The following is an 86,154-nucleotide window of genomic DNA, read 5'->3' as shown; positions in this document are numbered from 1 at the left end:
ACTTCATAAAAAAGTTCGCACCTTCTTTTCGTAGTTCTCACCATTTAAAACCGTTCCTGCCTGCCGGCAGGCAGATTGACAAAGTGAGAATAGGCGAACTCAGGTTAATAACTTAAATCAATAAGGTTTTGATAACCTTGCACCTTTCTTACAATATGCCCTAAATTTGTGGCGAGTCAACAAATTAAGAATATGAACAAAGATTTAAGAATCATTTATATGGGAACACCTGAATTTGCTGTTCCTGCACTGGAAATATTGATTGAAAACAAATGGAATGTCGTAGCTGTGGTCACTGCTCCTGACAAACCAAAAGGGAGAGGTCAGAAAATGATCCCATCTCCTGTAAAGCAAGCCGCATTGGATTTCAATATCCCAGTCCTCCAACCTACAAACCTCAAATCAGAAGCGTTTTTGGAAGAGTTGAAAAGCTACCAAGCGGATATACAGGTGGTGGTTGCCTTTAGAATGCTTCCGGAAGTAGTTTGGAACATGCCTCCAAAAGGCACATTCAATCTCCACGCATCCCTCCTGCCTAATTACAGAGGGGCGGCACCTATCAATTGGGCCATTATCAATGGTGAAAAAGAAACCGGAATCACTACTTTCTTTTTGAAACACGAGATTGATACCGGAAGTGTTATATTCCAAGAAAAGGAAGCCATTCTCCCTGAAGACAATATCGGAACCCTTTACGAAAGACTGATGCTAAAAGGCTCCAAATTGGTTTTGAAAACAATAGAAGCCATTTCTTTGGGTGAAGTTACCCCAAAACCACAAGATGAAAACTTGGCCAAACACCATGCACCAAAAATCTTCAAGGAGACATGTGATATTGATTGGGGCAAGTCAGCTGAAGAAATCCACAACCTGGTCAGGGGATTGTCCCCCTACCCTGCAGCATATACTTCTATTGTTGGAAAAAACTGTAAAATATTCAAAACAGAGGTAATACAATCAGACAACAAAAACCTTGATTCGGGGGATTTTGAATCTGATGGAAAAACCCATCTTACCTTCCAGACAGGAGCAGGAAGCCTCAAAATCCTAGAGCTCCAGTTGGAGGGTAAAAAACGAATGAAAATCGATGACTTTCTGAGAGGTAATAAGTTATAGACAGAAAAGCATATCACCATGAAAGTACCTTCAGCAATTGTTCCGGATGAATTCAACTTCATCATTAACCCTGAGCTTCCTCATTCTGGCAATATTGGGATTGTATCCATCAGTCCGATCAATTTCCCCCTAGACTGTCCTCTGATTACTAATTGTTTGTATTGTATTTTTTGAATTTCATATCAGTAATTCATACCTTTAAAACCTAATTGAAACCCATCCATCATGAGAAAAATTTACCCCATACTATTGATCTCTTTCCTAGTCTGTATTTCTTTTGAATCTCAAGCACAGCTTGGAAACCGGCTAAAACAAGCCGCTTCGAGAGGCTTGGGCAATGCCTTGGAAAAGAGGGTCGAAAAAGAAGCCGAGAAAATTGCGCAACGTCAACTTGAAAAGACATTTGAAAACATCTATGGCCCTGATATGCCAAGTGGTGGCGGATTCAACATAGGAAAGATTTTAGAAGGAATTGATGCCAATATCGAAACAGCCGATTCATATGATTTCACCAGCTATTCGGTAATGGAGATTACCAGTCTGGACGAAAAAGGGAAGCCATCTGACCCATTCCAGATGAAAACATACCTGAGCAAAGATGGCCTGATCGCTGCAATTGAGATTGAAAACCAAGACAAGAAAAACAATTCGGGAAAAACTGTGATCATTAGCGACTTTGAGCGCAACGCTTCGATTTTTTTGATAGAATCTGATGGCAAAAAAAGCAGCCTCGCTTATGGATATGATTTTGAGACACTTGAAGACAGCTCAACCCTTTCAAATTGGGAAGAGGAAATGGAAAACAATGATTTCAGCTTAAAAAAGACAGGGAACACCAAAAGTATCCATGGGTACAAGTGCGATGAGTATGTGAGTGATTCAGATGATGGCACTGCCACTTTTTGGATAACAGACCGACCGATAGATGGCAAAAGTTCTATTTGGTCAGACAACAACCCACTTTTGGGTACACAAGCATACCAGAGAAGCAAAACGGCATGGAAAGATGTCCCAAAAGGCAACATGATGGAAATGTTGTTTGAAAGCAAAAAAGACAAAAGCAAATCAGAGTTAAAAATCATCGAACTGGACAGCAACACTTCCACTTCATTCGTAATGGCAGACTATCCGAATATGCTCAAATCGGAAAACTAGCTGTTATTTCATCTTCGAAATTCCAAATACAGATTTGATACTACAGAGAGCTTCCCTACACGGAAGCTCTCTTTTTTTACCAAAATTTTGAACTTTATATCTTCTGATATCTTCAATTCGATTTTTTGGCTTAAAAATCCTTGGTATCTTGTAAGCCAAACATCCCAAATATCAAATTGACTATCTCGATAATTGTAGCCAAAGCAAAGAACAATGTTATTGGCAAAGACAACCAGCTCGTATGGAGACTTTCTTCAGACCTCAGGCTATTCAAGAAAATCACCACAGGCCACCACATCATCATGGGCAGGAAAACCTATGAGTCAATGGGAAAACCACTGCCAAACAGAACTTCCATCGTCATCACACGAAACAAAGATTTCAAGATCCCCGAGGGCCATCACGTAGTGAATTCTCTGGAAGAGGCCGTGCGTTTGTGTATTGGCAAGAACTTGGGACAGGTATTTATAATTGGCGGAGCCCAAATCTATTCAGAAGCCATCGCTATCTGTGATGAAATGCTGATAACCGAAGTAGATGCCAATCCGGAAGGTGATGTCTATTTCCCCAAATTCAACAGCTCAGAATGGAAAAAAGATGCTGTTGAACATTTCTACAAAGATGAAAAGAATGAATACAACTTTGATTTTGTCACCTATAAAAGAGTGAAGTCATGAGTACTTCAGTAGTTTGGATTACAGGAGCATCCTCAGGGATTGGGGAGGCTTTGGTTTATGAATTTGCAAAATCGGGCTACCAGGCAATCATCTCATCAAGAAAAAAAGAGTCGCTTGAAAGGGTCAAGTCAAAAACGGTTGACCCAAACAATATCTTCGTCCTGCCATTGGACTTGTCAGACAGTGGAAACTTTGATGAAATTGCCGCCCAGGCTATCGCTGCATTTGGCCATGTAGATATTCTCATAAACAATGGTGGAATCAGTCAAAGGTCACTTGCCGTAGACACCAAGCTTGAAGTGGACAGGAAAATCATGGAAGTGAATTATTTTGGGTCGATTGCATTGAGCAAGGCTATTTTACCACATTTTATTGCCAGAAAGAATGGCCATTTCGGTGTAATCAGCAGCTTGGTAGGAAAGTTCGGTTCCCCTTATAGATCTTCCTATGCCGGGGCAAAACATGCATTGCATGGCTTTTTTGATTCCTTGAGGGCTGAAAACTTTAGGGAGAATATCAAAGTTACCATGATATGCCCTGGATTTATCAAGACAAATGTGTCCATCAATGCCTTGACAGGAGATGGCAGTCCATTGAATGAAATGGATGATGCACAAAACAAAGGGATGTCTCCCGAAGCTTGTGCAAAGGCTATCAGAAAAGGAATGGAATCCCATAAATTGGAAATCCTAGTTGGCGGAAAGGAAACCATGGCAGTATATCTGAAAAGGTGGTTTCCAGGTGTTTTCGCAAAATTGATCCAAAAAGCCAAGGTGCGTTAGTCAAGACTGGAATGAACTAAAAAGTCACCATTCATAAAAGCCCACCTCAAATAAAAGAGTTACAAATGACCAACTATATAGAAGTAAAGGCAGAAATACTAGCCATAGGAGATGAATTGCTTTACGGGCAAATCAATGATACAAATAGCCACTGGATAAGCCAAGAGCTTGATAAAATCGGAGTCCGGGTAATCCACAGATCCACTGTTGGGGACAATAGCGAATCCATGCTGGCAGCTTTTGAGGCAGCCGAAAAAAGGGCTGACATCGTGTTGATGACAGGCGGCTTAGGCCCTACCAACGATGATTTGACCAAGCCCCTTCTAGCAAAATATTTTGATTGCGAAATTGAACTTGTACCAGAAGCCCTCGAAGCGGTGAAGACATTTTTTGAAAAAAGAGGTAGGGAACTGACGGAACTCAACCGGCTACAAGCACATCTACCAACCAAATGCACTTATGTTCCAAACGTGGTTGGGACGGCTCCGGGTATGTGGTTTGAGGAAAACAACACGCTTTGGATGTCTATGCCGGGAGTTCCCCACGAAATGAAAAAACTGATGAAGGATTTTGTCATTCCCAAAATCAAAGAAAAATTTGAGTTGCCAGTCATTTACCACAAAGTAATAAAAACTGTAGGAATCGGGGAAAGCTGGCTCGCAGACTTGATCAAAGATTGGGAAAAGAACCTTCCGCAAAACATTAAACTGGCTTACTTACCTTCATTGGGACAAGTAAAACTGAGACTCACTGCATTTGGGAACGATTATGATGAATTGCAAGCAAATGTGGAGACCCAAATCGACTTGGTGAAGCCTTTGATAGAAAAATACATCTATGGATACAACCTTGAATCCCTGGAAGAATCCATAGGCAGGCTTTTGAAACAGAAAAATAAAAAAGTAGCTTTGGCAGAGAGCTGTACCGGAGGATATATTTCCCATTTGATTACCAGTATCCCCGGCAGCAGCAAATACTTCCAGGGAGCATTGGTTCCCTATCATAATGAGTTTAAAAACAGCCTGCTGAATGTAGACAAAACTGTACTCAAAAACCATGGGGCTGTAAGTGAGCAAACCATCACATTGATGGCGGAAAATATCAGGGAACAATTCAATGCAGACTATGGATTGGCAAGCAGTGGAATCGCAGGACCTGAAGGCGGCTGGGCAGAAAAGCCTGTCGGTACCGTTTGGATTGCGTGTGCAATGGACGGAAGAACCATTTCCAAAAAACTTCAATTGACACAAGACAGAATGCTGAACATCCAGCTTACAGCAGTGGCTACCTTGAATTTGCTCAGATTGAGCATTCTTGAAGAAACAGAATAAAAATTATGTTAAATGATTTTGTTAAAGACAAAATAAAATTTAATTTTAAAAGTTAGAAATAAACCCAATAAAATATAAAACAAACATGGCAACTGTAGAAATGATAATGCCCAAGATGGGTGAGAGCATTATAGAGGGAACCATTCTTACATGGCTCAAAAAAGAAGGTGATACAATAGAACAGGATGAGTCTGTTCTAGAAGTTGCCACAGATAAAGTTGATACGGAAGTACCTGCGATATATGGCGGTGTACTGAAGAAAATACTTGCCAAAGAAGGTGAAGTAGTGGCTGTAGGTGCAGCCATAGCACTGATCGAAACGCAAGAAGAGCAAACCGTATCCGATGAAAAAGGAAAAGCAGAACCAACTACCCCCAAGGAGGAATTGGTAGCGGCCGCACCTGAACATACTGCCACACTTATAAGCCAATCTTCCCCTGAGAAAACAGGTGAAGGTGACGACAGGTTCTATTCACCTCTGGTCCAAAGCATCGCCAAAGCAGAAAATATCTCGAAAGCAGAGTTGGCAAACATCCCTGGATCTGGTAATGAAGGAAGGGTAACCAAACAGGATATACTTCAATATCTCAAGGATAGGGATTCCCAAAAAGCAAGTCTAAAACCTTCCATCAGCTCCCCAATGCCAAAAGCAGAAGTCAGCATATCTGCCAATGACGAGATCCTGGAGATGGATAGAATGCGTAAGATGATTGCGCAGAGAATGCTGGATTCCAAAAGGATTTCGCCTCATGTCACCTCATTTGTGGAGGCAGACGTCACGAATATAGTCTTATGGAGAAACAAAGTAAAAGAGGCTTATAAGAAAAAAGAGGGAGAGGCATTGACCTTCACCCCATTCTTTGTACAGGCTGTAGCTAAAGCCATCAGGGATTTCCCAATGATCAATATCTCTGTAGATGGCGACAATATCATCAAAAAGAAAAACATCAACATTGGCATAGCTGTGGCATTGCCTAGCGGAAACCTCATAGTACCAAATATCAAAAATGCGGACCAGTTCAACCTTACTGGGTTATCCAAGAAAGTGAATGACTTGGCAGCTCGGGCGAGAAACAACAGGTTATCTCCAGATGAACTAGGAGGTGGTACTTACACAATTTCTAATGTAGGATCATTCGGTAATGTGATGGGGACACCTATCATCATGCAGCCTCAGGTAGCGATACTTGCTGTAGGAGCCATCACCAAAAAACCTGCTGTAGTAGAGACACCCACAGGTGATGTCATTGCTATCAGGCACAAAATGTTCCTTTCCCATTCGTATGACCACAGGGTAGTGGATGGTTCACTAGGGGGGATGTTTGTACGGAGGGTTGCTGATTATTTGGAAGAGTTTGACCTGGAAACAGAGCTTTGATAAAACTGGCGAAAACTAAACTACTATCGGCTAAAGACCGATAGGTTTGGTTTCGCCCAAAGGCGACTAAAATGCATCCGAAACTTAGTGTTTGTGGTTATAATTTTTACCACAATGATCAGAAAGTAAAAACACCAAGTTCACAAAGAAAAAAACACTAAAGTCTTCGCCTGAAGACGAGGAATTTTCCTCCATAGTGAGGCATTAAAGATCCACTAAAACAAACCTTTGTCGATAAAACACCAATCGTAGAACCTTAGGTTGTATCACAAATAAAATCCAATCAGAAAAAAAGAGACCATTATTTGGCCTCTTTTTTCATTTTCATCTCATATACCTTTTTGATTGTCATCGCAATTTCCTTGATTTGAATCGGCTTGGCAAGATAACCATCCATTCCTATGGAAATCGCTTCATTGACATCTTCCTGAAATGCATTGGCTGACAGGCCTATGATCGGAATGTAAGGCTTGCCCTGTAGGCCTCTGATAATCTTAGTCGCTTCCAAGCCGTTTAGTTTTGGCATCTGGACATCCATAAAAACCAAATCAAAATGGTGCTCTTCTACCTTTTCCACAGCTTCCAAGCCATTCCTGGCGATAGAAATCGAGTAGCCAAGTTCCTTCATCAGCATATTCATAAACTTGAGGTTAGTCTCGTTGTCCTCTACCAAAAGAATGTCCATAGGATAATCTTTTTGCATTTTCTCCCAATCAAAAGAGACTTCAGTTGGAGGCTCGAAGTCGAGGGTTTTCTCTTCTTGCACCCATATTTTACCAAATATGTTAAAAGAAAAAACAGAACCCTTACCTTCTTCACTTTCGATCCTCAACTCTCCCCCCATCAATTCTATCAGTTTATTTGATATGGCCAACCCCAACCCTGTACCTGCATATTCACGTGTATAGCTTCCATCCACCTGAACAAACGGCTCAGTAAGTGTTTTGATTTTGGATTTGGGAATACCTATTCCAGTATCTTTTACAGAAATGTGCAAGATGATATTGTCTTCCAAAAATGGCTCCCCATATACATATACAAAAATGCTCCCGTTTTGGGGTGTGAACTTTATCGCATTGCCAATTAGGTTGAATAGAATTTGCCACAACTTTTCCTTGTCCAACTCAACATACTCTGGCAATAGTGACCCAAACTGATAGGAAAGCTTGATATCTTTCTCCTGGATCATTCCGGTAAAAACCTTCAGGATTTTTTCAATCTCTTCTTTGAAACTAAACACCGAAACATTCAGATTCATCATTCCCGATTCTATCTTGGAATAGTCCATGATGTCGTTGATGATGTTTGAAAGCGATAAACCTGAATCCTTGATTACCTGAAGATACTCGGTCTGTTTATGATCAAGTTTGGTTTTTTCAAGCAATCCTATAATCCCCAGCAAGCCATTCATTGGAGTCCTGATCTCATGGCTCATATTTGCCAGAAATTCGGATTTTGCCTTATTCGCCAACTCAGAGGCCTCCATTGCCTCTTTGAGGCCCTTTTCCCATAGCTTTTGTCCGGTGATGTCCCTGGATACCGAAATAAGCCTCTCTTCATCCAATCTGAAAAATCTCGCTTCAAAAATCTTTCTCCCGGCCTGTGTATCTATCTCAAATTCCAATGTTACCAGTTTTCCTGTGGCTTTAACTTGATCAAAACTAGCCTTGACCTGTTGGTTGAGGGGACTGGGCAATTCCTCCATGATGTTTTTGCCAATGGATGTTGCCGCAGGTTTAAGGAGCAACGAATCATCCTGAACATAGTATTCCAAAAAGACCCCATCAGTACTGTAAATGAATATTATATCGGGAAGGCTTCTCAGTACTGACCCAAGCCTATTATTGCTTTTTATCAACTCTTGCTCGGCAATATATTTTTCATCTATATCTGTACAAATACCTACATTTCCTGCAAATGCGCCATTCTCGTCATAAAAAAGCTTTTCAAAAATCCTGGCTCTCATCCGCTCACCATTGCGCTTCTTCAGGTCAAATTCAAAAGAGAAGTTCTCCAACCTTCTTTCTATTGCCTTGCTATTTTTCCCATGAAGCTCGTCAAAATACTCACCAGTAATATATTCCCGAAAGTTCTTTTTGAATTCGGGAACTTCGTAACCCAAGATCTCTTTCACTTCTGAGCTGACGCTGGTGATTTTCCGGTCGGCATCCTGAAAATAGATGAAACCTTTGGATTCTTGGAGCAAAAGACTTTGCTGACGGAACAACTCATTGATCTTCTCCGATTTTTCCTTTAGCAGATCATTCGACTCTTGGGCACTTTTGATAAACCTATAAAGAATCAAAATAACTATCAACAACAGGAACATCATCCCTATCAACAAATAGATATAGGTCCCATAAATTCTTGAGGTAATTTCTTTCTTATCCTGAACAAATATTACAGCCAAGCTGACTTCCAAAGGGTATAGGTTAAATGGATATTGGTAGATGATAGATTCATATGTGATGTCATCAACCCTGTTCGTAAATCCACCTTCATATCCCCCCTTCAATCCCTTCTTAATGTCATTTTTGATAGGATCATATATTTGAGGATTAATGTCATAGCCCTTCACAGGAAAGTAATCCGACAAACCAAACAATTCCCCTTCCCTATAAAGTAGTTTTTCACTTGAAAGCCCCAAATAATAGTTCCCGAGCTCATCCCCCAAAAACCTATCAAGATTGACTACTGCTTGTATCTGTACATTTTTGGTAGAGTTTTCAATGGCAATATGTCTATCTTTTGCGGGTACCAAGCTGGCATTTGAAATACCTGTAGTCTTTATAAAATTATTTCTACCATCGAAATGGAAAGCCACCGTCATTTCGGGAAACATTACTACCAAAGTATCCAATACACTTCTATGGTTGTTGAATATCCTCCGTGTCACCATCTCGAACTCCAAGTGTTTCTGATTTTCTTTTTGGTAAGTCTCTGGATCGAGATTATTGACATAAAAAACCAGGTCCTCATATGTAGCTGCAAACCTATTCTGTATTTCTTTGGCAGCAAGCTCTGTCTGCTTGTTTAGAAACTGCCTCCTAGACTCCAACTGACTATCTGTCAAAGCATTGAAAAAGTTAAAAGCCAAAAAAACGATCAAGACAACGACCAAAACACCAGTGACCACAAACCAACGGTAGGCATTTTTATGGCTATTTGATAATCTCAATTGATAATCTTTCATTTGACTACAACATCTAAAACCATCCAATCCAACCTTTCCATATTATAAACATTTACAAAAAAACTATCCAAACCTTCTGTCAAAAGATACGAATTTCCTCCCGAAAGAATAAAGTTTGAAATCATTTTCCTTACTTCCCTGCTCTTACTTTTAAAAAGGTTGTACTCTTCTGGCCTGAAGCTATCGGAAGTGACAGTTTGAAGGTAAGTATGGTTTTTCAATGGAGGCAAAGATAAGGCCTCAATGGCTTTGGGCTTACCTGCCACTACCGTACCTGTCTGATCAATGATGACCAATTGCCGGTTCGATTTGTTGAGGTAATTTTCCAAAATGGAATTGACGGAAATATCGAAGGCCAAAACCATTTTCAGTTCATTTTCAAAATATATAGGGTTTAGCAGAGAAATAACCCATCCCCTACCTACCGGATCGATATAGATCTCTTCTACCCAAACCAAGCCTTTTCCCGGGTTGTTTTTTTCATCAGCCTCATAGTAAAAATTGAAGGATGTCAAATCCAAATCCGAATCCAACATATTCCTGACATCATAGGGAGGGTACAATCTATTCAGTTGTACCGGACTGTTGAAATACACCTGGGTAATCACTTCGTGCTTCTCAACCACATCCCTAAAAACCTCATCGAGTGGATTGGTCAAAAGGATTAGTTCTTCTATTGCTTTTTTGTCCGTACCGCTTGTAGGAAGATAAAGCGTACTTAGATTGGGATCTTCATCAGGGGCTGTATTGGCAAATATTCCGTTGATGTCATACTTGTTTTTATCACCATTTGAAAGGACTTCCTCTTTATTTTGAAACAATTCCAAAGTCAACTGCTCAATTTTTTTTATTTCTTCTTCCAAAATCTCAAAATCTCGATCTATCAAAGAAATAAAAGCCGACAACTCATATGGTGCATCTTCTATTATATTGACCTTCTCTTTGTTACAAGAAGACATGAACAACAAGGAAAAACTTATAAAAAAACAAAAATATTTCATGCAGCTTCAGGCTTTTTTCTAAAGCTAAAGATTTTCGAGCTGTTTTTGAAAATTTTCTCCCATTTCTTTGAATCTGTTTTGAACTGATTCGAAAAATATTCCCTGATAGAAGGTCTCTAAATCATTTTCATCCAATACATCCATTTCAGGAACTTTAAATGTTTGTTCCAATGGTCCATACTCAAACTTAATCAAGTATTTATTGTTCCATGAAAAGACCGATATCCTGACATCTTCTTTTACAAATTCTTTAACTACTCTCATTCTGGTCTTTTTACTTCGGAACTATAGGTGATTTCCGACTTTAGGGAAGATGCTACCGAACAGTATTTATCTACCGACAATGCGACAACTTTCTTAAACTCCTCTTCTGTAGCATCAGGAGAAACCAAGACAAATTTCAGGTGGATGGTTTTATAATATGCCGGCACCCCATCATTCCTTTCCCCTTCAGCCTCTACATAAAAATCTACAATTGTCTTTCTTTTTTTCTTCATCATCAAGACTGCATCTACCGAACCACAACCTGCCAAAGCTGACAGCAACAGATCCATTGGTGACTGTGCTTTCTTGTCGGCAGGATCATACATATCGATCAGAACTTTGTTCCCTTGTGGATTTACAGCTTCATACTCTAAATCCGCTTTCATTCGGACTGTTACATTTCTCTTGCTCATGTTTTCTTTATTGAAATTTTAAATCAGTTAAAAGGTGGGATGGTTGAAATGTTCAAAGGTCGGACAATTAGATAGATTATCTTCATATTTTTTGCATTTTCAAACTTTCCTCTTTGTCACGTCCTGGAAATAGTTGACACTTTTTGTATCGATTTCTCTATATTTCCGATAGCCATTCAATTGCCCTTTCAGGGCAAACACTCAACTAAACTATCTTTAAACATCGGGTCATGACCCGATGCTTGGATCATAAGCCCTTTCAGGGCATGTTCTCGTTTCTCGTCTCTCGCTTCTCGTCTCCGTTCTGTCTTGGCTCTTGCTTCTCGACCTTTTTTGTTTCTCTGTCACGTCCTGATTTTACTTGACACTTTTTTTATACTTAACTCCTCGTTTTATAGGCAAGTCATTTCGAACCTGTCTCACTTTAGGGAGGCAAAGGGAGAAATCTCGAACTGAATTTCACACCCCAACTTCAATTTTAACTTTCCAGTTTCAAATAGGGAAGAGACCTCTCCTGCCGTCGAGGTGACGTAGTCGTAGAAAGACATGTCACTTATCTTGTTTCTCGCTTCTCGTCTCTTGTTTCTTTTCTCACTTCCTACATATTCCTTCGATACTGCCCTCCCACTTCATACAGTGCCCTTGTGATTTGTCCCAAGGAACAGTATTTGGAGGCATCCATTAATTTCTCGAATATATTTTCATTGCGAACAGCAGCTTCTTGCAATTTGTTCAACCAATCCTCCGAAATCATTTCATTTCTTTTATGAAGATTTTGAAGAGTCACTATTTGAGCTTCTTTTTCCTCTACATTGGCCCTGATGACTTCTCCCGGCGTGACTGTGGGAGACCCTTCGGAAGAAAGGAACGTATTGACTCCAATGATCGGATATTCGCCTGTATGCTTCAGCATTTCATAGTGTAGGCTTTCTTCCTGGATTTTTCCACGCTGATACATGGTCTCCATGGCACCCAAGACCCCTCCTCGTTCTGTAATCCTATCAAACTCCACATAGACTGCCTCTTCTACCAAATCAGTCAATTCCTCAATGATAAATGCCCCCTGTAAGGGATTTTCATTTTTTGCCAGTCCCAGTTCCTTATTGATGATCAGCTGGATCGCCATAGCCCTTCTGACGGAAGCTTCTGTCGGAGTGGTAATGGCTTCATCATAGGCATTGGTATGCAATGAATTGCAATTATCATAAATCGCATATAGTGCCTGAAGTGTCGTCCTGATATCATTGAAGTCTATCTCTTGGGCATGGAGAGATCTTCCAGAAGTCTGGATATGATACTTCAGCATTTGGGAGCGTTCATTTGCGGCATATTTGAGTTTCATCGCCTTCGCCCAAATCCTTCTTGCAACCCTGCCGATGACTGCATATTCGGGGTCGATCCCATTAGAAAAGAAAAAGGAAAGGTTTGGGGCAAATTTATTGATATCCATTCCCCTGGAAACATAATACTCCACATAGGTAAATCCATTGGAAAGTGTCAGTGCCAACTGTGTAATCGGATTGGCTCCGGCTTCTGCTATGTGGTATCCAGAGATAGATACAGAATAAAAGTTTCTGATGTTTTGGTCAATGAAATACTGCTGTACATCCCCCATCAACCTCAGAGAAAACTCTGTGGAAAAAATACAGGTGTTTTGGGCTTGGTCCTCCTTGAGAATATCTGCCTGTACCGTCCCTCTTACTTTTGCGACTGTCTCTGTTTTTATTTTTTCATAGACTTCTGCGGGAAGTACTTCGTCACCTGTCACTCCCAACAGCATCAAACCAAGCCCATCATTCCCTTCTGGGATTTGGCCTTGATATTGGGGCCTATCGATTCCTTTTGATTCGTAAATCGAATTGATTTTTTCATTCACTTCATCTTCCAGTCCATTGGACTTGATGTATATCTCACACTGTTGGTCTATAGCTGCATTCATAAAGAAGGCGGTCATGGTTGCTGCAGGCCCATTGATGGTCATGGATACCGATGTCATCGCATCTGCCAGATTGAATCCTGAATAGAGCTTTTTAGCATCATCCAAGCAGCAGATATTTACCCCGGAATTTCCGATTTTCCCATAAATATCCGGTCTATAATCAGGATCCTCCCCGTACAATGTCACGGAGTCAAATGCCGTAGAAAGCCGTTTGGCAGGCAAGCCTTTTGATACATAGTGGAACCGCTTGTTGGTTCGCTCCGGTCCACCTTCACCGGCAAACATCCGCGTGGGGTCTTCACCTTCCCTTTTGAATGGAAACACACCAGAGGTGTAAGGAAATTCCCCCGGTACATTTTCAGTCAATCCCCATTTCAACAAATCGCCCCATGCCTCATACCTTGGCAAAGAAACCTTGGGGATATTATTTCCAGAAAGTGATATAGTATGGGTTTTTACCTTAATTTCCTTATCCCGTACTTTGAATACATAATACTCATCCCTATACTTCTGCGCTTTCTCAGGCCATTCTTCCAACCATTTTTTGTTCTTGGGATCCAGCTCAAGCTCCACCTGAGTATATACCTCTTCAAGCTCTTTGATCAACCTGTCCTTATCTTCAATGGAAGTGGAAGCAATTGCCTCTATGGATTTTTTGATACTGAAAAGTTTTTGGGCAACATCTTTTTGATCCTCTGCCCATTTGCTATAGTTTCTGTTGTTTTCGGATATTTCAGAAAGATACCTTGTTCTTGCTGGGGGGATAATGAATATTTTCTCTGACATTTCCCCTGTCACTTCGAAAGTGGTCTGAAGGTCAACCCCGGTTTTTTCCACCAAAGTCTGAATGACACCTTTGTAAAGACTATTCATTCCCGGGTCATTAAACTGGGAAGCAATCGTACCATAGACGGGGATATCTTGATCTGCTATATCCCAAAGATTGTGGTTGCGTTTGTATTGCTTTTTGACATCGCGAAGAGCATCTTGGGCTCCTCTTTTGTCAAACTTATTCAATGCAATGATATCTGCAAAATCAAGCATATCGATTTTTTCCAATTGGGTAGCAGCACCATATTCCGGGGTCATCACATAGAGCGACATATCAGAATGCTCGATAATCTCTGTGTCCGATTGACCAATCCCGGAGGTTTCCAATATGATCAAGTCAAAATTTGCAGCTTTCACAATGTCCACCGCATCCTGTACATACTTTGACAAAGCCAAATTGGACTGCCTGGTTGCCAAAGAGCGCATATAGACATTGGGATGGTGGATGGCATTCATCCTGATCCTGTCTCCAAGCAGCGCTCCACCTGTTTTTCTTTTCGATGGATCCACCGAAATGATCGCTATATTTTTATCCTTGAAATCTATCAAAAAGCGTCTGACCAATTCATCCACCAAGGATGACTTTCCAGCTCCCCCAGTCCCGGTGATTCCAAGGACTGGTGTTTTACTCTTTGCAGAAAGCTTTCGGATATCTTCCAATACTGCCTTACTCTCTTCGGGAAAATTTTCAGCTGCCGAGATCAGTTTGGCAAGTTCCTGCTTCTGTTCTTTATCCAAGGCCTGTTTTCCTTGATGGTTTTGCCCCAATGGGAAATCAGCCTGTTCGATAAGGTCATTGATCATTCCCTGCAAACCCAATGAACGGCCATCATCTGGAGAATAAATTCTGGAAATGCCATATTCATGCAATTCTTTTATTTCCTCTGGAAGTATCGTACCTCCTCCACCTCCAAAAATCCTGATATGCCCTGCCCCTTTTTCCTTCAACAAATCATACATGTATTTGAAAAATTCAACGTGGCCTCCTTGATAAGACGTGATCGCTATCGCTTGAACATCTTCTTGGATCGCACAATCAACAATCTCCAATACGGACCTGTTGTGGCCCAAATGGATCACCTCACAACCAGTTGATTGGATAATTCTCCGCATGATATTGATGGCGGCATCATGACCATCAAAAAGGGAAGCTGCAGTGACGATTCTGATATGGTTTTTTGGCTTGTATATGACGTTGGCACTTGACATGTATGTATTGGGTTTATATATTGAAGCATCAAGCTTATCTTTTGAAATCTTGATGAATGCTTATTTTATTAGATCTTGTGCGAAGATAAGAAAAAAGGAATATTCATAAAGTAGGATTCAGGATCGTTTTCAAAACATTATTCTGATTTCACCCACTTAGCTTGGAATCCAATTGTTTATGCTTTCTACACATATCTTTGGCTCGGTACTTTCCAAGTTTCAATGGACAATTAGGTTTATGGAGAAAGTGCTGTTATACATTTTGGATTTGAGTGGAAATGTGAAACCAGCAGATGAGTTTCATCAAAGCACTTTGTGGCTCTATGCACTTTTCAGAAAAAAGACAAGTCATAAAATTAACTGATTTTCATCATGATTTTTCAAAAGGAATACGTCGTTCTTTGTAGAAAGAAAAAGCATTTACTTACCTTAGAAAAAAGGAAATCATAAAACTTAGCTTATGAAACTCTCCCTATATCTTGGCACATACAAACGTGTCAAAGTATTCATCCATTGGACTTTCTCCATACTGCTACTTTGGATTGTGATTTCCAATCTAAGAGCAAACACCCCAATAGAGGATATACTTTGGACAATTCTTTTTGTTTTTGCTCTTTTCTTTTGCGTAATCCTGCACGAATTTGGCCACGTTTTGGCAGCCCAAAAATATGGAATCAATACCAAAGACATCACCTTGTTGCCAATCGGTGGTTTGGCAAGATTAGAAAAACTCCCCGAAGATCCCAAACAGGAACTGTGGGTTGCCATAGCAGGCCCATTGGTGAATATTGGAATATTTTTCGTTCTCTCTGTCATTTTGACTATTACGGGATATAACTTAGAAAATCTGGACACCCTCCAAATCAATGGAAATACCATGTTGCTATACTTGGCTTCTGCTAACCTGATCTTGGCACTTTTCAATATGCTTCCTGCATTCCCTATGGATGGAGGAAGGGTTCTCAGGGCACTTTTGGCGATCAAGCTTCCGAGAACAAAAGCAACCCAAATTGCAGGCAGTATTGGTCAGCTCATGGCCGTAGCATTTGTATTCTATGGATTGTTCTACAATCCTATTCTAATTCTCATTGGCATATTTATTTTCCTTGGAGCTGCAGCTGAAGTCAGCCATACTCAGCAAGCAAGTTTCTTAAAGAATTACAAAGTCAAAGATGCCATGATGCTCAAATTTCAGATTCTTGCTTTTGATGCCCCTCTTTCCAAAGCGACTGAAAAACTTTTGGACAGCCAAGCTACGCATTTCGTGGTAGTAAAAGATGATGTAGCAGTTGGAACTCTCAGTAAAGACCAAATTATCAAAGGCTTGAAAGAAGGCGGTGAGCAAATTAAAATCGAAGCTGTGGCAGATTTCAATCCCTATAAAATCGAAACTGAAGAAGAACTCGAACAAGCTTGGAAAAATATGATGGCAAAACAGCGAAAAGTAGCTTTTGTCATCGAAAATGGTCACTTCTTGGGAATAGTAGACCAAGAAAACATCTCTGAATTCATCTTAATAAAATCCGCCTTATCAAAATGATTCAGTCAGTTAAAGATGCTTATTTAATAAGTTCCGACCAAGTCCAAGAACGATTAGAGACTGGAAAAAATGGATTATCAACTGATCAAACGATAAAAAGACAGGTTCAGTTTGGCAAAAACTCCTTACCTGACACTGAACGCAAATCAATTTTCAAACTGATCATCAAGCAATTCCATAACTTGATGGTCTACATCCTCCTGATAGCAGCGGCGATATCATTCATTACCCAACACTATGTTGATGCTTATGTCATTTTGGGAATTATTCTACTCAATACAATAATAGGTTTTGTCCAAGAATATAAGGCTGAAGGTGCTTTGACTGCGCTAAAAAGCCTGCTTGTTTCACAATGCAAAGTCATCAGAAACAATCAGTTTGTAATGATTAAAGCCGAAGACTTAGTTCCTGGTGATCTTTTGGTTTTGGAAGAGGGAGACATCATTCCTGCTGATGCCCGCGTCATTTATCAAAAAAATGGAAGAACCTCTGAAGCCTCTCTTACCGGGGAGTCTGTCCCTGTCCAAAAATCCGAAGCTCCCCATACTGAGCCTTGCGGATTTTCAGACCAAAAAAACATGGTTTGGAAAAGCACTTATGTTGCAAGCGGCAGCATTAGGGCTATCGTCACTGCCACAGGCCTCCAAACGCAGATTGGCCAAATTGCCACTAGCCTAAAAAACATTGCTCCGAAAAAAACCAACTTTCAAAACAAAACCGACAAGCTGGCTGTTCAGATGGCCTACATAGCAATAAGTAGTGCTATTATACTATTTATAGTAGGCTATTTGGTGCTGGACACTTCCAAAAGCGAATTGCTTTTGATATCTATAGCTGCATTGGTATCTGCCATCCCAGAAGGTCTCCCTGCCGTGCTTTCCATTGTCTTGGCTGTAGGTTCTTACAGGATGTCCAAACAAAATGCCATAATCCGGGAAATTTCAGCAACTGAAAGTTTGGGTTCTGTGAGTACCATCATCACAGACAAGACCGGTACACTCACCCAAAACACCATGACCATCAAAAAAATCTGGGGTATAGGCAAAGCAGATGTGGAAGTTACCGGTGAGGGATGGGAGAATAAGGGGGAATTCATCGGAAAATCATTCAATATCGAACATTTTGATGACTTTTTTGAAATAGCAGCCCATTGTCACCAAGCTTCTTTGGAAGAAAGAAAAAAACACCAAACCAAAATAATTGGAGACCCTACAGAAGTTGCATTTCTCGTATTGGCCAACAAAGCCAACAAGCAAAAAACACTCAGCATCATTGAGGATATAGCTTTCAATTCTGAATTGAAATACAGATCAACCAAAGTGTCCAAAAGAAATACCGAATTCAAATTTTTTATTGGTGCCCCTGAGACCATTTTGGAGCGTTGTGAATTTTACAAGGATGAAAATGGCGATACCCAAACTTTCACAGCTCCCCTTAGATCTGAAGTGATCAGTAAAATTCAATCTTGGTCTGAAAACAGCTTTAGGGTTCTTGCTTTGGCTAGAAAAGAAGGAATCAATATGGAAAAAGATGAACTTCTGGAGTTTGTGGGGCTTGCAGGCATGATGGATCCCCCAAGACCTGAAGTAATCCCAGCGGTTAAATCTTGCCATAATGCAGGAATCCGGGTAATCATGGCTACAGGAGACCATGCTGCCACAGCTTTGTCCATTGCTCAAAAAGTGGGGATCGCTAGGCAAGGGCGCAATTTGGTATATACAGACTCCCAACTTCAAGAAATGTCAGAAGAAGAGTTTACTGCTGCCGTCAAAAATGCAGATGTATTCTCAAGGCTAACACCACTCATGAAACTGAGAATCGCAAAAGCACTTCAGGAAGAAGGTGAGCTAGTGGCAATGACTGGAGATGGGGTAAATGATGCCCCTGCATTGAAGCAAGCTGATATAGGCATTGCAATGGGCATCATGGGGACCGACGTTGCAAAAGATGCGTCAATGATGGTATTGGTTGATGATAAATTTTCTACGATTGTCCATGCCATCGAACAAGGGAGAATAGTATTCAACAATGCAAGAAGGACAAGTTTCTTTCTTATCACAACCAATTTTGCGGAAATCCTTACCCTTATCACCGCTATTTCTTTTGGCCTCCCACTTCCACTTACTGCGACCCAGATCCTTTGGATCAATATCGTAACTGATGGACTTTGTGACAAAGCATTGGCCACCGAAAAAGGCACAGGCAAGGAACTGTCTACTCCACCTATCAATCCCAAGGAAAATATCATCAACAAAAACATCATTCCCTTACTAATAATAAACTCATTGATCATGACCGGACTTGCTCTTCTTTCCTTCAAGTACTATCTGCCGGAAGGTATAGAAAAGGCAAGAACCATGGTGTTTATTATCATTGCATTCTCCCAGCTCTTCAATGTTTTTAACATGAGAAACTTGGATGAATCGATTTTCAAAATTGGATTGTTTAGCAACAAATGGGTCAATTATGCTTTATTCCTTTCAGTTTTAATCCAAATTCTGATTTTAGAGACCCCATTTTTTGCCAGTCTATTCAATTTTGAATCTATAGAAATCTTTGAATACCTATTTTGGATCGCATCTTCTTCCCTCATCCTATGGGCAGGAGAGGCCTATAAATATTTTAAAAAATTTAAATATCAAATAAAATGAATAACTACACAAGTGCCTCCGAAGCTGTAAAACTTGTCAAAAGCCATCAAAGAGTGTTTATTCACGGGAGTGCTGCTACCCCTACCCATCTTCTCCATGCTTTGGCAGCGAGAAAACAGGAGCTTAGGAATGTGGAAATCGTGTCCATATCCACTTTGGGAGCTATGCCCCTTGCATCTGCAGATTGTATCGGGAGCTTTTACATGAATTCACTTTTTGTATCTGAGAATGTCCGGCAAGCCGTCAACAGTGAGCAAGGCGGCTATGTCCCCATTTTTCTCAGCGAGATAGGAAGGCTTTTCAGAAATGACATTTTACCCATAGATGTGGCAATTTTGAATGTGTCCGAACCTGACGAACATGGATATTGCTCCCTTGGAGTCTCTGTAGATGTAGCCAAGCCAGCCATCGATACCGCCAAAACCATCATTGCACAGATAAACAAACAGATGCCCAGAACCCATGGGGATGGCCATATCCATATCAGCAGATTTGCTGCCGCAGTGGCAGTTGACGAAGATCTTCCCGAAGTAAACTATGCCAATAAGATCTCCTCAAATGAAATCAAGATTGGCTCTTATATCGCCGAGTTGATTGAAGACAGGGCTACTTTACAAATGGGAATCGGTGCAATTCCGGACGCTGTTTTGGGACAGCTCAAAGGGCACAAAGATTTGGGCATCCATACTGAAATGTTCTCAAATGGGGTGATTGAACTGCTGGACTCTGGGGCAATTACAAATTCATACAAAAAGAAACACCCAGGAAAAATAGTATCGTCATTTGCCATTGGCAATAAAGAGATGTACCAAAGAATCCATGACAATCCTGTTTTTTCCTTCCATGAAGCTGCTTATGTCAATGACACAGCTGTCATCAGAAAAAACCCGAAGGTCGTTTCCATCAATAGCTGCCTGGAATTGGATCTGACAGGTCAGGTATGTGCCGATTCCATAGGCAGCTACCATTATTCTGGTGTTGGTGGCCAAATGGATTTCATGCGTGGAGCTGCACTATCCGAGGGGGGAAAACCGATCATGGCACTTTCAGCGTCCACAAGGCGGGGTGATAGTAAAATAGTCCCATTCCTGAAGCAGGGAGCGGGTGTGGTGACAACGAGGGCTCACATGCATTATGTGGTGACTGAGTTTGGGGTAGCCTATCTCTATGGGAAAAACCTGAGACAAAGAGCCTATGAACTCATGAATATCGCCCATCCAGATCATAGGGAATCATTGGAAAGAGCTATCGTAGAACGATTCGGCAGCTTCGTCTACCCTACTAGATAAGCTCGTGTGCGTAAGACAATAATTGAAAATTGTTCTGTGGGGACACAGAACAAGGTTAAAAAAGTCACTATTCAACATGTAATCACCTGACATCTTCAAAATCAAAAAACCACCCAGATTGGGTGGTTTTTTGGTATTACAAAACACTATATTTCCAGAAACTTATCTCGGAAGATCATTTCCCATAAATTCATTTGGATTGACCAATGGGATATTTGATCCCCACTTGCCATTGATTGCGTTGATAAAATGGTTTGCTACAAAAGCATGTGCCCTGGCATTGGGATGGACTCCATCCAGAGAGAACCCTCCATTGGGAGGGACAATGCTGGCTGTCAACCCTACGCCACCGGAAGCCACTTGCCCAGCCAAAACCTTATTCAATAGATCATTTACATCCACCAAAACCAACCTTTCAGCATTTGCCTGAACAGCTGCTGAAATGAACCCATTGAATGTGGCTATTTTTTGCTGGATTTCTTCTTGTTCTGTTGGAATCAAGACAAACTGATCTTCAACAGGAAAACTAACCCCTCGAATCAATGCCGGATTCCCCCCTACAGTCTGCCCTAAAGCTTGGGACAGTGGCAAGGTAGCCTTATCGGTTGGTTTACTTTGTCTGATCGATGGCAATCCCAAAGCACCTAGATTAGTCAATGACTCATCTTCCATCACAAACCCATTTTGGCCAGCTTGGAATTGAATTTTTCTGTATGCTTCTTCTTCCTCCGTGATCAAGCCAGCTGTTCTTGCAAGCGTCAATCCCCCATTATACTGGGCATATCCTTGGTTAGCTTGATCGGCCTGTGCTTGTGACATTGGTAGAGCATTCCAAGGAACAAGGTTAAAATAAGGCAATACTGCCAAACCGGGAATATTGGCAACAGCACCTTTTGCATCTGCATTCGCTTGCAACATTGCTCCCAACGCAGCGCCCAATCGCTGTTGGAAATCAGTATCTGATGTAAGTATGGCTGGATTTGAAGCGCCTCCTACAGCGTATCCCAAGACATCGTTATTGCCCAACCAAAATGTAAAGAATGTGCCACCATTTGCCAAGGCCGTCGCTGCATCACCTATTATGGTAGAAGAACCTGGGTCAGAAGCAAATCGCTCGTACATTCGATTATAGGCAGGGTTTTGTGGGACATTCGGACCTCCTGTCTGTGGGATCAAAGCTGTCGCCAAAGTTATCCCAGGAACACCAAAATTATTCAGTTCTGCTTTATTTCCAGTAAAATCCCCAGGCAATTCTCCCGCACCTATCGGAGCCGGGCCAGCGGCACCAGTTTGGGGATTTACCGTAAGTATCAACCTTCCCAAAGGTCCTTGAGGTCCCATTTGGAAGAAACCATTTACAGAATTGATATCGGGAACATTGAAATCACCTCCCTCTATTGTTTGGGCTTGCTCAGCCAATTTGATGGCAAAGGAGCTTTGCTGGCCTCTGTTATAGAGGGCACCATCCATAAATCCAGCTGTAATCGCATCCCCTACTGCTATAATCTTAGTAAAATCCGCCGATCCCGAGGTTGGTTGGTCTATCTGCGGCTCTGGAAATTCATAGGTACAGGCTACAAATGATCCCAATACCATTAGAAATATTAATTTATTGAAGATTTTCATTTTTGCCGATTTTTTAGTTTAACAACTCATCAAACGTGATGGACACATAGTACACAGCACCAATAGTAGGCCCTCCAAAGTTTTGGAAATACCTATTGTTGAAGATGTTGGAACCACCCAATTTCACGATGGATTTCAACTCTTTCAGCCTGTAGCTGACCTGTGCATCGAAAGTATGGATTTCCGGTACATCTCCCTGGGCAAAAGTAGACTCCCACCTAAATGCTGTTTGGTACCTGTAAGTAAGTCCAAACCCAATTTTGTCTGTCAGTTTTCTGTTGCCAAATGTAATGTTTGTTTTATGCTCCGGCGTATTGAAATCGTTCAGGAAATCTTCTCCGATATTGGTTATGAGTCGGTTGAAATTATAGTTCCCTCCCAATGTAAAATTCCCAGGCAAACTGTAGGTAAGCCCTATCGCCGCACCATGGGCCCTTACTTCTTTATCCACTATATTCGTATATGTCTGGAAAGTATTTTCTTGGCCTGGAATTGTAATTGGAGTCAAGAGCGTTGGGGCATTGATCGCATTGATGGCAGCTTCATCGGTATCTGGCATTGCACCGGGGAAGATTGGCCCTGGAGCCTTCCTGACGGATGTCTGCGTGATGAAATCATTGTAAATATTGTAATAATATGCTACATCAATCATCAATCTATTGTCAGCCAATAGGCTTTTGTATCCAACCTCAAAAGATTGAACCCTCTCTGGGCGCAATTCAGGTAGAGATTCTACCTTTTCCAACAAACCAGTGGCCCTTGGATCTATCGGTGACATGCCTGACCCAACTGCAGCTACATAGTTATTGACAGAAGAAATGGAATATGCATTGTTGAAAATATCATACTTATCTCTGTAGAATGGCAAGCCTCCAATCAATCTTGCGGATACCACATTCAAATCAATATGCTGTCCTTGGGTAGTTGGGTTTCTGAAACCTGTCTGGTATGATACCCTGAAATTACTGTTTCCCTGACTGTAAACACCAGAAATCCTTGGGTTCAATTGACCTTTGAAGTTTTCGTTTTTATCATATCTCAATGAGCCAGTCAATTTCAGCTTGTCGTCAAAAACAGTTTTTGAACCTTGGGCAAATGCCCCAACTTCCTGAATCGTGATGTCATTGCCTTCAACATCTGCGAATATGGTTCCATTCGATCTCAAATCATACAACCTGTAAGAAGCTCCAACCTGAAGATCCATGAAATCAATTTCATTCTTGAAGTCATATTGCCCTTCGACCATATTCATCCTCGAACGATCATCAAACAATGAACCTCTTGGAATGACATCCGATCTCACATCTGCTTTTGCGGCTTCAAACTCTGCTGAACCTGGCAAATACCTTCCTGTATCTGCTTGACCTCTTGCAAAATTATGGGCTCCTGCCATCATTGCGGCTGATGGGGATTCGCCAGCCCCTGGATTGAATCCTGCGGCAGCAAGTGCTCCTAAATAATTCAATCCATACTCACCAAACCATAGTCTATTTTCTTTCCATTTATCATTGATGGCAACACCAGTCAAATCTGCGATATATGAATCACCTGAGTTTTCTATTGTGGTATACCCTCTGATGAAATAATTGTCGCCCTTTAGCTCCAATTTGTGCTGGATAATCGAAAAATTGGCCAATGAATATCTCTGCGCACCAGTGTAGACAGAGGTCCCAGCACCATAATTCACAGTATAAGACAACTCTGACCTATCTGTAATTCTATAATGCAGTGCCCCATTCAGCTTTAGGTTATTGGCATTATAATCTACCAAATGTCTTTCATCATATCCAGTCCTAGAAACTACTTGGTCAGGCAAAAACGGGACAAACTCTGCCAACCCAAGGCTTTGTGCATTTTGCTGAAAACCAGCCACATTCCTAAACAAGCCAATATTGTTTGCTACCTCATCTCCAAATACATGGACTCTATTTTCTCCGGGGTTGAACGGTAAGCTCCCTTGGTTTTCCCTACTCAAATCAGTCTGATCTGTTCCATGCCAATCCATTGCCTGCATATAGGAAGCATTGATCTTGAACGCAAACTTATTGTTGAATGCTTTTGCATAGCGAATAGAGCCTTCATACATCGGCTGTGGACTGTTTGGCTCACCCGGGCGTCCATTGATATGGTTCACCCCTTGCTTATAGAATGCACTTAAACCTTGATACTCAAATGGGCTTTTGCTGTTTACCAACAAAATGCCATTGAATGCATTTGGACCATAAAGTGCGGATGCTGCTCCAGGGATAAACTCCACAGATTCCACGTCCAATTCTGATGGACCGTTCAAGTTCCCAATCGGGAAGTTCAGTGCCGGGGCCTGCGTATCCATCCCATCGGTAAGCTGCACAAACCTGGTATTTCCTGTCGAGTTGAACCCTCTTGCGTTGATGATCTGAAAGTTGATCGAGGAAGTGGTAACATCCACCCCTTTCAAATTCGCAATACCTTTATAATAATTATCCGCTGGGGTATCCCTTATTGCAAGGATATCCATTTTCTCAATGGAAACAGGAGATTTCAATATGCTCTCCTCAACCCTTGATGCAGAAACCACTACTTCCTGGCCAAGCATAAACTGCTCTGCCAAAGACACTTTCAAATTCGAAACATTTTCCTGAGTAATCTCAACTTCCTGACTTGCAAAACCTACCATCGAAAAAATCAAGGTCAATGGTGGTGCCTGATTGACACGTAAATTAAAGTTTCCCTGCATATCGGTTACTGTACCGATCACTTTCCCTTTAACAACGATATTCACCCCTATGAGGGTTTCTCCAGATCCTTGCTCAGTCACAGTCCCTGAAATGGTTGTGTTCTGAGCAAAAACCACAGATGTGCTTAATGAGATGATGACAAAGAGCGAAAATGCCAGCTGCCATACTCTATTTGTAAAATTTAGCATACGTTAATCTTGGGTTTATTTGTTTAATTGATCATTTTAAAACAATCACTTGTTAATAATTGTGAAAATTAGACGAATTTCCCAATAATCCTTCATGTTTATTTAAAAAAATAATTACAAACGTTTTACAAACATGAAGAATCCAAAACAAACTAGTTGATTATCAACTAAAAAAGATTAAAAACCCAACGTTGTTTAGTCCTCAAGCTCAATACTAAAAATTCAAAAAATACTTGACCCTAAAAAAGCCTGTCCCACAATTTAGTTTCAAGATTATACCTTCATATATTATTTTGAGAAACAGTCTAGATACGGGAAAAAGAAAAAGGTGAAAAGAGTATCTTCTTTCACCTTTTTCCATTACCTGCCAAAAAAATCTTTGCGGGTTTAAATCTAATCACCTTGAACTATCCCACCACAGATCAACCCACCTAAATGGGGCAATATTAGAAGGGTTTCACGCTTTGGAACCGTTAAAAGCGATTTTCCAGATGGGACTGCCTCATCAATTTATTTGGCTGCATTTTTATTTTCCTCATTGACATGCTTGACCAACCTATCACACAACTCCTTCATCTCCTCCGACATAAACTCATCTCCTGTGGCATTCAAAATAGTCTGGGCCATCCCACCAAGAATGTCTATGTAGAACCTTTTCATCTCCACTACAGACATATCATCTGTCCAAAGATCAATTCTTAAAGTGCTATGGTTCAAATTATCCCAAACATTCAAACTGATGCTTTTGGTTGCCTCATCCCCATCACCTTCTTTGTCTGACGCATCCCACTGTATGGATTTGGGAAGGTTTTTATCGTCAAGATTGATCTTAAATTTTATTTCTGAACTTTTCATTACCTAATATGATGATTTATGCCACAAAACTACAAAAGCCTACCCTAAGTTCCGAAGATGAGTGTGATTTTGTCCTACATTAAAGACTGACTGCATATAATCAAGTCTTTACAAGGTTCTGATAATTTTTTGGTTTTAGTTCAAACACCCCAAATTTGATTATTTATAAGCCAACTTCATTTAAAATGTTAGCTATTGAATTTTTCTCTAGCTTTGAGAAAGCAAACCCTGCCTGTCCGGCAGGCAGGCATTTTTTACCCAAATCTTTCAGAGAAGCACCTAAATGATATACTTCCATGTTGTCAATAATCAGAAAACGGTCATGGCTTTTGGTAAAGGATTTGAGTTCAAAAATACCGTATTGCTCATTGGCTTTTTTTACATCTAAGGTCAATTGCCTAGAAATGGTTTTGGTCAATAAAAGAACCTTTACCTCGTTTGCTTTTTTGGATAGATGCGTTATGGTGCTTTCGTCGATATAATTATCAACCAATCTAATATTTTTCTTTGCAGAGCGGATGATTTTAGAAACTCAAAAACTCATTTCAGGGATTTCTCCTTCTACTACTAGCTTCCCTTCTGTTTTGTCTTTGATCTCTTGGACTGATACACCCGGTGCACGCTCCAATAACTTGAACCCTCCTTCAGGAAGCACCTCCAGTACAGCCAGATCAGTAACTACTTTTTTGACACACCTGATCCCGGTAATTGGCAAACTGCATTCTTTCAACAATTTGGACTGGCCTTCCCTGCTGCAATGCTGCATCGCTACAATGATATTCTCGGCCGATGCCACCAAATCCATGGCGCCCCCCATTCCTTTCACCATCTTTCCCGGAATCTTCCAGTTTGCGATGTCTCCATTTTCCGAAACTTCCATCGCACCAAGTATGGTCAGATGGACATGACCTCCACGGATCATTCCAAAAGACTCTGCCGAATTGAATAATGCAGAACCTTTTGCCATGGTGATGGTTTGTTTTCCGGCATTGATAAGATCCGGATCAACCTTGTCTTCTGTTGGAAATGGGCCAATACCCAAAAGGCCATTTTCAGATTGCAATACCACTTCCAAATCATCCGGTATATAATTCGCCACCAAAGTAGGGATACCAATACCCAGATTGATGTATTGGCCATTTTGAACCTCTTTGGCAATCCTTTGTGCTATTTGATCTTTGTTGAGCATGTTTGAGTTGTTTTTGGGTTTTCTTGTTTTTGAATTTAGAATTCAGACCTTAAATTTCAGAAGTTAGGATTTAGATTAATTGAAATAAGGTGGAAATAATTTGAAATAGAATAGAAATAAATGGAAATATTTCAACCTTATTTCGCAAAGCTTATTTCAACCTTATTTCACCAATGGCATATTTCATCAAAGCTTATATCAACTATATTTCGTCAAAGACATATATCTACAGTATTTCACGAACCTGTCTGCCTTGGTAGAGTATATTTCAATAAAACCTATTCTTTAGTTACAGTCCTCTGTTCAATCCTTTTTTCGTAATCTTTGCCCTGGAAAATTCTCTGTACATAAATTCCCGGGGTATGGATTTCATTTGGGTTCAATTCACCCGCAGGAACCAGTTCCTCCACTTCAGCAATGGTAACCTTTCCTGCTGCTGCCATCATTGGGTTGAAGTTCCTAGCCGTTCCCTTAAAAATCAAATTCCCAGCCGTATCCCCTTTCCAGGCTTTTATAAATGAAAAATCTGCCTTCAACCACCTCTCCAACAAATATAATTTCCCGTCAAACTCCCTCAACTCCTTGCCTTCCGCCACTTCCGTACCCACGCCTGCCGGTGTGAAAAATGCCGGAATACCTGCTCCACCTGCCCTTACCCTCTCTGCCAAAGTGCCTTGCGGAATCAATTCAACTTCCAGCTCCCCGCTAAGCAATTGTCTTTCAAATTCGGCATTTTCACCTACATAGCTGGAGATCATTTTCTTGACCATCCGTTTTTGAAGCATCAAACCAATGCCAAAATCATCTACGCCGGCATTGTTTGAGATACAGGTAAGGCCATGTAGTTCTTTCTCCAACAAAGCCTTGATGCTGTTTTCCGGAATTCCAGACAATCCAAATCCTCCAAACATCAATACTGCATCCGAAAAAACATCTGCTACAGCTACTTCTGCATTTTCTACTGTTTTATTGATCATAGGTTCAAAATTATTTTTGGGTTAATATGCTAATTGCTTTCTCTCTATCTGATTTCAGTTGACTTTTCAATTCATCCAAACCTGCAAACTTCACTTCTGCTCTCAGGTACTCCTTGATCAAGACACTGACACGCCGATCGTAAAGGTCTCCTTCAAAATCAAAAAGGTTTACTTCAATACTACGGCTATTTCCGTCAACAGTTGGTCGGTTGCCTATATTTAGCATTCCATTGTAATGCTGTCCTTCCACATTTACTTCCACCGCATAAGCCCCATCGCAGGGTATCAGCTTGTAATCGTTGGGTACATGGATATTGGCTGTAGGAAACCCAATAGATCTGCCCAACTGCTGTCCTTTAATGATGATCCCATTGAGTTCATAAGGTCTTCCCAAGTACTCATTGGCTATATGGACTTTTCCTTCTTCCAGTGCATGGCGGATTTTTGTACTTGACACGCCTACATTATCTACATCTTCACGGGAAATCTCCTCCAGTTCGAAGGAATAGTTTTTTACATTTTCCTTTAAATACTCAAATCCCCCTTCCCTGTTTTTACCGAAACGATGGTCATATCCTATGACCAATTTACGGGTTTGGATTTTATCAATGATGATTTTTTGGATAAATTCTTCCGAACTGAGCTCAGAGAATTCTTTGGTGAAAGGAATGGTAATCAAATGGTCAATGCCCGACTGCCTCAGCAGTTTGGTTTTTTCCTCAAAAGTAGAAAGCAGCTTCAAATTGTGCTCTTTTGGATACAGCACCAATCTAGGATGTGGCCAAAAAGTAATCAAAACCGTCTCACCCCCGATATCATCTGCTATCTTCCTGATTCTGTGAAGGATCTTTTGGTGCCCAAGGTGGACACCATCAAATGTCCCGCTGGTAACTACCGGGTTGTTGACAGGTCCAAAATCTTCAATTCCTTCATAAATCCTCATGCAGTCTTGCTTTTATTCTTTCTACCAAGGCTCCCAATTCCTCTGCATTCTCTAACTTAAATTCTCCTATTCTTGTTCGGGTCAAAGCTGACATATAGGCTCCCACCTCCAGTTTCTCTCCCAAATCCCTCGCCAGACTTCTGATGTATGTACCTTTGGAACATACAATCCTAAAATCCAATTCCGGCAATTCGAACCTTGTTATTTCAAATTCTGAAACTGTAACGGGCCGTGGTTCCATTTTGACTTCAATCCCTTTCCTTGCCGACTCATAGACGCGCTTTCCATCCACCTTGATGGCAGAATGCATGGGTGGAATCTGCAATATATCACCAGTCAATTCCGCAACAGCAGCTTGCAGCATCTCCATTGTAATATGTGACGGGTCTGCCACTTCTATGATTTCCTTTTCCCGATCGAAACTTTCAGTGGTTTTGCCCAAGACAAATGTCCCTGTGTACTCTTTCTCTTGCCCCATGAAAGTGTCTATGCTTTTGGTCTTCTTACCGGCACAGACTATCAATAACCCAGTTGCCAATGGATCCAAAGTACCCGCATGGCCCACTTTTTTTATCTTGAGCGCATTTCTTACCTTCTTGACAACATCAAAAGATGTCCATTCGAGTGGCTTGTCTATTAAAAATACTTCTCCGTAAGGTTCTTGTTCCTGCATTTTACAAATATAAGCCCACCCCTATGGCAATCAAACCTACTACAGCGCAATAAATAGAGAAATAAGTCAATTTGCTTTTCCTGACCAACGCAATCATCCAAGTACAGGCAAAATATCCGGCAATAAATGCAGCAACAAACCCTGCTGACAAGTATCCGAAACTCTCGGAATTGTAGGCAAGTCCGCCATCCAAGATATCTTTGGCAATTTTTCCCAAAATCAAAGGCACCACCATCAAAAATGAGAAACGCGCTGCCTTGGACTTATCGATCCCCAGCAACACCGACGTGGAAATCGTGGCTCCAGACCTGGATATACCAGGCAAAATGGCAATAGCTTGTGAGATCCCCACCAAAAAAGCATTGCCAAAACTGACTGGCTTGTCTGTGTTTTTTGCTTTATCCGCCAAGTACAACAATATTGCTGTCAACAATAGCATACAGCCTACAAAGACTATTTTTCCTCCAAAAAACTGTTCCAATTGATCATTGAAGAAAACCCCTACAATCGCCGCCGGTATCATCGAGAGGATGATTTTTACCGAAAACTTTGTCTCTTCATTCCACTTGAATTGGAACAAGCCCCTGAAAATCTCCGCCAAGTCTTTCCTAAACACCAAAATAGTGGACAGTGCCGTCGCAAAATGAAGTACAACTGTAAACATCATACTTTCCTCAGGCAACTTGGTATCTCCCAAAATAGCAGCCCCCAACTCTAAATGCCCACTTGAAGAAACAGGCAAAAACTCCGTCAACCCTTGGACAATTCCAAGGATAATAGCATCTATTATGTCCATTCTTTATTTATTCTTCGGATTGTGAAAAATTGCGTAAAACTCGAAAACAAAGCCAGAAAGTGTGACTATTGGCCCCAGGGTCAAGCCCATGAATCCAAACCCATGTTGTTGGGGATCTAAACCTATGATTGCGAAGCCTATGATAATGATCGCCATTCCGATCAACATCAGAATGTAATTTTTCTTGGTAAATGGAAATGATTGATTACTCATGTTTTTTAGTAAAGTTCGTCCAATGACATATTCAAATATTTATTTACTGCCCTCAATGTACTGAATACAGAAAGCATGGCTCCAACAATAACCAGGCCTCCGAAAAGCACATATAACAATTCATAATTCTGCAACATGGCAAAGCCATCGATATTGGCTTTGGTGTATTCGATGATCCCGAAAAGGATCGCTGAAGCCAATACTCCAGACAAAGCGCCAAAGAAAAAAGCCCTGCTTAAAAAAGGTTTGCGGATAAAGCCCCTCGTAGCACCTACCAGCTGCATACTCCTGATCAAAAACCTTTGTGAAAACAAAGCCAATCTAATGGTATTGTTGATCAACATAATGACTGTCACTATCAAAATCAATATAAAACCTCCCATCACCAAACTCACTTTCAATAGGTTTTCATTGATCGACTCTACCAAGTCAGACATATAAGTCACTTCAAACACGCCATCCATACCTTGGATTTCTGTGACTATCTCATTGATCTGCCCAGAGGTCTGAAATTCTTCTGCTACGGCGATCGTATAACTGTCCCTGAGTGGGTTGTCATTTAGGAATTTTGTAAAATCCTCTCCTGTATCTTCCAAAAAACTCGCTGCTGCCTCTTCCTGGGATATAAAAACAAGGGAGGTACTATCTCCTTTCTGCAAAACATAGGGCTTCGAAGCAAGCATTTTTCCGATGCTTGCTTTTTGCTTTTCATCGATATTCTTATTGAGAAACACTTGGATTTCTATGTTTTCCCTGATGATTTTGGTGAGGGTTTTGGCCTGGATAAAAATCACCCCAAAAAGGCCGACAATAAATAGCGAAAGGGTTGTACTGAAGAGTACTGAGATAAATTTAAATTTACCGACTTTGGTCTTTTTCCGTGAATTACCTTTCATATTGATTCAAACAGGGGTTTTACCCTTTTATTAAAATTTTTGATAAACTTGGGTGAACAAAACACGCTCCAGATAATCAAATTTGGTCAAAATTAATCAGGTTATGGTATATAACCAATCTTATTCAATTTAATTGACTCGAATTACCTTTTCACCAACAATAACGAAAGCTTGGTCTCCTTTGGTACAAGTCATCAACGCTAACCCGGTAAATCTTCCAAAGGCTGGCAAAATAATGCTTCTTTTACTGTAAAAATAACAAGGCAGTCTCGTATGCTGCTTCCCTTTTCCCTTTAGGAATACCCCAGGATGGATATGCCCACATAAGTTTGTCATTCCTTCCGGTACAACTTCCAAAGGCTCATGGGACAACAATAATCCTCGAACCCCAAGTGGTTCTTTATGGATAATCCAGTTCCCTGATTGATAACTTGCAGGTGGCAAAATATCATGGTTCCCTTTGATCAGATGAAAATTCACTTTCGGGAAAGTCTCAATGAATCCTTCCAAAACCCTCCAGGAATCATTCAGTTCAGAATGAAACAAATCCCCAAGAAAGTAAATATCCTTAGGTTGGTATCCACTTATCAATCGGCTGATTTTCAACATATCATCATGATGCAAATATTCAGAGATAGGGACTCCGGATTTTCTAAAATGGGCAGCCTTACCAAAATGGGGATCCGCTATAAAGATCGCTTCCATTGATTTGCAGTAGATGGCATTTTGGGGCAATAAAAACAGGCTGAAACCCAGCCCCTCCACAATCAATTCATAAGCAGACGCTGTATTTGGCATTTTTCTTACAGAATTTACATTGGTGAAAAATAATATAAAGTCGATTCAATCATTGTTTTTGCAAACAAAGTGATTTGTTTACGTTTATAAAAGTATTATTATTCGATCAAGTCTAATAACATCAACTCAAAATTGTATAAATATGAAAATGTTAAAGTTAAGTTTTATCCTGGTTTTCGTTTTTTGCATTTCTTCGGCTTTTGCCCAAAACCCTGATGCTATCGTTGGCAAATGGTACAACACCGAAAAAGATGCCCAAGTGGAAATCAGTAAAGAAGGCAACAAATATTCTGGAAAGATCATATGGCTAGCCGACCCGACAGAAAATGGCAAACCAAAATTGGATAAAAACAACAATGACAAGTCCAAACGTGACAGACCCATCATGGGAATGAAACTCCTGAATGGATTTGAATATAAAGATGGAACTTGGGAGAACGGAACAATCTATGATCCCAAAAATGGCAAAACCTACTCTTGCATCATCAAAAAGAAAAATGACCAAACACTGGAAGTGAGAGGATATATTGGAATCTCACTTGTAGGCAGAACTGTGGAATGGACGAAGGTGGAGTAATTTGGCATGATGGTATCAAACCTGGCAGGTTTGCAAATAAAAATGAATATTTACAACAAACATGAAAAAACCTGCCAGGTTTCAATGTCCAAACCAAATATGGACAAAGTAAGAAAATCAAACCATCTCCACACTTTTTTGAATCTCCCTGAAAGCATCTTCTATCTCCTCGGCAGTAACGCTGTCAGGCAATGCTACGATGGAAACGCCCCCTTCTTCATTGAGTCTAGAGAAATTCTTCGGTTTTACTTTTCCTACCGTGTAGTGATATCCATCCAGGCTTGTAGTATATTCCGGCGAGAAAACCACACTGTCATTTTGATCCTGCGAGCGGCTTCTGAACAGCACCCGAACGCCTAGATTCAGCAACTTCTCGTCCAAAGGTTTATCAAAATTCACTTTTGAATAATTATAGGAAAATCCGTTTTTCGCTTTGATCAAATCTCCATAGACCGCAGCTCCAGTCGGCAAACTACCTGCTCCCTTACCTTGATAAAACTGTTCCTGCAAGTGCTCAGAAACTATTTTTACAGCATTGTACTCGTTTTCTACACCATAGAATGTATTGGACTCTTCTACAAAAGTAGGCAAAATAAGTGCTGATATTCCTCTGTGGTCTTTTTCTGCCTTGGCCATCAGTTTTATTTTCAAGCCAAGCGCCTTTGCCAAATTGATTTCATTTTCTCCCAAATGCTGGATCCCGAAAGTAGCAATCTGATCCTGGCCAACAAACTTTCCGAAGGCATGCAGAATCAAAATATTCAACTTGCTGGACACATCGCTGCCATTGATGTCAAAACTTGGATCCGACTCCGCAAACCCTTTCTGCTGAGCCATTTTCAGGGCTTCGTCAAAACTCAAACCGTTGTTGAATATACGCGACAGGATATAGTTGGAAGATCCGTTGAGGATGCCCTCTATGCTCAAAATGGTATCTTCTTCAAAATGCGTCTCCAAATTGGTAATTACCGGAATCCCGGCGGCGGCGGCTGCTTCGTAAAGCAGTTTTCCTCCGAACACCTTTTGCAAACTGATCAACTCTGGAAGATGTGCTGAAAGCAGTTTTTTGTTTGCAGAGATAACGGTAATCCCTCTTTTCAAAGCTTCCGTAACATATTCATAAGCCTCTTTTTCGTCCGAAATCAACTCAAGGATATAATCTGGATTTTTGTCAAAAACATCCTTGGGGTTGTAGGAAAATTTAATATCAAAAGGCCTTCTTTTCTTATGGTCTTTGACGACAATGGTATCCGGTATCCATTGTTCTTTCTGTTTTTTGGCTATCTGGAAATAGCCTTGGCCGACTACTCCAAATCCGAAGAGTCCTATTCGCTTAGTCATCATTGTTTTCGAGGTAAAAAGAGCTGAGAATATATTTTAACTGTTCGTATTCTATTAAGAATGCATCATGGCCATAGGAAGATTTGATTTCCCTGTAGGTCCCTTTCTGGACATGATTGGCAATAAATTGGGATTCCTCTTTGAGGAAAAGTAAATCTTTGTCAACGCCAATAGCGAGTACCCTGGAAGGGATCTGGGACAATGCAAAGGCAGCCCCTCCTCTATTCCTTCCAATATCATGGCTATCCATCGTCTTGGTCAGGGTCCAATATGACAATGCATTGAATCTTTTGGCAAGCTTCTGTCCCTGGTACTGCAGGTAGGAGCAAGCCCTGAAATTATCTGTTTTGTCAGATTCATCTGCTTGGTTGTTTGCGAGGTTTTCAGGATGTCTGTAAGTCAGCATGGCTATAGCCCTCGCTGCCTCCAATCCTTTTTTTCCTGCTTCTGGGTCATTTTCCCCCCAAGTTTGATCAGCCGAGATGGCCATCCTTTGCGTTTCATTGAAACCTATCGTCCAAGGTGAAGTCTTTGCATTCGAAGCAAGTATGACCGCATTTTTCACCTTTTCCTGCAACAGGTACGCCCACTCAATCCCAACTTGCCCTCCAAGCGACCCTCCTATCAAAGTATGGATTTGGTGGATTCCCAACTCAATCCTGAGCAATTCCAATGCATTGGCCATATCTCTGGATGTCAGGTTTGGAAAATCATAATAGTATGGCTTGCCCGTATCCGGATTTACCGAAAGCGGTTGTGTGGAACCATAGCAGGATCCCAGTAAATTGGCACAAATGATAAAGTACTTGCTAGGATCGTAGAATTTATCCTCCCCAACTATCCCTGACCACCAATCTTGGACATTTGCATCGCCGGTAAGTGCGTGGATGACCCAGATCACATTGTCTCTTGCAGCATTCAGCTGTCCATGCGTGATGAAAGACAATTGGATATCCCGAAGCAACTCGCTGGATTCTAGTTGAAATTCTCCTTTATGGGTAAAGGTTTCTTGCGCCATATCGATAATCAGGTAAGGGCTTTCTAAATTCATTGGATGGATTATATGATGAATTAGTCTCCCGACAATTTAGACTTTGAAAGATTTACAATTATTTTATTTGGTCAAATGCTTGCTGTAGATCTGATTTGATATCTTCCACGTGTTCGATACCCAAGGACAATCTCAACAAGGTAGGCGTTACACCTGCGGCTTTTTGTTCTTCTTCCGAAAGCTGCTGATGGGTAGTCGCTGAAGGTTGGATGATCAAAGTCTTGGCATCACCTACATTTGCAAGGTGGGAGATCAATGTAAGTTTGTTGATAAAGTCAGATGTACTTTCTTTGTCACCTTTGATTTCAAAGCTCAAGACACCACCAAACCCATTTTTGAGGTATTTCTTGGCCAATTCATGGTAAGGTGACGATTTCAATCCCGGATAATTGACCTTCTGAACCTGCGGATGGGCTTCCAACCAAGATGCTATCGCCAATGCATTGTCCACAGTCCTCTGCACCCTCAATGAAAGTGTCTCCAAGCCCTGTAGCAAAAGGAAAGAATTGAAAGGGCTCAATGCCGGACCGAAGTCCCTAAGGCCTTCCACGCGTGCCCTGATTGCAAAAGCGATATTTGGCAAGCCCAATGGGTTATTCTCTCCAAATACTTCCCAGAATTTCAATCCATGATACCCTTCAGATGGCTCTGTAAATTGCGGAAACTTCCCATTTCCCCAATTGAAATTACCACCATCGACGATGATCCCTCCTACCGAAGTCCCATGGCCACCGATCCATTTTGTTGCCGATTCAACAACTATATTTGCACCATGCTTCAAAGGTTTGAATAAATATCCACCTGCACCAAAAGTATTGTCTACCACAAGTGGGATTTCATGTTTCTGCGCCAATGCCGCTATAGATTCAAAATCGGGAATATTAAACTCCGGATTGCCGATCGTTTCAAGATAGAGGGCTTTTGTCTTTCCATCAATCAACTTTTCAAAATCCTCGGCTGCATTTCCTTTTGCAAACCTCGCTTCGATACCTATTCTTTTGAAAGCTACCTTGAATTGGTTGTAAGAACCTCCATAAAGAAAGGATGTAGAGACGAAGTTTTCTCCAGCTTGAAGGATATTGTTCAACGCCAAGAATTGGGCTGCCTGGCCTGAGCCTGTCGCTACGGCTGCCACCCCACCTTCCAAAGCTGCTACACGCTGCTCAAAAACATCCGTGGTGGGATTCATGATCCGGGTATAGATATTTCCAAACTCCTTTAGTGCAAAGAGATTGGCCCCGTGCTCTGCGGAATTGAAAACATAGGAAGTCGTCTGATAAATCGGTACGGCCCTGGAATTTGTCGTAGGGTCCGGACTCTGACCAGCATGAAGCTGTAAGGTGTCGAAATGATAATTTGCTGACATGGTTTTAATGGTTAAATTGGTTAGAGATAATCTAATTGAATATTCTTTTTTTTGGAAAAGCTGAAGAAAATAACAGCGTTTGGCAGGGAAAAATCACCTACACATATGACAAGAAAGTTCTGCAAAATGCATAGCAGATTGGACTTGACTTGTCAATTGAAAATTGTTGGATTGCCTGTAAACTGGAATATAAATCATCTTGTTAAGAATTTATATTTCCGATAGAGGATATTCTCTGTCGGCAGGAATTGGCACCTTGGATTTTCCAGGTTGCCAGAGGGTCTTAGAGCCTGTCTCTCGTCTCTTCTGTATAAATCCCAACACCAAAAAAGTGATAGGATGCCACAAAGTAAATCCATGGATTTTTAGAATGCAAGGAATTGTCAATAAAAAAATTGATGAAGGGCAAATTTTAAATACTTTTGTACATCGCAACATCCATGAGCAATGTCTGAAAAGAAAAGAGAACACCCAACTATCAAATCAGCCCTTCACCCAAGAAACAAGCATCGGGAGCGGTACGATTTCGACATTTTGACTCAATCTTTGCCAGAATTGAGCCCCTTTGTATTCAGCAATAAATATGGTGATGAGTCCATAGATTTTTTTGATTCAGAAGCTGTGATCATGTTGAACAGAGCATTATTGAAGCACTATTACGGAATCGACAATTGGAAAATCCCCAAGGGCTACCTCTGTCCACCCATCCCGGGCAGGGCTGATTATATCCATTACATAGCGGATTTGATTACAGAAAACAATGGCAATAAAGGAAGGCAGATCAAATGTCTGGACGTAGGAGTTGGTGCCAATTGCATCTACCCCATCATCGGACGTCAGGAGTATGGATGGACTTTTGTGGGTTCGGATATTGACCCTGACGCCATCGAGGCTGCACAAAAAACCGTCAATTCAAACGCTGGGCTCAAGGGGAATGTTTTTTTGAGATTGCAAACGGACCCAAGAAACATATTTACCGAGATCATTCAGGAAGGTGAGTTTTTTGATGTCAGCATCTGCAATCCTCCATTCCACGCTTCTGCGAAAGAAGCCAATGCAAGCTCACTCCGCAAACTCAGCAATCTCAAGGGCAAAAAAATCACAAAGGCCAGCTTGAATTTTGGGGGGCAGAGCAACGAATTATGGTATGAAGGGGGTGAGATGAAGTTTCTGACCAATATGATCTATGAAAGCAGGCGATACGGGAAGCAGGTAAAGTGGTTTACCAGCTTGGTTTCCAAAGAATCAAACTTGCCTACAATCTACAAAACCCTTGATACTGTCAAGGTGAAATCCATAAAAACCATAGAAATGAGCCAGGGAAACAAGATAAGCAGGATTGTGGCTTGGAGTTTTGGGTAATCTCTGAATCATCCAACCCTCAAACTATTCAGATACTCATCCGGAGACATCACTGGTATTTCCGATTCTTTGAAATCTTTCCCATTTCTAGTAATTACAATATTACAGGCAGTCTCTACTGCACAATAATACTGAAGTGAATCCTCAAAGTCCCTAAACTTTGAGGAAAGACCTTTGTCAATAATTTGGTCAGTCAAATCCGCAGTTTCTCCAATAATTTTGAATTTTCTGATTTTTTCTTTGACGATATCTCTGTCTTCAAATCTCGAAAGCAAATAATATACGGTAGAAAATGTCAGTGCTGAAACGACCAACTTTATTTCCCCTTTGTCAGCATGTGTGACAATCTTGGCAATGGTATCATAAAAAGGATCTCTCTCTCCAAGTAAATCAACAACCACATTGGTATCAAGAAAAAGTTTTTGTTTCATTTATACTTTTCTTCTAAGTAATCCCCATATTCTTTTTTGTAATCTAGATCAACTGGAATTTTAACACCTGTTCTCAAACTTTTCACAAAGGGAGATATCTCAATATCATTGTCCGATTTGATATTATCTTTCTCAACCAAAGCTTTTAGATAAGACTCTATCAAATTAGATAAACTCCTTTGATGTGAAGAAGCATACTCTTTTGCTTTTTCAATCACATCTTTGTTTAGTCTCAATGTTAATTTGGTATCCATTGTTTTTCAATTTAATACACGTACAATTATAATATATTTATACGTCAATTACAAGTTCTTTGTTTTGAAGGAAGTAACAAAAATATTCAGAAAAGGTAGAAGTTGTAACCGTTCAGCTCGCAATACGCCTACACAATGTCGTGTCTTGGCTGCTTTCTTTTGTAAATTTCCTTACCTACTCTATTTATGTGGTCAAGAAATTCAGGGTTCGATATTTTATCATCAGAAAAGAAATATGCATGGCTTTCAATTCCTAGAAGCATCTCCCTAAACTTCTACCCCACTTTCTTTATATCCTCCAAATTGTACTTCGGAGTTCCTCCTTTTTGGGTGGCGACGTAAGCACCTAGCTTGCTGGCGAAATCCAGGGTATCTTCTATGCGCTTTCCTTCCAAGTACTTTTTCACAAAACCGCTCAAAAAGGCATCCCCAGCCCCTACCGTATCTTCCACTTGGACTTTGTAGCCTGGATGATGGACTAATCTACCTTCTTTATAAACCATCGCCCCTTTACTTCCATGGGTGATGCAGATCGTCTCTATGGGATATTCTTCTACCAGAAAATCGCAAAGATCCTTTGCCAATGATTCCCCCCTACGCTTCAATTCAAAGAAGTCAGCCAAAATCTCAAGTTCGTCTTCATTGATCTTCAAAATATCCGTATAGCCCAACAAACTGTCGATTTTGTAAAAATCAATATAAGGGGCACGCAGATTGATATCAAAAACTGTAAGCACTGGTTGATGTACCAAGTGGTAAAGGGTCTTCCATGACACTTCATGCCTCACACCCAAACTCCCAAATATCAAAGCATCTGCCTGCTCTACGCTCTTTTGGTTGGCTTCTGTCAATGCTATAAAATCCCAGGCAGAAGGCTCTACGATTTCATATTTGATATTTTCCTTGTCTGAATTATCCACCAAAACTTTTCCGGTAGGATGCTCCGAATCTTCCTGTACAAGCTGCAATGGCAAGTCATAAGTCCTCAAAAAATCCTTGAGCTTTTCTCCATAAGCATCATTTCCCAAACGGGAAATCATCTCCACATCCAATCCCAGCTGCTTGAGATTCAGTGCTACATTCATCGGAGCTCCACCTGCCACTTCACCATCTGGGAAGCAATCCCACAACATTTCTCCAAAACAAACAATTTTCTTAGTCATGATTTTTCTGTAAGTCTTTCTGAATTTCTTCTAATGATCTGCCTTTGGTTTCCGGCATTTTGATGGCTACCCAAATCAATTGGAGCAGCATCATCACTGCAAAAAAAGCAAAAATATTCCCAGCACCATAACGATTGGCTACCAAAGGAAAAACATTGGCAATCACCGCTGCCAGAATCCAATGTGTAAATGAACCCATGGACTGCCCAAAAGCCCGAAGTTCGTTGGGGAAAATTTCTGAAATAAATACCCATATCACCGATCCCTGACCTATCGCATGTGAAGCAATAAAGGCAAATACAAAATATGGCAATAAACTACTATCGATGGCTCCACCGAAATAACTATAAGCCATCAGGGAAAGGGAAATTATATAGCCTACTGAACCGATATACATCAGCATTTTTCTGCCCAATTTATCAATCAAATAAAGCCCAAGCATGGTTGCCACCAAATTGATGGCTCCAATTCCTATGGTTGATATCAGTGCGGTTTCTGTGGCTATCCCGGCAGATTCGAAAATCCTCGGTGCAAAATAGATGATGGCATTGATCCCCGATACTTGATTGAAAAAAGCCATCAAAATCGCCATAAAGCTTATTTTCCTAAACTTGGAATTGAAAAGCATCCCCACTGTGGCTTTTCCCCTGATCTCCTTGGTTTCTGCTATCGCCAATGCAATCGCTTCATCCACTCCTTCTGGATCTGTTTTTGTCAAAATTACTCTTGCTTCTTCATAAGCATTCTTCTTTGCTATCAGCCATCTTGGGCTTTTGGGCACTTTGATGATCAGAACGGAATATATCAATGCAGGAATCGCCTCCACACCCATCATCCATCGCCAAGCTTCATTCAGGTTGGCTGTCCCGATCAGATAATTGGAAAAATAAGCCATCAATATCCCGAAGACGATATTGAATTGGTACAATGCCACCAACTGCCCCCGTCTTGCTGCAGGTGCGATCTCCGAGATATACATAGGTGCTACCACAGAAGAAGCCCCTACACCCAAGCCTCCCAAAAACCTGAAGAACATAAAGGTATTTACGTCAGTTGCCAAAGCAGAGCCTAGTGCCGACACCAAATAGAACAAACCTATCCACAGCAATGAGGCTTTCCTGCCAAATTTATCCGCTGGTATTCCTCCAAACAATGCCCCGATCACTGTTCCGTACAAGGCTATCGCCACAGCCAAGCCATGCTTCAAGTCGCTCAATTGCCAAAGATTCTGGATATCCCGCTCTGCTCCGGAAATCACCGCTGTATCGAATCCAAATAAAAATCCACCCAGCGCAGCTGTGATGGATAAAAAAAGAACATAATTTTTGCTTTGCATAGGTTGGGGGTTGGTTAATTGGGGGTTGGTAGATTAGGGATTGGTTGAATAGTAGATTAGTAAATATGATTATCCGCTACTTTGCCAGTAATGAAGTAAGCAAACCATCATGTTGCGGATAATCGTCAACTGTCAACGGACGACAGTCAACAGTAATGAAAATCCGTTGTTGGAGAAACTTTGTTTGGCTTGTGGCAAAGTAGCGTATATACATATTAGTAAATTAGGGATTAGTGGTTAGCGGGTAAAATAGTTGGAAGTTTTTAAGGTTGGAAAGTTTTAAAGTTATGGGATATTTGGTTGGTTTGTTGTTTTTGAAAATAGTTGGTTCTTTTTCTATTGTTTTCCTCTTATTTCCGCTCCTCTTAAATACTTCTTAATCCAAGTAAAGAGAGCTCTCTTTCCGTCGAGGTGACTTGGTGGTCATTTCGAACGAAGAGAGAAATCTCGAACTGAAATATCATACTTTTCATTTCCCCGCTTCTTTGACCATATTCGGGACGAGACCTCTCTCCCAAATGCTTTCGGGATCAAGGTGACTTAGTTGTAGAAAATACACTTACGTCTCGCTTCGTCTGTCTTTCGCTTCTCGTCTCTCGCTTCTTTCTTGTTTCTTTGTCACATCCTGATTTTACTTGACACTTTTATCTTTAAATTAGAGGAGTTCAACCCACTTCGGGGTTGTTGTTTCCTATATCATCATTATTCCCCGGGTCGTAACCCGGGGTTAATCAAAGCTTAACCCTGCCTGCAGCAGGCAGGCACTTCGTGGTTTTTATCTCATTACTTGCCTCTTTTTTCTTGTGTTAGGAACCTTCTACCTCTTTCATCTTGTATCTTGCGTCTCGTCTCAAGCCTACCAAATTGACTTGAGTGAATGTACTTTTTTCACTTCACCAAATCCTTTTGTCTTCAATTGGGTATAGGGGTTTTCTGGGAAGATAATCTCAGTCAACACCAACTCCCCACCATTGAAGAAGAACTCAATGGAAGATTTGTCCACAAACACGCTTAAACTTCGAAAATCCAGTCCCAAATCAGGAGCGGTATGGAGTTTTTTAAATTCATTATTGAAATCTGTCTTACCCGATAGACTTCTGTCAAAACTCAGACTGTTTCCCTCTTTCTTCAATATAACTTGCTCCCCTTGTGCATTTGAAAGTTCAAATTCAAAATCAGCCCCAACAATATCCAATTCGATTTCCAACAATTCTGAACTCAAATCAATAGATTCCCCTTCAACTTCTTTCGAATCAACCCTAAGCTTTTTGATTTCCTCTATTGGTTTTGAGGCAATATATTGCTTTTCTCCGGAATGAAAAAGTTCCAGGGACCTTGGAAGTGTTTTGGCAGAGCGCCATACTTCTGTCGGAACGATATTGGCATACTCCCAATTGCTCATCCAACCGATAAACAACCTTCTTCCATCCTCCTTGGGCACATTCGACCAAGTGACACCTGCATAGTTGTCGGTACCGTAATCCAACCACTTGACTTCCTGCTCTTCCGCTGTGAAATTTTCCCCATCAAAATCCCCAACAAAGTACTGGGTAGCAGAACCTCCATTTGGTCCACCCGGATTGATGCTGACAAATAAAACCCATTTTTCCTCACCATCATTATTTTTTAACTTGAACAAATCCGGGCATTCCCATACACCTCCATAGGCAGCCCAATCCGGCTCAAAATCACTTTCAAATGTCCACTCGATTAGATTTGGGGAACTGTAAAAGGAGATTTTGTCTTTGACCGCAAGACTCATCACCCATTTACCATTGCCATCTTCATTCTCGTACCAATCAACCTTTGGATCTCTGAAATCTTTGATCCCTGGGTTTTTCAAGACTGGGTTTTTAGCATATTTCTCCCAAGTCCTCCCTTTATCAGTGCTATAGGCAATCCCTTGGGTTTGAAAATCAATCGCCCCAGTCTTCTCTGCATCTGCGTCATGATAAGTGAAAATAGCTACAAGAGGAGGGTTTTCTTTAGTACCAAGTCCTGATGTATTGTTGACATCTGCTACAGCGGAACCTGAAAATATAGTCCCATGTTCATCTGGGAAAATTGCAATAGGCTGATGATCCCAATGAACCAAATCTGCGGAAATCGCATGTCCCCAGTGCATAGGTCCCCATGTATTCCCATCGGGATGATGCTGATAGAAAAGATGATACTCACCTTCAAAATAGACCATTCCATTTGGATCATTCATCCAATTGGACGCTGGAGTAAAGTGGTATTGGGAACGAAAAGGCTCTCCATAATATTCATTTTCAACTTCTTGCACTTTCTCATTTTGATTGCATGAAAAAGAGATAATTGCTAGGCAGGTAAATATAATTTTGGGTAAGATCGTTCTCATGATGGTTATGATTGAATTTATTGATCTGGATTTAGATATTATGCATATGTGGCATGTTGCGAGTAATGGTATAATGCCTGCATTTTGTTAAAACTTGATATTACTTGATACTAGATATTCACAGATATTGACCTAATGCAACCGTCAATACTAGAAATTGATATTTCTATCAAAGAAGCAGAATCATATCGAGTATTAGCTTAAGGTCTGTTTGGATTAGAAAATTCACAGAATTCATTGGCGAAATAACGTTTAGGAAAATAAATTAACAACAATATTCCGCTTACGCCAAACTTTGGCATAAGCGGAATACAATTAATTTCAATATCCGTGATTTTGTTTGTAGACTCCTCGGGTGAAATCAATTTCCCTCTGAGGAATAGGGTAATACTCATCCCTTCCCGCAGTAAACCTCGCATTGGAAAGAAAATCCCTTCTTTGCTTTTCGGTATCCAAGTAGCTATTCAGTACCTGCGCAGCTTCACCCCATCTCACCAAGTCAAAAAACCTGTGTCCTTCCATGGCAAACTCCAACCTTCTTTCAAACTTCAGGGCTTTCCACGCAAATTCCTTATTCGGGAATGATTCGTAAGTAGAAACATTATAGATATCACTTGCTCCGGCAGCAATAGGCCTTTCTGTACTTTGGGCTGCCCTAGCCCTAATTTGGTTGATAATCGGCAATGCCTCATTCCATCTATCCAATTGGATCAAAGCTTCAGCCTTGAACAACAAGACATCTGCATATCTGATGAAGTCAATGTTTTTGGATGTCCCGATAAAAGGCCCTTCTTTGACATAACAGCTACAATCTGGAGCTTGCTGTTCTTTCATATTTCCAAAATAGCCATAAACCCCGGGATCTCTTGCCCAAGAGAAGTTGTAAACCATATCACCGGAACTTCTGAGGTCATTTCTATATTTAAATGGCCTACCAGGTATTCCCACAGTATGATCCAGTCTTGGATCAATGGTCAGCCCCTCAGCCAATGGCGCCACACCTCCCGAAGCGATGACATTGAAAATGCTTTGGCTATTGAAGCCGTCAAGTTCAGGCAATCCTTGGGAATTGGTCTTGAAGGCGTTTACCATATTTTGGCTTGCAAGGTGAAACCCGCAACATCCATACAGGTCTGTGCCATGGGGTGAATTCAGTCCAGTCACATAACTGACCCTGCTGACTACCGTACCGTCATTGATGGAAAATTGCACTGCCCAGATTGATTCTGGTCCGTTGTCAAATCCATGGAGATAATTGTTCCCAAAATCAGGTTCCAAAGATCCCTGGACTTCATCGGCATAAGCGATTACTTCTTCAAGTCTCGTTCTGTTGATATTGACCACTTGGTGTTGTTCATCCTGCTCATAGGCCTGATACAAACGTAACTTGGCCAAGTAGGCTGCTGCTGCATTTTTATTTGCCCTACCCACTTCATCCTGTGACTGTGGCAGGTTATTGTAGGCAAAGAGAAAATCTTCTGCGATGCGATCCCAAAGTTCATCGTTCGGGACATCATTCGTCACTTGGGCGATTTCTTCCTGACTCAATTCTTCGGTAATGATTGGAATTTTTTTGAAGAGCAATTTCAACATGAAGTGGGAATGTGCCCTCAGGAATTTTAATTCCGCTTGCCTGATTGTCTTATCGGCATAATCTTCCTCCGGTATATCATTGATCACCCGCAATGCAAAATTTGCCCTTGAAATCGCTTTGTAATAATTTGTCCAGGTTCTTGGTGCCATTTGATCTCCCATATCCGGTATGGTCAGGTTGTACTGCTCGTAGCGGTCGATCACATCCACATCGCTTCTTCCTCCACCACCTTTGTAGGCATCATCGGACCTCACGCTTCCATAAACCCACATACTGGTCAGGGGACCGATCATTTCATCATTTCCGATTCCTGCATATGCTGCGATCACCAATGACTCGGCATTGGACGGGGTACTTACATTTTCACTTGAGAGGACACCCTTGGGCTCATATTCTAGAAAATCAGAACATGCTACCAAACTCAAAAATACGGTTGATATGAATAGATTTTTAAATATATTTTTCATGATGGTTTTCAATTAGAAGTTGATATTTAGCCCCATTGAATACACTGCAGGTACCGGAATCCTATTTACGTCAGTTCTCTCGGGATCTGATCCAATATAGTTTTTCGGGGTAAACCAGAAGAGATTTTCGCCTTGGAGATACATCCTGACACTACCCAATCCTGTAACCCTGCTGACGAGGGTTTCGGGGAGCGAATACCCAAACTGCAAATTCCTGAGTTTGAAATATGAGTTGTTTCTGTATAGGTAATCTGATGTAAGGGTTTCATTGAAAGCCAATGAAAGTGCTGGAATATCAGAAGTGGGATTCTGTGGAGTCCATGCATTTAAGACACCCAATCCGGCATTTTCCCTTCCTTGGACAAAATTGTTCCAGAAAATATATGGATCCAACCCAATTCTCCCAGTCACTCCAGAACCAAACAAAGCAAAATCGAAGTTTTTGTAATTCAGGTTAATCCCCAATCCAAATTCCAAAGACGGTAAGGTGTTCCCAATGAAATCCCTATCATCTGCATCAATCACACCGTCTCCATTGATATCGACAAATTTGATTCCTCCCGGTCTTGCTCCCACTTGCGTAGGACTATTGGCTACATCTTCTGCACTTTGAAACAATCCGTCTGTCTTGTATCCAAATATTGAAAATTGGGATTGTCCTATGATCGAGTTCTGGGCTGTTCCCGGAAATGCCGCCCAGACTTCTTCCGGCAAATCGGTAATCTTGTCCCTAAATGCCCCGAAGTTGGTATTGACAGTCAAATTGAGCCCATTTCCAAATTGCTTATTATAACTTAAAATCAATTCCCAGCCTTGCGATGAAGTGGAAGCTCCGTTCAAGACCCTTTGCTGACCTTCACCGATCACAGATGCAATAGGAGGTGTAGTCAAGATATCGCTGGTATTTCTTCTATAATAATCGAATGAACCAACCACCGCGTAATCAAACAAACTGAAATCCAAGCCAAAATTCAGTTCCTTGGTAGTCTCCCATTTTAAGTCGGGATTTTCAGCTTGGATGGATACAAACCCAGAAGGCAATGTTCCTGTTCCGTTCCCAGAAATGTCATAAGCCGTTCCAACATTATAATAGAATTCAAAAAATCCGGGGATAAACTGGGACTGATTGGAACCATACCTAGCTTCGTACAAACCAAACCGAGCCAAATCACCGATTTCTTGGTTTCCAACCACCCCATAACCCGCACGGAATTTAAGGTCAGAAATTTCTTTGATTTGCTTTACAAAATCTTCTTCACCCAATCTCCAACCTAAGGTCGCTGCCGGAAAGACACCATAGCGATTGTTCCTCCCAAATCTCGAAGAACCATCTCTACGGATTGTAAAAGAAGCTAAATACTTATCAGAAAGCGCATAATCTACTTTCCCAAATTGGGACAATAGCCTGCTGCCAGTCATTCTCCCTGTATTGGTTCGCGCACCTGTAGCCGCATCCAGTACAAAGTAGTCGTTGGTCTCCACTGCAAACCCATCAGCTATGGCAACGGTAGATGAAAAATCATCTTTGATAGACTCTACACCTGCCAAAAAGCTAAACCTATGCTTTCCTGTCGTAAGGTTGTAATTCAAGGTATTTGAAAACACCAAACTTGAAAATTCATTGGAATCATGGATCAACCTATTATTTGTCCGGGTAATAAAACCATTTCTAACTGTAGGCTCAATATCCCTTCTGAAGTAATTATTGTAATCTATACCTGCACTGGTCTTGAAGGTTAGGTTTTCGATAATGGACCATTCGGCAAATACATTTCCATAGAAATTATTGTTTCTGATATTGTCCCATCTATTGAGATGCTGCATCAATAAGGGGTTGTTTCGATCTGAGTATCCAGCTCCAACCGGCCCTGCAAACTCTCCATTGGCATCTCTCACCGGGATAGTTGGTGCCAGTGTGATCGCCAAACCTGGCACAGGGGCATTTCCCACATCTCTTGCTGCAGGCGTTTCGTTGGAGTTTGTAAATTGTGTATTGATCCCAAACCTCAACTTGTCTTCAAACAGATAGGTATTCGCATTGATCCTTGCACTGTACCTTTCAAATCCAGTATGTTTCAAAATCCCGGTATTCTTCAAGTGTCCCAAATTTATCATCAAAGAGGATTTCTCATTGTTGGTAGAAACGGACACTTCGTTGTTGAATACATATCCTGGTTGATACAATGCATCCTGCCAATCTGTATCCCCAGCTGGGATATTTGGATCACCACCGACAAACGGCCTGGTTGAAACACTGTTGAGCACTGGGTTATTGAAGTCCCCATTCCAGTCAAAGTTGTAAATTTCACCATAACCGGAATTGGGATCTGCCCCATCGTTTACCATCGCTCTCCAGAGTACCTCTCCCCTTTGGGTAGCATTGAGCATTTTATATCGTTGCTGTTTTTCGGATTGGATTGAGAAATTGGAATTGATGGAAACACTCAAGCTCTCTCCTCCTTTTGCCCTGCTTTTGGTAGTCACAACGATCACACCATTGGCAGCCCTTGATCCATAGATAGAGGCCGCAGAAGCATCTTTCAACACTTGGATAGATTCAATAGCTTCTGGATTGAGACTTGCAAAAACGCCCGGCCGTTTGGTAGGCACCCCATCTATGACGTAGAGTGGGTCATTGTTTCCCAATGTAGAAACTCCCCTGATCAACACCCTGGAACTTGCCCCTGATGGATCTCCTGATTTTTCTACATACAATCCCGGAACCCTACCTTGCAATGCCTGCATTGGATTACCGGAACTCATACTCTGACCTTGGACAGGACCCAAATCAACAGAGACGATCGAACCTGTCACATCTGCCTTTCTTTGGCTAGAATATCCTACCACCATCACTGCTTCCAGTTCGGCAATATCCTCTTCAAGCTCTACATTGATAATAGAGCGATTTCCCACTGTTTCATTGATGGTAGTGTATCCTACAAAGGAAAAAACCAAAACATCGGAAGGTTCGGCCTCAAGACTATAGCTTCCATCAATATCCGTAATCACTCCCTTGGAGGTTCCTTTCACAGACACTGTAACTCCGGGAATACCGTCACCTACTGTTTTGTCGGTGACTGTTCCTGACACTTTAGCTTGCTGCGCCACCAAAGGTGCAGCCAACAGAAAGGTCATTAAAATCAGTAATAGTTGTTTTTTCATAAACTATGGGTTTATTGGTTGTTGTTTTGATTAGGTATCTGCCGGAATCACTCCGGCAGATGGTTTATTAATAGGTTGAGGGTTATTCGAAATTAAGATTGCATGTATTTTCTCTGAAGAAATGAATCGGAGCTTCGGTATGATCGACAAGACAAGGAGAAGCTGGAGAATTATAAATGAGAAAAAATGATGGCCATTGGCCAAAGAAATACCTATAGTGGGTACGAAATATAATCCGGGGATCAAGTTCGGATAACGGAGATTACTGACGCCCAGCCAACGGTAGAAATCATTCCCAAAAGCAGCACTTATATGGAATACACATAAGGATACACTAACTATAAAAAAACCAAGCAACCAATCTGGATAAATCCAGATAGCTTTGAGAGGAAACTCTGCTTCGGGCATGGCATTAGTCTCGTATCCGAATAATAATCCGCACAAAGCAGCTAACACAGCAAAATATATTGATTTTGTTTTCATTGGGTCTAATGTTGACACCAATGTAGCGTCCTTGCAAAATCAATTTTTACAAAGGCGTTCCTAAGATTTTCAATTTTGTACCATTACAATAAACCGAATGTAAAACCATCCCATAGAGTCTTTTCAAACGATTTCCTGAAAAATATCCCAAAAAATAAACTTTCAATATTGTTCCATACTTTCAAATCTATTCTACTTTACTCCAAAAGCTTCTCCCTAAATTCACTTGGAGTCAGATCATATGTATTTTTGAATACAGTTGAAAAATAAGCTGCGGTTTTAAATCCAGTCTGGAATGCAATCTCAGCGATGCTATGTTCTTTATTTCCCAACAAAAATTTTGCTTTCTTAAGCCTTACCTTATTGATGTAGTCATTGACTGAATAGCCCAAGGCTGATTTCACTTTTCTATACAGCTGCCCCCTAGAGAGTCCCAACTCCATGCAAATATCATTTACTCCAAAATCGGGATTGGATAGATGCTTTTCAATAACGGAATTAAAGGAATTGATAAATTTCTTATCCGATTTTTCTGGTTTACCATCCACGGCTTTGTTTTCGCTGACAGGCAAAGCATGAAGAAAATGCTGTTCGATTTTAGACCTGTTGAGCAAAATCGCATTGATTCTCTCCAAAAGCACAGTCATACTGAATGGCTTGGTCATATAATCTTCCACCCCGGACTTGATCCCTTCCAACAAGTCTTCCTGGGAACTTTTTGCCGAAATCACTATCACAGGAATGGAAGCCGTCCTTGGATCTTTTTTTAATCTGGAAATCAAGTCAAGCCCATTTTCATTTTTGATCATCAAGTCGCAAGTAATGAGGTCAGGAACCATATCGGTAGCTTTGGAAAAGGCAGTTTCCACATCTTGTGCTTCCAAGATTTGGTACCTTCCAGAAAGACCTTTTCGCAAATATTCACGGATGTCGGCATCATCCTCGATCACAAGGATGGTCTTTTCGGACTGGGGAGTCTCCTTGGAACTGTTTTTCTCCAAAAATTCAGACACATAACTCTCATGATCCAGGATCAAGCCCCTATAGTCAGTTGCCAAGAATTCATCTTTTCCAAAATGGGCATTTCCCATCTTCATCCTGATCTCAAAAACAGTACTCTCCCCCAACCTACTCCTCACATTGATCTGTCCGTGTTGGGCTTCCACCAATTCCTTCGCCAAAGCCAAGCCCAGTCCCGTACCTACTTTTCGGATACCCGAATTCCCTTGATAAAACCTGTCAAATACATGAAGGATTTCTTCCTGGTCCATTCCTTCTCCATTGTCTTCCACTTGGATGACAACTTCATGCTTGAGGATATCCTGAAAGATCCTGATGTAAATAAAGCCCTTGGAAGGTGTAAATTTGAAGGAGTTGGATAGAAGGTTAAAAACAACCTTATCCATCATCACAGGGTCAAACCACAGCTTCAGGCCAGGCTCCTCGCACAACAATTTGAATCTGATGTGATTGGTATTGGCTGTTTTGGTAAATACGGACATGATTTCTTCAAAAAAAGGCACCAAAGCCAACTCAGAAACTTTCACCCCCATATGTCCATGGTCAATCTTTCTAAAATCCATCAATTGATTCACCAAACGCAAAAGTCTGTAAGTGTTTTTTCTGATCAATAAAAGGTCATCCTTATATTGGGGAATATCCTTGGAATTCAACATTTCCTCAACCGGTCCCTGGATCAAAGTAAGGGGGGTTCGGAATTCATGGGAGACGTTTGTAAAAAATTCCAGTTTATGCTGTGTCGCCTGTTCTGCTTTTTGGGAATACTCGATGATTTGCTCTTGTTGGCTGAGGATTTCACCATTCTTTTTCTTCAACTCCTCATTGATCACTTGCTTATCTTTCAGTGACTTGAAAACATACACCAAGGATCCAATTGCCACAAAAAGCGTAATCCCAAACACAATCAAAAGACCTCTTTGACTCTGGTAAATCTCTATTTGGGAAGCGATCATTTCTGTTTGCCTGGAAATATTAGCCTGCTGATTGATGATGCGATCAGTCTGTTGCTTCATGATCCTGACATTGGAAAAATCCACAGCTGCAGTTTGCAGGAGGTTTTCTTTTTCATAATTTTCATTGGACAATATCCTCCAGGCGGTCTCTATCGCTTTGTCTCCACCTGTAGGATAGAAAAAAGTTGCATCCAAAATCCCATCACTCACTGCTTGGAGTCCTGCCCTGGGGCCTGGAAGCGCATCTATCCCAATGATTTTGACATTTTCAATGCCAAATTCCTTGCATAATTCACCTGCCGAGATCGCCATGACGTCATTGTGGCAAAATATCAAATCAAAGGAGGCATCCCTGTTATCTGTCAAGAACTTCCTGAACCTTTCCTTAGCTACTTCCCTTTCCCATTCGCCCTCAATCTGATATTTGAACTCGAAATCTGTCCCCTCCAATGCCTGCTGAAGACCTTGATGCCTGTCTTTTGCCGGTGAACTTCCCCGAAGCCCCCAAATTTCCAGAATATCAGAATACCCGGGATACGTGTTTTTGATGTATTGCCCCACGGTCTGCCCAATTTCATAATTATCCCCACCGATGTAAGCAGAGTATTGGTTGGAGTTTATCTTTCTGTCGATGACTATCACAGGAATCCCGGATCGAAACACTTCCTCCACAATCCCGGTAATAGGCTCGGATTCATTGGGTGAAACGATCAATAAATCCACACCCATTTTCTGAAACTCCCTGATGTTTTCTATCTGGGTTTCACTATTGCCTTTGGCATCTTTGATTTCAAGTTGGAGCGTTGGATAAAAAGAAAGCTCCCTGTACATCTCTTCATGCATGGCCTGCCTCCAAGCATCATTGCTCACACACTGGGAAAAACCAATCACAAACTTTTTCTCTTCTTTGGGTTCACAAGCTATCAAAAGGAACAATAATAGAATATATGTAAGTGTTGATCTGAAAACTGAGGTCATTCTGGCAATATTAGGATGCATATTTAAAGATAGAAAAGTTTTTCCCAATTCAAGAACATGAGTTTTCAGCCCACTATAAAATTGATTACTTTAGCCTATATAACTTATCTGAAACATGTCTTACCTTTCTAAAATCTCCTCACCTACCCTATTGATCGACGAATCAATTTGCAGAAACAATCTGGAAAGGATGTCAAGAAAAGCCCAGAAACACGGAATGAAACTTATCCCGCATTTCAAAACCGGGCAATCCAAGGAGATTGGAAAATGGGCAAGAGAATATGGGATCAAAGAAATTACTGTTTCATCCATCAAAATGGCAAATTACTTTTCAGGTGACAGTTGGGACAATATCCATATCGCATTTCCTTTCAATCCTTTGGAGGCCAATACGCTTGATCAATTGGCAAGCAAAACCAGAATTTCCGTGCAATTGGTAAATGCCGAGGTAACTGAAATTCTTTGCAATTCACTCAAAAATGAAGTTGGTTTTTTTATTGAAATCGATGCAGGTTATGGACGAACAGGTGTGGAAGTGAGTGATTTTGGAACAATAGAAGCAATTCTCAGAAAGGCGAAGGAAAGCAGCACATTGGTTTTCAAAGGATTCTATATTCATGCTGGACATACTTACTATGAAAAAGACATTCCAAAAATATACGAAGAGACACGCTTAGCCTTGAATATGCTCAAAAACAAATACAGGACAGAGTACCCAAATTTGGTAACACGATTGGGAGATACACCCGGCTGCTCTACAATGGATGACTTTGGCGATATCGACGAAATGGGACCAGGGAATTTTGTGTTTTATGATTTGACTCAGGAAAGAATCGGAAGCTGTCAAAAAAAGGACATAGCCGTGGCATTGGCAGCACCGGTGGTGGATATCAATAAAGAGAAGAAAACCATATTAGTCCACGCAGGAGGCGTTCATTTATCCAAGGATGTATTGAATGAGCCAGATGGAAGCAGGAATTTTGGGGAAATTGTGCTTTTGAATGATCAAGGATGGATATTTCTATCTGAACATTCCTATGTCAAAAGCATTTCGCAAGAGCATGGCATCATCCAAGCTTCTGATGAATTGATTGAAAAAACAAAGGTAGGAGACCTATTGGGAATCCTACCTGTGCATAGCTGTATGACAGCTGATTGTATGAAATCTTACCTCAGTTTAGATGGGCAGTGGGTTGACCATGCTGAGGGGAATTGAATTTAATTGATAAAGTAGACTATCCCAAGCTTAAATACGGTACTATTTCTTCCAAAAGCCTGAAACCTAACCTCGGGATTAATTCCCAATTCATCGGAAATTTTAATCATTCCTCCAGCACCGAGGTTCATCGAATTATAGTCAAATCTTCCTTGGGGATTAAATTCAAAGACCCTTCTATAAAACCCATAGCCTGCGGTCACATACCATTGTTTTTCCTTTTCTGTCAAATAATACCTTGCGTTGATATCAAAGCCTCTTGCATTTCCTGTAGCTGGCACGAAAAAAGTGAATGATGGAACTACTGAAAAATAATTCAAAGGAAAATATTCACCGGTGAAATTCAACCCGAAGAAGGGTTTATCATAAGCCATTTCATAAGCGTGAATGGCCCTATATTGATTCTTATACTGCGCCGAAGCTGATTGAATTACCAAGAACAATATTGTTACAACTAAGAAACTTCTCATTATCTATTTTAATTAAAATGCAAAATCTCGGGTAAGTGGTTTTCTTTTTCCCCTAAAATCAAAAGTGTACATGACATTGAGCCTGATAATATGTCGATTTCTATAAGTCGCAGGCATGGCTGTTGGACCATAAGTCCACATATGCCCCCCAAAAAACATGTAGTTATTGTAGGTATAACCTATAGCTGTATATATCCTGTTCTCTTCAAAAATATTCCAAACTTCTTTCCCTGTTTCGAAGAAAAACTCATTGGATGGAGCAATGAAAAATGTTTTGTTTTCCATCCTTGGCTTATTCAAAGGCACATATGCAGTGATCTTGTACCTCCAACGATCTGTATAATTAAACTCTGAACCTACGTTGTTACTCCTTTTGAACCTATGCTCAAAACGGAACTGGTGGAGTACTTTCACTGGCCCAACAGACTGGGTCAACAACCACTGATGCCAAAACCTCGGCTCCAAAACAGAATCTACATACTCAGGATTCCCTCTTTCCGGGGCAAAATTCCAAACCAATGTAGGACCAAAAGTCACTTCAAAATAATCGGTAAACATATAAGTCATACCAAACCTATTGTACAGTTGACTCATTCTTCCTACGAAATCGTGTCTATTGTCAGCGCTAGATCTTCTCCTGTAATGATTCTCTTGGTACCACCACCATTTATCTGAGAATCTAAGCTTGAGATACAAACCATTCCAATTCTCAGTAGTGGCAGGCAAGCCGATTTTTTCATCTGGGATAACTACATTCTGACTATTTGCAACATTTATACTTAAAAACAAGAGAATAAATACTACACTTAATTTTATTGACTTACTCAACATACTCGTCTGCATAATCATTTTCATAAACCTAAATCAGATTCAATTTTATCAATTGAAGATCTTCTGTTGAGCCTTCTTTCCAAACTTCTTGTATCCTCATTTCTCAGATCAGACATTTTCCTGATCAATGATTCTATTTTCTTAGTCCAATTTTTGATTTCAGCATAATTTGTTTCCTCAATGATGCTTTTTGTATAAAATTCAAAAAGCTTCTCGGCACTTTCAAACAACCTTTCTTTGAATCGTTGATTATATCTTTCATTGAAGAATGGGTTAAAAACCTCTTCCATGTAATATTCATCAAGAATTTCCCAATTTCCGGAGATATTTGTGAGTGTTTCATATTGGGTTTCCAATTCCTCTGTCAAATCCAACAACCTATCTGCCTCCTCTTTCTTGGTTGAATACTTTTCCGCTTGGGCATATCTTTCATTGATTCTTCCAAACTGTCCTTCCAAAATATTCTTCTTGATATTAGATATCATCGACCTTGACAAAGCGTCAAGCTCTGCGGTATCAGAATACAAAGTATCCAATCCTTCTTTCTTAGTCTGGATATCTTCTTCCAACACAATCAAATCCGAGTCCTCTTTGATCCTATTCAACTGCTTATCTGCATACTTTTTGACCGTCATGGTCTTTGCCTTCGTCTGGTTCAGATAATCTTCAAGGGCAACAAAAAACTCCTTCCCAAAATCCTTCACATTATACTCCAACTCCAACACCTTATCTTCATCCTGAAAGGAATATTTGATTTCATCTTTGTCCGTAATAAAATCCATCCCCTCGCTCACCATCTGCCCCAAATCATAGTACTGAATTTCTTTTGACCTAAGCTTTTCTATCAATTCTTTGGATTTACTGAGTTTTTCAAACTGAAATTCAAAAAAGGCAAATGCCGAAGATAAGGAATCGGACCTTTGTCTATTAAGCTTTAAAACATTCATTTCTTTGTAATCCTCGTTGATCTTTAGGATTTCATCAAATTTCCCTGGGATATCCTCCACAAGCTTCTGCTGAGCCCTACTCAGTTCAAATACAAACTTCTTGGTATGTATGGGATATTCTATCAAAGAATCGTCTTGGTTGACAAATTTTTGGTCGTAACGCAAGATTTTGACCAAAAAATCAGAAATAAAATTATTCCCAGCCTTTTGGGCCTGATATTGTTTAGAATTGGATAAAAAACCATCATTGAAGAGTATCCCAAAGCTTTGGTCAGCTATCCTGTAGCCTTCGTTATCCCCAGAATTGATTTTCTTCAACCGTGCAATCGTTTCGAAAAACACAACTTCATCTATAATCTCATCATCATTCAAGTCTCTTTTGACCAGGCCCAGTAAGAACCCATTTTCATAATTCCTTACTTCGCTAATTAGTTTGTCTGCATCCTGATAAACCAAAGTCCACTCTCCATGCATCACACCTTTATCATTGAGTTCTCCTCGGATGAAGTGTGTGTAGTTCCCAACAAATGATTTAAACTGAAATTTCCCTTGGATATCCCCATTGTTGAACAAAAACTCTTCTGCTTGTGCCTTTTTTTTCAGGCTTCCTCCCGAAAACTCATTTTCTTCAAAAACCCACCTCCCATTTGGTATTCCGTTGACATAGTTCGCCTTAAGCTTGATTTGGCTACTTGTCAGATCTGAAATTATCTTGAAATCAATCACATCCTTCAATTCAACCTGATGGTTTTCATCCAAATACTCCCACTGGCCTGATTTTTTGTCCCCTTCATAATAACCTTGGATGACCGTCTTCAAAAATCTCGTTTTGTCTTCAGAATCTTTTTCACTTCTCATAAACGAAAATTCCCCCTGCTTCAAAACCGCCCCTTCCTGGCCTTCTACCAACTGAAAAGTAGCTTCTCCTGTAATATTGTTGTATTTATACTCTCCTTTGTATTCATTTTGGGCTATAAGCTGTTTCGGAAAAACCAGCAGTAAAACAAATGATATATAAATTAATCCTTGAAAATTTCTCATATTTAGAATTTAACAAATTGATAATGTTATTGTTTTCTTCCCCTATTTCAAAATGTAAAAGTCCAAAAATTACGCCGAAATGGCAAAAAATATGACCTTTGTTTGGTTTTCTGCAAATAGACGGTAAAATTCACATCCCAAATCAATAAAATATTATTCCGTAAAATCATGGAAACATCAAATATTATTACTTAACCAAAGCCCTTTTGAACCAAATAATTTCCTCTTTTTATAATTGATTGCATACACAAAAAAAGAGGGTTTCCCCTCCTTTTTATTTATACCCTAGAGTCTTCATCATGCTCTCACTGGTCTGCTCTGGAGCAAAGAGCCAGTGTTTCACACTTCCATCTGTATCCCGATCGATGATCACATGCTTTGGTGCTGGGATTAGGCAATGTTGAATCCCTCCATATCCTCCAAGAGATTCTTGATACGCCCCTGTATGGAAAAACCCTATATATTGCTTTTTGCCATTGTCAGGTTTTGGAAGGTAGATGTTGAATTGGTGCGCTTCCGAATTGTAATAATCCATGCTGTCACAAGTCAATCCACCGAGGTTGATATTATGGTATTCTTCGTCCCAGTTGTTCACTGCCAACATGATGTATTTCTGGTTCAAGCCCCAGCTATCTGGAAGTTGGGTGATAAAACTCCCATCGATCATATACCAAAGTTCCTTGTCATTTTGGAGCTTTTCGTCTAGAATAGAATACAAGACTGCACCACTTTCCCCTACTGTATAGCTGCCGAATTCCGTGAAAATATTAGGTTCTACAGTATTGTTTTTGGCACACATCCATTTGATGTTTTTGATGATCTGCTCAGCCATGTACTGATAGTCATAATCAAAAAACACATTCGTTTTGATAGGCCAACCACCACCAATATCCATGGTGTCAAGGCTTGGAGCGATTTTCTTCAAATCCACATATTTTTGGATGAAGCGGGTCAATTCCGACCAATAATAGGCTGTATCCCTGATTCCCGAATTGATGAAAAAGTGAAGCATCTTCAAAGAAACATTTGGATTATCTTTGATTTTATCTTCATAAAGGCTCAGGATATCATTGTACCTCACCCCCAGTCTGGAAGTGTAAAACCCAAATTTTGGCTCTTCATCTGCAGCAATTCTAATTCCTACCTGAAAAGGGACTTTGACATGCTCCAAGTAATAATCTATCTCCGTCAAGTTATCAAGTACCGGTACGCAATTTACAAAGCCGTCATTCAACAATTCTGTGATATACTGCTTGTAAAGGTCCCTTTTGAAACCATTGCAAACTATATATGTCTCCTTGGTAATCTTGCCTTCTTTGTACAGACTCCTCACCAATGGAATATCAAAAGTCGAGGATGTCTCGATATGGATGTCGTTTTTCAATGCTTCATTCAAAACAAAGCTGAAATGTGATGATTTTGTACAATAACAATATGTGTATTTCCCTTTGTAGTCGTGGGTCTCTATTGCGTTCCCAAAGTAGGTTTTTGCATTTTGGATGTTCTCCGAAATCTTGGGCAAGTAAGTCAACTTCAAAGGAGTGCCGTAAGTCTCTATGATTTCCATCAGATTGACACCATTGAAATGCAACTCGTTGTTTTCCACTTTAAATTCCCTGGTTGGGAAGTCAAAAGTCTGTTGGATTAAATCAATGTATTTGTTCATCGCAGAATTTCAGATTTCGTCGGTTTTAAGGAATACAAAATTTGCTTATATTCTTGGGAATTCATAATGAAAAAGGGGAAAATCCTTTTGGACTTTCCCCTTAATTATTTTTACCGAGTATATTTTAGTCTACTATGCGAAGAGTTTTTGCAATAACAGACTTTCCTCAGCTTTGATTTTTCTTTGGTTTTCGATGATTTGATTCAATATACTTTTGAATCTGATCTCATCCTGAATGCTCTGAATAAATTTGTTCAGGTATGCCTTGACTTCGATCTCGTTACTTGCATAATATTTCAAAGTAAAAGTCTCTCTTTCTGACACATACTCCAATATCACACCTTCAGGCTTACCCAAGCTTGCCAATCCCCTGAACAACCCTTTTAGGGAAGCAAATGATTCGTTGATTTGAAAATAGACTGCATGAAAAGTCTTTTTCACTTCTGGGAAATTCGGAAAGCCAAAGCTTGTCGTGTCTACTACATCCACCATCTCACACATCGCAAGTATATCCATTGCTCCCAATTCCTGTGATTGGGAAATTGAATTTCTGCTGATGTTTTGAAAAGCAAATGCATTGGCATTGTTGTTTTCAGAAGAGATAGTTGCTGTAACTGACATAGTATTGAATTTAAGTATTTCACAGTATCATTTGTAGCTTTTGCTGTAATGACTCTTCAAAAGTAATTGATGGATTTCTAATTTCCTAATAACCCTATAATTTTTATAGGGTATTAATCGAAAAAATTTCTTTTACGCTCTTTTTCAGCACTATAACTGAGACAATTCTACGATTGATTTATTCAAAACACCGACCATTTCAGCCCTAAGTTGAAAAAAAAGTTTCCTTATTCTGCAAGTTTCTTCATCAGTACATTCCCCACAGGATTCATAAAATTTTTCGGAAACACATGGGATCAAAGCCACCGGGCCATCGATTATTCTCATAAGCTGGGTGACTGTGATTTCATTTGGATCCTTAGCCAATGAATACCCTCCTACCGGTCCTCTCATACTCTTTACCACCTGATGGGTACGCAAATCCCTCAGGATATTTTCCAAAAATTTGTAGGGAATATTTTCTTGTTCTGATATGGCTTTCGCAGAAATGGGGGTTTGCTCCTTATTTTCATAAAGAAACAAGATTGTCATAATTGCGTATTTGGCTCTTTTGGATAACATTTACAAACTAATTTATCGAGCCAAAGTACAAAAAAGAATACGAATTCCCGCAAATTTCCGGTAAGTAAATCAACTGGGCAAGTTTGGTGGGTAAAAGTAGGCAATCACAAGAAGAAATTGTAGAACAAACTTTTCCAAAGTTCAAAACTTTGGAAAAGTTATATCAAGACCCCATCAGACTTCCTGAAAATCCCCGAAATTAAAAAATCGTTAAATAGAATGTTCTAATACTTAAGAAAACAATCAGAACACCAACAATAAACATCAGTATTTTAGGATTCATTTTTTTACATATAATAGCAGCAAATGGCGAAGCTACCACCCCACCTATAATCAAGCCTAAAACAGGCGCAAGACTAAGTTCTTTGATAAAGAACAAAAAGGTAGTTGCACTTGCCAAAGAAACAAAAATCTCCACGAAATTGCCCGTTCCAATGGCAAATCTTGGCACTTGGCCTTTGCCCAAAAGTGTAGAGTTCACAATAGGGCCCCATCCCCCACCCCCTATGGCATCTGCAAATCCACCGACACCAGCCAGGTATGAAATACTTCTTTCTTTTGGATTAAATGCCTTTTTCTTGCCCTTGAATACTTTTGACAAAATAACCAACCCCATGATCAATAGGTAAATCGAAACTACCGGTTTGATCACATTACTGTCTATATTGGAAAGGAAAAATGCTCCTATCGCAGCACCCAGTACACCAGGAAGTATTAATCTTTTGGCAAGATCCCATTTGACATTGCCGAGCTTCCAATGGGAAAACCCTGAAGCCAAGCTGGTAAATACTTGGGCAAAATGAACCCATGCACTTGCCACAGCCGGCGGAATCCCGATGCCAAGAAGAATGGAATTGGAAGTAACGCCATAGGCCATCCCCAATGCACCATCAATGGTCTGGGCTACAAAACCAACCAGCAAAAACCAAAGGAACATCTCCCAATCCAAATCCTGTACTGTTAAAATACCGGAAAATGATTTGTAGCTAATCAACAGGATAAGCAAAAAACTTATACCAAAAAACACTCCCCAAAATGGTTCTTGTTTGATTTTCAAAATAACTCTATTCATCACTTTTGTTCAATTATGGGCGCAATCTAATAAGGAAATCATGTATAAACAATAAACCCTATATGTTTTATAGGAATTGTTGCATAACAAAACTATTGAATTGAATATTTTAAGGTGACACCATAGGTTCTTGGATCTCCCAACACCCCTGCATAATGACCAATATTGCCCGCACCGGGCAGTAGTTGTTCAAAATAATTTTTGTCGAAAATATTTCTGCTCCAGATAAAGACCGAAAAACCTTCTGCTGTCCTAAAGCCAGCCCTGACATTGACCAATTCATATCCATCTACATTAAGGTATTGGGAGGGAGAAGGACTGGATGAGAATTCAGATCTGAAGAACCCTTCAAATGCGATAAATGATTTCCCTTCTTTGGAAATAAATTTTGAATCTTTTGTGAGCTCAGCTCCTACTGAACCAGCCCATTTGGATATTCCTGGCAATCTACCTCCTGAGATATCCTTGAAACTTTCACCACCAACTTCTTCCAAGGGTACTGGTGCATTTTCAAACTTCACATATTTTCCATCTGTGTAAGCTACAGAGCCAAAGAGCTTGAAATTCCTAGATACGGAGATCGATCCATCCAGTTCAGCTCCAGCAACTCTCACCAATTCGGCATTTGCCAAATACCCCCTATTGACACTCAAATCTGGGGTTTGCACCAGTGTTTGGAAATTTTTTATGTCTGATCTGTGAAAAATCAGGTTTAAGGTGGATCTTTTGGTCGGATTGGTCTTTATGCCCAATTCATAATGGGAGACATCTTCCGGCTCGATCCTCGCAAGGTCAAGAATCGTGACGCCATTTTCCCTAGGCAATCCACCCAAGTTAATCCCTACAGGCTTGAAACTCTTGGAGTAAGTGGTAAATGTGTTGATCCATGAATTTGCAGCGTATGCCAAAGTCAATTGTCCTGAGAAATTTGATTCACTTACCTCCGCTTCGAATTCTTGGGCGTTGTAAACAGAATTCTTCAGTGCCAATAATTGTGGATCATCTGTCTGCAAACCTCCATAGACTTGTCTGTCAAATTCAACCTTCTTTTCATCATAGTTGAACCGAATGCCTGGCAATACGCTGAATTTATCTGTGACTTTCCAGTCCAACTGACCAAAAACAGCACCACTAAAACTCACCAAGCTATTTCTTGTCTTTGTACCATATCCTTCCAGCAAGCCAGGGGTTTGCCACAATTCACTCGTTGAGCTCTGCACAAACCTCCACTGATCTCTTCCCGATTCTTCTGTATGTGTATCATTTGATCTCAGGTTTTGGGCAAGCCCATAGACTCCGATCACACCACTAAGTTTTGAGGAAAAATCTCCTGCATACCTTATTTCCTGTGACCACTGATCATGTTTGGACGGTGCCTGAGACAATGACAATGCTTGCAACCCAGTGAAATCCCTGTCATTGGAAGGATCCCAATTCCAATATCTCCAAGCGGAGGTAGCTGTCAAAGTACCTGGTCCAACTTTGTAATCTACATTCGCAGAAACCCCACCAAGGTCATTTCCCGATCTCCATGGGGTATCATGATCTATGATTCTATCAAATGGATTTTGGGTAGGAAGGGAGTAGTTTAGGTCTGCTATGATTTGATTAAATTGCCTAAATGGCTGCCTTCTTGTCTCTACGACTCCAGCGACCACCTGTGCAAACCCATCTGGTCTTTGTCTAGTGGCATCAGCTGCTACCAATATTTCCAAGTTATCGTTTGGCAAAAAAAGCAATTGTCCGCGAAGTCCTAGGTTGTTGATTGTATTTACATGTTTTTGGGTGGTCACATTGTAAAGTGTACCATCCCTATGACTTCCTGAAAATGACAACCTGCCTGCAATCTTTTCTGAAAGAGGTCCTGTTATTGAACTCTTCGATTGGATAAAACCCAAATTTCCAAAACTGGTTTCAAAGTTCACTTTTGGCTGAAAGCTTGGTCTTCTTGTAGTAATATTAAATGCACCAGAAGTTGTGTTTTTGCCAAAAAGTGTCCCCTGCGGCCCTCGCAGCACTTCTATCTGCTCAATATCAATAAAATCAAGTGTAGTCACCGCAGGTCTTGCATAATACACCCCATCTACATAAAAGCCCACTCCTGGATCTATCCCATCATTGGTCAGGCCAAAAGTAGAACCAAGCCCCCTGATATTCAAGGTAGTGTTTCGGGGATTGGATGAATAAAGCTGAACACTGGGAACAAGTTCTTTGAGTCTGTTCACATTGAATGCACCGGCTTCTTCCACCAGAGCACCAGAAACCACCGAGATAGGTATTGGCACTTTCTGAATCTCTTCTGCCCGCCTACGTGCTGTAATCACTACTTCGGCTAGGACATTTTCATCTTCCAACACAATCATCAGAGGTGGAGCAGATAGCTGATCGATCCTTTGGGATTTTGATTCAAAGCCAACAAAACTAAACTCCAGTGTAAATGGAGGCTGTATGTCCGTGGAAATCCTGAAATTACCGTTTTCATCTGTTAGGGCAAAATCATTTGACCCTTTGATGACCACTGTGGCCCCAATCACTGACAAGCCATCAGAATCAAGGACTGTCCCGGAGATAATTCCTTGGCCCAATCCAATCCTGGAAATCCCCAGAAATAATAGAAATGAAATGTAGCGTGCTTTCATAAATTAAGTTTTTAATAGGTTTGGTTAAATTTACACTATTCAGATTATTCACACTTATATAGTATGATTTATATTATCAGGATTTCAATTGTTAATCCGAAATGCAAATGTAAAAACAAAATCACAAAAACCTATATATCCTACCGTTTTTATAGGATATTTATTTTAATCCCTGGCTTCTTTTATGGACCTTTTACTTAAGGGCTTTTGGTGTACGTCTGGTAAACACAAAAGACCGTATGCTTTACAATTACTTTTTCGACCTTATTTTGCTCTTCTATATTTGGATTGTTCTTTTTTGGAAAACGTCTTCTACCTCCCTGAAATCCTAAATTGCCATTCTTTTTGAAGTAAAGAAAAATTCAACAATTTAAAACACAGTAAAAAAAAGACACCTCCCTTACTTCTATTATCTAAAGCTAAACTAGCACCAAAATCAAATTTGGCATGCTCTACAATTTGTGGATATTCTCTACACAATGCAGAATCAAACTACACTTTTGTTTGTGAAAACCATAAAAAACCATGTTTTAACCTCGATTTTTCGTTTGGAACAATTCTAGCCCAAAACATTTTCCAACACCTATTTTACTACCGATGAAAAAAGACACTCTACTTATTATTTTGACTTTTCTGGCACTGATACCAATTTCCACCAATCAGTTAGTAGCTCAAGGAACCACCAGTTCAGGTATGACAGGTCTAATTTTAGATGCTGAACAAGAACCACTGCCTGGTGCTACCATCCAGGCAGTCCACAAGCCTTCTGGCACGAACTACACCATGGTCACCCAGCCAAACGGAAGATATACCATTCCCGGCATGCGAACCGGAGGACCTTATGAAGTGACAATTTCATTTATAGGTTTCGAACCCAAAGTATACAACAACATCACACTGAGACTTGGACAGCGCTATGTCCTAAACGTAACAATGGACGATGAAGGGATAGAAATGGATGCTGTGGAAATAGCATCATTCAAAGATCCACTGTTGAATGACGAAAAAACAGGCGCTTCCACTACCATCAACAGGGAAGCTATCACGACTATGCCTACATTGAGCAGAAGTGTGCAGGACTTCACAAGGCTGACACCTCAATCTTCCGGTGAATCATTTGCTGGACAAGATCCAAAGGCTATCAATTTCTCCCTGGATGGAAGTGTATTCAACAACTCTTTTGGGCTATCCGGATCTATCCCTGGAGCACCTACGGGATCTACACCTATTTCCTTGGAGGCAATTGAGGAAATCCAAGTCAACATCGCGCCATACGATGTGACCCAAGGTGGATTTACGGGAGCAGCAATCAATGCAATCACAAGGTCTGGTGACAATGAAATGCGAGGCTCAGCCTTTATCAACAACAGAAACCAAAGGATGGTCGGCACCAATGCCAGAGGTTCTGATGTAGTTACAGAAGATTTCAGTGTGCAACAATATGGCTTTAGACTCGGAGGACCAATTATCAAAAACAAACTGTTCTTCTTCGTCAGTGCCGAATCGGAAAGAAGAAGTGACCCAAACTCACCCTTCGTAGCTGCGGCACCAGGCAGGACTGGCGCCAATGTCACCCGAGTACAGAAATCAGACATGGATGAACTAAGGGGATTCTTAAACGACAACTTTGGATATGATCCAGGAGAATATGAAGATTACAATCTACCAACCAAATCAGATAAATTTTTGATCAAATTGGATTACAACATCAATGAAAACCATAAATTAAGTGCAAGATTCAATACTTTGATCTCCTCCAAAGAAAGACCTGTGGCCAGAACATCCTTAGGGTTTGGAGGCAGAAACCAAAACTTGTTCTCACTTAGTTATCAAAACTCTAACTATTTACTCCTTGACGATATCTACTCTGGCATAGTAGAGCTCCAATCTAATTTCGGGAGTAAATTCTCCAATGAACTTCGCTTTGGATTGACTTCAAACAGGAGTTCAAGGACTTGGGGAGGTGGAAATTTCCCTATGGTAGATATTCTTGAAGCTGGTAGAAATTACATTTCATTTGGTACAGAATTGTTATCCCAAAACAGGGGCTTGGATTCCGACACCTGGCAAATCCAAAACAACTTCACCGCCTATCTTGGCAACCACACGATTACAGCAGGTTTAAACTTTGAATATTTTGATTTCCGATACACATTTACACCGACATTTTTCGGACATTATGTTTACAATTCCCTAGATGATTTTTACCGAGATGCAGCTGGTGAAGAAGTAGAGTTGAGAAGATTCCAACGTCAATATTCTGCGCTTCCCGGCGGAGGTATCCCAACAGCCAATACGCAAGCATACATTGCAAGTGCATATATCCAAGACGAGATAAATGTAACTAACAATCTAAAAGTAACTGCAGGATTAAGGCTTGATGTTCCATTTTATGGACAGACTGCCGAAAGGAATGTTGCCGCTGAGAGCCTGAATTTCCAAAAGCCAAATGGCGAACCTGTAACTATCAGAACAGACAAGCTTCCCGAACCACAATATATGTGGAGTCCAAGACTTGGCTTCAACTGGGATATCCTTGGAGATCGGAGCTTTCAAGTACGCGGAGGGACAGGCTTGTTTTCAGGAAGACCTATCTACATCAACATTTCCAATATGGTCAATACCAATGGAATTTTACAAGGACAAATTAGAGAGGATAATACCACCAACTTTCCTTTCAATCCGGATGTAAATGCTTACATCCCTTCCAATGGGGGTGCTCCTGACACCTATGATCTAGCCTATATAGACCAAGGGTTCAGGAATCCTCAGGTTTGGAGGTCAAATATTGGAATCGATAAGGATTTGTTTGGAGGATTGGTTGCTACTTTCGAGGCAATCTATACCCAACAAGTGAGTGATCTCCTATTCTATGACTCAAACTTGCGCCCATCGACCAGAAATTTGGCCGGACCTGATGATAGACCACTTTACGGATTTGGTGATGAAGAAAACAGGTTGAACCAAAACATCACAAATGCAGTGGTATTGGACAATACTGACCAGGGGTACTCTTATAGTTTGACATTCCAATTACAGAAAAACTTCAGCAGCGGACTCCACGCGATGGCAGCATACAACTATGCTGTAGCAAAAAACATGGTGGATGGAAATACACAGCACTACCTTTCTTATGAAAATATCGCATCAGTCCGAGGTGGCAACTATCCTGAATTAGGCTTCTCTTTAGATGACCAAAGACATCGATTGATAAGTTCTGTTGGGTATAGAAAAGAATATGCTAAAAACCTCGCCACCTCTGTTTCATTGTTCTATGAACTCCGAAATCAAGGTGTGGAATCTTATGTCTACAACACAGATATCAATGGAGATCAGATCGTCGGAAACGATCTACTGTTTGTGCCTACAACTACGCAACTAAATGAGATGCAATTCGAGCCACTGACCGTGAATGGGACAACATACAGTGCTGCAGATCAAAGGGCTGCATTCAACCAATTCATCGAACAAGATGCCCACTTAAGCACCAGAAGGGGAATGTATGCTTTGAGAAATGGTGTTCAATTTCCAGTTGTCGGAAGACTTGACCTTTCTTTTATGCAGGAATTTTTCCTCAACATCGGCGGAAAAAGGAATACGCTCCAAGTGAGGGCTGACATATTCAACTTCACAAATATGATCAACAATAAATGGGGTGTGGGTCAAATCATTACAAACGAGTCTCCTATTGGCATTGTAAATATTGATCCGACAACCAATGTCCCAACCTATCAAATGAACCCATCCAATGGGAGTCTAGTATCTGATAGCTTCACCAGAACTGCCAATATTGGTGACGTATGGCAAATGCAGCTAGGCTTAAGGTATATTTTCAATTAAAACAAAAATTTAAAATAGGGCTGCCTGAAATACATTCAAAAAAACGGTTGATAAGTTTATTGAGATGGCAGCCCTGATTTTTTAGCCGTTCATTATTAGATGGTTTTTATTTTTGGGAAAATAGTTTAGTTTTGATAAACTTATGCCTTCCCTAAAAATGCCAAGTAAATTCCCATTCCAATTTTTCGCTTTGCTTTCATTGATTTGGATCATCCCAATCGAAGCCATTTCGCAACAAAACTTCAAATTTGGCAAGTATGAAAAGCATGAAATTGAACTCCTCGCATGTGAATTTGAACCAAATGCTGAAGAGGTAATACTATTCCACTTGGGAAACAGTCATTTCGTCAATGGACAAATCAACACCAATTTTCATCTCAGAAAAAAAATACTGACGCCCAACAGCAAGGATTTGGCCAATATATCTATCAGATATTATCATGGCAAAGATGGGGTTGAAAGTGTCAAAAACATCAAAGCACAATTAGTCAACTTTGAAAACGGCACTGAAACGGTGCATAAGCTTGGCAAAAACGAGATTTTTGAAGTGGATTTACCCAATGGATATAAAGAATTCAGGCTGGCATTTCCCCAAGTCAAAGCCGGATCCATTATAGAATATTCGTACGACAAGATTGACAAGTATATTACTTTTATAGATGGATGGACTTTTCAGAACACAGCTCCTACATTGATTTCAAGATACACCATTGGGATTCCCGAAAGCATGGGATACAACATGCTCCGACAAGGTCAAAAAACTATCCAAACAGAATATACAGTGACTGGCAATGGAGGTTATTCATGGGAATTGACAAATCTTCATTCCATCCAAGAAGAACCATTTATCAATAACTACATAGATTACTTGGAGAGGTTGGAATTTCAACTTTCAAATTACTTAGGCAGATCCAACTCTGGATATGGCCCTTCAAGTCTGGAAACCGTGAATGTCTTGAATACTTGGGAAAAGGCGGGCAATGACATTCTTGATGCCTCAAACTATTACAGCTACCTCAAAACAAAAAAGGGAAAGGAGATTATCCAAGGTGAAATATTTGAAGGAAACAGTGATTTCGAGACAAGCAAAAACATCTACAAGTATGTCTCGGAAAATTTCACCACCACAAAAAAGAACGGGATCATCCCCAGTCAAACCCAAAAAGAGCTTATCAATGCCAAGTCAGGAACAAAAGCCGATATCAATCTGATCATGATGTCACTGTTACATTCCAAAGGCATAGAAGCAAACCCTGTCCTCATCAGCAGCAAAGGAAATGGCAGAAGCAAACTGGTTGAGTATCCATTTATAAGCCAATTCAACCAATTGATCATACAGGCAATTATTGATGGGCAGCCAATTTACCTGGATGCTTCCAGTTACGGACTTCCCATGGGATACCTGGATATCGACAATCATGTCAACCAAGGTTTCCTGTTAAAGGAAAAAGACAGTAAGGTGATAGATATTCTGCATAACCATAAATCAGGGATTTCCCAATCTGTGCATATCTCTTTTGACAACAATCAGGTCAACTACAACAACAGTCTAAGGTTTGTCGACTATGAAATGATCCTTTTCAAAAAAAAGGATTTGGATGATGAAGAGTCTATAAAAAACCATTTTTTGAAAGACAATTCTGACAACATACAGAATTTTTCCATAATAGAAAATGCAGAAAGTTGCAGGTTGGATTTTAAATTTGACTATGTAAAACCGCTTCAGCTAGGAGCAGACATTATTTACCTTGCACCATTTCAATATGTCAAATTTAGCTCCAACCCATTCAAACAGGAGTACAGGGTATTTCCTGTAGATTTCAAACATACCTTCTCGGATCGGTATAGCGTAAGGCTTACCATACCAGAAGGTTATCAGATAGAACAGCTTCCGGAAAATCTGGCTGTGACTATGTCTGAAAATGAAATTACCTTCCTAAGCAATTCTTCCATGATAGGTAGTGAAGTCATCATCAATATAGTTTTTGATATGAAAAAGCCTATCATCTTGGCAAACAAATACCAAGAGTTGCAGACTATCCTTGATCTTATCATAAAAAAAGTCACGGAGCCCATTGTTTTGAAAAAGAGTTGATCACTTAGGTGCATGCCTGAAATCCAATCAAAACCATACCTCAAATGGTTTTTCGGTCAATAATGTCTATTTTTGCACTGCCTTATTCCTAGAAGAAGAAGATAAACCCGTATATAAATACCCAATATGAGAAAAATCAAATTAGTGGAAGTCCGTTCGGAGATCGCTGCCGGAACGAGAGGTGCCAGCTTAGGCATAGATGCATTGAAAATTGCCAGTCTGGACAAGAAATCCAATTTTTTCACAAAATTCACTCCAATCAATGTCCCCGATGCCAACAGCTTTTTATGGAAGGGCAACAAACATCCACATGCAAAATATATTGACGGAGTATATCAGGTTTTGAAGAACGTCCATAGCACGATAGAGACCTTGAGGCTGAACAAAAAATTCCCGATTGTATTGGCGGGAGATCACTCTACCGCTGCAGGCACGATCATGGGCATCAAATCTGCCAATCCAGACAAAAGACTTGGTGTGATTTGGATAGATGCACATGCTGACCTCCATACACCCTATACTACCCCATCAGGCAATATGCACGGTATGCCATTAGCCATGTGTATCAAGACTGACAATCTTGAATGTCAAATCAACGAACCTGGGGAAGAGACCATCCAATTTTGGGAAAAGATCAAAAACATCGGAGGTGAATTCCCCAAAGTAAGTCCGGAAGATATCGTATTCATCTCAGTGAGGGATACCGAAGAACCAGAAAACCATATCATCAGCAAAAACGGAATCAAAAATTTCACTACAGAAGAGGTTAGGGAAAAAGGAGTCAAAGAAATAGCCCAACAAGCCCTTTCCACCCTAAAGGATTGTGAACAAATTTATATCTCATTTGATGTTGACAGCATGGATAGTTCCATCTCGGTAGGTACAGGCACGCCGGTACCCAATGGCTTGACAGTGGAAGAGGCTATCCAACTCAACACCGAACTTATCAAAGATAAAAGAGTCTGCTGTTGGGAGATAGTGGAAGTCAACCCTACCCTAGACACCGAAAATCTCATGGCGGAAAACGCTTTTGAAGTACTGGAAGCCACCACCAAGTCATTGGTCGACAACTATTGATTCTAAAACCCCGCCGCAAAAGCCGCTTGTTTACACAAAGGAATTTTCAATCCAAGTACAGTAGCAAGCCTTTACGTTCCTTCACAAACCATTGCGGCAAAAACTATGTTATGTCGCAATGGACACTAGGGTACGCAAAAAACTTTTTTACCCTGTCACCAAAAAAAATTGTGGCTATCTGCAGTCCCTTTAGGTGATGAAATCAGAGGTAAACTACTACAGATGACCATAAAAAATTACCGCTACATCATACAAACCTTTGCGTTCCTCTGCGAACCTTTGCGGCAATAAAGTTAAGCTGCAAAGAACGCTAGGGTACGCAAATAACTTTTTTGCACAACCCTCAAAAAAACCTTTGCGTTCCCCGGCGAACCTTTGCGGTAAAAAAACAACCCCAACAAAATTCCTTTGCTTATCTTTGTGGACTTAGCTGTAAAATCAATCCGAGTCAACAATAAAATAAAGATGAATTTAGAAGAACAGATTATTCCCGTAATTCAAAAAGGATTTAAAGAGATTTTTGATCATGAGGTTTCTCTGGATGAACTGGCATTACAACCAACCCGGAAGGAATTTGAGGGAAGTTTTACATTTGTGATGTTTCCTTTTTTGAAAGTCACCAAAATGGCTCCCGAAGCCAGTGGCAATAAACTCGGGGAATATCTGGTAGCCAACTCGGACTTGGTGGCTGCCTTCAATGTAGTCAAGGGATTTCTGAACCTTTCCCTAAGTCAAAATTCTTGGATTGATACATTTGGCAAGCTATACTCCAACCCCAATTTCGGACAACTTCCTTCAAATGGCCAAAAGGTGATGGTTGAATACTCTTCACCAAACACCAACAAACCCCTGCATTTAGGACACTTAAGAAATAACTTTTTAGGCTATTCCATTTCTGAAATCCTTCGTGCAAATGGCTACGAGGTCACCAAAGCCAACCTTGTCAATGACCGGGGAATCCATATATGCAAATCTATGGTCGCTTACCAGCATTTTGGAGACAATGAAACTCCCCAATCTTCGGGATTGAAAGGAGATCATCTAGCAGGTAAATATTATGTGATTTTTGACAAGGAATACAAAAAACAAATCAGCGAACTTGTAGCCCAAGGTCAGACGGAAGAGGATGCTAAAAAGAACGCCCCCCTCATGCTGGAAGCGCAAGAAATGCTGCGTAAATGGGAAGCCAACGACACAGAAGTTGTCAACCTATGGAAATTGATGAACGGCTGGGTTTATGAAGGATTCGAAGCTACCTATGAGAAAATGGGGGTGAACTTCGATAAATATTATTATGAATCTGACACCTATTTGTTGGGGAAAGACATCGTGGAAGAAGGACTTTCCAAAGGGATATTCTTCAAAAAAGACAATGGCTCCGCTTGGGTTGACTTGAGTGAAGAAGGCTTGGACGAAAAACTAGTCCTCAGAGGAGATGGTACATCTGTGTATATCACACAGGATATGGGCACATGCGATCTGAAACACAAAGATTTTGGTTTTGACAAATCCATCTATGTGGTAGGAAACGAACAGGATTACCACTTTGACGTTTTGTTCAAGATCATGCGAAAGCTGGGCCGTCCCTATGGCGATGGCTTGTACCATCTATCCTATGGAATGGTAGATCTCCCAACCGGCAAAATGAAATCCCGTGAGGGAACCGTGGTCGATGCAGATGACTTGATGCAGGAAATGATCGATACTGCCGAGACCCACACCAAAGAATTGGGTAAAATTGAAGGTTTTTCGAATGAGGAAGCTGCAGCACTGTACGAAACATTGGGTATGGGAGCTCTGAAGTACTTCCTACTAAAAGTAGACCCAAAGAAAAGAATGCTATTCAATCCACAGGAGTCTATTGAATTCCAGGGAAATACAGGTCCATTCATCCAATACTCCCATGCAAGAATCGCTTCCATACTCAGAAAGGCAGACCAGATTGGAGTGGATTATAAAACTGGGGGATTTGCCGGATTGGACACACTGGAAGATGCAGAAAGAGATTTGATCATTGTGTTGAATGATTTTGAAAAGAAGATCAGACAAGCAGGTGAAGACTTCTCCCCCGCCTTGTTGGCACAATACTTATTTGACTTAGCAAAAGAGTACAACAGATTCTATGCTGAGCAGCCGATTTTCAATGAATCAGATTCGAAGATCCAGGCTTTCAGAGTCGCATTATCCGCTTTGACAGCCAAAACAATCAAAGCAGGAATGAAGTTGTTAGGAATAAATGTCCCAGAAAGAATGTAATCCACTACTATGAAAAACCTATTTATAATTTTCGTCCTGATTGCTTTTGCCTGTACTTCCAGTGTACAAAAAAGTGACGGCAACAATTCAGAAACAATCACAGCAGAACAGACAACCATGGAAAAATCCATCTATGATTTCAAGCTCAATGATATTGATGGCAACGAAGTAGATTTCAGCCAATTCAAAGGCAAAAAACTCCTTTTGGTCAATGTCGCTTCCAAATGTGGATACACTCCTCAATATGAAGACCTTCAAAAACTCAATGAGGAATACGGGGACAAAGTGGTGATCTTGGGCTTTCCTGCCAATAATTTTGGTGGCCAAGAACCAGGGACAAATGAAGACATCAAGCAGTTCTGCACCGCCAATTATGGCGTGACTTTCCAGATGTTTGACAAAATATCCGTCAAAGGGGCTGACAAGCATCCGCTATACAGATGGCTATCGGACAAGGACATGAATGGATGGAATGACAAAGAACCATCATGGAATTTTTGTAAATATTTCATCGATGAAAACGGTGAATTGAAAAATTTCTTCGCTTCTTCTGTCAACCCAATGGATGCGGAAATCATCCAACTTATAGAATCATAGGTTAGCGTTTTTTTGTAAAGAAAAAACAAACCACAAGGAATACGAAAGCTACATATTGGTCACTTTGGAGGCAATCCTTTGTGAACCTTGTGAAACCTTGGTGATCCTTGTGGTTATTCATTTCCATTATATCTGTACTTTAAGCCGATTAAATCTTAAATGAAGGTTGGAATTGTACAGCAGTCCCTTTTTATTATTTTAGCAAAAAATACACAACGTGGAAATCACTCTTGCGAGTAAAAAACAAGCTTGGCTACATGCTATCAGACTGAGAACATTGCCACTAGCCCTTTCGAGCATATTGATGGGTTCTGTTCTCGCTGCCGTTCACAATCATTTCCGATGGGGGGTTTTCATCCTTGCCGCTATCACTACCGTCTTTCTACAGATTCTTTCCAACTTAGCCAATGACTATGGCGATAGTATCCATGGTGCAGACAGTGCAGATCGCAAAGGTCCAGTAAGGGCAGTCCAGTCTGGCGTGATCAGTCTTCCGGAAATGAAAAAAGCGATGATACTCTTCGGGATACTTTCATTGGCCAGTGGCTTGCTCTTATTGTATATAGGACTCAATAGCTGGAAGCTTTTCATCCTTTTTCTTGGGCTTGGAATCATGTCCATCATCGCAGCGATCACCTATACCTCCGGAAAAAAACCCTACGGATATGCAGGGCTTGGGGACATTTCCGTTTTTTTGTTCTTTGGGTTGCTGGGAGTATCTGGCACCTATTTTCTTCATTCATTAAGTTTTGATTGGACCATTCTATTGCCTGCCATGTCGCTGGGATTTTTCAGTGCTGCTGTTTTGAACATCAATAATATCCGCGATATAGAATCGGACACCAAAGCAGGCAAGAAGTCGATCCCCGTTAGGATTGGCAAAAAGGCAGGCATACAATACAATTGGGCATTAATAATCGGTGGAAACCTGGCGATAGTTCTTTTTGCCATCTTCCAATCATTCTATTGGGCGCTGCTCCCACTCTTGGTTGCACCAATCATGTTTCGTGTTGCTATCGGAGTCAGCAAAGGTGAAAACCCAGCGATGATTGATCCTTATCTCAAAAAAATGGCAATTTCCACTTTACTTTGGGTCGTGGCTTTTGCGCTGGGTTGGTTTATTTTCAATTAATACCCCAAACCTTTAATTTGGTTGTTTATTTTTTGTATTTTCCTGCATCTAACCAAAACTATTACCATGAAAACTATCCTCGTACCTTACGATTTTTCAAAAGAAGCGCAAAACGCCCTTGAGTTTGCCCAAGGATTGGCCATAAAAACCAAGGCCCACCTCAAACTATTGCATGTACTTGAAGCACCCACCATGACCTCATTGGGGACAATGGGCACGGTAGAAACTGGCAATGAAATTGATCAGATCTATGTCATTGAATTGATAGAAAAGCGAAAATCACAGCTTGCGGAAATAGAAGCTTTGCATGCAAGTATGAATTATAAATTTTCCACAAAATTGGTTTTCGGGAATCCATATGCAGGTATCACAAGAGAAGTGACTGAGTTCGATGCAAACCTTATTGTAATGGGCTCAAAAGGCACTAGTGGTTTGGAAGAGCTTTTGATCGGCAGCAATACAGAGAAGATTGTCAGAAACGCCACCTGCCCAGTCATTACCGTCAAAGACAAAAGAGAAGTGCAGGATATCAAGAAAATAGTCTTTGCAAGTGATTTCGGTTCCACCGCATCTAAAGTTGTAAACAAACTCAAAAAATTGGTAGCTGTACTGGAAGCTGAGCTTATTTTGGTAAAAATCAATACACCAAGCATGTTTGAAAACAGTCTTGATTCCAAAAAGAACATAAAGAAATTTGTCGAGGAGCACCAACTTGGAAGCTACTCTATGGAAGTCTTCAACAGCTCTTCAGAAGAAGAGGGAATCATAGAGTTTGCGGAAGATATCAATGCAGATATGATTGCGATGGCTACACATGGCAGAACAGGTTTTCTGCATTTGCTCAGTGGAAGTATCGCAGAAGATGTAGTAAACCATGCCAAAAGACCGGTATGGACAATGAAAGTGAAGTAAAAAAGATGGCAAAAAACAAAAGCAACGATTGGAAAAAAAGAGATGGTGTAGTTTATTCCACCAGCGACAATTTTGAGTTTGACTTGGGGGACGGTGATGAACAAAACACACTTCCTCCACAGCAACAAAACCTCAAGGTAATGCTTGACAAAAAATCCCGGGGAGGAAAACAGGTGACATTGATCGAAGGATTTGTAGGTACAGATGAAGACTTAAAGGATTTGGGGAAAATGCTCAAAAACAAATGTGGTGTGGGTGGAAGTGCCAAAGACAATGAAATCCTGATTCAAGGTGACCATAGAGATAAAGTTGTCACCATCCTTCAAGCAGCGGGCTACAAAGCCAAAAAAGCTGGAGGATGATGCTATCAAAATAAAACAGATCGTCTTGATTTTAGACGATCTGTTATTTCTTCTGACCTAGGATATAAGATGATGTCGGATTTGGCATATTCACATATCAAAGAAAAAGGCAGCTAAACCTAGCTGCCTTTTTGCTGAAAAATTGAACCACAAACTAAACCTGATTACCTTTCTGTGAATGGTAGTTTGATTTATAAAAGCATATACGTAATCAATATTGGTATTGGATTTTTCTAAGACCCTAATTTTGCCTTGGCATTAAAAAAAATTAGAATAAATGAAACAATATATTTCTCAATTTGCCCTTTTGGTAAGTGATTATGATGAAGCTATCGAGTTTTATACAAAAAAGCTACATTTTAAAATTCTCGAAGACAGCAAAATAAATGAGTTTAAAAGATGGGTACGTATAATGCCCCCCGGATCTTCAGAGATGAACTGTCACATACTTCTCGCAAAGGCTGTTGGAGAAACGCAAGAGAAGGCTGTAGGAAATCAAACTGGGGGACGAGTATTCCTATTTCTCTATACTGATGATTTTGAAAGAGATTATCAAAACCTCATTGATCAAAAAGTCAAGATATTTAGAGATAGGTCTATTGAAGAATATGGTAAAGTAGTCGTTTTCGAAGACCTCTATGGTAATTTATGGGATCTTATTGAGCCCAAAACCCCCTAAAACAATATTAATGAAGTTATATATAGCAAAAATCATTTCGATCATTGGCCACCCATTGATGATTGGGACTTTGTATGTTATTTTCATATCTTTTCATGACCTGGAAAGACAAACAGCTATCATAATTTCTGCAACTATTTTATCCCTGGTAACCATCCCGATAATCCTCCACAACTTTATGAAAATGAAGAAGGGGAAATACAGTAATTTCGATGTGTCCAATCAGGAAGAAAGGCGCAGCTTCTATCCATTCAGCATTTTGCTTTTTTGCGTTTGCCTCATCCTGTTCTATATCCTGAACTTCCCTGAAGTAGTGATTGTGACAACGCTATCTTTTTTGGCCATGTTGGTGAGCATGGGACTCATCAATCTCAAAATCAAAGCATCTCTACACCTTGCCATCGCCATGTTTATCGCCATCAAGCTTTTTGAAATCTCAATTGCTGTAGGGATCATTTTCCTGATTTTTGGCTTTTTGATTGCCTGGTCCCGAAAAACCTTGGGGAGACATAGCTATCTGGAGTTGGCCATAGGAAGTTTGGCAGGATGGACATTCGGTCTATTAAGTATATGTTTTTGAGTAATTGGACATATATCTTATTTTATTTTTAAAAATGCCAGAAAAACATCCCACAACTTTTGCATGTTAAGATTTGGTCTTTAACTTTGCGTCCATCAATGAACAGAGATTTTCTACATATCGACTTATTTTTGGCCACAGCTCATGCTGGAACTGTTCATCATATCCATCATTCCTCCTAAGGAGGAACATCAATTACATATCGCCCAAGGAAGGCTGTTGCTATATTTGTGCAGCCCTATCATCCAAATCATTTATTTGTTTTGTATTACTAAACGTATATTGCATACATGGAAAATATTATCCGTATAGCCGTTCAAAAAAGCGGAAGGCTCAGCGACGATTCACTGAGTTTGATCAAAGAATGTGGAATCAAGTTCTACAATGGAACCGGTAAATTAAAATCGACCTCCACCAATTTCCCCATCGAGTTTTTATTCCTTAGAGATGATGATATTCCCGGCTATGTAGCCGATGGAGTTGCTGATTTGGGAATAGTTGGTGAAAATGAGTTGGTAGAAAAAGACAAAGATGTCGATGTTCTGAAAAAATTGGGATTCTCAAAGTGCAGGTTATCCCTTGCCATTCCCAAAGGGGAGGAATATCCGGGAATAGCATATTTTGACGGAAAAAACATTGCAACCTCCTATCCAAAAATCCTCGGAGACTACCTCAAATCAAAAAACATCAATGCAGAAATCCACGAGATATCAGGATCTGTAGAGATTGCGCCGAGCATTGGTTTGGCAGAGGGTATTTGTGATATCGTAAGCTCAGGATCTACCCTGATGATGAATGGCTTGAAAGAAGTAGAGCAAATCTTCAAATCCGAAGCTGTTCTGATTTCCAACAAGAGCATGGGGCAAGAGAAAAGGGCGATAGTTGATAAATTATTGTTCAGAATGAATGCTGTCCAAACTGGGAAAAGCAACAAGTATGTCCTACTCAATGCCCCCAATAAATCTTTGGACAAAATCATCTCCTTGATCCCGGGAATGAGAAGCCCGACGATTTTGCCATTGGCAGAAGAAGGTTGGTCGTCTGTTCATTCGGTATTGAGTGAAGACCAGTTTTGGGAAAACATCGAGGAATTGAGAGCTGCCGGAGCCGAAGGAATCCTTGTCGTTCCAATAGAAAAAATGGTGCTTTAATTCCCATACTAACATCGAGAAAGTAACGTAATGGTGTTAGCCAAGTATAAGAGGCTGAAACAAAGTAGATAAAATGTAAAACATACCTCTGCCATAAAGCAGACTAGTATGGCGAAATATTTCAATTTAAGCTAAAAGGAAGTTTAAGTTCCTCCTTCTTTTACGAACCCTAATGCGTCATTCGAGTTTAACCAGTGATAATTTTTCCCAAAGAAAAATTCAACAATCATGAAAACAATAGTCAATCCTGCACGAGGAGTATGGAAATCCGAATTGGCAAGGCCTGTTCAAAAATCCAGGGACATCGAAAAAATCGTCAAGCCCATCATGCGCAAAGTGAAGCGGCAAGGTGACAAAGCATTGAAAAAATTTGCCTTGGAATATGACCATGTCAGCATCAAACATCTCCCAGTAAGCAGAGAAGAAATAGCCAACGGAAAGCTACTGGTATCAGAAGACCTGAAGCAGGCAATCATCCAGGCAAAAGAAAATATAGAAAAATTCCATGAAGCGCAGCAAACGCCTGACTTGGTCATGGAGACCATGGAGGGGGTCGTCTGCATGCGCAGATCTGTTGGGATCCAAAAGGTGGGACTTTATATCCCCGGAGGAACGGCACCTTTATTTTCAACTGTATTGATGTTGGGGATCCCAGCCAATATCGCTGGTTGTGAAGAAATTATCCTTTGCACCCCTCCAAACAAAGAGGGGAATATCCATCCTGCAATCCTGTATACTGCCGACCTGATAGGAATTGACAAAATAATCAAAGTAGGTGGCGCACAAGCCATCGCCGCCATGACTTACGGAACAGAATCTGTACCTGCGGTAGACAAGATTTTCGGTCCTGGCAACCAATATGTAACAGCAGCCAAACAGTTGGCTGTCAAAAAAGGCGTGGCCATCGACATGCCTGCTGGCCCTTCTGAGGTTCTGGTATATGCCGATGAGTCTGCCATTCCTGCTTTTGTCGCCTCTGACCTTTTGTCACAAGCTGAGCATGGCGTTGATTCACAGGTGATACTACTTGCATCGTCAGAGAAAGTAGCCCAGAGGGTGATACAGGAAGTCGATCTACAGGTCGAAAAACTATCCCGGAAGGAAATCGCCAAAAGAGCTTTGCAAAACTCAGTTGCGGTGGTGTTAACAAACCAAGACAAAGCCATTGATCTGATCAATGAATATGCGCCAGAGCATCTGATCATCTGTGTCAAGGAAGATGATGAAGAGGAAGTGGTCTCCAGGATCAAAAATGCTGGTTCGGTTTTCATTGGCAACTTTACCCCAGAATCTGCCGGGGACTATGCTTCCGGGACCAACCATACCCTGCCAACCTATGGCTATGCAAGAAACTACAGTGGTGTTTCTCTCGACAGCTTTACCAAGAAAATCACCTATCAAAAAATCAGCGAACAAGGGATCAAAAACATAGGCCCTACCATAGAGATCATGGCAGCAAATGAAATGCTGGAAGCGCACAAAAACGCAGTCACTATCCGCCTTAACTACCTAAAAGAAAATCAGTGATGGCATTCAACCTAGACAAATTATTACGACCACACATCAGCAAAATAAAACCTTATTCCTCTGCAAGGGATGAATACTCGGGCAAAGCAGGGATCTTTTTGGATGCCAATGAGAATCCTTTTGGTTCTATGGCTGAAGGAAGTTTCAACAGATATCCTGACCCTTACCAGTGGGACATCAAGCAAAAATTAGCAAAAGTCAAGAATGTCCAAGCTGAGCAAATCTTCTTGGGTAATGGCAGTGATGAAGCCATAGATTTATTGATGAGGGCATTCTGCATCCCAGGGCAGGACAATATCATCCTGCTCCCCCCTACCTATGGTATGTATGAAGTCAGTGCAGGCATCAATGATATCAATACCCTAAAAGTAAACCTCACGGGAGATTACCAACTTCGTCCCGATGCAATCCTTGCGGCAGCAAACGAGCATACAAAAATCATCTTTATATGCTCGCCAAACAACCCCAGTGGCAACAAAGTAAAAAGAGCAGACATCTACCAAATATTGGACAATTTCAACGCTTTGGTCGTAATTGACGAAGCATACATTGATTTCAGTGACGAACCGAGCTTCACCACTGAATTGGGCAATTACCCCAATCTTTTGGTGATGCAGACTTTCTCCAAAGCTTGGGGATTGGCTTCTTTGAGAATAGGAATGGCATTTGCTTCCGAGGAAATCATCAATATCCTCAACTTGATCAAACCTCCCTACAACATCTCCGGATTGACACAGGAAAAGGTACTGGAAGCATTGTACAATGCTCCCCTGATTGGGAAAGTGGTGAAGGATACTTTCGTAGAGCGTGATTTTTTGGAAGCTGGGATATCCAAGTTCCCATTTGTCCAAAAGATATATCCATCACATGCCAATTTTATCCTGATCAAAGTCGATGCTGCAAGAAACATTTACCAGTACCTCATCAACCAGACTATCATCATCCGGGACAGATCGAAAGTCATCCTTTGCGAAGAATGCCTCAGGATATCTGTTGGTACCAGAGCTGAAAATGAAGCATTGTTAAAAGCCTTAAACCTATACAACCCATGAAAAAAGCACTCTTCATAGACAGAGATGGCACGATTATCATCGAGCCCCCTACCGACTTCCAAGTGGATAGTCTAGAAAAACTGGAATTCTATCCAAAGGCTATCAGCAACCTAAAGAAAATAGCTGAAGAATGTGGCTATGAACTCATTATGGTCACCAACCAAGATGGATTGGGTACAGATTCATTCCCGGAAGATACTTTTTGGCCTGCACATAACAAAATGATGAAGACATTGGAAAATGAAGGCATCAATTTCTCGGCAGTCCATATAGACCGTTCGTTCGAACATGAAAACCTACCCAGCAGAAAGCCCGGCATTGCCATGCTCACTGAATATCAAAATGGAGACTATGATCTTGCCAATTCATTTGTAATCGGAGACCGAAAAACGGACGTACAGTTGGCAAAAAACCTGGGAACCAAATCGATATTTATCGGTGAAAGCCTAGAAGAAGCTACATTCTGCACCTTATCATGGGACGAAATCTATGAATACCTCAGACTTCCTGCAAGAAAAGCCACAGTAGAGCGTAAGACTTCAGAAACGGATATCAAAATCAGCCTCAACCTGGATGGAACGGGAAAATGCAATATCAACACAGGATTGCATTTCTTCGACCACATGCTAGAGCAACTTGGAAAACATGGCGGAACAGACCTGGAAATCCATGTCAATGGTGATTTGCACATAGATGAGCACCATACCATAGAAGACACTGCTTTGGCACTGGGGGAAGCATACCTAAAGGCTCTGGGAGACAAAAAAGGAATCTACCGCTATGGATTTCTCCTTCCAATGGACGACATCTTGGCGCAGTGTGCCATAGACTTTGGTGGACGGCCATGGATGATGTGGGAAGCAGAATTCAAAAGGGAGAAAATCGGAGAAATGCCAACAGAAATGTTTTACCATTTCTTCAAATCTTTCTCGGACACTGCCAAGTGCAACCTAAACATCAAAGCAGAGGGTACCAATGAGCACCATAAAATCGAAGCGATATTCAAAGCAATGGCAAGGGCTATCAAAATGGCTGTCAAAAGAGATCTGGATGCCCTGAATCAACTTCCGAGCACCAAAGGAGTCCTGTGATTGAGGAGATCTTAACAACTTTAAAAAGAAAGACCTGCTGGAAAATAAATTCCTGCAGGTCTTTCTTTTTGATTTTAGCTTGGCATTTGGACTTGTGACAATATCCACAAATAACTTGTCCGCTACGCCACTGGCACACAGGCGTGGTGGATCAAATACCCATCAATATACCATTAGATGATTATCTCTGAACGATAGCATTCTTCAAGCCTGGACTTGTCAACAATGCGCCAAATTCACCTATTACACTTTGAGGTACATTGTTTTCCATGGCTCCTTCCACTACAGCCCCTATGAACAAATCATAATCTTCACTGGACACCAATCCTGTCATTCGAGGGTTGGTAGCTGGATTGTGCGCATCGACCATATTCAAACCTGAGTACTCGATATTCACAGATCCGATGGACTCAGCCAACAGCTCTGAGAAATCTTTTACCAAGGTTGTAAATCCAGAAAATTCATTGGCACCAACTTCACTTAACAAGACTGAGAAATAGGGCTGCAAGGCATCATATTTCCCACCTTCATTTCCTGCAATAATCAAAACAGTGCTAGTAACAACAGCTTCCAATGGTGCATAACCCGCCTCTACCAATCTCTCAGGTTCGTTGTCCGCTGATACATCCACCATGACATTTCCACCCAATCTTGTATAGAGATCCAATGCTTCTCCATCTGCTCTTTGTACTATAGGTTCCCTTACGGACTCCAACAATTGACCAACCGGCCCTAAGACGTCATTTGAGGTGATATTGGCTTGGGCTGCTCCTTCGACCACCGCTTGGATAAACAGGTTGTAATCTGCATTATTGATTCTTCCATTCATCCTGGAATTCTTGGCAGGATCATGCGCTGACTCCATATCCAAACCACTGTAAGTGAAGTTTTTTGATCCAGTGGCTTCAGCCAGAAACTCTGTGAAATCACCCACCAAAGCCGTAAATCCAGAAGTTTGGCCATTTCCCACTTCATTCAACAAAACACTAAAATATGGTTGCAAAGCATCATATTTACCATCTTCATTGGTTGCAATCGTCAATACAGTATTGGTTACAACTGTCCTCAGGTTCAAAAAACCCTGCTCGACCATCTGTCCGGAATTGTTGGGATCAGGAACCTTTGTCTCCCCTCCCAACTGCACTGCATAAAACGAATCGTCCATCATATCCGGTCTTTCGTCATCATCCTTGCATGATGAAAAAACGACCATTGTCGCAATAAATGCACTGGATAACCAGTAGTTTACTTTTTTCATAATCATTAAATTTTGGTTTAAGTTTAATTTTCAAATGTCCTTTGGAAAAAAGCCCCAAGCTTGTATGTAAGTGAATTCTTGTTGATTGCTGGACAACTTTGTGCCAGCATTTCTTCGGATGGCTGGTAAAGACTGGCCTGTAAATAAAAATCTTGGTCTATATGGGATATTATATCCCGTGGTGCCTGTTTATTTCTGTCGTAGAGACAAACCATATGGCCTGACTTCATATTTACCCTCACATCTTTGATCCCATCCAGCTGCCGGGTAAGGGCTTTTAGTTTGGCAGACTCCAGTGAATCCAACTCTGATTCAAAATCAAACCTACTCATCGTAAGATTTGGACCTTGATTCGCTTTCGGTTGGGTGACGATGTAAATATGGACTGCCAAAGTCACCACCAGTGCTGAAATCAGGATAAGACACCCTATAATAATTCTTTTAAACATGGCTCAATATTTTTAGATTCACCTGATATACGAGGTGATCATGACAACTGGATTTCAGGGATCAAATATTTTATTAATTATTTTTTAATTATTCAGCTATTTTATTAGTTTTGATAAAATTGTCTGATTATGAAAAAGATTCCCAACTATTTAGCTCTTGTACTCTTAGCATTATCTTCTTGTTTCGGTAGTTTTTCCGAAGGGGAAATTCATTTTAAAAATGGGGAATATGAAAAAGCAATTTCTGAGTTTTCAGCCAATCTTTTCATAAATGTGACAGACATCAAATCTCTGCACCTGAGGGCAAGAGCCTATGAAGAACTGGAAGAGTATCAGAAGGCATTGTCTGATTACAAAAGAATTCTGAGTATTGATCCCACATATGCCCAAGCATATGCAGGTATTGGAAAGTTGTATTGGAAAATTGAAGACTATGCCAATGCACAAAAGAACCTATTGATAGCCGCCAAGCATGATGAAAATGATTTTGAAATAATGTATTTGTTGGCCAGGGCTTTTTTACTCAATGAAAATTACAAAAGTGCCGATGAGTTCTTTTCTTTGGCAACCAAACTTAAACCCAAAGATGCCAAGTCCTATTTCTATCAGGGAATCGCAAGATCTAAAATGGGAATCCCAGATGGCGCAGCAGGTTCATTTAATATGTGTCTCATGTATGACCCTGATAACCTTGCGGCACTATACAATAGAGGCTTGGCGCGAATGTCGATTGGTTATATCCAATGGGCAATTGAGGATTTTGAATCCTATCTCAAAAAAGATCCCGAACATGTCAATTCTTTGGCTCAACTAGGGTTATGCAAAAAGATATTGAATGATCCTAGTGCATGTAGGTATTTGGCACTGGCTGCAAATAGGGGTAGCGAAATCGCAAAGCTAAACCTTGAAGACTGTTAGGGAAGGAATTTTAGAAGGGTGAAGGGTGAAGAGACTTAAGACACAAGATTCAAGACACGAGAAAAGAGAAGCGAGAGACGAGAGAAAAGATGCAAAGCCTGCCCCGGTGAATATCGGGGACACAAGACGTGAGATTCAAGACAAAAGCGAGAAGATAAAAACCACGAAGTGTCTGTCCCGAGAGTCAATTCGTTGGCATTTCACGACGTGGCATGAGCTTGATTCATTATCCATTTGCATCTTGGTGACACTATTCCTCTGCTGATCTTTGCAACTCCTTTACGATCCTGAGAGAGACTTTTTGTCACAAATTATTCGCCAAAGCCCTTGTCACCATTTTTTTCTTTGCGGCTTTGTCCAATGACACATTGATTTCAAAACAAACCAAAATGATCAGGGAGGTGATAAAAAGCCAAAGCATCACTGCCAACATCGTCCCAATGGAGCCATATAGCTTATTGTAGGTGGCGAAATTGTTCAGATAATAAGAAAACAGATAAAACCCAGCAGTAATCAGCAGTCCTGCCGTAATTGACCCGGTGGAAAAAAACTTCCATTTGTCATGGACCGCTGGAGCAAACCTGAATATGTATGCAATGGCTATCATAAAAACGGTCAAAAGAACGAAGAACCTGAAAAATGCCAATAAATAATAATAGACATTGCTTGAGACTATTTCCCATTCAGAAATACTGTACAATACACTGCTGCCCAATATCATGATCACAACTGCTCCGCAAACGGACAATACCAAAACCATGATTATCCCAACTGCGATCAACCTGGTCTGCCAAAACTTTCTGTTTTCCCTAGTCTTGTAAACAGCATTGAATGCACTCATCAAGGATATAACGCCATTGGTTGCCAGAAATAAGGCCAAGAAAAAACCAAGGGACAATAGACTCTGCCTTGGCCTGCTCACAATATCCATGATCGTCGATTCCGCTTCGGCATATATGGTGGCAGGGATAATTTCCTCGATAAACCTCAAAATATTTTGTGTGGTCACATTTTCGAAAAAGTACCCGATATAGGGAATGATATTCAATAGAAAAAGAAGCAGTGGGAACATCGCTACTGTGAAGCTAAAAGCTACAGAGCCTGCCCTTTCTATGATCTCATCTTTTCTGATCTGCTCCATAAAAATCCTCCCAACATCATACACGTTCTGATCCGGATTTCCAAAATGGATATGTCGCAGTTTTTTTGCCTCTCGGGTAAATTTGATTGATAGAAGTCTGATTCTCTTTTCCACTGAAAAAGTCTATTCAAAATAAAGTTTCAATAAATCTAGTAAATATTGCGGTGGTCTGCTTGGTCTATGGGTATCTTTTTTCAGAAAAGTTAATATAGTCTTCCCTTGCGTGATCAATTCTTCACTTTCATTAAACACCTCATAATCAAAAGTTATCCTGATTCCGGGCATTTCTTTGATAGTAGTCTTGATCGTCAACAGCTCATCATATTTTCCCGGCTTAAGATATTTGGTATATTGCTCCAAGACAGGCATCATGACACCCTCCTCTTCCATTTTTTTGTACGAAAAACCTGCCGACCTCAATGCCTCAACCCTC

The 86,154-nt window shown here is 40.7% G+C and carries 68 protein-coding genes and 1 riboswitch (1 of these 69 cut by a window edge); of the genes, 27 read left to right on the top strand and 41 right to left on the bottom strand.

Going from position 1 to position 86,154, the window contains the following annotated elements; all coding sequences use genetic code 11:
• Positions 1-192: 192 nt before the first annotated feature.
• The 6 genes from fmt to ACFSKL_RS02060 all read left to right on the top strand — a co-directional run bounded on the left by fmt (position 193) and on the right by ACFSKL_RS02060 (position 6,439).
• The gene (gene fmt / locus ACFSKL_RS02085) at positions 193-1,116 is read left to right on the top strand and encodes a methionyl-tRNA formyltransferase (protein ID WP_376883065.1); all 924 of its coding nucleotides are present in this window, start codon (positions 193-195) and stop codon (positions 1,114-1,116) included.
• A gap of 225 nt (positions 1,117-1,341) precedes the next feature.
• A complete protein-coding gene (locus tag ACFSKL_RS02080; protein ID WP_376883063.1) occupies positions 1,342-2,271 on the top strand; it encodes a DUF4412 domain-containing protein in 930 nt (309 codons plus the stop codon).
• Positions 2,272-2,411: 140 nt separating this feature from the next.
• Entirely contained in the window at positions 2,412-2,948 is a 537-nt protein-coding gene (locus tag ACFSKL_RS02075; protein WP_376883061.1) for a dihydrofolate reductase, read from the top strand.
• Positions 2,945-3,730, top strand: a complete 786-nt coding sequence (locus tag ACFSKL_RS02070; RefSeq protein ID WP_376883059.1) for an SDR family oxidoreductase — start codon at positions 2,945-2,947, stop codon at positions 3,728-3,730. Before ACFSKL_RS02075 ends, ACFSKL_RS02070 begins: the two co-directional genes overlap by 4 nt.
• Positions 3,731-3,795: 65 nt before the next feature.
• A complete protein-coding gene (locus tag ACFSKL_RS02065; RefSeq protein ID WP_376883058.1) occupies positions 3,796-5,061 on the top strand; it encodes a competence/damage-inducible protein A in 1,266 nt (421 codons plus the stop codon).
• A gap of 85 nt (positions 5,062-5,146) precedes the next feature.
• Positions 5,147-6,439, top strand: coding sequence for a dihydrolipoamide acetyltransferase family protein (locus ACFSKL_RS02060; RefSeq protein ID WP_376883056.1), 1,293 nt, complete (start codon positions 5,147-5,149; stop codon positions 6,437-6,439).
• Positions 6,440-6,740: 301 nt separating this feature from the next.
• Here ACFSKL_RS02060 and ACFSKL_RS02055 read toward each other — a convergent pair whose 3' ends face one another.
• The 5 genes from ACFSKL_RS02055 to ACFSKL_RS02035 form a co-directional block, all read right to left on the bottom strand.
• A complete protein-coding gene (locus ACFSKL_RS02055) occupies positions 6,741-9,632 on the bottom strand; it encodes an ATP-binding protein (RefSeq protein WP_376883054.1) in 2,892 nt (963 codons plus the stop codon).
• Positions 9,629-10,591 (bottom strand): PDC sensor domain-containing protein, encoded by a 963-nt coding sequence (locus ACFSKL_RS02050; RefSeq protein ID WP_376883052.1) that lies wholly within the window; start codon positions 10,589-10,591, stop codon positions 9,629-9,631. Before ACFSKL_RS02050 ends, ACFSKL_RS02055 begins: the two co-directional genes overlap by 4 nt.
• A gap of 66 nt (positions 10,592-10,657) precedes the next feature.
• Positions 10,658-10,897 (bottom strand): hypothetical protein, encoded by a 240-nt coding sequence (locus ACFSKL_RS02045; RefSeq protein WP_376883050.1) that lies wholly within the window; start codon positions 10,895-10,897, stop codon positions 10,658-10,660.
• Positions 10,894-11,310 (bottom strand): OsmC family protein, encoded by a 417-nt coding sequence (locus ACFSKL_RS02040; protein WP_376883048.1) that lies wholly within the window; start codon positions 11,308-11,310, stop codon positions 10,894-10,896. The genes ACFSKL_RS02045 and ACFSKL_RS02040 overlap by 4 nt, the downstream gene beginning before the upstream one ends.
• Positions 11,311-11,908: 598 nt before the next feature.
• Entirely contained in the window at positions 11,909-15,289 is a 3,381-nt protein-coding gene (locus ACFSKL_RS02035) for a methylmalonyl-CoA mutase family protein (RefSeq protein WP_376883046.1), read from the bottom strand.
• Between the two features lie 460 nt (positions 15,290-15,749).
• Here ACFSKL_RS02035 and ACFSKL_RS02030 point away from each other — a divergent pair, with 460 nt between their 5' ends.
• Genes ACFSKL_RS02030 through ACFSKL_RS02020 form a run of 3 tightly spaced genes read left to right on the top strand, consistent with a single transcriptional unit; the run spans position 15,750 to position 20,769 of the window.
• Entirely contained in the window at positions 15,750-16,829 is a 1,080-nt protein-coding gene (locus ACFSKL_RS02030) for a site-2 protease family protein (RefSeq protein WP_376883044.1), read from the top strand.
• The gene (locus ACFSKL_RS02025; protein WP_376883042.1) at positions 16,826-19,480 is read left to right on the top strand and encodes a cation-translocating P-type ATPase; all 2,655 of its coding nucleotides are present in this window, start codon (positions 16,826-16,828) and stop codon (positions 19,478-19,480) included. Before ACFSKL_RS02030 ends, ACFSKL_RS02025 begins: the two co-directional genes overlap by 4 nt.
• Positions 19,477-20,769, top strand: a complete 1,293-nt coding sequence (locus ACFSKL_RS02020; RefSeq protein WP_376883040.1) for an acetyl-CoA hydrolase/transferase family protein — start codon at positions 19,477-19,479, stop codon at positions 20,767-20,769. The genes ACFSKL_RS02025 and ACFSKL_RS02020 overlap by 4 nt, the downstream gene beginning before the upstream one ends.
• Before the next feature lie 162 nt (positions 20,770-20,931).
• Here the strand turns inward: ACFSKL_RS02020 and ACFSKL_RS02015 are convergent, their stop codons facing one another.
• The 12 genes from ACFSKL_RS02015 to pdeM form a co-directional block, all read right to left on the bottom strand.
• On the bottom strand, positions 20,932-22,395 hold the full coding sequence (locus ACFSKL_RS02015) for a hypothetical protein (protein WP_376883038.1): 1,464 nt from the start codon (positions 22,393-22,395) through the stop codon (positions 20,932-20,934).
• Positions 22,396-22,408: 13 nt separating this feature from the next.
• The gene (locus tag ACFSKL_RS02010) at positions 22,409-25,300 is read right to left on the bottom strand and encodes a TonB-dependent receptor (protein ID WP_376883036.1); all 2,892 of its coding nucleotides are present in this window, start codon (positions 25,298-25,300) and stop codon (positions 22,409-22,411) included.
• 510 nt (positions 25,301-25,810) lie between these two features.
• Positions 25,811-26,155 (bottom strand): gliding motility protein GldC, encoded by a 345-nt coding sequence (gene gldC, locus ACFSKL_RS02005; protein ID WP_376883034.1) that lies wholly within the window; start codon positions 26,153-26,155, stop codon positions 25,811-25,813.
• A gap of 163 nt (positions 26,156-26,318) precedes the next feature.
• A complete protein-coding gene (locus ACFSKL_RS02000; protein WP_376883032.1) occupies positions 26,319-26,648 on the bottom strand; it encodes a fic family toxin-antitoxin system in 330 nt (109 codons plus the stop codon).
• 39 nt (positions 26,649-26,687) lie between these two features.
• Positions 26,688-27,344 carry a 3-oxoacid CoA-transferase subunit B gene (locus tag ACFSKL_RS01995; protein WP_376883029.1) on the bottom strand — a complete coding sequence of 219 codons (657 nt, stop codon included), beginning with the start codon at positions 27,342-27,344 and terminating at the stop codon, positions 26,688-26,690.
• Positions 27,345-27,622: 278 nt separating this feature from the next.
• Positions 27,623-28,321, bottom strand: a complete 699-nt coding sequence (locus ACFSKL_RS01990; protein ID WP_376883027.1) for a CoA transferase subunit A — start codon at positions 28,319-28,321, stop codon at positions 27,623-27,625.
• 10 nt (positions 28,322-28,331) lie between these two features.
• Complete coding sequence (locus ACFSKL_RS01985) at positions 28,332-29,264, bottom strand: bifunctional riboflavin kinase/FAD synthetase (protein WP_376883025.1); 933 nt, start codon at positions 29,262-29,264, stop codon at positions 28,332-28,334.
• Positions 29,251-29,937: a tRNA pseudouridine(55) synthase TruB gene (gene truB, locus ACFSKL_RS01980; protein ID WP_376883023.1), complete on the bottom strand. Its 687-nt coding sequence runs from the start codon at positions 29,935-29,937 to the stop codon at positions 29,251-29,253. Before truB ends, ACFSKL_RS01985 begins: the two co-directional genes overlap by 14 nt.
• 1 nt (position 29,938) lies before the next feature.
• Positions 29,939-30,733, bottom strand: a complete 795-nt coding sequence (locus tag ACFSKL_RS01975; RefSeq protein WP_376883020.1) for an undecaprenyl-diphosphate phosphatase — start codon at positions 30,731-30,733, stop codon at positions 29,939-29,941.
• Positions 30,734-30,736: 3 nt separating this feature from the next.
• Positions 30,737-30,946 (bottom strand): DUF3098 domain-containing protein, encoded by a 210-nt coding sequence (locus ACFSKL_RS01970; RefSeq protein ID WP_376883017.1) that lies wholly within the window; start codon positions 30,944-30,946, stop codon positions 30,737-30,739.
• A 5-nt stretch (positions 30,947-30,951) separates the two neighbouring features.
• A complete protein-coding gene (locus ACFSKL_RS01965) occupies positions 30,952-31,842 on the bottom strand; it encodes a cell division protein FtsX (protein ID WP_376883015.1) in 891 nt (296 codons plus the stop codon).
• A gap of 129 nt (positions 31,843-31,971) precedes the next feature.
• On the bottom strand, positions 31,972-32,640 hold the full coding sequence (gene pdeM / locus ACFSKL_RS01960; RefSeq protein WP_376883012.1) for a ligase-associated DNA damage response endonuclease PdeM: 669 nt from the start codon (positions 32,638-32,640) through the stop codon (positions 31,972-31,974).
• Positions 32,641-32,782: 142 nt separating this feature from the next.
• Between pdeM and ACFSKL_RS01955 the strand changes: the two genes are divergently transcribed.
• Positions 32,783-33,217: a DUF2147 domain-containing protein gene (locus ACFSKL_RS01955; RefSeq protein WP_376883009.1), complete on the top strand. Its 435-nt coding sequence runs from the start codon at positions 32,783-32,785 to the stop codon at positions 33,215-33,217.
• Positions 33,218-33,334: 117 nt separating this feature from the next.
• Here ACFSKL_RS01955 and ACFSKL_RS01950 read toward each other — a convergent pair whose 3' ends face one another.
• The 3 genes from ACFSKL_RS01950 to ACFSKL_RS01940 are packed head-to-tail and all read right to left on the bottom strand — an operon-like array spanning position 33,335 to position 36,975.
• Positions 33,335-34,561 carry a homoserine dehydrogenase gene (locus ACFSKL_RS01950; protein ID WP_376883007.1) on the bottom strand — a complete coding sequence of 409 codons (1,227 nt, stop codon included), beginning with the start codon at positions 34,559-34,561 and terminating at the stop codon, positions 33,335-33,337.
• Positions 34,551-35,609: a homoserine O-acetyltransferase family protein gene (locus tag ACFSKL_RS01945; protein WP_376883005.1), complete on the bottom strand. Its 1,059-nt coding sequence runs from the start codon at positions 35,607-35,609 to the stop codon at positions 34,551-34,553. The genes ACFSKL_RS01950 and ACFSKL_RS01945 overlap by 11 nt, the downstream gene beginning before the upstream one ends.
• Before the next feature lie 58 nt (positions 35,610-35,667).
• The gene (locus tag ACFSKL_RS01940) at positions 35,668-36,975 is read right to left on the bottom strand and encodes an O-acetylhomoserine aminocarboxypropyltransferase/cysteine synthase family protein (protein ID WP_376883003.1); all 1,308 of its coding nucleotides are present in this window, start codon (positions 36,973-36,975) and stop codon (positions 35,668-35,670) included.
• A gap of 207 nt (positions 36,976-37,182) precedes the next feature.
• A riboswitch (SAM riboswitch) is annotated at positions 37,183-37,292 on the bottom strand.
• 130 nt (positions 37,293-37,422) lie between these two features.
• Here ACFSKL_RS01940 and rlmF point away from each other — a divergent pair.
• Entirely contained in the window at positions 37,423-38,337 is a 915-nt protein-coding gene (rlmF, locus tag ACFSKL_RS01935) for a 23S rRNA (adenine(1618)-N(6))-methyltransferase RlmF (protein WP_376883001.1), read from the top strand.
• Between the two features lie 8 nt (positions 38,338-38,345).
• On the opposite strand, the gene ACFSKL_RS01930 is transcribed toward rlmF, so the two are convergent.
• From ACFSKL_RS01930 to ACFSKL_RS01890, 9 genes are all read right to left on the bottom strand, one after another.
• Positions 38,346-38,768 carry a type II toxin-antitoxin system VapC family toxin gene (locus tag ACFSKL_RS01930; protein ID WP_376882998.1) on the bottom strand — a complete coding sequence of 141 codons (423 nt, stop codon included), beginning with the start codon at positions 38,766-38,768 and terminating at the stop codon, positions 38,346-38,348.
• Positions 38,765-39,022 (bottom strand): DUF6364 family protein, encoded by a 258-nt coding sequence (locus ACFSKL_RS01925; protein WP_376882996.1) that lies wholly within the window; start codon positions 39,020-39,022, stop codon positions 38,765-38,767. The genes ACFSKL_RS01930 and ACFSKL_RS01925 overlap by 4 nt, the downstream gene beginning before the upstream one ends.
• A gap of 275 nt (positions 39,023-39,297) precedes the next feature.
• Positions 39,298-40,185 (bottom strand): carbohydrate kinase family protein, encoded by an 888-nt coding sequence (locus ACFSKL_RS01920; RefSeq protein ID WP_376882994.1) that lies wholly within the window; start codon positions 40,183-40,185, stop codon positions 39,298-39,300.
• Positions 40,178-41,521 (bottom strand): sugar porter family MFS transporter, encoded by a 1,344-nt coding sequence (locus ACFSKL_RS01915; protein ID WP_376882991.1) that lies wholly within the window; start codon positions 41,519-41,521, stop codon positions 40,178-40,180. Before ACFSKL_RS01915 ends, ACFSKL_RS01920 begins: the two co-directional genes overlap by 8 nt.
• Before the next feature lie 856 nt (positions 41,522-42,377).
• The gene (locus tag ACFSKL_RS01910) at positions 42,378-43,883 is read right to left on the bottom strand and encodes a glycoside hydrolase family 32 protein (RefSeq protein WP_376882988.1); all 1,506 of its coding nucleotides are present in this window, start codon (positions 43,881-43,883) and stop codon (positions 42,378-42,380) included.
• A 321-nt stretch (positions 43,884-44,204) separates the two neighbouring features.
• A complete protein-coding gene (locus tag ACFSKL_RS01905; RefSeq protein ID WP_376882986.1) occupies positions 44,205-45,944 on the bottom strand; it encodes a RagB/SusD family nutrient uptake outer membrane protein in 1,740 nt (579 codons plus the stop codon).
• A 12-nt stretch (positions 45,945-45,956) separates the two neighbouring features.
• Positions 45,957-49,106 (bottom strand): SusC/RagA family TonB-linked outer membrane protein, encoded by a 3,150-nt coding sequence (locus ACFSKL_RS01900; protein ID WP_376882984.1) that lies wholly within the window; start codon positions 49,104-49,106, stop codon positions 45,957-45,959.
• A gap of 30 nt (positions 49,107-49,136) precedes the next feature.
• Positions 49,137-49,589 (bottom strand): hypothetical protein, encoded by a 453-nt coding sequence (locus ACFSKL_RS01895; RefSeq protein ID WP_376882981.1) that lies wholly within the window; start codon positions 49,587-49,589, stop codon positions 49,137-49,139.
• Positions 49,590-49,786: 197 nt separating this feature from the next.
• Positions 49,787-52,561 (bottom strand): hybrid sensor histidine kinase/response regulator transcription factor, encoded by a 2,775-nt coding sequence (locus tag ACFSKL_RS01890; protein WP_376882979.1) that lies wholly within the window; start codon positions 52,559-52,561, stop codon positions 49,787-49,789.
• Between the two features lie 94 nt (positions 52,562-52,655).
• Between ACFSKL_RS01890 and ACFSKL_RS01885 the strand changes: the two genes are divergently transcribed.
• Positions 52,656-53,756: an alanine racemase gene (locus tag ACFSKL_RS01885; protein WP_376882977.1), complete on the top strand. Its 1,101-nt coding sequence runs from the start codon at positions 52,656-52,658 to the stop codon at positions 53,754-53,756.
• A 2-nt stretch (positions 53,757-53,758) separates the two neighbouring features.
• Here the strand turns inward: ACFSKL_RS01885 and ACFSKL_RS01880 are convergent, their stop codons facing one another.
• The 8 genes from ACFSKL_RS01880 to ACFSKL_RS01845 form a co-directional block, all read right to left on the bottom strand.
• Complete coding sequence (locus ACFSKL_RS01880) at positions 53,759-54,226, bottom strand: hypothetical protein (protein WP_376882975.1); 468 nt, start codon at positions 54,224-54,226, stop codon at positions 53,759-53,761.
• A gap of 12 nt (positions 54,227-54,238) precedes the next feature.
• Entirely contained in the window at positions 54,239-55,081 is an 843-nt protein-coding gene (locus tag ACFSKL_RS01875; RefSeq protein ID WP_376882973.1) for a DUF2490 domain-containing protein, read from the bottom strand.
• Complete coding sequence (locus ACFSKL_RS01870; RefSeq protein WP_376882971.1) at positions 55,078-57,045, bottom strand: hypothetical protein; 1,968 nt, start codon at positions 57,043-57,045, stop codon at positions 55,078-55,080. The genes ACFSKL_RS01875 and ACFSKL_RS01870 overlap by 4 nt, the downstream gene beginning before the upstream one ends.
• Before the next feature lie 274 nt (positions 57,046-57,319).
• On the bottom strand, positions 57,320-58,711 hold the full coding sequence (locus ACFSKL_RS01865) for an arginine decarboxylase (protein WP_376882969.1): 1,392 nt from the start codon (positions 58,709-58,711) through the stop codon (positions 57,320-57,322).
• Between the two features lie 132 nt (positions 58,712-58,843).
• On the bottom strand, positions 58,844-59,332 hold the full coding sequence (locus ACFSKL_RS01860; RefSeq protein WP_376882967.1) for a hypothetical protein: 489 nt from the start codon (positions 59,330-59,332) through the stop codon (positions 58,844-58,846).
• Between the two features lie 150 nt (positions 59,333-59,482).
• On the bottom strand, positions 59,483-59,893 hold the full coding sequence (locus ACFSKL_RS01855; RefSeq protein WP_376882965.1) for an RrF2 family transcriptional regulator: 411 nt from the start codon (positions 59,891-59,893) through the stop codon (positions 59,483-59,485).
• Between the two features lie 199 nt (positions 59,894-60,092).
• The gene (locus tag ACFSKL_RS01850) at positions 60,093-60,965 is read right to left on the bottom strand and encodes a sulfite exporter TauE/SafE family protein (protein ID WP_376882963.1); all 873 of its coding nucleotides are present in this window, start codon (positions 60,963-60,965) and stop codon (positions 60,093-60,095) included.
• A 92-nt stretch (positions 60,966-61,057) separates the two neighbouring features.
• Positions 61,058-63,604, bottom strand: coding sequence for a TonB-dependent receptor (locus ACFSKL_RS01845; protein WP_376882961.1), 2,547 nt, complete (start codon positions 63,602-63,604; stop codon positions 61,058-61,060).
• A gap of 597 nt (positions 63,605-64,201) precedes the next feature.
• Here ACFSKL_RS01845 and ACFSKL_RS01840 point away from each other — a divergent pair.
• From ACFSKL_RS01840 to hisB, 14 genes are all read left to right on the top strand, one after another.
• Positions 64,202-67,444 (top strand): TonB-dependent receptor, encoded by a 3,243-nt coding sequence (locus ACFSKL_RS01840; protein ID WP_376882958.1) that lies wholly within the window; start codon positions 64,202-64,204, stop codon positions 67,442-67,444.
• 157 nt (positions 67,445-67,601) lie between these two features.
• The gene (locus ACFSKL_RS01835; RefSeq protein ID WP_376882956.1) at positions 67,602-69,539 is read left to right on the top strand and encodes a DUF3857 domain-containing protein; all 1,938 of its coding nucleotides are present in this window, start codon (positions 67,602-67,604) and stop codon (positions 69,537-69,539) included.
• A gap of 126 nt (positions 69,540-69,665) precedes the next feature.
• Entirely contained in the window at positions 69,666-70,616 is a 951-nt protein-coding gene (gene rocF / locus ACFSKL_RS01830; RefSeq protein WP_376882954.1) for an arginase, read from the top strand.
• A 465-nt stretch (positions 70,617-71,081) separates the two neighbouring features.
• Positions 71,082-72,872: an arginine--tRNA ligase gene (gene argS / locus ACFSKL_RS01825; protein WP_376882952.1), complete on the top strand. Its 1,791-nt coding sequence runs from the start codon at positions 71,082-71,084 to the stop codon at positions 72,870-72,872.
• Between the two features lie 9 nt (positions 72,873-72,881).
• Positions 72,882-73,469: a glutathione peroxidase gene (locus ACFSKL_RS01820; protein ID WP_376882949.1), complete on the top strand. Its 588-nt coding sequence runs from the start codon at positions 72,882-72,884 to the stop codon at positions 73,467-73,469.
• Positions 73,470-73,686: 217 nt separating this feature from the next.
• Positions 73,687-74,601: a 1,4-dihydroxy-2-naphthoate polyprenyltransferase gene (locus ACFSKL_RS01815; RefSeq protein ID WP_376882947.1), complete on the top strand. Its 915-nt coding sequence runs from the start codon at positions 73,687-73,689 to the stop codon at positions 74,599-74,601.
• A 66-nt stretch (positions 74,602-74,667) separates the two neighbouring features.
• The gene (locus tag ACFSKL_RS01810) at positions 74,668-75,513 is read left to right on the top strand and encodes a universal stress protein (protein WP_376882944.1); all 846 of its coding nucleotides are present in this window, start codon (positions 74,668-74,670) and stop codon (positions 75,511-75,513) included.
• A gap of 5 nt (positions 75,514-75,518) precedes the next feature.
• The gene (locus ACFSKL_RS01805; protein WP_376883069.1) at positions 75,519-75,875 is read left to right on the top strand and encodes a translation initiation factor; all 357 of its coding nucleotides are present in this window, start codon (positions 75,519-75,521) and stop codon (positions 75,873-75,875) included.
• A gap of 277 nt (positions 75,876-76,152) precedes the next feature.
• On the top strand, positions 76,153-76,554 hold the full coding sequence (locus ACFSKL_RS01800; RefSeq protein ID WP_376882941.1) for a VOC family protein: 402 nt from the start codon (positions 76,153-76,155) through the stop codon (positions 76,552-76,554).
• A 10-nt stretch (positions 76,555-76,564) separates the two neighbouring features.
• Positions 76,565-77,134, top strand: coding sequence for a hypothetical protein (locus ACFSKL_RS01795; RefSeq protein WP_376882939.1), 570 nt, complete (start codon positions 76,565-76,567; stop codon positions 77,132-77,134).
• A 290-nt stretch (positions 77,135-77,424) separates the two neighbouring features.
• The gene (gene hisG, locus ACFSKL_RS01790; RefSeq protein ID WP_376882936.1) at positions 77,425-78,285 is read left to right on the top strand and encodes an ATP phosphoribosyltransferase; all 861 of its coding nucleotides are present in this window, start codon (positions 77,425-77,427) and stop codon (positions 78,283-78,285) included.
• 228 nt (positions 78,286-78,513) lie between these two features.
• Complete coding sequence (hisD, locus tag ACFSKL_RS01785; protein WP_376882934.1) at positions 78,514-79,812, top strand: histidinol dehydrogenase; 1,299 nt, start codon at positions 78,514-78,516, stop codon at positions 79,810-79,812.
• Positions 79,812-80,864: a histidinol-phosphate transaminase gene (hisC, locus tag ACFSKL_RS01780; protein WP_376882931.1), complete on the top strand. Its 1,053-nt coding sequence runs from the start codon at positions 79,812-79,814 to the stop codon at positions 80,862-80,864. Before hisD ends, hisC begins: the two co-directional genes overlap by 1 nt.
• Positions 80,861-81,955, top strand: a complete 1,095-nt coding sequence (hisB, locus tag ACFSKL_RS01775; protein ID WP_376882929.1) for a bifunctional histidinol-phosphatase/imidazoleglycerol-phosphate dehydratase HisB — start codon at positions 80,861-80,863, stop codon at positions 81,953-81,955. The genes hisC and hisB overlap by 4 nt, the downstream gene beginning before the upstream one ends.
• 181 nt (positions 81,956-82,136) lie before the next feature.
• Here the strand turns inward: hisB and ACFSKL_RS01770 are convergent, their stop codons facing one another.
• The gene (locus tag ACFSKL_RS01770) at positions 82,137-83,213 is read right to left on the bottom strand and encodes a globin family protein (RefSeq protein ID WP_376882927.1); all 1,077 of its coding nucleotides are present in this window, start codon (positions 83,211-83,213) and stop codon (positions 82,137-82,139) included.
• A 23-nt stretch (positions 83,214-83,236) separates the two neighbouring features.
• Complete coding sequence (locus ACFSKL_RS01765; RefSeq protein ID WP_376882925.1) at positions 83,237-83,662, bottom strand: heavy-metal-associated domain-containing protein; 426 nt, start codon at positions 83,660-83,662, stop codon at positions 83,237-83,239.
• A 129-nt stretch (positions 83,663-83,791) separates the two neighbouring features.
• Here ACFSKL_RS01765 and ACFSKL_RS01760 point away from each other — a divergent pair, with 129 nt between their 5' ends.
• Positions 83,792-84,580 carry a tetratricopeptide repeat protein gene (locus ACFSKL_RS01760; protein ID WP_376882922.1) on the top strand — a complete coding sequence of 263 codons (789 nt, stop codon included), beginning with the start codon at positions 83,792-83,794 and terminating at the stop codon, positions 84,578-84,580.
• Positions 84,581-84,884: 304 nt separating this feature from the next.
• On the opposite strand, the gene ACFSKL_RS01755 is transcribed toward ACFSKL_RS01760, so the two are convergent.
• Together ACFSKL_RS01755 and ACFSKL_RS01750 are read right to left on the bottom strand one after the other, a co-directional pair.
• Positions 84,885-85,835 carry a YihY/virulence factor BrkB family protein gene (locus ACFSKL_RS01755; RefSeq protein WP_376882919.1) on the bottom strand — a complete coding sequence of 317 codons (951 nt, stop codon included), beginning with the start codon at positions 85,833-85,835 and terminating at the stop codon, positions 84,885-84,887.
• Positions 85,836-85,844: 9 nt separating this feature from the next.
• Positions 85,845-86,154, bottom strand: partial view of an acyl-CoA thioesterase gene (locus tag ACFSKL_RS01750; protein WP_376882916.1) — the 3' portion only. 98 nt of this gene lie beyond the right edge of the window; the window shows 310 of its 408 coding nt (coding positions 99-408); the start codon falls outside the window, past its right edge — the gene reads right to left on this strand; the stop codon is at positions 85,845-85,847.

This window comes from Belliella marina (assembly GCF_042682445.1).
Classification (GTDB): domain Bacteria; phylum Bacteroidota; class Bacteroidia; order Cytophagales; family Cyclobacteriaceae; genus Belliella; species Belliella marina.
The sequence above is the reverse complement of the archived record's forward strand: the minus strand, read 5'-3'. Positions and strand labels throughout refer to the sequence as shown.

Bases quoted from the DNA above. Each gene is read 5' to 3' on its own strand.
- ACFSKL_RS01870 (WP_376882971.1), bottom strand. From the start codon at position 57,045: ATGAGAAATTTTCAAGGATTAATTTATATATCATTTGTTTTACTGCTG.
- ACFSKL_RS02060 (WP_376883056.1), top strand. From the start codon at position 5,147: ATGGCAACTGTAGAAATGATAATGCCCAAGATGGGTGAGAGCATTATA.
- ACFSKL_RS01895 (WP_376882981.1), bottom strand. From the start codon at position 49,589: ATGAAAACAAAATCAATATATTTTGCTGTGTTAGCTGCTTTGTGCGGA.
- ACFSKL_RS01795 (WP_376882939.1), top strand. From the start codon at position 76,565: ATGAAGTTATATATAGCAAAAATCATTTCGATCATTGGCCACCCATTG.
- ACFSKL_RS01955 (WP_376883009.1), top strand. From the start codon at position 32,783: ATGAAAATGTTAAAGTTAAGTTTTATCCTGGTTTTCGTTTTTTGCATT.
- ACFSKL_RS01975 (WP_376883020.1), bottom strand. From the start codon at position 30,733: ATGGACATAATAGATGCTATTATCCTTGGAATTGTCCAAGGGTTGACG.
- ACFSKL_RS01820 (WP_376882949.1), top strand. From the start codon at position 72,882: ATGAAAAACCTATTTATAATTTTCGTCCTGATTGCTTTTGCCTGTACT.
- ACFSKL_RS01765 (WP_376882925.1), bottom strand. From the start codon at position 83,662: ATGTTTAAAAGAATTATTATAGGGTGTCTTATCCTGATTTCAGCACTG.
- ACFSKL_RS01880 (WP_376882975.1), bottom strand. From the start codon at position 54,226: ATGAGAAGTTTCTTAGTTGTAACAATATTGTTCTTGGTAATTCAATCA.
- ACFSKL_RS01905 (WP_376882986.1), bottom strand. From the start codon at position 45,944: ATGAAAAATATATTTAAAAATCTATTCATATCAACCGTATTTTTGAGT.
- pdeM (WP_376883012.1), bottom strand. From the start codon at position 32,640: ATGCCAAATACAGCGTCTGCTTATGAATTGATTGTGGAGGGGCTGGGT.
- argS (WP_376882952.1), top strand. From the start codon at position 71,082: ATGAATTTAGAAGAACAGATTATTCCCGTAATTCAAAAAGGATTTAAA.
- fmt (WP_376883065.1), top strand. From the start codon at position 193: ATGAACAAAGATTTAAGAATCATTTATATGGGAACACCTGAATTTGCT.
- ACFSKL_RS01920 (WP_376882994.1), bottom strand. From the start codon at position 40,185: ATGACTAAGAAAATTGTTTGTTTTGGAGAAATGTTGTGGGATTGCTTC.
- ACFSKL_RS01995 (WP_376883029.1), bottom strand. From the start codon at position 27,344: ATGCTCAACAAAGATCAAATAGCACAAAGGATTGCCAAAGAGGTTCAA.
- ACFSKL_RS01925 (WP_376882996.1), bottom strand. From the start codon at position 39,022: ATGGATACCAAATTAACATTGAGACTAAACAAAGATGTGATTGAAAAA.
- ACFSKL_RS02050 (WP_376883052.1), bottom strand. From the start codon at position 10,591: ATGTCTTCTTGTAACAAAGAGAAGGTCAATATAATAGAAGATGCACCA.
- ACFSKL_RS01770 (WP_376882927.1), bottom strand. From the start codon at position 83,213: ATGAAAAAAGTAAACTACTGGTTATCCAGTGCATTTATTGCGACAATG.
- gldC (WP_376883034.1), bottom strand. From the start codon at position 26,155: ATGAAAAGTTCAGAAATAAAATTTAAGATCAATCTTGACGATAAAAAC.
- ACFSKL_RS01850 (WP_376882963.1), bottom strand. From the start codon at position 60,965: ATGAATAGAGTTATTTTGAAAATCAAACAAGAACCATTTTGGGGAGTG.
- ACFSKL_RS02065 (WP_376883058.1), top strand. From the start codon at position 3,796: ATGACCAACTATATAGAAGTAAAGGCAGAAATACTAGCCATAGGAGAT.
- ACFSKL_RS01910 (WP_376882988.1), bottom strand. From the start codon at position 43,883: ATGAGAACGATCTTACCCAAAATTATATTTACCTGCCTAGCAATTATC.
- ACFSKL_RS01760 (WP_376882922.1), top strand. From the start codon at position 83,792: ATGAAAAAGATTCCCAACTATTTAGCTCTTGTACTCTTAGCATTATCT.
- hisC (WP_376882931.1), top strand. From the start codon at position 79,812: ATGGCATTCAACCTAGACAAATTATTACGACCACACATCAGCAAAATA.
- hisB (WP_376882929.1), top strand. From the start codon at position 80,861: ATGAAAAAAGCACTCTTCATAGACAGAGATGGCACGATTATCATCGAG.
- rocF (WP_376882954.1), top strand. From the start codon at position 69,666: ATGAGAAAAATCAAATTAGTGGAAGTCCGTTCGGAGATCGCTGCCGGA.
- ACFSKL_RS01835 (WP_376882956.1), top strand. From the start codon at position 67,602: ATGCCAAGTAAATTCCCATTCCAATTTTTCGCTTTGCTTTCATTGATT.
- ACFSKL_RS01945 (WP_376883005.1), bottom strand. From the start codon at position 35,609: ATGAATTTAGAAAGCCCTTACCTGATTATCGATATGGCGCAAGAAACC.
- ACFSKL_RS02025 (WP_376883042.1), top strand. From the start codon at position 16,826: ATGATTCAGTCAGTTAAAGATGCTTATTTAATAAGTTCCGACCAAGTC.
- ACFSKL_RS02010 (WP_376883036.1), bottom strand. From the start codon at position 25,300: ATGCTAAATTTTACAAATAGAGTATGGCAGCTGGCATTTTCGCTCTTT.
- ACFSKL_RS02070 (WP_376883059.1), top strand. From the start codon at position 2,945: ATGAGTACTTCAGTAGTTTGGATTACAGGAGCATCCTCAGGGATTGGG.
- truB (WP_376883023.1), bottom strand. From the start codon at position 29,937: ATGCAGGAACAAGAACCTTACGGAGAAGTATTTTTAATAGACAAGCCA.
- ACFSKL_RS01950 (WP_376883007.1), bottom strand. From the start codon at position 34,561: ATGATGACTAAGCGAATAGGACTCTTCGGATTTGGAGTAGTCGGCCAA.
- ACFSKL_RS02035 (WP_376883046.1), bottom strand. From the start codon at position 15,289: ATGTCAAGTGCCAACGTCATATACAAGCCAAAAAACCATATCAGAATC.
- ACFSKL_RS01860 (WP_376882967.1), bottom strand. From the start codon at position 59,332: ATGTCAGTTACAGCAACTATCTCTTCTGAAAACAACAATGCCAATGCA.
- ACFSKL_RS02080 (WP_376883063.1), top strand. From the start codon at position 1,342: ATGAGAAAAATTTACCCCATACTATTGATCTCTTTCCTAGTCTGTATT.
- ACFSKL_RS01900 (WP_376882984.1), bottom strand. From the start codon at position 49,106: ATGAAAAAACAACTATTACTGATTTTAATGACCTTTCTGTTGGCTGCA.
- hisD (WP_376882934.1), top strand. From the start codon at position 78,514: ATGAAAACAATAGTCAATCCTGCACGAGGAGTATGGAAATCCGAATTG.
- ACFSKL_RS01810 (WP_376882944.1), top strand. From the start codon at position 74,668: ATGAAAACTATCCTCGTACCTTACGATTTTTCAAAAGAAGCGCAAAAC.
- ACFSKL_RS01965 (WP_376883015.1), bottom strand. From the start codon at position 31,842: ATGAAAGGTAATTCACGGAAAAAGACCAAAGTCGGTAAATTTAAATTT.
- ACFSKL_RS02020 (WP_376883040.1), top strand. From the start codon at position 19,477: ATGAATAACTACACAAGTGCCTCCGAAGCTGTAAAACTTGTCAAAAGC.
- ACFSKL_RS01855 (WP_376882965.1), bottom strand. From the start codon at position 59,893: ATGTTATCCAAAAGAGCCAAATACGCAATTATGACAATCTTGTTTCTT.
- ACFSKL_RS01800 (WP_376882941.1), top strand. From the start codon at position 76,153: ATGAAACAATATATTTCTCAATTTGCCCTTTTGGTAAGTGATTATGAT.
- ACFSKL_RS01840 (WP_376882958.1), top strand. From the start codon at position 64,202: ATGAAAAAAGACACTCTACTTATTATTTTGACTTTTCTGGCACTGATA.
- ACFSKL_RS02030 (WP_376883044.1), top strand. From the start codon at position 15,750: ATGAAACTCTCCCTATATCTTGGCACATACAAACGTGTCAAAGTATTC.
- ACFSKL_RS01890 (WP_376882979.1), bottom strand. From the start codon at position 52,561: ATGCATCCTAATATTGCCAGAATGACCTCAGTTTTCAGATCAACACTT.
- ACFSKL_RS01845 (WP_376882961.1), bottom strand. From the start codon at position 63,604: ATGAAAGCACGCTACATTTCATTTCTATTATTTCTGGGGATTTCCAGG.
- ACFSKL_RS01930 (WP_376882998.1), bottom strand. From the start codon at position 38,768: ATGAAACAAAAACTTTTTCTTGATACCAATGTGGTTGTTGATTTACTT.
- ACFSKL_RS01885 (WP_376882977.1), top strand. From the start codon at position 52,656: ATGTCTTACCTTTCTAAAATCTCCTCACCTACCCTATTGATCGACGAA.
- ACFSKL_RS01990 (WP_376883027.1), bottom strand. From the start codon at position 28,321: ATGATCAATAAAACAGTAGAAAATGCAGAAGTAGCTGTAGCAGATGTT.
- ACFSKL_RS01985 (WP_376883025.1), bottom strand. From the start codon at position 29,264: ATGAGGATTTATGAAGGAATTGAAGATTTTGGACCTGTCAACAACCCG.
- ACFSKL_RS02045 (WP_376883050.1), bottom strand. From the start codon at position 10,897: ATGAGAGTAGTTAAAGAATTTGTAAAAGAAGATGTCAGGATATCGGTC.
- ACFSKL_RS02015 (WP_376883038.1), bottom strand. From the start codon at position 22,395: ATGAAAATCTTCAATAAATTAATATTTCTAATGGTATTGGGATCATTT.
- ACFSKL_RS01915 (WP_376882991.1), bottom strand. From the start codon at position 41,521: ATGCAAAGCAAAAATTATGTTCTTTTTTTATCCATCACAGCTGCGCTG.
- ACFSKL_RS01865 (WP_376882969.1), bottom strand. From the start codon at position 58,711: ATGAACAAATACATTGATTTAATCCAACAGACTTTTGACTTCCCAACC.
- ACFSKL_RS01970 (WP_376883017.1), bottom strand. From the start codon at position 30,946: ATGAGTAATCAATCATTTCCATTTACCAAGAAAAATTACATTCTGATG.
- ACFSKL_RS01940 (WP_376883003.1), bottom strand. From the start codon at position 36,975: ATGTCAGCAAATTATCATTTCGACACCTTACAGCTTCATGCTGGTCAG.
- hisG (WP_376882936.1), top strand. From the start codon at position 77,425: ATGGAAAATATTATCCGTATAGCCGTTCAAAAAAGCGGAAGGCTCAGC.
- ACFSKL_RS02040 (WP_376883048.1), bottom strand. From the start codon at position 11,310: ATGAGCAAGAGAAATGTAACAGTCCGAATGAAAGCGGATTTAGAGTAT.
- ACFSKL_RS01875 (WP_376882973.1), bottom strand. From the start codon at position 55,081: ATGAAAATGATTATGCAGACGAGTATGTTGAGTAAGTCAATAAAATTA.
- rlmF (WP_376883001.1), top strand. From the start codon at position 37,423: ATGTCTGAAAAGAAAAGAGAACACCCAACTATCAAATCAGCCCTTCAC.
- ACFSKL_RS02055 (WP_376883054.1), bottom strand. From the start codon at position 9,632: ATGAAAGATTATCAATTGAGATTATCAAATAGCCATAAAAATGCCTAC.
- ACFSKL_RS01805 (WP_376883069.1), top strand. From the start codon at position 75,519: ATGGCAAAAAACAAAAGCAACGATTGGAAAAAAAGAGATGGTGTAGTT.